This window comes from Micromonospora lacuserhaii, from assembly GCF_036902735.1.
GTDB lineage: Bacteria > Actinomycetota > Actinomycetes > Mycobacteriales > Micromonosporaceae > Micromonospora.
Genome location: NZ_JBAKHO010000004.1, coordinates 1 through 108,185, shown reverse-complemented (window position 1 = coordinate 108,185; position 108,185 = coordinate 1). Strand labels below are relative to the sequence as shown.

At 74.1% G+C, this 108,185-nt stretch carries 114 protein-coding genes (1 of these 114 running past the window's edge); 65 read left to right on the top strand and 49 right to left on the bottom strand.

Annotated elements, in window-relative coordinates:
• The 3 genes in view from hrpB to V6U81_RS04225 are tightly spaced (at most 39 nt apart) and all read right to left on the bottom strand, a layout consistent with a single transcriptional unit that may run on beyond the window.
• Positions 1-2,395, bottom strand: the 5' portion of a protein-coding gene (gene hrpB / locus V6U81_RS04235) for an ATP-dependent helicase HrpB (RefSeq protein WP_334484798.1). 119 nt of this gene lie to the left of the window's left edge; 2,395 of the gene's 2,514 nt are visible here — the first part of the coding sequence; it begins with the start codon at positions 2,393-2,395; the stop codon falls past the left edge of the window.
• A 20-nt stretch (positions 2,396-2,415) separates the two neighbouring features.
• Complete coding sequence (locus V6U81_RS04230; RefSeq protein ID WP_334484633.1) at positions 2,416-2,616, bottom strand: DUF397 domain-containing protein; 201 nt, start codon at positions 2,614-2,616, stop codon at positions 2,416-2,418.
• A gap of 39 nt (positions 2,617-2,655) precedes the next feature.
• Entirely contained in the window at positions 2,656-3,498 is an 843-nt protein-coding gene (locus V6U81_RS04225; protein ID WP_334484631.1) for a helix-turn-helix domain-containing protein, read from the bottom strand.
• A gap of 144 nt (positions 3,499-3,642) precedes the next feature.
• Here V6U81_RS04225 and V6U81_RS04220 point away from each other — a divergent pair, with 144 nt between their 5' ends.
• From V6U81_RS04220 to V6U81_RS04210, 3 genes are read left to right on the top strand one after another with little or no spacing between them, the layout of a single operon-like run.
• Positions 3,643-4,269 (top strand): GOLPH3/VPS74 family protein, encoded by a 627-nt coding sequence (locus tag V6U81_RS04220; protein ID WP_334484796.1) that lies wholly within the window; start codon positions 3,643-3,645, stop codon positions 4,267-4,269.
• A gap of 47 nt (positions 4,270-4,316) precedes the next feature.
• A complete protein-coding gene (locus V6U81_RS04215; protein WP_334484629.1) occupies positions 4,317-5,825 on the top strand; it encodes an APC family permease in 1,509 nt (502 codons plus the stop codon).
• Positions 5,822-6,415: a GNAT family N-acetyltransferase gene (locus V6U81_RS04210; RefSeq protein WP_334484626.1), complete on the top strand. Its 594-nt coding sequence runs from the start codon at positions 5,822-5,824 to the stop codon at positions 6,413-6,415. Before V6U81_RS04215 ends, V6U81_RS04210 begins: the two co-directional genes overlap by 4 nt.
• Positions 6,416-6,587: 172 nt before the next feature.
• On the opposite strand, the gene V6U81_RS04205 is transcribed toward V6U81_RS04210, so the two are convergent.
• The gene (locus V6U81_RS04205) at positions 6,588-7,412 is read right to left on the bottom strand and encodes a SigB/SigF/SigG family RNA polymerase sigma factor (protein WP_334484623.1); all 825 of its coding nucleotides are present in this window, start codon (positions 7,410-7,412) and stop codon (positions 6,588-6,590) included.
• A 380-nt stretch (positions 7,413-7,792) separates the two neighbouring features.
• On the opposite strand from V6U81_RS04205, the gene V6U81_RS04200 reads away from it, so the two are divergent.
• Positions 7,793-8,548: a hypothetical protein gene (locus V6U81_RS04200; protein WP_334484620.1), complete on the top strand. Its 756-nt coding sequence runs from the start codon at positions 7,793-7,795 to the stop codon at positions 8,546-8,548.
• On the opposite strand, the gene V6U81_RS04195 is transcribed toward V6U81_RS04200, so the two are convergent.
• Positions 8,497-10,086: a phospholipase D family protein gene (locus V6U81_RS04195; RefSeq protein ID WP_334484617.1), complete on the bottom strand. Its 1,590-nt coding sequence runs from the start codon at positions 10,084-10,086 to the stop codon at positions 8,497-8,499. The genes V6U81_RS04200 and V6U81_RS04195 overlap by 52 nt on opposite strands.
• Before the next feature lie 137 nt (positions 10,087-10,223).
• Here V6U81_RS04195 and V6U81_RS04190 point away from each other — a divergent pair, with 137 nt between their 5' ends.
• Positions 10,224-10,352, top strand: a complete 129-nt coding sequence (locus V6U81_RS04190) for a hypothetical protein (protein ID WP_334484614.1) — start codon at positions 10,224-10,226, stop codon at positions 10,350-10,352.
• Positions 10,353-10,400: 48 nt separating this feature from the next.
• On the opposite strand, the gene V6U81_RS04185 is transcribed toward V6U81_RS04190, so the two are convergent.
• Both V6U81_RS04185 and V6U81_RS04180 read right to left on the bottom strand, forming a co-directional pair.
• Positions 10,401-11,387: a pirin family protein gene (locus tag V6U81_RS04185; protein WP_334484611.1), complete on the bottom strand. Its 987-nt coding sequence runs from the start codon at positions 11,385-11,387 to the stop codon at positions 10,401-10,403.
• 10 nt (positions 11,388-11,397) lie between these two features.
• Entirely contained in the window at positions 11,398-11,880 is a 483-nt protein-coding gene (locus tag V6U81_RS04180; RefSeq protein ID WP_334484608.1) for a MarR family winged helix-turn-helix transcriptional regulator, read from the bottom strand.
• Between the two features lie 152 nt (positions 11,881-12,032).
• On the opposite strand from V6U81_RS04180, the gene V6U81_RS04175 reads away from it, so the two are divergent.
• Both V6U81_RS04175 and V6U81_RS04170 read left to right on the top strand, forming a co-directional pair.
• Positions 12,033-12,584 (top strand): GNAT family N-acetyltransferase, encoded by a 552-nt coding sequence (locus V6U81_RS04175; protein WP_334484605.1) that lies wholly within the window; start codon positions 12,033-12,035, stop codon positions 12,582-12,584.
• 9 nt (positions 12,585-12,593) lie between these two features.
• Positions 12,594-13,181, top strand: coding sequence for a DUF1684 domain-containing protein (locus V6U81_RS04170; protein WP_334484602.1), 588 nt, complete (start codon positions 12,594-12,596; stop codon positions 13,179-13,181).
• Between the two features lie 48 nt (positions 13,182-13,229).
• On the opposite strand, the gene V6U81_RS04165 is transcribed toward V6U81_RS04170, so the two are convergent.
• Entirely contained in the window at positions 13,230-13,817 is a 588-nt protein-coding gene (locus V6U81_RS04165; RefSeq protein ID WP_334484600.1) for a general stress protein, read from the bottom strand.
• A gap of 100 nt (positions 13,818-13,917) precedes the next feature.
• Between V6U81_RS04165 and V6U81_RS04160 the strand changes: the two genes are divergently transcribed.
• Both V6U81_RS04160 and V6U81_RS04155 read left to right on the top strand, forming a co-directional pair.
• A complete protein-coding gene (locus V6U81_RS04160; protein ID WP_334484595.1) occupies positions 13,918-15,765 on the top strand; it encodes a glycoside hydrolase family 15 protein in 1,848 nt (615 codons plus the stop codon).
• Entirely contained in the window at positions 15,762-16,541 is a 780-nt protein-coding gene (locus V6U81_RS04155) for an SDR family oxidoreductase (protein WP_334484592.1), read from the top strand. The genes V6U81_RS04160 and V6U81_RS04155 overlap by 4 nt, the downstream gene beginning before the upstream one ends.
• Before the next feature lie 8 nt (positions 16,542-16,549).
• Here V6U81_RS04155 and V6U81_RS04150 read toward each other — a convergent pair whose 3' ends face one another.
• Positions 16,550-17,341 carry an MmyB family transcriptional regulator gene (locus V6U81_RS04150; RefSeq protein ID WP_334484590.1) on the bottom strand — a complete coding sequence of 264 codons (792 nt, stop codon included), beginning with the start codon at positions 17,339-17,341 and terminating at the stop codon, positions 16,550-16,552.
• A gap of 39 nt (positions 17,342-17,380) precedes the next feature.
• On the opposite strand from V6U81_RS04150, the gene V6U81_RS04145 reads away from it, so the two are divergent.
• A complete protein-coding gene (locus V6U81_RS04145; RefSeq protein ID WP_334484587.1) occupies positions 17,381-17,881 on the top strand; it encodes a metallophosphoesterase family protein in 501 nt (166 codons plus the stop codon).
• A gap of 4 nt (positions 17,882-17,885) precedes the next feature.
• On the opposite strand, the gene V6U81_RS04140 is transcribed toward V6U81_RS04145, so the two are convergent.
• Entirely contained in the window at positions 17,886-18,101 is a 216-nt protein-coding gene (locus tag V6U81_RS04140; protein ID WP_334484584.1) for a DUF3072 domain-containing protein, read from the bottom strand.
• Between the two features lie 101 nt (positions 18,102-18,202).
• Between V6U81_RS04140 and V6U81_RS04135 the strand changes: the two genes are divergently transcribed.
• On the top strand, positions 18,203-19,165 hold the full coding sequence (locus V6U81_RS04135; RefSeq protein WP_334484794.1) for an NAD(P)/FAD-dependent oxidoreductase: 963 nt from the start codon (positions 18,203-18,205) through the stop codon (positions 19,163-19,165).
• Here the strand turns inward: V6U81_RS04135 and V6U81_RS04130 are convergent.
• The 3 genes from V6U81_RS04130 to V6U81_RS04120 form a co-directional block, all read right to left on the bottom strand.
• Positions 19,162-20,442, bottom strand: coding sequence for a cation:proton antiporter (locus V6U81_RS04130; protein ID WP_334484582.1), 1,281 nt, complete (start codon positions 20,440-20,442; stop codon positions 19,162-19,164). The two genes, V6U81_RS04135 and V6U81_RS04130, sit on opposite strands and share 4 nt — an antisense overlap.
• 69 nt (positions 20,443-20,511) lie before the next feature.
• A complete protein-coding gene (locus V6U81_RS04125; protein ID WP_334484579.1) occupies positions 20,512-21,225 on the bottom strand; it encodes an HAD family hydrolase in 714 nt (237 codons plus the stop codon).
• Positions 21,226-21,265: 40 nt separating this feature from the next.
• Positions 21,266-23,392: an ATP-binding SpoIIE family protein phosphatase gene (locus tag V6U81_RS04120; RefSeq protein WP_334484577.1), complete on the bottom strand. Its 2,127-nt coding sequence runs from the start codon at positions 23,390-23,392 to the stop codon at positions 21,266-21,268.
• A 200-nt stretch (positions 23,393-23,592) separates the two neighbouring features.
• Here V6U81_RS04120 and V6U81_RS04115 point away from each other — a divergent pair, with 200 nt between their 5' ends.
• On the top strand, positions 23,593-24,462 hold the full coding sequence (locus V6U81_RS04115) for a mechanosensitive ion channel family protein (protein WP_334484574.1): 870 nt from the start codon (positions 23,593-23,595) through the stop codon (positions 24,460-24,462).
• Positions 24,463-24,516: 54 nt separating this feature from the next.
• On the opposite strand, the gene V6U81_RS04110 is transcribed toward V6U81_RS04115, so the two are convergent.
• Positions 24,517-24,885, bottom strand: coding sequence for a DUF6401 family natural product biosynthesis protein (locus V6U81_RS04110; RefSeq protein WP_334484571.1), 369 nt, complete (start codon positions 24,883-24,885; stop codon positions 24,517-24,519).
• A gap of 165 nt (positions 24,886-25,050) precedes the next feature.
• On the opposite strand from V6U81_RS04110, the gene V6U81_RS04105 reads away from it, so the two are divergent.
• Complete coding sequence (locus V6U81_RS04105) at positions 25,051-25,500, top strand: hypothetical protein (protein WP_334484568.1); 450 nt, start codon at positions 25,051-25,053, stop codon at positions 25,498-25,500.
• On the opposite strand, the gene V6U81_RS04100 is transcribed toward V6U81_RS04105, so the two are convergent.
• Positions 25,497-25,706: a hypothetical protein gene (locus tag V6U81_RS04100; RefSeq protein WP_334484565.1), complete on the bottom strand. Its 210-nt coding sequence runs from the start codon at positions 25,704-25,706 to the stop codon at positions 25,497-25,499. The two genes, V6U81_RS04105 and V6U81_RS04100, sit on opposite strands and share 4 nt — an antisense overlap.
• A gap of 160 nt (positions 25,707-25,866) precedes the next feature.
• On the opposite strand from V6U81_RS04100, the gene V6U81_RS04095 reads away from it, so the two are divergent.
• Positions 25,867-27,090 (top strand): MFS transporter, encoded by a 1,224-nt coding sequence (locus V6U81_RS04095; RefSeq protein ID WP_334484562.1) that lies wholly within the window; start codon positions 25,867-25,869, stop codon positions 27,088-27,090.
• Positions 27,091-27,175: 85 nt separating this feature from the next.
• Here V6U81_RS04095 and V6U81_RS04090 read toward each other — a convergent pair whose 3' ends face one another.
• The 4 genes from V6U81_RS04090 to V6U81_RS04075 all read right to left on the bottom strand — a co-directional run bounded on the left by V6U81_RS04090 (position 27,176) and on the right by V6U81_RS04075 (position 29,545).
• The gene (locus V6U81_RS04090; protein ID WP_334484559.1) at positions 27,176-27,436 is read right to left on the bottom strand and encodes a hypothetical protein; all 261 of its coding nucleotides are present in this window, start codon (positions 27,434-27,436) and stop codon (positions 27,176-27,178) included.
• Between the two features lie 144 nt (positions 27,437-27,580).
• On the bottom strand, positions 27,581-28,042 hold the full coding sequence (locus V6U81_RS04085; RefSeq protein ID WP_334484556.1) for an SRPBCC family protein: 462 nt from the start codon (positions 28,040-28,042) through the stop codon (positions 27,581-27,583).
• A 52-nt stretch (positions 28,043-28,094) separates the two neighbouring features.
• Positions 28,095-28,511, bottom strand: a complete 417-nt coding sequence (locus V6U81_RS04080) for a DUF2795 domain-containing protein (protein WP_334484553.1) — start codon at positions 28,509-28,511, stop codon at positions 28,095-28,097.
• A 53-nt stretch (positions 28,512-28,564) separates the two neighbouring features.
• Positions 28,565-29,545: a YihY/virulence factor BrkB family protein gene (locus V6U81_RS04075; RefSeq protein ID WP_334484550.1), complete on the bottom strand. Its 981-nt coding sequence runs from the start codon at positions 29,543-29,545 to the stop codon at positions 28,565-28,567.
• A 157-nt stretch (positions 29,546-29,702) separates the two neighbouring features.
• Between V6U81_RS04075 and V6U81_RS04070 the strand changes: the two genes are divergently transcribed.
• Positions 29,703-30,107 carry a ChaB family protein gene (locus tag V6U81_RS04070; RefSeq protein WP_334484547.1) on the top strand — a complete coding sequence of 135 codons (405 nt, stop codon included), beginning with the start codon at positions 29,703-29,705 and terminating at the stop codon, positions 30,105-30,107.
• A gap of 78 nt (positions 30,108-30,185) precedes the next feature.
• On the opposite strand, the gene V6U81_RS04065 is transcribed toward V6U81_RS04070, so the two are convergent.
• A complete protein-coding gene (locus V6U81_RS04065; protein WP_334484544.1) occupies positions 30,186-31,619 on the bottom strand; it encodes an aldehyde dehydrogenase family protein in 1,434 nt (477 codons plus the stop codon).
• Between the two features lie 72 nt (positions 31,620-31,691).
• On the opposite strand from V6U81_RS04065, the gene V6U81_RS04060 reads away from it, so the two are divergent.
• Positions 31,692-33,296 (top strand): phytoene desaturase family protein, encoded by a 1,605-nt coding sequence (locus V6U81_RS04060; RefSeq protein WP_334484541.1) that lies wholly within the window; start codon positions 31,692-31,694, stop codon positions 33,294-33,296.
• Between the two features lie 27 nt (positions 33,297-33,323).
• Here V6U81_RS04060 and V6U81_RS04055 read toward each other — a convergent pair whose 3' ends face one another.
• Both V6U81_RS04055 and V6U81_RS04050 read right to left on the bottom strand, forming a co-directional pair.
• Complete coding sequence (locus V6U81_RS04055; RefSeq protein ID WP_334484538.1) at positions 33,324-34,091, bottom strand: polyprenol monophosphomannose synthase; 768 nt, start codon at positions 34,089-34,091, stop codon at positions 33,324-33,326.
• 91 nt (positions 34,092-34,182) lie between these two features.
• A complete protein-coding gene (locus V6U81_RS04050) occupies positions 34,183-34,641 on the bottom strand; it encodes an SRPBCC family protein (RefSeq protein ID WP_334484535.1) in 459 nt (152 codons plus the stop codon).
• A gap of 177 nt (positions 34,642-34,818) precedes the next feature.
• On the opposite strand from V6U81_RS04050, the gene V6U81_RS04045 reads away from it, so the two are divergent.
• From V6U81_RS04045 to V6U81_RS04010, 8 genes are read left to right on the top strand one after another with little or no spacing between them, the layout of a single operon-like run.
• Positions 34,819-36,534 carry an HAD-IIIA family hydrolase gene (locus tag V6U81_RS04045; protein ID WP_334484532.1) on the top strand — a complete coding sequence of 572 codons (1,716 nt, stop codon included), beginning with the start codon at positions 34,819-34,821 and terminating at the stop codon, positions 36,532-36,534.
• Positions 36,531-37,505 (top strand): glycosyltransferase, encoded by a 975-nt coding sequence (locus V6U81_RS04040; protein WP_334484531.1) that lies wholly within the window; start codon positions 36,531-36,533, stop codon positions 37,503-37,505. Before V6U81_RS04045 ends, V6U81_RS04040 begins: the two co-directional genes overlap by 4 nt.
• Complete coding sequence (locus V6U81_RS04035; RefSeq protein ID WP_334484530.1) at positions 37,490-38,707, top strand: glycosyltransferase; 1,218 nt, start codon at positions 37,490-37,492, stop codon at positions 38,705-38,707. Before V6U81_RS04040 ends, V6U81_RS04035 begins: the two co-directional genes overlap by 16 nt.
• On the top strand, positions 38,707-39,501 hold the full coding sequence (locus tag V6U81_RS04030) for a D-sedoheptulose-7-phosphate isomerase (RefSeq protein ID WP_334484528.1): 795 nt from the start codon (positions 38,707-38,709) through the stop codon (positions 39,499-39,501). The genes V6U81_RS04035 and V6U81_RS04030 overlap by 1 nt, the downstream gene beginning before the upstream one ends.
• Positions 39,498-40,979, top strand: coding sequence for a PfkB family carbohydrate kinase (locus V6U81_RS04025; RefSeq protein ID WP_334484525.1), 1,482 nt, complete (start codon positions 39,498-39,500; stop codon positions 40,977-40,979). Before V6U81_RS04030 ends, V6U81_RS04025 begins: the two co-directional genes overlap by 4 nt.
• A complete protein-coding gene (locus V6U81_RS04020; protein WP_334484523.1) occupies positions 40,976-41,677 on the top strand; it encodes an SDR family oxidoreductase in 702 nt (233 codons plus the stop codon). The genes V6U81_RS04025 and V6U81_RS04020 overlap by 4 nt, the downstream gene beginning before the upstream one ends.
• The gene (locus tag V6U81_RS04015; RefSeq protein ID WP_334484521.1) at positions 41,674-42,612 is read left to right on the top strand and encodes a glycosyltransferase family 9 protein; all 939 of its coding nucleotides are present in this window, start codon (positions 41,674-41,676) and stop codon (positions 42,610-42,612) included. Before V6U81_RS04020 ends, V6U81_RS04015 begins: the two co-directional genes overlap by 4 nt.
• Positions 42,596-43,579 (top strand): DNA topoisomerase IB, encoded by a 984-nt coding sequence (locus V6U81_RS04010; protein ID WP_334484519.1) that lies wholly within the window; start codon positions 42,596-42,598, stop codon positions 43,577-43,579. Before V6U81_RS04015 ends, V6U81_RS04010 begins: the two co-directional genes overlap by 17 nt.
• 191 nt (positions 43,580-43,770) lie before the next feature.
• On the opposite strand, the gene V6U81_RS04005 is transcribed toward V6U81_RS04010, so the two are convergent.
• From V6U81_RS04005 to V6U81_RS03995, 3 genes are all read right to left on the bottom strand, one after another.
• The gene (locus V6U81_RS04005) at positions 43,771-44,805 is read right to left on the bottom strand and encodes an AraC-like ligand-binding domain-containing protein (protein ID WP_334484516.1); all 1,035 of its coding nucleotides are present in this window, start codon (positions 44,803-44,805) and stop codon (positions 43,771-43,773) included.
• Positions 44,806-44,940: 135 nt separating this feature from the next.
• The gene (locus tag V6U81_RS04000; RefSeq protein ID WP_334484513.1) at positions 44,941-45,444 is read right to left on the bottom strand and encodes a hypothetical protein; all 504 of its coding nucleotides are present in this window, start codon (positions 45,442-45,444) and stop codon (positions 44,941-44,943) included.
• Positions 45,445-45,514: 70 nt separating this feature from the next.
• A complete protein-coding gene (locus V6U81_RS03995; protein WP_334484510.1) occupies positions 45,515-47,146 on the bottom strand; it encodes a RecQ family ATP-dependent DNA helicase in 1,632 nt (543 codons plus the stop codon).
• Positions 47,147-47,260: 114 nt separating this feature from the next.
• Here V6U81_RS03995 and V6U81_RS03990 point away from each other — a divergent pair, with 114 nt between their 5' ends.
• From V6U81_RS03990 to V6U81_RS03980, 3 genes are all read left to right on the top strand, one after another.
• Positions 47,261-48,118, top strand: coding sequence for a class I SAM-dependent methyltransferase (locus tag V6U81_RS03990; protein ID WP_334484507.1), 858 nt, complete (start codon positions 47,261-47,263; stop codon positions 48,116-48,118).
• Positions 48,118-48,756 carry a TetR/AcrR family transcriptional regulator gene (locus V6U81_RS03985; RefSeq protein ID WP_334484505.1) on the top strand — a complete coding sequence of 213 codons (639 nt, stop codon included), beginning with the start codon at positions 48,118-48,120 and terminating at the stop codon, positions 48,754-48,756. The genes V6U81_RS03990 and V6U81_RS03985 overlap by 1 nt, the downstream gene beginning before the upstream one ends.
• A gap of 89 nt (positions 48,757-48,845) precedes the next feature.
• Positions 48,846-49,658 carry a PH domain-containing protein gene (locus V6U81_RS03980; protein WP_334484502.1) on the top strand — a complete coding sequence of 271 codons (813 nt, stop codon included), beginning with the start codon at positions 48,846-48,848 and terminating at the stop codon, positions 49,656-49,658.
• A gap of 22 nt (positions 49,659-49,680) precedes the next feature.
• Here V6U81_RS03980 and V6U81_RS03975 read toward each other — a convergent pair whose 3' ends face one another.
• Together V6U81_RS03975 and V6U81_RS03970 are read right to left on the bottom strand one after the other, a co-directional pair.
• Positions 49,681-50,631, bottom strand: a complete 951-nt coding sequence (locus V6U81_RS03975) for a TIGR03557 family F420-dependent LLM class oxidoreductase (protein WP_334484499.1) — start codon at positions 50,629-50,631, stop codon at positions 49,681-49,683.
• Between the two features lie 81 nt (positions 50,632-50,712).
• The gene (locus V6U81_RS03970) at positions 50,713-50,838 is read right to left on the bottom strand and encodes a hypothetical protein (protein WP_334484496.1); all 126 of its coding nucleotides are present in this window, start codon (positions 50,836-50,838) and stop codon (positions 50,713-50,715) included.
• A 141-nt stretch (positions 50,839-50,979) separates the two neighbouring features.
• Here V6U81_RS03970 and V6U81_RS03965 point away from each other — a divergent pair, with 141 nt between their 5' ends.
• Entirely contained in the window at positions 50,980-52,467 is a 1,488-nt protein-coding gene (locus V6U81_RS03965; RefSeq protein ID WP_334484494.1) for a glycoside hydrolase family 3 protein, read from the top strand.
• Positions 52,468-52,560: 93 nt separating this feature from the next.
• On the opposite strand, the gene V6U81_RS03960 is transcribed toward V6U81_RS03965, so the two are convergent.
• Complete coding sequence (locus V6U81_RS03960) at positions 52,561-52,848, bottom strand: GNAT family N-acetyltransferase (protein ID WP_334484491.1); 288 nt, start codon at positions 52,846-52,848, stop codon at positions 52,561-52,563.
• Entirely contained in the window at positions 52,845-54,071 is a 1,227-nt protein-coding gene (locus V6U81_RS03955) for a cysteine desulfurase-like protein (RefSeq protein ID WP_334484488.1), read from the bottom strand. Before V6U81_RS03955 ends, V6U81_RS03960 begins: the two co-directional genes overlap by 4 nt.
• A 96-nt stretch (positions 54,072-54,167) precedes the next feature.
• Between V6U81_RS03955 and V6U81_RS03950 the strand changes: the two genes are divergently transcribed.
• From V6U81_RS03950 to V6U81_RS03920, 7 genes are all read left to right on the top strand, one after another.
• Positions 54,168-54,533 (top strand): hypothetical protein, encoded by a 366-nt coding sequence (locus V6U81_RS03950; RefSeq protein ID WP_334484485.1) that lies wholly within the window; start codon positions 54,168-54,170, stop codon positions 54,531-54,533.
• A 62-nt stretch (positions 54,534-54,595) separates the two neighbouring features.
• Entirely contained in the window at positions 54,596-55,417 is an 822-nt protein-coding gene (locus tag V6U81_RS03945) for a DUF1206 domain-containing protein (RefSeq protein WP_334484482.1), read from the top strand.
• 80 nt (positions 55,418-55,497) lie between these two features.
• Positions 55,498-56,730 carry a mechanosensitive ion channel family protein gene (locus tag V6U81_RS03940; RefSeq protein WP_334484480.1) on the top strand — a complete coding sequence of 411 codons (1,233 nt, stop codon included), beginning with the start codon at positions 55,498-55,500 and terminating at the stop codon, positions 56,728-56,730.
• Between the two features lie 172 nt (positions 56,731-56,902).
• Complete coding sequence (locus V6U81_RS03935; protein ID WP_334484477.1) at positions 56,903-57,337, top strand: phage holin family protein; 435 nt, start codon at positions 56,903-56,905, stop codon at positions 57,335-57,337.
• Positions 57,334-57,675, top strand: a complete 342-nt coding sequence (locus V6U81_RS03930) for a DUF3618 domain-containing protein (protein ID WP_334484474.1) — start codon at positions 57,334-57,336, stop codon at positions 57,673-57,675. Before V6U81_RS03935 ends, V6U81_RS03930 begins: the two co-directional genes overlap by 4 nt.
• Complete coding sequence (locus V6U81_RS03925) at positions 57,672-57,944, top strand: DUF4235 domain-containing protein (protein WP_334484471.1); 273 nt, start codon at positions 57,672-57,674, stop codon at positions 57,942-57,944. The genes V6U81_RS03930 and V6U81_RS03925 overlap by 4 nt, the downstream gene beginning before the upstream one ends.
• A 291-nt stretch (positions 57,945-58,235) precedes the next feature.
• Complete coding sequence (locus V6U81_RS03920) at positions 58,236-58,439, top strand: cold-shock protein (protein WP_030338233.1); 204 nt, start codon at positions 58,236-58,238, stop codon at positions 58,437-58,439.
• Positions 58,440-58,556: 117 nt separating this feature from the next.
• On the opposite strand, the gene V6U81_RS03915 is transcribed toward V6U81_RS03920, so the two are convergent.
• Entirely contained in the window at positions 58,557-58,751 is a 195-nt protein-coding gene (locus V6U81_RS03915; protein ID WP_334484441.1) for a hypothetical protein, read from the bottom strand.
• 88 nt (positions 58,752-58,839) lie between these two features.
• A complete protein-coding gene (locus tag V6U81_RS03910; RefSeq protein WP_334484439.1) occupies positions 58,840-59,823 on the bottom strand; it encodes an aldo/keto reductase in 984 nt (327 codons plus the stop codon).
• A gap of 85 nt (positions 59,824-59,908) precedes the next feature.
• Here V6U81_RS03910 and V6U81_RS03905 point away from each other — a divergent pair, with 85 nt between their 5' ends.
• Positions 59,909-60,700, top strand: a complete 792-nt coding sequence (locus V6U81_RS03905; RefSeq protein ID WP_334484437.1) for a trans-aconitate 2-methyltransferase — start codon at positions 59,909-59,911, stop codon at positions 60,698-60,700.
• Positions 60,697-61,722 (top strand): adenosine deaminase, encoded by a 1,026-nt coding sequence (locus tag V6U81_RS03900; RefSeq protein WP_334484435.1) that lies wholly within the window; start codon positions 60,697-60,699, stop codon positions 61,720-61,722. The genes V6U81_RS03905 and V6U81_RS03900 overlap by 4 nt, the downstream gene beginning before the upstream one ends.
• Here the strand turns inward: V6U81_RS03900 and V6U81_RS03895 are convergent.
• From V6U81_RS03895 to V6U81_RS03885, 3 genes are all read right to left on the bottom strand, one after another.
• The gene (locus tag V6U81_RS03895) at positions 61,679-61,954 is read right to left on the bottom strand and encodes a hypothetical protein (RefSeq protein ID WP_334484433.1); all 276 of its coding nucleotides are present in this window, start codon (positions 61,952-61,954) and stop codon (positions 61,679-61,681) included. The two genes, V6U81_RS03900 and V6U81_RS03895, sit on opposite strands and share 44 nt — an antisense overlap.
• 243 nt (positions 61,955-62,197) lie before the next feature.
• On the bottom strand, positions 62,198-63,598 hold the full coding sequence (locus V6U81_RS03890; protein ID WP_334484431.1) for a HAMP domain-containing sensor histidine kinase: 1,401 nt from the start codon (positions 63,596-63,598) through the stop codon (positions 62,198-62,200).
• A gap of 29 nt (positions 63,599-63,627) precedes the next feature.
• A complete protein-coding gene (locus V6U81_RS03885; RefSeq protein WP_334484429.1) occupies positions 63,628-64,317 on the bottom strand; it encodes a response regulator transcription factor in 690 nt (229 codons plus the stop codon).
• Positions 64,318-64,390: 73 nt separating this feature from the next.
• Here V6U81_RS03885 and V6U81_RS03880 point away from each other — a divergent pair, with 73 nt between their 5' ends.
• The gene (locus V6U81_RS03880; RefSeq protein WP_334484427.1) at positions 64,391-65,308 is read left to right on the top strand and encodes an ADP-ribosylglycohydrolase family protein; all 918 of its coding nucleotides are present in this window, start codon (positions 64,391-64,393) and stop codon (positions 65,306-65,308) included.
• A 2-nt stretch (positions 65,309-65,310) separates the two neighbouring features.
• Here V6U81_RS03880 and V6U81_RS03875 read toward each other — a convergent pair whose 3' ends face one another.
• On the bottom strand, positions 65,311-66,207 hold the full coding sequence (locus V6U81_RS03875) for a DUF1775 domain-containing protein (protein ID WP_334484425.1): 897 nt from the start codon (positions 66,205-66,207) through the stop codon (positions 65,311-65,313).
• Positions 66,208-66,427: 220 nt separating this feature from the next.
• Here V6U81_RS03875 and thrS point away from each other — a divergent pair, with 220 nt between their 5' ends.
• Together thrS and V6U81_RS03865 are read left to right on the top strand one after the other, a co-directional pair.
• Positions 66,428-68,431 (top strand): threonine--tRNA ligase, encoded by a 2,004-nt coding sequence (gene thrS / locus V6U81_RS03870; protein WP_334484423.1) that lies wholly within the window; start codon positions 66,428-66,430, stop codon positions 68,429-68,431.
• Positions 68,432-68,541: 110 nt separating this feature from the next.
• Positions 68,542-69,099, top strand: a complete 558-nt coding sequence (locus tag V6U81_RS03865) for an HIT family protein (protein WP_420883963.1) — start codon at positions 68,542-68,544, stop codon at positions 69,097-69,099.
• A gap of 37 nt (positions 69,100-69,136) precedes the next feature.
• Here V6U81_RS03865 and V6U81_RS03860 read toward each other — a convergent pair whose 3' ends face one another.
• A complete protein-coding gene (locus V6U81_RS03860; protein WP_334484421.1) occupies positions 69,137-69,667 on the bottom strand; it encodes a hypothetical protein in 531 nt (176 codons plus the stop codon).
• A gap of 102 nt (positions 69,668-69,769) precedes the next feature.
• Between V6U81_RS03860 and V6U81_RS03855 the strand changes: the two genes are divergently transcribed.
• Positions 69,770-70,402, top strand: a complete 633-nt coding sequence (locus V6U81_RS03855; protein WP_334484419.1) for a CG0192-related protein — start codon at positions 69,770-69,772, stop codon at positions 70,400-70,402.
• A 10-nt stretch (positions 70,403-70,412) separates the two neighbouring features.
• On the opposite strand, the gene V6U81_RS03850 is transcribed toward V6U81_RS03855, so the two are convergent.
• Complete coding sequence (locus tag V6U81_RS03850) at positions 70,413-70,913, bottom strand: hypothetical protein (protein ID WP_334484417.1); 501 nt, start codon at positions 70,911-70,913, stop codon at positions 70,413-70,415.
• 67 nt (positions 70,914-70,980) lie between these two features.
• On the opposite strand from V6U81_RS03850, the gene V6U81_RS03845 reads away from it, so the two are divergent.
• Entirely contained in the window at positions 70,981-72,039 is a 1,059-nt protein-coding gene (locus V6U81_RS03845; RefSeq protein WP_334484415.1) for an aldo/keto reductase, read from the top strand.
• 4 nt (positions 72,040-72,043) lie between these two features.
• Here V6U81_RS03845 and V6U81_RS03840 read toward each other — a convergent pair whose 3' ends face one another.
• Positions 72,044-74,206, bottom strand: coding sequence for an elongation factor G-like protein EF-G2 (locus V6U81_RS03840; RefSeq protein ID WP_334484413.1), 2,163 nt, complete (start codon positions 74,204-74,206; stop codon positions 72,044-72,046).
• A 253-nt stretch (positions 74,207-74,459) separates the two neighbouring features.
• Here V6U81_RS03840 and pgsA point away from each other — a divergent pair, with 253 nt between their 5' ends.
• The 7 genes from pgsA (at position 74,460) to V6U81_RS03805 (ending at position 80,370) form a co-directional block, all read left to right on the top strand.
• Positions 74,460-75,080, top strand: a complete 621-nt coding sequence (gene pgsA / locus V6U81_RS03835) for a phosphatidylinositol phosphate synthase (RefSeq protein ID WP_334484411.1) — start codon at positions 74,460-74,462, stop codon at positions 75,078-75,080.
• On the top strand, positions 75,077-75,994 hold the full coding sequence (locus V6U81_RS03830) for a phosphatidylinositol mannoside acyltransferase (RefSeq protein ID WP_334484409.1): 918 nt from the start codon (positions 75,077-75,079) through the stop codon (positions 75,992-75,994). Before pgsA ends, V6U81_RS03830 begins: the two co-directional genes overlap by 4 nt.
• Before the next feature lie 16 nt (positions 75,995-76,010).
• Positions 76,011-77,180, top strand: a complete 1,170-nt coding sequence (locus V6U81_RS03825) for a glycosyltransferase family 4 protein (protein WP_334484407.1) — start codon at positions 76,011-76,013, stop codon at positions 77,178-77,180.
• A gap of 8 nt (positions 77,181-77,188) precedes the next feature.
• Positions 77,189-77,692 (top strand): hypothetical protein, encoded by a 504-nt coding sequence (locus tag V6U81_RS03820; RefSeq protein ID WP_334484404.1) that lies wholly within the window; start codon positions 77,189-77,191, stop codon positions 77,690-77,692.
• Between the two features lie 185 nt (positions 77,693-77,877).
• A complete protein-coding gene (gene pdxS / locus V6U81_RS03815) occupies positions 77,878-78,795 on the top strand; it encodes a pyridoxal 5'-phosphate synthase lyase subunit PdxS (RefSeq protein ID WP_334484402.1) in 918 nt (305 codons plus the stop codon).
• Positions 78,796-78,797: 2 nt separating this feature from the next.
• Positions 78,798-79,400, top strand: coding sequence for a pyridoxal 5'-phosphate synthase glutaminase subunit PdxT (gene pdxT / locus V6U81_RS03810; RefSeq protein ID WP_334484400.1), 603 nt, complete (start codon positions 78,798-78,800; stop codon positions 79,398-79,400).
• Between the two features lie 217 nt (positions 79,401-79,617).
• Complete coding sequence (locus tag V6U81_RS03805) at positions 79,618-80,370, top strand: YebC/PmpR family DNA-binding transcriptional regulator (RefSeq protein WP_334484398.1); 753 nt, start codon at positions 79,618-79,620, stop codon at positions 80,368-80,370.
• Positions 80,371-80,451: 81 nt separating this feature from the next.
• On the opposite strand, the gene V6U81_RS03800 is transcribed toward V6U81_RS03805, so the two are convergent.
• Entirely contained in the window at positions 80,452-80,736 is a 285-nt protein-coding gene (locus tag V6U81_RS03800; RefSeq protein WP_334484396.1) for a hypothetical protein, read from the bottom strand.
• Positions 80,737-81,212: 476 nt separating this feature from the next.
• Between V6U81_RS03800 and V6U81_RS03795 the strand changes: the two genes are divergently transcribed.
• Together V6U81_RS03795 and V6U81_RS03790 are read left to right on the top strand one after the other, a co-directional pair.
• Complete coding sequence (locus tag V6U81_RS03795; protein WP_334484394.1) at positions 81,213-81,893, top strand: TetR/AcrR family transcriptional regulator; 681 nt, start codon at positions 81,213-81,215, stop codon at positions 81,891-81,893.
• Between the two features lie 31 nt (positions 81,894-81,924).
• Positions 81,925-82,485, top strand: a complete 561-nt coding sequence (locus tag V6U81_RS03790) for a GNAT family N-acetyltransferase (RefSeq protein ID WP_334484391.1) — start codon at positions 81,925-81,927, stop codon at positions 82,483-82,485.
• A 49-nt stretch (positions 82,486-82,534) separates the two neighbouring features.
• Here the strand turns inward: V6U81_RS03790 and V6U81_RS03785 are convergent, their stop codons facing one another.
• The 3 genes from V6U81_RS03785 to V6U81_RS03775 all read right to left on the bottom strand — a co-directional run bounded on the left by V6U81_RS03785 (position 82,535) and on the right by V6U81_RS03775 (position 84,614).
• Positions 82,535-83,482, bottom strand: a complete 948-nt coding sequence (locus V6U81_RS03785; RefSeq protein WP_334484389.1) for a permease prefix domain 1-containing protein — start codon at positions 83,480-83,482, stop codon at positions 82,535-82,537.
• The gene (locus V6U81_RS03780; RefSeq protein ID WP_334484387.1) at positions 83,479-83,820 is read right to left on the bottom strand and encodes a PadR family transcriptional regulator; all 342 of its coding nucleotides are present in this window, start codon (positions 83,818-83,820) and stop codon (positions 83,479-83,481) included. The genes V6U81_RS03785 and V6U81_RS03780 overlap by 4 nt, the downstream gene beginning before the upstream one ends.
• A 137-nt stretch (positions 83,821-83,957) precedes the next feature.
• Entirely contained in the window at positions 83,958-84,614 is a 657-nt protein-coding gene (locus tag V6U81_RS03775) for a hypothetical protein (RefSeq protein WP_334484385.1), read from the bottom strand.
• A 174-nt stretch (positions 84,615-84,788) separates the two neighbouring features.
• Between V6U81_RS03775 and V6U81_RS03770 the strand changes: the two genes are divergently transcribed.
• Complete coding sequence (locus tag V6U81_RS03770) at positions 84,789-86,207, top strand: serine/threonine-protein kinase (RefSeq protein WP_334484383.1); 1,419 nt, start codon at positions 84,789-84,791, stop codon at positions 86,205-86,207.
• On the opposite strand, the gene V6U81_RS03765 is transcribed toward V6U81_RS03770, so the two are convergent.
• Positions 86,204-86,761 (bottom strand): hypothetical protein, encoded by a 558-nt coding sequence (locus V6U81_RS03765; RefSeq protein WP_334484381.1) that lies wholly within the window; start codon positions 86,759-86,761, stop codon positions 86,204-86,206. The two genes, V6U81_RS03770 and V6U81_RS03765, sit on opposite strands and share 4 nt — an antisense overlap.
• The gene (locus V6U81_RS03760) at positions 86,754-87,293 is read right to left on the bottom strand and encodes an RNA polymerase sigma factor (protein ID WP_334484379.1); all 540 of its coding nucleotides are present in this window, start codon (positions 87,291-87,293) and stop codon (positions 86,754-86,756) included. Before V6U81_RS03760 ends, V6U81_RS03765 begins: the two co-directional genes overlap by 8 nt.
• Before the next feature lie 239 nt (positions 87,294-87,532).
• Between V6U81_RS03760 and dnaE the strand changes: the two genes are divergently transcribed.
• Both dnaE and V6U81_RS03750 read left to right on the top strand, forming a co-directional pair.
• Positions 87,533-91,066 (top strand): DNA polymerase III subunit alpha, encoded by a 3,534-nt coding sequence (dnaE, locus tag V6U81_RS03755; RefSeq protein WP_334484377.1) that lies wholly within the window; start codon positions 87,533-87,535, stop codon positions 91,064-91,066.
• A 68-nt stretch (positions 91,067-91,134) separates the two neighbouring features.
• Complete coding sequence (locus V6U81_RS03750) at positions 91,135-92,055, top strand: DUF2268 domain-containing putative Zn-dependent protease (protein WP_334484376.1); 921 nt, start codon at positions 91,135-91,137, stop codon at positions 92,053-92,055.
• 9 nt (positions 92,056-92,064) lie between these two features.
• Here the strand turns inward: V6U81_RS03750 and V6U81_RS03745 are convergent, their stop codons facing one another.
• Together V6U81_RS03745 and V6U81_RS03740 are read right to left on the bottom strand one after the other, a co-directional pair.
• The gene (locus tag V6U81_RS03745; RefSeq protein ID WP_334484374.1) at positions 92,065-92,748 is read right to left on the bottom strand and encodes a response regulator; all 684 of its coding nucleotides are present in this window, start codon (positions 92,746-92,748) and stop codon (positions 92,065-92,067) included.
• Positions 92,745-94,331 carry an ATP-binding protein gene (locus V6U81_RS03740; protein ID WP_334484373.1) on the bottom strand — a complete coding sequence of 529 codons (1,587 nt, stop codon included), beginning with the start codon at positions 94,329-94,331 and terminating at the stop codon, positions 92,745-92,747. Before V6U81_RS03740 ends, V6U81_RS03745 begins: the two co-directional genes overlap by 4 nt.
• 131 nt (positions 94,332-94,462) lie before the next feature.
• Here V6U81_RS03740 and V6U81_RS03735 point away from each other — a divergent pair, with 131 nt between their 5' ends.
• Positions 94,463-95,854 carry a cation:dicarboxylate symporter family transporter gene (locus V6U81_RS03735; RefSeq protein ID WP_334484371.1) on the top strand — a complete coding sequence of 464 codons (1,392 nt, stop codon included), beginning with the start codon at positions 94,463-94,465 and terminating at the stop codon, positions 95,852-95,854.
• Positions 95,855-95,922: 68 nt separating this feature from the next.
• Here V6U81_RS03735 and V6U81_RS03730 read toward each other — a convergent pair whose 3' ends face one another.
• Entirely contained in the window at positions 95,923-96,264 is a 342-nt protein-coding gene (locus V6U81_RS03730; protein WP_334484368.1) for an NIPSNAP family protein, read from the bottom strand.
• 187 nt (positions 96,265-96,451) lie between these two features.
• On the opposite strand from V6U81_RS03730, the gene V6U81_RS03725 reads away from it, so the two are divergent.
• Complete coding sequence (locus V6U81_RS03725) at positions 96,452-97,489, top strand: aminotransferase class V-fold PLP-dependent enzyme (RefSeq protein WP_334484366.1); 1,038 nt, start codon at positions 96,452-96,454, stop codon at positions 97,487-97,489.
• 50 nt (positions 97,490-97,539) lie between these two features.
• On the opposite strand, the gene V6U81_RS03720 is transcribed toward V6U81_RS03725, so the two are convergent.
• Positions 97,540-98,712, bottom strand: coding sequence for an acyl-CoA dehydrogenase family protein (locus V6U81_RS03720; RefSeq protein WP_334484364.1), 1,173 nt, complete (start codon positions 98,710-98,712; stop codon positions 97,540-97,542).
• Positions 98,713-98,795: 83 nt separating this feature from the next.
• Here V6U81_RS03720 and V6U81_RS03715 point away from each other — a divergent pair, with 83 nt between their 5' ends.
• From V6U81_RS03715 to V6U81_RS03705, 3 genes are read left to right on the top strand one after another with little or no spacing between them, the layout of a single operon-like run.
• Positions 98,796-99,452 (top strand): TetR/AcrR family transcriptional regulator C-terminal domain-containing protein, encoded by a 657-nt coding sequence (locus V6U81_RS03715; protein ID WP_334484361.1) that lies wholly within the window; start codon positions 98,796-98,798, stop codon positions 99,450-99,452.
• A gap of 44 nt (positions 99,453-99,496) precedes the next feature.
• A complete protein-coding gene (locus V6U81_RS03710; protein WP_334484358.1) occupies positions 99,497-100,939 on the top strand; it encodes an aldehyde dehydrogenase family protein in 1,443 nt (480 codons plus the stop codon).
• Positions 100,936-102,012 (top strand): alcohol dehydrogenase catalytic domain-containing protein, encoded by a 1,077-nt coding sequence (locus V6U81_RS03705; protein ID WP_334484355.1) that lies wholly within the window; start codon positions 100,936-100,938, stop codon positions 102,010-102,012. The genes V6U81_RS03710 and V6U81_RS03705 overlap by 4 nt, the downstream gene beginning before the upstream one ends.
• Positions 102,013-102,107: 95 nt before the next feature.
• Here the strand turns inward: V6U81_RS03705 and V6U81_RS03700 are convergent, their stop codons facing one another.
• Positions 102,108-102,293: a hypothetical protein gene (locus tag V6U81_RS03700; protein ID WP_334484352.1), complete on the bottom strand. Its 186-nt coding sequence runs from the start codon at positions 102,291-102,293 to the stop codon at positions 102,108-102,110.
• Between the two features lie 206 nt (positions 102,294-102,499).
• Between V6U81_RS03700 and V6U81_RS03695 the strand changes: the two genes are divergently transcribed.
• The 6 genes from V6U81_RS03695 (at position 102,500) to V6U81_RS03670 (ending at position 107,916) form a co-directional block, all read left to right on the top strand.
• Positions 102,500-103,261, top strand: a complete 762-nt coding sequence (locus tag V6U81_RS03695) for an ABC transporter ATP-binding protein (RefSeq protein WP_334484349.1) — start codon at positions 102,500-102,502, stop codon at positions 103,259-103,261.
• Positions 103,248-103,940: an ABC transporter ATP-binding protein gene (locus V6U81_RS03690; protein ID WP_334484346.1), complete on the top strand. Its 693-nt coding sequence runs from the start codon at positions 103,248-103,250 to the stop codon at positions 103,938-103,940. The genes V6U81_RS03695 and V6U81_RS03690 overlap by 14 nt, the downstream gene beginning before the upstream one ends.
• Before the next feature lie 46 nt (positions 103,941-103,986).
• Positions 103,987-105,243, top strand: a complete 1,257-nt coding sequence (locus tag V6U81_RS03685) for an ABC transporter substrate-binding protein (protein ID WP_334484343.1) — start codon at positions 103,987-103,989, stop codon at positions 105,241-105,243.
• Positions 105,244-105,250: 7 nt separating this feature from the next.
• The gene (locus V6U81_RS03680; RefSeq protein WP_334484340.1) at positions 105,251-106,132 is read left to right on the top strand and encodes a branched-chain amino acid ABC transporter permease; all 882 of its coding nucleotides are present in this window, start codon (positions 105,251-105,253) and stop codon (positions 106,130-106,132) included.
• Positions 106,129-107,145 carry a branched-chain amino acid ABC transporter permease gene (locus V6U81_RS03675; protein ID WP_334484337.1) on the top strand — a complete coding sequence of 339 codons (1,017 nt, stop codon included), beginning with the start codon at positions 106,129-106,131 and terminating at the stop codon, positions 107,143-107,145. The genes V6U81_RS03680 and V6U81_RS03675 overlap by 4 nt, the downstream gene beginning before the upstream one ends.
• Positions 107,146-107,223: 78 nt before the next feature.
• Complete coding sequence (locus V6U81_RS03670) at positions 107,224-107,916, top strand: transcriptional regulator (RefSeq protein WP_334484334.1); 693 nt, start codon at positions 107,224-107,226, stop codon at positions 107,914-107,916.
• Positions 107,917-108,185 lie beyond the last annotated feature (269 nt).

Sequence of the window (108,185 nt, the reverse complement as noted above, 5' to 3'; positions counted from 1 at the left end):
AGAACGACGCGAGGTCGGCGGTGACCGCCACCGGCCGGCCGGCCGGGGAGAGCAGGTGCAGCAGCACCGGCACCCGCCCGTCGGCGATCCGGGGCGCGTCCCGCCAGCCGAACGTCTCCTGGAGCTTCACCGCCAGCACCGGGGCCGTCGGGTCGGTGTAGTCCACCCGGACCTTCGAGCCGCTGGGCACCTCGATCCGTTCCGGGGCCAGCTCGTCCAGCCGGGCCGCCTCCCGCCAGGGCAGCAGCCGGCGCAGCGCGCCCGCCACGTCCACCCGGGCCAGATCTGCCCGACGGCGGCCGGCGGCCAGCTCCGGGCCCAGCCACTCGTCGGCGGCGGCGAGCAGCGCCTCGTCGGTCACCTCCGGCCAGTCCCCGCCCAGCGCGTGCCGGCAGAATGCCAGCCGGGCGCGCAGCGCCCGCGCTGCCGGCGTCCAGTTGAGCAGCGCCAGCCCTTCCCGGCGCAGACCCTCGCGCAGCGCGGCGGCCAGCAGCTCGCGTCCCGGCCGGGCCAGTGGCCGGGTGACCAGCTCGATCGCGCCGAGCCGCACCACCTCGCGCGCCACCACGTCGCCGTCGGCCCAGCCGACCTCCCGCTCCTCGCGCCGCAGCGGGCCGCCGGCCTCCCGGGCGGTCGCCTCGTCCAGCGCGGCGGCGAGCCGGATCCGGGCGGTCGGCGCGCCGGGGGAGCGGTCCGCCACGGCGACCGCGAGCCAGTCGACGCCCGTCAGGCCCGACCCGGGCGCCAGCTCCGCCGCGGTCCCGCCGGCCATCAGGTACGACGTCCCACCGGCCCGGCGCACCCGGGCCAGCCGCTCCGGGTACGCCAGGCCGACGAGCAGCCCGGCGGCCAGGTCGTCGGGGAGGTGGCCACCGGTCGGCCGGGAGCGGTCCGGCAGGGCGGCGCGCAGCCGGCGTACCTCGGCCCGCCAGCGGGCGGTCGCGCCCGGGTCCGTCTCCGCCCGCAACCGGCGCCAGCCGGCGACCAGGTCGTCGTCCCGGCCGGTCAGCCCCTCCTCGGCGAGCAGCGCGACCAGCTCGGCCGCCCGGTCCACGCCGACCCGGCCGGCGCCGTCGAGCAGCGCCCGCCCCAGCCGGGGATGCGCGCCCGCCGCGGCGATCGCCCGGCCCCGGGCGGTGATCCGGCCGTCGCCGTCCACCGCCCCGAGGACCGTCAGGGTCTCCCGGGCCACCGTCAGCGCCGCCGGGGGCGGCGGGTCGGGCAGGGCCAGCCCGGCGCCATCGGGGCTGCCCCAGGCGGCCAGGTCCAGCGCGAAGCCGGTCAGGTCGGCGGTGGCGATCTCCGGCTCCGGCTGCGCGGCGAGCCGTTCGTGGGTCGCCTCCGACCAGCACCGGTAGACGTACCCCGGGGCCTCCCGGCCGGCCCGGCCGGCCCGCTGGGTCGCCCCGGCCCGGGACACTCCGACGGTGACCAGGGCGCCCAGCCCCCGGGACAGGTCGGTGCGGGCGACCCGGCTCAGCCCGGCGTCCACCACCACCCGGACCCCGGGCACGGTCAGGCTGCTCTCGGCCACGGCGGTGGCGAGCACCACCCGGCGGCGGTCGGCGGGGCGCAGCGCGGCGTCCTGCGCGGCGGCGGGAAGCCGCCCGTGCAGCGGCAGGACGGCCACCCGGTCGGCCAGGTCGCCCAGCCGGCGGGCGACGGCGCCGATCTCACCGGCGCCGGGCAGGAAGACCAGCAGGTCCCCGTCCTGCTCGTGCAGCGCCCGGCGGACGGTGGCCGCCACGTGGTCCAGCAGGGCCGGGTCGACCCGACCGGCACCCGGCGGCGCGACCGGCCGGGACGGCGGCGTCCAGACCCGGGTGACCGGGTGCAGCGCGGCCTCGGCCCGGACGATCGGGGCAGGGCCCTCCCCGCCGCCGAGCAGCGCGGCGAACCGGTCCGCCTCCGGCGTCGCGGACATGGCCAGCAGCCGCAGGTCCGGACGCAGGGCGGCGCGGGCCTCCACCGCGAAGGCGAGCGCCAGGTCGGCGTCGAGCTGCCGCTCGTGGCACTCGTCGAGCAGTACCGCCCCGACGCCGGGCAGCTCGGGGTCGTGCTGGAGCCGGCGGACCAGCAGGCCGGTGGTGACCACCTCGATCCGGGTGCCCGGACCGACCCGGCGCTCCCCGCGCACGGCGTACCCGACCCGGTCGCCGACCCGCTCGCCGAGCAGGGCGGCCATCCGCCGGGCCGCCGCGCGGGCGGCCACCCGGCGGGGCTGCGCGACCAGCACCCGACCCTCGACGTCGTCGGCCACGGCGAGGGGAGCGAGGGTGGTCTTGCCGGTGCCGGGCGGCGCCACCAGGACGGCGGCGCCCGCGGCGGCCAGCGCCCGGGACACCGCCGGCAGCACGGGCCGGACCGGCAGGTCGAGGGGTACGTCGGAGAGCACGGCGGTCGGCGGCCCGCCGGTCAGCGGGGGCGTACGGTGTCGACGCCGGCGACGAAGGACGTCCACGCGGCGGGGTGGTAGACCAGAACCGGGCCGGGCCGGTCCTTGCTGTCGCGCACCGCGACACCGCCGGGGACGGTGGCCACCTCCACGCAGTTGCCGTTGCCGATGCTCCGGGTGCTGGTGCGCCAGCGCGCCCCGGACAGGTCGAGCGCGGTCATACGCGTACCTCATGTCCCTTGTGGCGTGCCGAAACTGGGTCACGCAAAGTGACGAGCAGCCTCCTCCAGGCGGGCCACGGAGCCCGCCGGATCCAGTGCCGTGCGGCACAGCTCCTCGTGCACCAGGCTATACCCGCGAACCTGCCCGGCCTCCTCCAGAGCCAGGCCCATCGTGAGATTGTCCAGGTAGACCACTGGATAGTCGGCCGCGTCGGCGAAGCCGAGGATGACGTACGGCGCGCTCATCGCGGGGTGCCCGCCGGTCGCGAAGGGAAGTACCTGGACAGTCACGTTCGGTGAGTGGGCTATGTCGGTCAGGTGGCGCAGTTGCCCGGCCATCGCCGCCGGCCCGCCGACCGGACGGCACAGCACCGCCTCGTTGAGCACCACCGACAGCTTCACCGGCGACTCCCGCCGCAGCACCTCCTGCCGACGCAGCCGGGCGGCCACCTTGCGCTCGAGGCCGTCCTCGCCGGCGGTACGGCGGAAGACCTCCCGGGCGTACGCCTCGGTCTGCAGCAGGCCGGGCACCGCCTCCGCCTCGTACGTGCGCAGCGTGGTCGCCTCCGCCTCCAGCCCGACGTAGAACTCGAACCACTCCGGCAGCACGTCGCTGTAGCTCTGCCACCATCCGCGCTGCCGGGCGTCGCGGGCTATCTCGATGAGTGCCTCGGCGTCCGCTCCGGTCACCTGGTAGAGGGCGAGCGCCGCGCGGACGTCCCGGGGGCGGATACCGATCTGGGCGTTCTCGATCCGGGACAGGTTGCTCTTGGACATGTCGAGCTGGCGAGCCGCGACATCGAGCGTCATCCCTGCGCCTTCGCGCAGCTGGCGGAGTTCCCGGGCGATACGACGGCGCCGAACGGTAGGGCTGGTGGTCACCCTCCGAGTCTGTCACGGCAAGATCCCCAGGTCGCGTGAGCACGGAGTGCAACTGCGAAAAGTGGGAGTTGCATTGAGCGGACGGCGCGGGCATCCTGTCACCCGGCGTCGATCACTAGTGGACACATTGCGTTGGAGGCTCGTTTGCTCATCGCCGACGAGTTCTTCCTGATAGCCCACAACGACAGCCGGGGCAAGGCGAAGCTCCACCCCAGCGCCACCGGTCTCGGCCTGGCCGGCGCCCTCCTCGGCGAACTCGTCCTGTTCGGACAGATCACTGTGTCCAACGGACTCCTCACCGTCGTCGACCGCCGGCCGCCCGCCGACGCGCTCTCCCACACCGTGCTCGACCAACTGATCGGCGAGTCCCAGCACCAGGCCGTCCGGACCTGGCTGAGCTTCCTGGCCCAGAGCGCGACCATGTCGGTGGGGGAGCGGCTGGCCCGTGCCGGCGTGCTGCGCCGCCAGGAGAACCGCCGCCTGCTGCGCACCTCGGTCAGCTACGTCCCGATCGACCTCAACGCCGTCGCCTGGCCGTCCACCCGGCTGCAGGCCCTGCTGGAACGGGCGGACCCGCCGTCCGTGGCGGACGGCGCCCTGCTCGGACTGGTCGCCGCCGCGGGGCTGACCCGCGAGGTGCTGTGGAGCGCCGGCCCCCGCGCCCACCACCGCCTCGGCGCGCTGATCCAGTCACTACCCGCCCCACTGAAGGAACTCGTCGCGCACACCGAGGCCGCCGTGGGCGCGGCGGTGCTGCGCGGCGCCCCCTGACCCCCGGCGCCACCCCCCACCCCTCCCCTCGAACCGGAGTAGCCCCCATGCCCCCGACAACGACGCTGGAACGACCCAGCAACGTCTCCGACGCCCTGGCCCGTGGCCGGCTCGGTATCCCCTCCGTCATCTTCTTCGTCCTCTCCGCCGCCGCGCCGCTGACCGTGGTCGCCGGCGTGGTCACCACCGGCTACGCGGTCACCGGCGTCACCGGCATCCCGCTGGCCTTCCTCGTGATCGCGGCGGTGCTCGCGCTCTTCTCGGTCGGCTACGTCGCGATGGCCCGGCGGGTCGCCAACGCGGGCGCCTTCTACGCGTACATCGCGCGCGGACTGGGCCGCCCGGCCGGTGTCGCCGCGGCCTGGGTGGCGCTGATCGCCTACAACGCGCTCCAGGTGGGGCTCTACGGCGCGATCGGCGCCGCCGCCGAGCCCGTGCTGACCCAGCTCTTCGGCGGCAGCCCGGCGTGGTGGGTGGTCGCCCTGGTCGCCTGGGCGCTGGTCGCCGCGCTCGGCGTGCTCCGGGTGGACATCAACGGCCTGGTGCTCGCCGTGCTGCTGATCGCCGAGATCGCGGTGATCCTCGTCTTCGACCTGGCGCAGGTGACCCACCCGGCCGGCGCTTCGGTCAGCTTCAGCACCCTGTCGCCGGACAACCTCTTCGTGCCGGGTGTCGGCGCCATCCTGGTGCTGGCGGCCACCGGCTTCACCGGCTTCGAGTCCGCCGTGGTCTTCAGCGAGGAGAGCAAGGACCCGAAGCGGACCGTGCCCGTGGCCACCTACCTCTCGGTCGCCATCATCGCCGCCCTGTACGCCTTCTCGTCCTGGTCGATGACGGTGGCCACCGGGCCGGACAAGATCGTCGACGCGTCCCGCGAGCAGAGCACCGGGCTCATCTTCGGGCTGGCCGGCGAGCACCTCGGCGACACCGCCGTCACCATCGGCCAGGCGCTCTTCCTCACCTCGTTGCTGGCCGCGATGATCTCGTTCCACAACACCACCGCCCGGTACGCCTTCGCCCTCGGCCGCGAGCGGGTGCTGCCGGCGGTGTTCGGGCAGACCTCGCCGCGCACCGGCGCGCCGCGCGTCGCGTCGCTGGCGCAGAGCCTGCTCGGCCTCACGGTGATCGTCCTCTACGCGGTGGCCGGCTGGGACCCGCTGGTGCAGCTCTTCTTCTGGGGCGGCACCGGGGGCGGCTTCGGCGTCCTGCTGCTGATCGCCGCCACCTCGGTCGCGGTGATCGTGTTCTTCGCCCGCACCGGCGCGGCGGAGACCCTCTGGCGTCGGGCGATCGCCCCGGGCCTCGCGGCCATCGCGTTGACCGTCATCGTGGTGGTGGCGGTGGCCAACTTCGCCACCCTCCTCGGCGTGGCCCCGGATTCGCCGCTGCGCTGGATCATCCCGGCGGTCTACCCGGTCGCCGCGGTGCTCGGCGCCCTCTGGGCACTGGCGCTGCGCAGCAGCCGTCCGGGCGTGTACGCCCGGATCGGGCTGGGCGCGGAGAGCGCGGCGGCCGGCGTCGGTTCGGTCGCCGATCCGGTGGAGGCGCGCCGGTGACCGAGGTACCGATCGAGCGGCTCGGCGCGGACGAGACCCGCCCCGTCGCCGAGCTGATCGCCGCCGCCTTCGAACCGCTGGCGGTGACCCGGTGGCTCGTTCCCGACGACGCCAAGCGGGAGGCGGTGCTGGCCGACAACTTCGAGATCCTGATCGACCACGCCATGCGCCACGGCCTGGTCCAGGCCACCGCGGACCGGTCCGGGGTGGCGGTCTGGCTCCCGCAGGTCGGCGAACCGGCTCCGCCGCCGGCCGACTACGACGCCCGGGTCGCGGCGTCCTGCGGGGAGTGGACGCCGAGGTTCCAGCACCTCGACGAGCTCTTCGAGGCCAGCCACCCGCACGACGCCCATCACCACCTGGCCTTCCTGGCGATCGCCCCGGGGTGCCAGGGTCGGGGCATCGGCACGGCGTTGCTGCGACACCACCACGCGACGCTGGACGCCGAGGGGGTGCCGGGCTATCTGGAGGCGAGCAGCGAGCGCAGCCGCGACCTGTACGCCCGGCACGGCTACCAGGTCCGGGAGCCCTTCCGGCTGCCCGACGGCACGCCGTTCTACCCGATGTGGCGGGAGCCCGCCGCCCGCTGACGGTCGATCCGACGGGGCCCGGCGCGCGCCGGGCCCCGTCGGCGTACCTCTCGAGCTGTTGGTGCTGAGCCGCGACGGGGGCGTACGGAGAGGCCCGGCCGGCGAACCGCCGACCGGGCCCTGAGGAACGCGACGGTGACCGGGTCCGCCGACCCGGCCACCGTCGACCCCCCTAGTACGTACCGTCGAGCTGACCCCGCAGCTTCGTCAGCGCCCGGGCGAGCAGCCGGGACACGTGCATCTGCGAGACGCCGATCTGCTCGGCGATCTGCGACTGGGTCAGGTTGCCGTAGAAGCGCAGCGTGAGGATCTTCTGCTCGCGCTCGTCGAGGGTGGCCAGCGCCGGGCCGAGGGCGACCCGCAGCTCGGCCAGCTCGAACTCGTTGTCCTCGCCGCCGAGCATGTCGCCCAGCTCGGTGGCGCGGTCGCCGTCGCCGGTCGGGGTGGACAGCGACACCGCGTTGTAGGCGCGGGCGCCCTCCAGGCCCTCCAGGACCTCTTCCTCGGTGAGCTTGAGGTGCGCGGCGATGTCGGCGACCGTCGGCGAGCGGCCGAGGGTCTGCAGCAGCGAGCTGTTGGCGTCGGAGATGGCCAGCCGCAGCTCCTGGAGGCGGCGGGGCACCCGGATGTCCCAGGTGCGGTCCCGGAAGTGCCGCTTGAGCTCACCGATGATGGTCGGGATGGCGTAGCCGGCGAAGTCGACGCCGCGGGTCGGGTCGAACTTGTCGATCGCCTTGATCAGGCCGACGGCGGCGGTCTGGGCCAGGTCGTCGGTGGGCTCGCCGCGGCCGCTGTAGCGGTGGGCCAGGTGGTTGGCCAGCGGCAGCCAGGCCTCGATGGCCTTGTCCCGCAGGGCGGCGCGGGAGGGGTGGTTGGCGGGCAGCGCGGCCATCGCGTTGAGGAGGTCCGCGGCGCTGTCGGTGAGCGCGCGCGGGTCCAGCTTCTCCGTGGTGGACGGCACTGTGGTCGCCTGCTCGCTGATGGTTGACGCGGTCATTGGTGGTCCTCCCTGCACCTCGTCCGCGGGCAAAAAGACGTGACGCTTTGGTTTAGCTTCAGATGGGCCGTTCGGGACTCACCTTAACCTGATCGTCGCAGCAAAATCTAGCCGAAAGGCTGATGTACTTAAGTTATTTACAGGCAGGAAAGCACTGTAACGGGCATAACTTATCGGCCTTGTGATCACGCTTACCGGGGCCGACCGGCCGACCGCGCGCACCATCCATCCACCCCCGTCGAGCCGTCCGGGTCCGGTCGCCGGTCGAGCGGTCAAGGTGACATCCGACAGTGGGCGCCCAGTGTCGGCTTTCCGTCGTTGTCCCGTCGATGGGACCGGTCGTAACGTCGCGGGTGAACATCCCCTGGTACGGAGGCGCCGTGCTCAATCCCGCGGATCCGCAGCTCGTCGTCGACAGCCGCACCCTGCACTTCAGCTGGCTGCCGGCGGATCCCGACGCGGTCGCCGCACTCGTCCCGGCCGGGCTGTCACCCCGGCCGGACCGGCTGGTCTTCATGAACCAGTACGTGGTCGAGGACGCCGCCCAGACCTCCGGCTTCGGCGCCTACACGCTGACCTATCTGGGGGTGGCGCTCAGCGGCGTGGACGCCCCCGACGGGGTGACCCCGGGCGGCTGGTGGACGCACTACGTGAACTCCAGCCCCCGGGTGCGGGCGTACGCCCTTGCCCGCGGCGCTCCCGCCGTGGCCGGCCGGACCACCATCGACGTGCAGGGCGACCTGCTGGTCGCCGAGACCGAGGCCGACGGGGTGCCGCTGATCCGGGCCCGGGCCCGGATCGGGGAGACCGGCCACCAGGTACGCGCCGGCCACAACCGCTACCTGACCATGCGCGACGGGCAACTGCACAGTGCGGTCTACCCGTTCGTCTCCGAGCCGGTCACGCCGTTCGAGATCGAGTCGGTGGAGTTCCTGGACCCCGCCCACCCGATCTACGCGCTGCGCCCGGAGAACCCGCTGCTGATCGCCTGGGGCTTCTACTCACCGCGCACGGCGTTCGCGTACCCGGGCGGCCTCAGCCCGTACCCGACGCCGGCCCTCCGGTCCGGCACCGAACGGCCGGTTCACCAGGTGCCCTCGCGCCGGGCCCGCAGCGGCCTGCCGTCCGGGTCGTAGACCAGCCGGTACGCCGGCAGCGCCCAGAGCCGGGTGCGCCAGGCCAGCCGCTCCGGCCGGTGCGGGCGCAGCCGTCCCGGCGGGCGGGGACCCTGCCGGCCCGAGTCGTGCCAGCGCTGGAGCGCGTCGGCCGACGCGGTGATCGCCCGTACCGCCGCCGCGGGGTCGAGCAGGTCGTCGTCCTCCCCGCCGTCCGGGTCGCGGTCCAGGTGCTCGCGCCAGAGCCGCAGCCGCAGCTCCCGGGCGAAGACCCGGGCGCCGTCGCCCTGACCCGCCGGGTCGGCGGGCTCCCGCTCGTCGCGGGTCTCGTCGAGCACCGCGCAGGACAACTCGCTGTCGTGCGTCCAGGACCGGCGGTTGAAGTTGTCGCTGCCGACGCTCGACCAGACGTCGTCGACCACGCAGACCTTGGCGTGCACGTAGACCGGCTCGCCCGCCCGGTTCTCGACGTCGAAGACGTGCACCCGCTCCGGGGCCGTCTTCTGGCACAGCGACAGCGCCTGCTCCCGGCCGACCATGTTCGGCGGCAGCGCCAGCCGGCCGTCGACGTCCGGGTGCCGGGGAACCACCGCCACCAGGTGCAGGTCGGGCTGCTGGCGCAACGCGTCGGCGAAGAGCTCGGCCACCTCGGTCGACCAGAGGTACTGGTCCTCCAGGTAGATCAGCCGGCGGGCCCGGCGCACCGCCTTGGTGTAGCCACGCGCCACGGTGCGCTCGCCGTCCGGGGCGAAGGAGTAGCGCGGGCGTACCGCGGGGTAGGTCCGTAGCACCTGGATGTGGTGCGGGCCACAGGGCGGCGGATCGGCGGGCTGGGCGGGCAACGGGTCCGGGCTGAGGTCCGCCTTGCGCAGCCGGTCCCGTAGGTACGCCAGCGGGTTCTCCGAGTCCAGCGGCATCGGGTCGGTCCAGCGCTCCCGGAAGGTGGTGTCCAGCGCGCCCACCACCGGCCCCCGCAGCGCGAGCTGCACGTCGTGCCAGGGCGGGTGCGGGCCGTATCTCGGCGACATGACGACCGCCTGCGGGTCGCCCCGGTGCTCGGCGTCGTCGCGGCGGCTGTGGCACAGGTCGATCCCGCCGGCGAAGGCGATGTCGCGCTCCGGCGCGCCCGGGTGCCGCAGCACCACCAGCTTCTGGTGGTGCGAGCCGCCCCGGCGTACCCGCTGGTCGAGCAGGACCTCGCCGCCGGCTGCGCAGACCGCCTCGCTGAGGCTGCGGTTCTCCGCCTCGCTGTACGACAGCGCGTCGAGGTGGGAGCGCCAGAGCAGCCCCTTGACGACCACGCCGCGCTGGGCGGCCTGGGCGAAGAGCTGCACCACGGTGGGCCCGTCGGGGCGCAACCGTTCGTCCGGGTCGCCCCGCCAGTCGGTGAAGAAGAGGTGGTCGCCCGACCCGAGCGCCTCGACCTCGGTGACCAGGCGGTCGAAGTACGCGGCACCGTGAATCATCGGCTCAGCGAGGTTTCCGGTCGTCCAGACGGGTAATTCCGAGACCGGGTTGGCGCGTTCCTCAGCGGTCAGGAACCAGTCCTGCATCGCCACGTTTCAGCCCCCCGAGGTCGCTCGACAACGTCCTCACGGTAGGTCCCCCACCCCGGGTCCGCACGTCGGTCGTCGCCGGCGAGGCCCGGTGAGGGCCACCGCACACACCCAGACGCGAACACCGAGGAGGCCACAGCATGCCCGCCGAGACCAGGAACTCCCTGTCCGAGTACCGCCCGCAGGCGGTCGAGAGCGAACGGGGCGCGGTCCTGGCGGTGTTGCTCATGGTCATTCTGGGCGTCGCCGGGATCTTCGCGGTCTCCTAGGCGCGACGGGCGCCCCGCGGTCGCGGGGCGCCCGTCGGTCCGGTCGGGTCAGGGGCGCTCGCCCTGGCCGCCGGTGTGCGGCAGACGCTCGGCCGGCACCACCCCGAGCTTTCCGGCCTGGAAGTCCTCGAAGGCCTGGACGAGCTCGGCGCGGGTGTTCATCACGAACGGCCCGTAGTGCGCCACCGGCTCCCGGATCGGCTGGCCGCCCATGATGTAGAGGTCCATCGCCGGGGTGTTGGCGTCCTGCTTCGCGTCGGCGGTCACCCGCAGCGCGTCGCCCGGACCGTGCACGGCCAGCTGCCCGGTGTGGAACGGCCGCGCGTCGGTGCCGACCGTGCCCCGGCCGCCCAGCACGTAGACCAGCGCGTTGAAGTCCGGCCGCCAGGGCAGGTTCAGCTCGGCGCCCGGCTGCAGCGTCACGTGGGCGATGGTGATCGGGGTGTGGGTCGACCCCGGGCCCTGGTGTCCGGCGACCTCGCCGGCGATGACCCGGATCAGCGCGCCGCCGTCGGCCGTGGTGACCAGCGCCGACTCCCGACCGCGGATGTCCTGGTAGCGCGGGGGCATCATCTTGGCCACCCGGGGCAGGTTGACCCAGAGCTGGAGGCCGTGGAAGAGGCCGCCGCTCATCACCAGGTGCTCCGGCGGCGCCTCGATGTGCAGCAGGCCGCTGCCGGCCGTCATCCACTGCGTGTCGCCGTCGGTGATGGTGCCGCCGCCGCCCTGCGAGTCCTGGTGGTCCATGATCCCGTCGATCATGTAGGTCACCGTCTCGAAGCCGCGGTGCGGGTGCCACGGGGTGCCCTTCGGCTCGCCCGGGGCGTAGTCGACCTCGCCCATCTGGTCCAGGTGGATGAACGGGTCCAGCTCGGTCATCGGCACCCCGGCGAAGGCCCTGCGGACCGGGAAGCCCTCGCCCTCGTAGCCGCTCGGCGCGGTGATCATGCGACGCACCGGGCGGTAGCTGGTGCTCTCGTCGAGCCGGGGCAGGCGGGGCAGGACGAGGACGTCGTCGACGGTGATGGCGGGCATCTCGGGCTCCTTAGCTGTCGCTGTGGGTGGACGACGCGTCGCGGTCGGCGCCCAATCGCCGGCCGAGCCGCTCGAAGACCCGGGTGAGGCAGGCGACCTCGGCGTCGTCGAGGTCGTCGATCAGGTTGCGGCGTACCGAGGCCAGGTGGGGCGGCGCGGCCTCGCGCAGGGTCAGCAGCCCGGCGGCGGTGAGCACCGCCTCGCTGCCCCGGCGGTCCTGCGGGCAGGACTCCTTGGCGACCAGGCCGCGTCGTTGCATGGACGTCACCTGGTAGGTCAGTCGGCTGGGGGAGAAGACGAGCCGGTCGGCCAGCTCACCCATCCGGAGTCGCTGCCCGGGCGCCTCGGAGAGCAGGACCAGCACGTGGTAGTCGGCGAAGCTGAGCTCGCTGTCCCCGCGCAGGTCGTCCTCCAGCCGGGTGAACAGCCGCTGGCTCGACTCGATGTAGGCGCGCCAGCAGGCCATCCGCTCCCGGTCCAGGCTCTCCGTCATGGTGCCCACAGTAGCACTTCTTAAAATTTAAACAAGTGCTTCGCAGCGGCACCGGCAAGGAGCAGTTGGGCCTGCGGTGGGCAGGACGTTGCGATTTGAAGGAAAGCCGGCCCGGGGCGGTCGCGGCGGCCCGCACGTGCCACACTCCGGCCGTGGAAGACGTCACCCTCACCGCCCCCGGCCTGCTGCTGCGCCCCTGGCACCCCACCGACGCGCCGGCCGTGCTGGCCGCGTTGCCCGACCCGGCGATCGCCCGGTGGAACCCGCAGCGCGTCACCGACCTGGCCACGGCGGCCGCCTGGATCCGCTGGCGCGGCGACCACGGCAGCGGTGACCGGATCTCCCTGGCGGTGACCCACCCGGCCGACGGCGCGCTGCTCGGGGCCGTCTCGCTGCACCAGATCCACGACGGCAACGCCTCGATCGGCTACTGGACGGTGGCCGCCGCCCGGGGTCGTGGGGTGGCGCTGCGGGCGGTCACCGCGCTGACCGACTGGGCCTTCGCCACGCTGGGGCTGCACCGCATCGAGCTCTGCCACGCGGTGCCGAACGCCGCCTCCTGCCGGGTCGCCGAACGGGCCGGCTACCGCCTGGAGGGCCTCCTGCGCGAGTCCCACCGGTACGGCGACGACCGCCGCTACGACGAGCACCTGCATGCCCGGCTCGCCACCGACGACCGACCGGACGCCCCCACCGCTGGCTAGGCTCGGTGGGTGGACGATCTCGAACTGCTCGACTGGCGGGAACAGGTGGCCCGGCTCTACCTCTCCGAGCTCGACCTGGCCGGGTTCCGCGCCGCCCGCGACGAGCTGTTCGCCGGGCACCCGCAGAGCCCCGTGCCAGCCGCCGACCGGGCCGCCTTCACCGGGCTGGGCTGGTTCCCGCCGAACCCGGAGGCCGTGGTGGAGGCGCCGCTGCGGCCCGCCTCGGGCACCGAGAGCATCGACACCGGCGGCCCCGACGGCGTGGTCGACTACCGGCGGGTGGCGGTCGCCCAGACGCCGTGGGGCCCGCTCACCCTCTGGTGGATCGAGGCGTACGGGGGTGGGCTGTTCGTGCCGCTGCGCGACGGCACCTGCGGCACGCAGAGCTACGGCGGTGGCCGGTACCTCACCGACACGGTCAAGGGCACCTACGGGCGCGGCCTGACCGTGCTGCCGGGCGGCCGGGTCCGGCTGGACGCCAACTACCTCTACAACCCGAGCTGCGCGTACGACGACCGGTGGGCCTGCCCGCTGGCGCCACCGGAGAACCGGGTCGACGTGCCGATCCGGGCCGGCGAGCTGGCGTACCACCGGTGAACCACGGCCACGCCCCCACGCGGTGCGCCGGGGCGTGGCCGGTACGGCTCAGCGGGCCGTCGCGCCGGTGGGCGTCAGGTGCATCCGCCCCAGCAGCCCCCGGGCCTGATCGGCCAGGTTCGCGTCCACGGTCACCGCGTACTGACCGGCCCGCAGTGAGCTCGCCGAGGTGAAGTCGCGCTGGCCACCGGACATGGCGTGCGCCACCGCGCCGAAGACGGCACCCCAGATCGCGCCGATCACCAGCCCGACCAGGATCACCGCCACCCAGTTGCCGACCGTGAAGATGCCGAACAACAGGCCGATGAAGAGGCCGAACCAGGCGCCGGTACCCGCGCCGAGCAGCGCCGCGCGCCCGGTGCTCAACCGGCCGAGCACGGTCTCCACCAGGGTGAGGTTGGTGCCCACGATCGCGGTGTGCTCCACCGGGAACCGGTTGTCCGCGAGGTAGTCCACCACCCGCTGGGCGGAGGGGTAGTCCGGGTACGACCCGATCGTCACGGTCGGCGGACCGGCCTCCGGGCCGTGCCCGTCCCCGCTCGGGGTGGCCAGCCGACCGGCCGGACCGGACGGGAGGTTGTCGCCACCCGGCATCCCGGGACGCCAGCTGGCGGTCGGGCTCGAGGGTCTGGTCATGAGCATCCTCCTTCGTCAGCGGCCGGTGTTCCCGTCGAGGTGCGGCGGTAACGCCGCGGCCGGGAGGAATGCCGGTCCGCCGGCCCGGGTAGGCCCCGACGTGGACAGCGGACGGATCAGCGATCACGGCTTCCTGGCGGACGGGCGCAGCGCGGTGCTGGTGGACCGGAACGGTTCGGTCAACTGGTGGTGCCCGGCCCGCTTCGACGGGCCGTCGGTCTTCGGTCGGCTGCTCGACGACCGCGCGGGGCACTGGACGATCCGACCCGACCGCGCGGCCACCAGCGAACGCTCCTACCTGGACGACACGCTGGTGCTGCGGACCGTCTTCAGCACGCCCGGCGGTGCGGTGGCGGTGACCGACGCGCTGGCCCTGGAGCCGGGCGCCCGGGGCCACGACATCGGCCTGCGCTCGCCGCGGGTGCTGGGCCGGCTGGTCGAGGGCCTCTCCGGTGAGGTGCCGGTGCGGGTCGAGTACGCGCCCCGGTTCGAGTACGGGCGGGTCACCGCGTACCTGATTGAGTCCGACGGGATCATCAGCGCGTCGGCCGGCGCGTGCCGGCTCGGCCTGCGCGGCGACGTGCCGCTGGACTGCGCACACGGCACCGCCACCGGCCGGTTCACCGTCCGGGCGGGGGAGAGCTACGGCTTCACCCTGGGGTACGCCCCGACCTACGGTGCCGACGACCCCGTGCTGCCCGACGCCCGACAGCTGGTGGCCGACGCGGTCGCCGGCTGGCGGTCCTGGGCCGACCTGCACCGCGACCAGTACGGGGGGCTGTTCCGCGACCAGGTGCGGCGCAGCGCCATGGTGGTGCAGGGGATGACGTACCAGCCCAGCGGCGCGATCGTCGCGGCGGCCACCACCTCGCTGCCCGAGGAGCTCGGCGGTGACCGCAACTACGACTACCGGTTCGTCTGGGTCCGCGACTTCAGCCTGACCCTCCAGGCACTCTGGCGGGCCGCCTGCCCGGACGAGGCCAATCGGCAGTTCGGCTGGGTGGCCCGGGCGATGGGTCGGATCGCCGACGACCCGGTGCCCATCATGTACGGCGTGGAGGGCGAGCGGGATCTCACCGAGCACCATCTCAGCCACCTCTCCGGGTACGGCGACAGCCGCCCGGTCTTCGTCGGCAACGACGCGTGGAAGCAGCGGCAGAACGACGTGCTCGGCGAGATCCTCGACGCGGCCTGGCTGATGCGGCACTACCTGGACCCGATGTCGCCGGAGGTCCGCCACCTGCTGCACAGCCTGGCCGACCAGGCGGTGCGGGACTGGCGACGACCGGACGCCGGGATGTGGGAGGCGCGTGACGCCGAGCGGCACTACGTCTCGTCCAACGTGCAGTGCTGGACGGCGCTGGACCGGGCGGTGCGCTTCGGGCCGCGGATCGGTGACCCGGCCGACCTGGCCCGCTGGGCGCAGGCCCGGGACGAGGTGCGCGAGGCGGTCCTCACGTACGGCTGGAACGACCGGCTCGGCGCGTTCACCGGGGCCTTCGGCTCCGACGAGCTGGACGCCTCGGTGCTGATCATGCCGCTGGTCGGCTTCCTGCCGGCGGACGACCCGCGGATGCGCTCCACCATGGACGTGGTGGAGCGGGAACTCTCCCGCGACGGACTGCTGCGCCGCTGGAAGGACGACCCGGCCGGCTTCGTCATCTGTTCGTTCTGGCTGGTCAGCTGCCTCGCCAAGGCGGGCGAGCAGGACCGGGCGGTCCGGCTCTTCGAGCAGCTCGTCGCCCGGGTCAACGACCTCGGGCTCTACGCCGAGCAGATCGACCAGGCCACCGGGGAGCAGTTGGGCAACTTCCCGCAGGCCTTCTCGCACATCGGTCTGATCAACGCCGCCGGCTGGCTCACCGAGGCCGCGGCGCAGGCGCGTGCCGAGCACCGCCGCCAGTCCGTGCCGACCGGTACGGGAACCGAGGAGGGAGCACGCTCATGACCGGACGACTGACGGGCCGGACCGCGCTGATCACCGGCTCGGACTCCGGGATCGGGCAGGCCACCGCGATCGAGTTCGGCCGCGAGGGCGCCGACGTGGTGGTGCACTACCTGCACGACCACGCCGGGGCCAACCACACCAAGGCCGAGATCGAGAAGGCCGGCCAGCGGGCGGTGGTGGTGCAGGGCGACATCAGCGTCGAGCACCAGGTGGAGGCGATGTTCGACGAGGCGCTGGCCGAGTTCGACCGGCTGGACATCCTGATGAACGACGCCGGGGTGGACGCCTCCGGCATCCCGGTGGCCGACCTGGACACCGAGACCTGGGACCGGTGCATCCGGACCAACCTGTACGGCATGTTCTTCTGCTGCCGCCGGTTCGTCCGGCACCGTCGGGACCAGGGCGGACAGGGGAAGATCATCAACATCACCTCGATCCACCAGGAGGTGGCCCGGGCCGGCGGCGCGGACTACGACTCGAGCAAGGGCGGGATGCTGGAGCTGGCCAAGAGCCTCGCCCTGGAGGTCGCCCCGATGCACATGAACGTCAACAACATCGGGCCCGGGATGGTGCTCACCCCGTTCAACCAGGAGGCCATCGACAATCCGGACTACCTGCACGAGCAGGTGCAGTCCATCCCGTGGAAGCGGGCCGCCGAGCCGACCGAGATCGCCAAGCTGGCCGTCTTCCTGGCCAGCGACGACGCCGACTACGTCACCGGCTCGACGTACTTCATGGACGGCGGGCTGATGCAGAACCAGGGTCAGGGCGCCTGATCCGTTGCTCAGCGCGCGGCGCGGCGCAGGTGCCCGGCGGTGGCCTCGTCGGCCGGGAAGAACGACTCGACCGAGAGCTCCTCGACGGTCACGTCCAGCGGGGTGCCGAAGGTGGAGACCGTGCTCAGCAGGCGCAGCTCGGCGCCGTCGTGGCGCAGCCGCAGCGGAACCACCACGTCCGCCGGGCCGGGCGCCCCGCTGGTGTCCGGCCCACCGCCCGGGGTGGCGCGCAGCTCCTCGTGCAGGGCGGTGAGGACCGGGTCGCCGGTCAGCGCGGCCTGCCGGCGTAGCCGGGCCAGCAGGTGCGCCCGCCACTGGGCCAGGTTGACGATCCGGGGGGCCAGCCCCTGCGGGTGCAGCGACAGCCGCAACGCGTTGACCGGCGGCTGGAGCAGGTGTGCCGCCACCCCTGCGGTGAGCAGCGGCAGGGCCGCGTTCGCGGCGAGCAGGTTCCAGTGCCGGTCCAGCGCCACCGCCGGGTACGGCTCGTGCGCCCGCAACACCAGTCGCACCGTGTCCAGCACCGGGCCGAGCTCCGGGGAGTCGAGGGTCGCGTGCGGGTAGACCGGCGCGTAGCCGGCGGCCAGCAGCAGTTCGTTGCGTTCCCGCAGCGGCACGTCGAGGTGTTCCGCCAGCCGCAGCACCATCTCCCGGCTCGGCGCGGACCGCCCGGTCTCGACGAAACTCAGGTGCCGGGCGGAGACCTCCGCCTCGACCGCGAGGGCCAGCTGGCTCAGCCGGCGCCGCTGGCGCCACTGCCGCAGCAGCGGGCCCACCGGCCGCACGATCACGTCGCCCACAGCGCACATGCTACGGACGCCACGGGGCAGGATGACCTCATGCGGCTGACCATGATCGCCGACAGCCACGTGCCGAAGCGGGCGCGGGACCTGCCCGCGCCCGTCTGGGCGGCGATCGAGGCCGCCGACGTGGTGCTGCACGCCGGGGACTGGGTCGACGTGGCGCTGCTGGACGCCGTCGAGGCCCGGAGCCGGCGGCTGGTCGGGGTGTACGGCAACAACGACGGCCCGGAGCTGCGCGCCCGCCTGCCCGAGGTCGCCCGGGTGGAGCTCGACGGCCTGCGGGTGGCGGTGGTCCACGAGACCGGCCCGAAGACCCGCCGCGAGGAGCGCTGCGCCGCCGCCTTCGGCGATCGCGACCTGCTCGTCTTCGGGCACTCGCACATCCCCTGGGACAGCGTCGCCCCGGGCGGGCTGCGGCTGCTCAACCCCGGGTCGCCGACCGACCGGCGGACCCAGCCGTACGCGACGTTCCTGACCGCGCGAGTGGCGGCGGGGCGGCTCGAGGACGTCGAGCTGCACCGCCTGCCCCCGCGGTGAGAGGTCACCGGCCCCGGCCGGTCTCCTCCTGGAGCTCGTCGATCCGCCGGGACGCCTCGGCCTTGGTGAGGTCGTCCGGCACCTCCTCGCCGGCCTCCCGGGCCAGCGTGTGCAGGTACGACTCCTGGGCGGCGGTCGGCGGCTCCTCGCCGGTCACCCAGTCGTCCGGGTCCTTGATCGCGCCCTGCGGGTCGGGCTGCTGCCGGTTGCGGTCCGTCATGATGATCACCCTTTCTTCGAACAGGTGTACCACTACCCCGGGTGTCGGTCCTTCATGCCGCGCCGGCCCGCGGCACCTACGATCACCGGGTGGATTCGGGTGTGATCGTGGTGGGAGCCGGCATCGCCGGGGTGGCGTGCGCGAGCGAACTGGTCCGGGCCGGCGTGCCGGTGGAGATCCGCGAACGCGGCCGGGTGGCCGGCGGCCGGATGGCCAGCAAACGCTTCGACGGCCGGCCCGCGGACCTCGGCGCCGCGTACTTCACCGCGGACGACCCCGACTTCGTCGAGGTGGTGCGGCGGTGGCAGGCGGCCGGGCTGGTCCGGGAGTGGACCGACACCTTCGTCGCGTACGGCCCGGACGGCCGGCGGGAAGTGCCCGGTCCGACGCGTTGGGCCGCCCCCCGCGGCCTGCGCTCGCTGGTCGAGGAGTTGGCCCGGGAGCTGCCGGTGACGGTGGACCGGCTGGTCATGACGGTCGAGCCCGGGCCGGTGGTGGACGGTCGACGCTGCGCGGCCGTGGCGTTGTGCATGCCCGGCCCGCAGGCGGCGCTGCTGCTCGACCCGGCGCTGGAGGGGGCCAGCCGCGCCGCCGGGGAGCAGCGCTGGTCGCCCACCCTCGCCGCCGTGCTGCGCTTTCCGTCCCGACGGTGGCCCGACTTCCGGGGCGCCTTCGTCAACGACCACCCGGTGCTGGCGCTGGTCTGCGACGACGGCGACCGGCGCGGCGACGCCGCCCCGGTGCTGGTGGCGCACACCACCGCTGAGTTCGCCGCCGGGCACCTGGCGCAGCCCACCGCCGCCGGCCCGGCGATCGAGGGCGCGGTCCGTGACCTGCTCGGCCTGCCCGAGCCGGCCGAGCTGACCCACGTGCACCGCTGGACGTACGCCAAGCCGGCCGCCCCCGGCCGCGACGGCACCTGTCACCTCGACGCCGACCGGGTCGGCCTCGCCGGCGACGCCTTCGGCAAGCCCCGCGTGCAGAGCGCCTGGCGCTCCGGCCACGACCTCGGCCGCGCCCTCGCCGCCCAGCTGCACGCCGCCGCCCCACCCTCGTCGAGCTAGCGGGCGCCGGCGGGGGTGGCTTCCCGGTCGGGGGCGTCGGTGGTGCGTTCGCCGCTGCGGTCGAGCAGCTGCATGACCGGCGTGGCGGCGACCCCGTGCACCACCACCGAGACGATCACCACCAGGCCGACCGTGGCCCAGACCAGTTCGGCCTGGGGGAAGTCCGTCTTCGTGGTGGCGTACGCCAGGTAGTAGAGCGAGCCGACCCCCCGGATGCCGAAGAGCGAGATGACCCAGTGCTCGGCCGGCCGGCCCGGCGCGCCGCGCAGCGACAGCCAGCCGAACAGCGGTCGCAGGACGAAGACCAGCGCCAGCCCGACCGCCGCGGCCTGCCAGGTCAGCGGGGTCAGCAGCCCGCCGATCACCGCGCCGCCGAAGAGCAGCAGCAGCAGCACGGTCAGCAGCCGCTCGATCTGCTCGGCGAAGTCGTGCAGCACGGTGTGGTACTCGTGGGTACGCTCCGCGGCCCGGATCGCCCGGGCGGCCACGAAGACGGCCAGGAAGCCGTACCCGCCGACGACCTCCACCAGCCCGTACGCCAGGAAGGTCGCGGCCAGCGCGAGGAAACCCTCGGCGTGCCGGGCCAGCCGCAGCTCGCTGGGGGCGCGGAAGAAGAGCCTGCCGAGCAGCCAGCCGATCAGCAGACCGCCGCCGACCCCGACGGCGAGCTTGTAGAGCACGTCGACGGTGAACCAGTCGGCGAGCCAGTCGGCGGGGGCGAGGCTGGTGCTGGCGATGGCGATGGCCGCGTAGACGAACGGGAAGGCCAGCCCGTCGTTCAGGCCGGCCTCGGAGGTGAGGGCGAAGCGCACCTCGTCCTCGGAGTCCTCCACGTCGGTCGGCTCGCCGACCTGCACGTCGGCGGCGAGCACCGGGTCCGTCGGGGCCAGCGCCGCGCCCAGCAGCAGCGCGGCGGCCGGCACCAGCCCGGCCCACCACCAGCCGAGCAGCGCCACCGCGGCGATGCAGAGCGGCATGGCGATGGCCAACAGCCGCCAGGTCGACGCCCAGCGGCGCCAGCTCAGCGGCCGGTCGATCTTGAGCCCGGCGCCCATCAGCGCGACGATCACGCCGATCTCGGTCAGGTGGGTGGTCACCTCGGGGTACGCCAGTGGGTCCGGCGTCGGCAGCCCGGTGGGGAGCAGGAAGACCAGCATGCCCAGGCCGAGGAAGGCTATCGGCATCGACAGCGGGCGGCGCTCCAGCACCCTGGGCAGGATCCCGGCGAGCAGGGCTCCCACCCCGACCAGGGCGAACGCGACGTCGACCGGCTCCACGGCACCACCTCTCACGCCTCGACCACGACCGCGGGCGAGGTGGGGGACTGTGCCCCGTGGTGCCGGAGGCTAAGCGTCGCCGTGCGTCTTGTCCCGGCGTGACGTACGTCCCCTTCCGGCGAGCGGGGAGTCGGCGAGCCGGGCCAGCAGGTCGGCCGGGTCCTCGTAGACGGCCACCGCGCCCGCGCCGGCCAGCTCGCCCCGGCTGGTCCCGCCGCAGGTCAGCCCCACGCAGGGAATGTCGAGCTGGCCGGCGGCCGCGACGTCCCAGACCGCGTCGCCGACGAAGACCACCCGCCGGGCGTCGAGCCCGGACTGCTCCAGGGCGGCGACCAGGATGTCCGGTGCGGGCTTGCTCTCCTCGGCGTCCGCCGACGAGGTGACGGTGTCGATCACGTCGTCCGCGTCCAGCGCCGCCCGCAGCGCCGTGATCTCGTGTTCGGCGGCCGAGGTGGCCAGCACCACCCGCAGCCCCGAGGCGGCGCACGCCCGCAGCAGGTCGGCCGCCCCCGGCAGCGGCACCAGCCGCTCCCAGTACTCGCCGAAGAAGCCGTCGTGGGCCTCCCGGAGCCGGCCGTCGGCGGCCCGGTTCCGCTCCGGCCCGAGCAGGTGGTCGAGGAGCTTGTCCGAGCCCATGCCGATGGACCGGTGGATGTGCGCCATCGGCACCCGGTGGTCGGCCTGTCGCAGCGCCTCCCACCAGCTGACCGTGTGCAGGTACGTGGTGTCGACCAGGGTGCCGTCGACGTCGAAGAGGACGCCGGTGGGGAGTTCGCCGCTCATGGCGTCCTCCTACCCCTTCCGGGGCGCGCCGACGCACCCGTCAATCGGTCGGGATGAGGATCTCGAACCAGACCGTCGAGCCGCGGACGGTGGGATCGGTGCCCCACGCGTCGCTGAGCTGTTCGATCAGGCCGAGGCCGCGGCCCCGGCTGCTGAGGGTCTCCGTCTGGGGGCGGGTCACCGCCCCCCGGGTGCCGGAGTCGGCGACCGAGACCAGCAGCCGCTCCGCGCTCAGGTCGATCACCACCCGCGCCGCCGTGCCGGCGTGCAGCAGGGCGTTGGTGGTCAGCTCGCTGGTGCACAGCACCGCCGCCCCGATCACCGCCTCGGGCACCCGCCACTGGGTGAGCTGCCCGGTCATCCAGTGCCGTACCCGGCTGGGGGCGGTCGGCTCGGCGGGCATCTCCATGCTTGCCGAGCGGCTCGGCTTGAGCGCGTGCTCGACCGCCAGCACCGCCACGTCGTCCTCGGTGGCGCCGGGGACCGCCGCGCTGGCCACGGCGCAGAGCGCCCGCGGGTCGCCGCTCGCGGCGTCGGCCACCGCCGCGACCAGGCCGTCCAGCCCCACCGACAGGCTCTGCCGCCGCCGCTCGACGACCCCGTCGCTGAACATCAGCAGGGTGTCGCCCGGGCGGAACGGCACGGTGGTGGTGCGGGGCCGGCAGCCCAGGCCGAGCGGGGCGGCCGCCGACACCGGCAGGTACGAGGCGCTGACCGTGCCGTCGGGGGCGCAGCGCCGGATCAGCGGTGGCGGGTGGCCCGCGCTGGCCAGGGTGATCTGCTCCCGGTCGGCGTCGACCACGCCGAAGACCACGGTGACGAAGAGCTCCTGGGTGCCGGTCTCGGTGCCGAGGCTGGCCACCAGCCGGTCCAGGCCGGCGAGCACGGCGTCCGGGCGCGGGTCGGTCAGCGCCAGGGCGCGCAGCGCCGCGCGGACCTGCCCCATCCGGGCGGCGGCCTGCACGTCGTGGCCGGCCACGTCGCCGAGGACCACGCCGAGACCGCCGGTGGGCAGCAGGAAGGCGTCGTAGAAGTCCCCACCGGCGGCGTTGCCGTCGACCCCCGGGTCGTACCGGGCGGCGATGCGCAGCCGGGGCAGCGCCGGCAACTGCTCGGGCAGCATGCTGCGTTGCAGCAGCTGGGCGGTGCCGTGCTGGGTCTCGAACCGGCGGGCCCGTTCGGCGGCCTGGCCGACCAGCTCGGCGGAGGCGGCGAGCAGCGCCCGTTCCGCCGCCGACCAGACGTGCGGGGTCTGGTAGGCGACGGCGAGCCCGCCCCGGATCACCGAGGAGCGCAGCGGCAGCGCGGCCAGCGCCCTGATCTTCTGGTCGTGCCGGTCCACCGCGCTGTCCCGCAGCGGCTGGCCGTCGGCGGTGAAGTGCGGCACGCCGCTGCGGGCGGTCACCACCACGGGCCCGGGAGAGTCGGCGGTGGCGCGACGCCACAGCGGCGGCAGCCGCTCGTCCGCCTCGTCGAGCAACTCGCCGCGGACCCGCCGGACCGTCCGCCAGGCCGGGCCGTCGTCGACCGAGAAGCTCACCCGGTCGGCGTCGAAGGAGTGCAGCGCGTAGCGCAGGGTCACCCGGGCCACGTCGTCCAGGGTGAGCGTGCCGGAGAGCGCGGCGGCGAAGTCGCTGAGGCTCTGCAACTGCTGGGTCAGCTGGGTGGTCTGCGCGGCGACGGTGAGCACGCCCACGACCCGGCCGGCGCTGTCCCGCACGGGGGAGTGGCCGCGGGTGAAGACGGCGTGGTCCCCGGTGGTGGCGAGGTGCCGGTCCACCGGCAGCACCGACTCGCGCTGGAGGAAGGACTCGCCGCGCCGGTAGGCGCGCTCGATGACGTCACCGACCCCCGGGGTGTGCCACAGGTCGGCGTAGACCTCGGGGGCGGGCCGACCGATCGCGGCGGGGTGTCGGTCGCCGATCACCTCGGAGTAGGCCTGGTTGTAGATCATCAGGAAGTCGTCGCCGTAGTAGAGCGCCATCGGCACCGGCGAGGAGAGGAGCACGTCCACGATGCTGCGGACCGCCGGGTCCCATTCCTGCGGCGGGCCGAGCGGCGTGTCCGCCCACGGGTGGGCGAGCACGGCTGCGGCCACCTGCGAGACCGGGGCCGGTCCGGGAGCGGCGGCTGGTGACGTGGGGACTCGCCCGACCGTGCCTGGCATGCCCGCAGCCTAGCCGGAGCCCGCGGCGGACGATCCGATCATGCCCCCCGACGGGGTGCGAGGGGTCGGTGCGCGGGGCATATGGCCTGGTCAGGGGAGCTTTCGCGGGCGATGTCGGGAAATTGTCGAGGGTCGTCGCGGCGTGCTACCGGATCGAAGGGGTAAGCGGGCGGCGCAGTCCATAGGACAGGAGGGACATCATGCCGAAAACCCTCGCGGTCAGGCAGGCCGACATCGGCGACGCCGTGGCCGACATGTGGAGGTCGGTCCTGCTCTTCATCCCGCGGGCCATCGCGTTCATCGCCATCCTCGTGGTCGGTTGGCTGATCGCCCGAGCGGTCCTGAAGATCGTGGACACGGTACTGGAACGGGTGGGGTTCGACCGCGCGGTCGAACGCGGTGGCATCAAACGTGCGCTGGAACGCACGAAGTACGACGCCAGTGACATCCTGGCCAAGCTCGCGTACTACGCCGTCCTGCTGTTCACGTTGCAGTTCGCGTTCGGGGTGTGGGGTCCCAACGCGATCAGTGACCTGATCCGCGGGGTGGTGGCGTGGCTGCCACGGGCCTTCGTGGCGATCGTCATCGTGGTCATCGCGGCCGCCATCGCCAACGCGGTCCGGGAGCTCGTCACCGGCGCCCTGGGCGGCCTGTCGTACGGCAAGGTGCTGGCCGACGTGGTGGCCGTGTTCATCCTGGCGCTCGGTGTGATCGCGGCGCTGAACCAGGTGGGCATCGCCACGACGGTGACCACCCCGGTGCTGATCGCCGTGCTCGCCACGGTCGCCGGCATCCTGATCGTCGGCGTCGGCGGTGGTCTGGTGAAGCCGATGCAGAGCCGCTGGGACGGCTGGCTCGACCGCGCGGCGGAGGAGTCGCGGGCCGTCCAGGAGCACCGTCGCGCGCGGGCGGCCGGGCAGGGCGACATGAACCGCCAGATGGCCGACCGGACCGGCGAGCGGACGCAGGCCATGCCGCGCGGCGAGGAGGCCCGCCCGATGGCCGGCCGGGGCACGTACCAGTCCGGCAACGTCGACGAGACCCAGCAGTTCCGCAGTCCGGGCAGCTGACCCGGGGCGTACCGCAGGGAGGGTGTCCGCGCGCGCGGGCGCCCTCCCGTCGTGTCAGGCCGGTTCGAGGTGGCGCGGGTCGAGCGTGCGGGCCAACGCGCAGACCGCCAGCAGCCGGGTGAGCAGCCAGTCGGGCTCGGTCCAGTCGACCGCGCCGGCGGGCGGGAGCAGGCCGTGCTCCCGGGCCGCCTCGCGGAGCCCCTCGACGTAGCCGGCGAGGGCCGCCGGGGTGAGCGGTCGCCGGTCGCCGTCGAGGCTGTCACGGACCGCCGCGGCGTGCTGGTCGACCATGGCGAGCAGGCCCGGGCGAACGGCTGCCGCGGCGAGGCCGGCGGCGCCGACGGTGGCGGTGAGCAGGGCGAGGGTGGACCGCGCAGCGCTCGCGGCGGTCCGGGTCGCGACCTGGGAGTACGGCACACGCATGGGGACCGAGGTTAATCACCGGTAGGGTTCCGCGGCCTCGTCCGCTCGGCCGGTACCGGGTCCCCCTCCCGTCGGCCGGCCCCGTCCGGCGGGATTGACCCGGTCCTGGCTGGGCAGAAGGAGAACCGCGCGCGTACGGGCGCACCTGGCAGCGTGGAGGGACGAATGGGACAGCACGCGGACGGCCCCGACCAGCGGCACCGCCGGCCCGCCGGGGTGAGCGACGAGACGGTGGCCGCGCTCGGCAAGCTCAGCGAGGCGCTGGAGACGGTGGAGCGGGCGCGCGGGCACCTCTACTCACTGCACCAGCTGATCGGGCACGCCGACCTGATGCTCGACGACGCGGTCGCGCAGTTCCGGGCGGCCGGTCACCACGACCTCGCCGATCGGATCGACACCGACCTGCTCGGCCGTAACGTGATCGCGGGGCGCTGGACCTTCCAGATCGTCGAGGACTTCGACGACAACTACTACGGGTTCTTCCGCGAGCTGGACCGGGACGCCCGGGACAAGCTGGTCGACGGGCGACGGCACCTGTACGAGGCGGAGATGAAGGAGCAGCGACGGACCCCGGGCCGGCCCGGCCACGAGGCCCGGCCGGACAGCGAGCGCTAGTCGCCCGAGGCTTCGGCCGGCCGACGCCGGCTGGTGTCGTCGGCGATGATCACGGTGGCCACCATGAGCGCGACGCAGAGGCTGAACAGCCACGAGTCATCGGCGGCGAACCTGGCGGAGACCGGGGCCTGGAGCGCGGCGAGCAGGAAGCCGAGCCAGGCCAGGCGGCGCTGACGTGGGGTGAGGATGCCGGAGCCCTGTTGCATCCCGAAAGTCTTGCGCGGGGACCCCCGATTGCCGTCAGCCGAACGGCGGATTCTGGATGGCCTGTCTGGATTGCTGCCCGTTCGGACGTTGCTTTTTACCTTTTCGGGGGAAGCGACTGCGACGTAATCCGTATTTGCCGATGAGGCAGGATGACTGGCCGTGTCCGCCCCCCGGCCCCGCGCCTCGCTGCTCCTGCTCGCCTATCTCGCGTTCGTCAGCCTCGGCCTCCCCGACGGGCTGATCGGGGTCGGCTGGCCGTCCATCCGCGCCGACTTCGCCGTGCCGACCGGCGCGATCGGCCTGATCCTCACCGCCGGCACCGCCGGCTACCTGACGTCCAGCGTGCTGGCCGGCTTCACCCTGGCCCGGCTCGGCGTCGGGCGCCTGCTCGCCGGGAGCACCCTGCTGGCCAGCCTGGCGCTCACCGGCTACGCCTCGGCGCCCGGGCTGACCCTGATGGTCGGCTGCGCCCTGGTGCTCGGCCTCGGCTCCGGCGCGATCGACTCCGGGCTCAACGCGTACGCGGCGGGGGCCTTCGGGCCACGGCACATGAACTGGATGCACGCCTTCTTCGGCCTCGGCGTGGCGATCGGGCCGCTGGTCATGACGACCGCCCTGGCTGCCGGACTGAGCTGGCGCTGGGCGTACGGCCTCACCGCCGCCGCCCAGCTCGCCCTGGCCGCCGCGTTCGCGCTGACCGTACGCGCCTGGCGGGACCGGTCACCGGCGCCGGACGTACCCGGGGAGCCCGTCGCCGGCGGACCCGCCTCCGCCGGGCTCGCGGCCGGCGGCCCGGTCGTCGCCGCGCCGGTCCGCGAGACACTGCGGCTGCCGGCGGTGTGGCTCGGCGCGCTCGCCTTCGCCCTCTACGTGGCGATCGAGATCGGCACCGGGCTCTTCGCGTTCCTGCTGCTCACCGAGGGGCGTGGGGTGGCCGCGGCGACCGCCGGTCTCTGCGTCTCCGGGTACTGGGGGAGCCTCTTCGTGGGGCGGGTGGTGCAGGGCTTCGTCGCCGAGCGGCTGGGCACCGACCGGGTGCTGCGGGGCAGCCTGGCGGGCATGGTGGTCGGCGCCGCGCTGATTGCCCTGCCCGCTCCCGCCGTGGTGACCGTCGCCGGCCTGTTCCTGGTCGGGTTCGCCGCCGCGCCGGTCTTCCCGCTGCTCACCCTGACCACCGCCGAGCGGGTCGGCGCGGCCCACGCGGACCGGGTCATCGGCGTCCAGATCGGCGCCGCAGGCCTGGGCGCGGCGCTCATCCCGGGCGGGCTGGGCGTGCTGATCGGCGCCACCTCGGTGGCCGTGCTCGGCCCGGTCCTGACGGTGCTGGCGGCGGCCCTGCTGGCCCTGCACCTCGCCGCCCGCCGGGCGACGGCGGGCGGCTGAGCGCCGGCCGAACCCGGTCTCGCTCGGCCGTCCGCCTCGGGCAGCCATGGTCGCTCGCGCGGCCGGCCATGCCGCGGTGAGCGGCTCACACGTCGGGGCCGGTCCGTCCGGTGGTGGACGGACGGTACGCCCGCTCCGGGTCGGTCATCTCCCGCCGCTCGCCCTCGGGCGCGGCGCCCCGGTCGACGGCCTCGGGGCCGTGCCCGAAGGCGGCCTCCTCGCCCGCGTCGTTGCCGGTGGCGTCGTCGGCCTGCCCGTCGATGGTCGACCGGGCGATCGCCCGCTCCAACTCCTCCAGCGGGGTCTTCTGCTCGTCCCGCCACACGTGGTCGTCGTTGTCCGTCATCCCATCGCGGTACCCGGGCCCGGTGATCGCAAACGGCCACCCCGCGTGGCCCTGACATCGGGCCGGGCGGCGCCGGCCGTGGACACGGCGATGGCCGCCGGATTACCGGCGGCCATCGGTGCACGTGTGGTGCGGGGGAGTGGATCAGGGCTGGGGGCGGGCCACCTCGCCACGCCAGGCGCCGGTCTCCTGACCGCGCCGCTCGATGAACTGCTTGAACCGCTCCAGGTCGCCCTTGGCGCGCCGGTCGACCACGCCCAGCTTGTCGCCGGCCTTCTCGACCACCCCGTGCGGCTCGAAGTCCATCTGGAGGGTGACCCGGGTGTTGCCCTCGTCGAGGCGGTGGAAGGTGACCACACCGGCCTGCTGGGTACCCCCGGTGGACTTCCACGCCACCCGCTCGTCGGGCAGCTGCTCGGTGATCTCGGCGTCGAACTCGCGCTTGACGCCGGCGATCTCCACCGTCCAGTGGGTCATCCTGTCCGACAGCTGCCGGACCTCCTGCACCCCCTCCATGAAGTGGGGGAACTCCTCGAACTGGGTCCACTGGTCGTAGACCGTCCGGATCGGGACGGACACGTCGACGTGCTCGATAACGCCACTCATGAAAGGTCCTCCTCCATCCGCCGGTGATGGTCCGAATCGTGGCTCGATCCGGTCACCAGCGCGTCGTCTCGTTCGTGTGCCCGAGCGCGGCCCACACCTCGGAAATCGTCTGGTACCGCGTGCCGTCGGGTAGCCGCTCCAGCGCGGCGATGATGTCGGCGGGCGCCTGGTTCTCCCGGGCGTTGGCCAGCAGCGCCTCGCGGTCACCGGGCAGGGCCGTCATGGTGATGAACCGGCCGAGTCGGCTGCGCCCCTCGACATCGTCGGCGCTCATCCCCTGTGGGTTGCCGCCGCGGGACGCGCCGGCCGTCACCGTCTTCGGCTCCGGCTGGTCCTCGCCGGCCGGTTCCGGCTGGCGGGACTCCTCGACCCGTGAGCCGGCGGCCCCCGGCCCCTGTACGAGGCCGCTGACCTCCTGGCTCATGTTCTCGTCGATCCTCGGTCCGTGTTTGCTGCTGCCACGTTCCATGCCTTCTGTGCTACCCGCCGGGACCGGGCGGAAACGCCGAACCCGGCACCCGGTCACGAACCGGCGGCGGTCTTCGGCGGGAGCACCGGCTCGCCCGGGTCCTCCGCGCCGGTCTGGAGCACCCGGCCCCGCTGGAGCTCCGCGTTGATCTGGACCCCGAACAGCAGCGCGCAGTTGGAGAGGTAGAGCCAGACCAGGAAGGCGATGACCGCCCCCAGGCTGCCGTAGGTGACGTCGTACGAGCCGAAGTTGGCCACGTACAGGCCGAAGCCGAACGAGGCGATCACCCAGGAGAGCAGGGCCACCGCCCCACCCGGAGTCAGCCAGCGGAACCTCGGCTGTTGGACGTTCGGGGCGATCCAGAACAACAGCGACAGCAGCGTCATCATCACCAGCGCGAGCACCGGCCACTTCGCCACGCTCCACACCGTGCGGGCCAGCCCGCCCGCGCCGACCAGGTCGCCCACCGCGTCGGTGACCGGGCCGCTGACGATCAGGCCGAAGGCCACCACGGCGAGCAGCAGCAGGCTCAGCCCGGCCATGCCGACCTGCAACGGGCGCAGCTTGTAGAACGGGCGCCCCTCCTGCACTCCGTAGATCGCGTTGGAGGCCCGGCTGAACGCGCCGATGAACCCCGAGGCGGACCAGAGCGCGCCGAGCAGACCGAAGCTGAGCAGCACCTTCGCCCCGCTCTGCTGGTCGACCACGGTTCGGACCACGGAGACGAAACCCTCGTTGGCGACCACCGAGCCGGCGCCCATCTGCCGGGCCAGGTCGAGCACCGTGTCCACGGTGCGCTCCCCGTCGGAGACCAGCCCCACCAGGGCCACCACGACGACCGTGGACGGGAAGAGCGCCAGCACCCCGTAGTAGGTCAGCGCCGCCGCCCAGTCCGCGCAGTTGTCCTTGAGGAAGTTCTGCCCGCTGCGTACCAGCGCCCCGCGCCAGGTGGACCAGCTCAGCTGGCGTACCCGGCGAGGCAGGCGCGCCTTCTCACCGCCGGCAACCGCGGCCGGCTCCGTCGTCGCTGCCATGCCCGCTCCCGTCACCCAGGCGGCCGGCCGCACCAGCCGGCTTCGCCTGGCCCCGCCGGTACCCGGTGCCGGAAATCGACAAACCCGACCGTGGAGTTTGCCGGTGGGACCCGGGGGAACGGTCTAGGACGACGGACCAGACGCGGAGGAGGACGAGATGCCCGGGCGCGAGGTTTTGCCCAGCACGCTGCGGCGCTCCCCGGAGAAGGCGCAGCGCACCTGGGAGAAGACGCACGACTCGGCGGTGGAGACCTACGGCGAGGGGGAGCGGGCGCACCGCACCGCGTTCGCCGCGGTCAAGCACGAGTACGAGAAGGTCGGCGACCACTGGGAGCCCAAGGGTCGCAAGGGTCCCAGCGACCGCCAGGCCGAGGGCGGCGGTCCCGCCCGGCGGGCCCCCACGGCCGGCGGGGTGGACGCCAACGCCCCGAAGGACCACCTGATGGAGGTGGCCCGGAAACTGGACGTGCCGGGCCGGTCCCGGATGACCAAGCCGGAACTGGTCAAGGCCATCGAGAAGGCCAACAACAACGCCACCCGCCAGGCGCGCGGCGGCCGCTGACGCGCACTTTCCCCGAAAGAGTGGCTGTCCCGCGCGGGACAGCCACTCTTTCCGGGTACGGGTGGGCTCAGGGCGTGCTCACCAGTGGCCGCCGCCGGGGGCCTCCAGGTGGACCGTCTTCACGGTGCTGAACTCGTCGAGCAGTTCGGGGCCGTAGCCGAAGCCCTGGCCGCTCCCGCGGCGCGGCTGCGCGGCACCGCCCGGCGCGCCGCCGAAGACCGCGTTGATCTTCACGGTGCCGACCGGCAGCTCCCGCCAGGCCCGCTGGGCGTGGCTCATCGATGCGGTGAGCACCGTGCCGGCCAGCCCGTACGGAGAGTCGGCGGCGCAGCGCAGCGCCTCGCTGAACGAGTCGACCACCACCACCGCCGCGACCGGGCCGAACGTCTCCTCCCGGACCAGCGCCATCTCCTGCCGGCAGTCGGTCACCACCGTCGCCGGATAGAACGCACCCGAACCCTCCGGCAGCACCCCGCCGGCGCGCAGCGTCGCCCCCTCGGCCACCGCCGCGGTCACCTGCCCGTGCACGTGGTCGCGGTGCCGCCGGTCCACCAGCGGGCCCAGCTCCGTGGCCGGATCCCGCCCCGGCCCGACGGTCAGCGCGCCGGCCCGCTCGACCAGCGCGTCGACGAAGTCCTCGGCCACGTCCCGATGTACGTAGATCCGCTCCACCGCGACGCAGATCTGCCCGGCGTTGGCGAACGCCCCGACCGCCGCCTGATCGGCCGCCCAGACCGGATCCACCCCGGCGTCGACGATCAGCGGATCGCTGCCGCCGTTCTCCAGCAGCCCCTTCGCGCCGGTCCGGGCGCAGGCCGCGGCGATCGCCCGGCCGGTGGCGGTCGAGCCCACATGGGCGACCACGTCCACCTGCTGCGCGGCCAGCGCCGCGCCCACCTCGGCGCCGCCGGTCAGCAGGGAGAGCACCCCGGGCGGCAGCGCGCCGGCGAGGATCTTCGCCAGCAGCCAACCGGTCGCCGGGGTCCGCTCGCTCGGCTTGTAGAGCACCACGTTCCCGGTCACCAGGGCCGCGCCGAGCAGGCCGCAGGAGACCGCCACCGGGTCGTTCCACGGGGTGATCGCGGCGACCACGCCGCGCGGCTCCGGGGCCATGAAGTCGATCGCGTCCGCCCCGCCGTGCAGCGTCCGGCCACCGCGCAGCGGGCCCAGCTCGGCGTACTGGCGCAGCGTGCCGATGCCCGCCTCGACGCCGCCCCGGGCGTCGCCCAGGGGCTTACCCATCTCCGCCGTCGTCGCCGCGGCCAGCTCGTCGGCCGCCGCCGCCAGGGCGTCCGCCGCCCGGTGCAGCGCCGCCGCCCGCTCCCCGGCGGGCGTCGCCGCCCACTCGGCGACCACCCCCCGGGCGGCCTCCACCGCCTTGGCCGCCTCGTCCGCCGTCGCCACCGGCACGGTGCTGACCGGCGAGCCGTCCGCCGGGTCGTGCACGGTCAGCTCACCACCCTCGCCGCCCGCGCCCCACACTCCACCGATGAGCTGTTCAACCCTGTACATGCGGACGGGGATGCCCCGGGCCCGGCGAGGCAAACGCGTTTCGCCCGGTTGCTGGCCGGGTAGGCGGATCGGGTGATCACGACCGGCACGGAAAGCGCGGACGCCGTCGTCATCGGCGCCGGGCACAACGGACTGGTGGCCGCGAACCTGCTCGCCGACGCCGGCTGGGACGTCCTGGTGCTGGAGGCCACCGCCGCACCCGGCGGCGCGGTGCGCTCCGCCGAGGTGACCGCACCCGGCTACCTCAGCGACCTCTACAGCTCCTTCTACCCCCTCGGGTACGCCTCCCCGGTGCTGCGCGACCTCGACCTGACCCGGTACGGCCTGACGTGGACCCACGCCCCCGACGTGCTCGCCCACCTGCTGCCCGACGGGCGGGCCGCCGTGATCAACCGGGACCTGGACCGCACCGCCGAGTCGCTGGAGGCGTTCGCGCCCGGCGACGGCGACCGCTGGCGGCACGCGTACGCCGACTGGCGCGAGGTGGCCGAGCCGATGCTCGACAGCATCACCCGGCCGTTCCCGCCGGTCCGCGGCGGGCTGACCCTGCTGCGCCGGCTGCGGGTCGGCGGCGCGCTGCGCCTGGCCCGCCGGCTGGTCGTCCCGGTCCGCAAGCTCGGCGACGAGCTCTTCGACGGCGAGGGCGGGCCGGCGCTGCTGGCCGGCTGCGCCCTGCACACCGACCTCTCCCCGGAGGAGGCCGGCTCCGGTGTGTACGGCTGGCTGCTGGCCATGCTCGGCCAGCAGGTCGGCTGGCCGGTGCCGGTCGGCGGCGCCCAGAAGATCACCGACGCGCTGGTCGCCCGCCTCGTCGAGCGGGGCGGCCGGATCTCCTACGGCGCCCGGGTCGACCGGGTGCTCACCGCCCGGGGCCGGGCGATGGGGGTACGCACCCTCGGCGGGGCCACCTGGCGGGCCCGCCGGGCGGTGCTGGCCGACGTGCCCGCCCCCGCGCTCTACCTCGACCTGGTCGGCGCCGCCCACCTGCCCCCGCGACTGGTGGAGGACCTCGCCCACTTCAAGTGGGACGGCTCCACCCTCAAGGTCGACTGGGCGCTCTCCGGACCGGTGCCGTGGACGAACCGGGCGGTGGCCACCGCCGGCACCGTGCACCTCGGCGCGGACCTCAACGGCCTCACCACGTACGCCGGCGAGCTGGCCCGGGGCGAGGTGCCCCGGGACCCGTTCCTGCTGGTCGGGCAGATGACGACGGCCGACCCGACGCACTCGCCACCGGGCACCGAGTCGCTCTGGTCGTACACCCATCTGCCGTTCCGGCCGCAGTGGCGGTCGGAGGACCTGACCGGGCACGTGGAGCGGATGGAGGAGGTGCTGGAGGCGGCCGCCCCCGGCTTCCGCAGCCTGATCGTCGGGCGGCACGTGGCCGGGCCGGCCGACCTGGAGGACGGCGACCCGAGCCTGGTGGGCGGGGCGCTGGGCGGCGGCACGGCCGCGGCGTACCAGCAGCTCTTCCTGCGCCCGATCCCCGGCCTGGGCCGCGCGGACACCCCGGTGGACCGGCTCTTCCTGGCCAGCTCCTCGGCCCACCCGGGCGGCGGCGTGCACGGCGCGCCCGGGGCGAACGCGGCCCGGGCGGCGCTGGCCCGCGACCGCGCGCTCACCGGCGGCCTGTACGCCGGGGTGATCGACGCCGCCCACCGGGCGGTCTACCGCTGAGACCCCGGCCACCCGGCCGGGGCGCGGTCAGCGCTCCAGGTTGCGGTGCCGGGTCCGCAGCTTGAACGGCATGAGCGCGCTCTCCACCTTGGTGGCGGTGGTCATCTTCGAGACGCCGTCGCGGCGCTCCTCGAAGCGGATCGGCACCTCCAGGATGGTGTGCCCCAGCTTGGTGGCGAGGTAGTGCATCTCCACCTGGAAGCTGTAGCCGTTCGACTGGACCCGCTCCAGGCCGATGTCGCGCAGCGCGTCGGCCCGCCAGATCTTGAAGCCCGCGGTCAGGTCGCGGATGCGGACCCGCAGCAGCGTGTGCACGTAGAGATTGGCCCAGCCGCTGAGCGCGCGACGGTAGAGCGGCCAGTTCTCGTCCAGCTGCCCACCCGGCACGTAGCGGGAGCCGATCACCACGCCGGCCTGGGTGGAGAGCAGCGCGCCGAGCATGCCGGGCAGGGCCTCCGGCGGGTGCGACAGGTCGGCGTCCATCTGGGCGACGTAGTCCGCGCCACCGTCGAGCGCCCGGGTGATCCCGTCCACGTACGCCCGGCCCAGGCCCTCCTTGCCGGCCCGGTGCGCCACCTGCACCCGGTCCGGGTACTCGATGGCCAGCTTGTCCGCCGCCTCGCCCGTGCCGTCCGGCGAGTTGTCGTCGGCGACGAGGACCTTCAGGCCGGGCAGCGGCAGGGCGAGAAGCCGCTCGACCAGCGCCGGGAGGTTGCCCGCCTCGTTGTAGGTGGGGACCACGACGGTCAGGCGCGCGTCCCGCCACGGCGAGGGCAGCTCCACGGGTTCGATCATCACGGACATCCTCAGTCGGCCGACAGCTTTCTTACTTAGGGTAGCCAGTGCCCGTTTCCGGCTCCCGGCGAGGTTCCCGGTGACGATCAGGTCACCCATTGGCGCTCTCGTCCGCCTTCTGTCGGGTGGCGATGTCGGAGAGCCGGCTCAGCGTCTCCTTGTTGCGCTGGTGCAGCACCAGATCGTTGACCTTGGTGCGGATCCAGCGCAGCGGGCCGGCGGCGAAGTCCTCCCCGATCCGCACCCGGGTGGCACCGTCGCCCACCGGCTCCAGCGTGAACACCACGATCGCCTCGCCGGCCGGCCAGAGCCCGGCCTTGAGCACCAGCCGGCGGGGCGGCTCGCACTCCAGCACGGTGGAGGCGTCCTGGAGCGAGAACGGCCAGGGTCCCGCCTTGTGGTGCAGCTGGGTGCCGACCCTGGGCCAGTCGTCGTCGACGTCGCGCACGTGCACGGTGCCGACCACCCAGTCGCTGTACGTCCACCCGTCGGCGAGCACGTCGAAGACCTGCTCCGGGGGCGCATCTATCACTTTCTCCACAATCGCCACCGGGGTTCTGTACCCCTCCCGACCGGGTGGTTAACCGTCCGCGTTAGCTTCTCCGGGACGACGGGTAAGGCCGCAGCGGCGACCCGTGCCCGGCCGGCGGCGATGAGCCGTACCGCCGGGTAGATGATGTTTACTCCGCAGGGCTCCGGGAACCCGCCGCGCGTGCGACGGGACCAGATGGAGCCGGATCAGCGCAGGTCAGGCCGGGTCGAACCGGCGACTGACGGCGCCGCCGCCCGGCCGGTCCTGTACGACGCGGTGCTGCTGGACCGGGACGGCACGTTGATCGAGGACGTGCCGTACAACGGGGACCCGGGGAAGGTCAGGCCGGTGCCGGGCGCCCGGGAGGCGCTGGACCGGCTCCGCGCCGCAGGGCTCCGCCTCGGCGTGGTCAGCAACCAGTCCGGCCTGGCCCGTGGCCTCTTCACCGCCGACGAACTGCGCGAGGTCAACGCCCGGGTCGAGGAGCTGCTGGGCCCCTTCGACACCTGGCAGGTCTGCCCGCACGACGAGCGGGCCGGCTGCGTCTGTCGCAAGCCCGCGCCGGGCCTGGTGTACACCGCCGCGCGGGCGCTCGGCACCACGCCGGACCGCTGCGTGCTGGTCGGCGACATCGGCGCGGACATGACCGCCGCCGGCGCGGCCGGCGCCGCCGGGATCCTGGTACCCACCCCGGCCACCCGCCCGGCCGAGGTGGCCGCCGCCGGGCACGTCGCCCGCGACCTGCCCGGCGCCGTGGCTACCATCCTCGACCGGGCCGCCCTGCTCGCCGCGCCACCCGCGCGGGCCCACCGCGGCGGTGTGCTGGTCGTCCGCAGCGACTCCGCCGGGGACGTGCTGGTCACCGGCCCGGCGATCCGCGCCGTCGCCGCCGGTGCCGAGCGGGTCGTCCTGCTCTGCGGGCCGCGCGGTCGCGACGCCGCCGCCCTGCTGCCCGGGGTGGACGAGGTGCTCGAGTGGCCCTTGCCGTGGATCGACGGCGACCCCGACCCGGTCGACCCGGCCGACCTGCGGGCGCTGACCGCCCGGCTGGCCGACCTCGCCGTCGACGAGGCGGTCGTCTTCACCTCCTTCCACCAGTCCCCGCTCCCGCTGGCCCTGCTGCTGCGGATGGCCGGGGTGGCCCGGATCAGCGCGATCAGCGACGACTACCCGGGTTCGCTGCTCGACGTCCGGCACCGGGTGCCCGAGGGGCTGCCCGAGCCGGAACGGGCGCTCTCGCTCGCCGTGGCCGCCGGGTTCGCCCTGCCCGCCGGGGACGACCCCCGGCTGCGCATCCGCACCGCCGCCCTGCCGGCCGCCCCGGCCGGGCTCGGCGCCCCCGGGTACGTGGTGCTGCACCCCGGTTCGGCGGTCCCGACCCGGGCCTGCCCGCCCGAGCTGGCCGCCCGCATCGTCCGGGTGCTCACCGGAGCCGGTCACCCGGTGGCGGTCACCGGTGGTCCCGACGAGGCGGAGCTGACCGCCCGGGTGGCCGGCGACACCGGCATCGACCTGGGCGGGCGGACCGGGCTGGCCGAGCTGGCCGCCGTGCTGGCCGGGGCGGGTGCGCTGGTGGTCGGCAACACCGGGCCGGCGCACCTGGCCGCCGCGCTGGGCGTACCGGTGGTGAGCCTCTTCGCCCCCACCGTCCCGTACGGGCAGTGGGGGCCGTACCGGGTGCCGGCGGTCCGGCTCGGTGATGCCGCCGCGCCGTGCCGGGACACCCGGGCCACGGTCTGCCCGGTGCCCGGGCACCCCTGCCTCACCGCCATCGAGCCGGGCCGCGTGCTGGCCGCGGTGCGCCTGCTCGGCGTGCCGGCGACGGCCCCGCCGGTGCTGCCCGCGGCGACGGTCGGCGCCCCGACCGGGCCGACCGCCACGGTGGCCGCCGGTGGCGGGGGCGCTCGATGAACATCCTGGTGTGGCACGTGCACGGGTCGTGGACCACGTCCTTCGTGCACGGTCCGCACCGCTACCTGGTGCCGGTCACCCCCGACCGGGGCCCGTACGGGCGGGGTCGGGCCCGCACCTACCCGTGGTCGGAGAGCGCCGTCGAGGTGACCCCGCAGCAGCTGCGCCGGGAGGAGGTCGACCTGGTGCTGCTCCAGCGGCCCGAGGAGTTCGACCTGGCCTGCGACTGGCTGGGCCGCCGGGTCGGCCGGGACGTGCCGACGATCTACGTGGAGCACAACACCCCGAAGGGGGACGTGCCGAACACCCGCCACCCGATGGCCGACCGGGACGACCTGCTGCTCACCCACGTCACGCACTTCAACGAGCTGTTCTGGAACAACGGCGGCACCCGCACCGCCGTGGTGGAGCACGGGGTGGTCCCGCCGGCCGTGGAGTGGACCGGTGAGCTGGACCGGCTGGCCGTCGTGATCAACGAGCCGGTCCGGCGCTGGCGGGTCACCGGCACCGACCTGCTGCCGCGCTTCGCCGAGATCGCCCCGCTGGACGTCTTCGGCATGCAGGTGGCCGGCCTGGCCGACCACCTCGGCCTGCCCGCCGACCGGTTGACCAGCCACGACGACGTACCGCAGCACGAGATGCACGCCGCCCTGGCCCAGCGGCGGGCGTACCTGCACCTGTGCCGGTGGACCTCGCTCGGGCTCAGCCTGATCGAGGCGATGACCATGGGCATGCCGGTCGTCGCGCTGGCCACCACCGAGGCCGTCGAGGCCGTACCGCCGGGGGCGGGGGCGCTCTCCACCCGGGTGGACGCGCTGGTCGAGGCCGCCCACCGGTTCGTCGCGCAGCCCGCCGAGGCGCGCCGGGCGGGCACCGAGGCCCGTACCGCCGCCCGGGCCCGCTACGGCCTGGACCGTTTCCTCACCGACTGGGACCGCCTGCTGGAGGAGGAAGTATGCGCATCGCGATGATCTCCGAGCACGCCAGCCCCCTCGCCGTGCTGGGCGGTGAGGACGCCGGCGGGCAGAACACGCATGTCGCGGAGCTCTCCGCCGCGCTGGCGGCCGCCGGGCACGACGTCCGGGTCTACACCCGCCGGGACGCCGTCGACCTGCCCGTCACGGTCCGCGCCCCGGACGGGTACGAGGTGGTGCACGTACCGGCCGGGCCGGCCGAACCGCTGGCCAAGGACGCGCTGCTGCCGCACATGAAGCCGTTCAGCCACTGGCTGGTGGAGCGCTGGCGAGGCGGCGACTGGGCGCCGGAGGTGATCCACGCGCACTTCTGGATGAGCGGGCTCGCCGCGCTCACCGCCGGGCGGCAGACCGGGGTGCCGGTGGTGCAGACGTACCACGCCCTCGGCACCGTGAAGCGGCGCTACCAGGGCGTCCAGGACACCAGCCCGGCCCGGCGGATCGCGTACGAGCGGGAGCTGGGGTGCGCGGTGGACCGGGTGGTGGCCCAGTGCCAGGACGAGGTGGGCGAGCTGGTCCGGCTCGGCGTGCCGCGCTCCCGGATGACCGTGATCCCGTCCGGGGTCAACCTGACGACCTTCGCCCCGCTCGGGCCGGCCGCCCCGCGGGAACCCGACCGGCCGCGCATCCTCACCGTGGGCCGGCTGGTGGAACGCAAGGGCTTCCAGACGGTGATCCGGGCGATGGCCCTGGTCCCGGACGCCGAGTGCGTGGTGGTGGGCGGGCCGCCGGCCGGGCTGCTGGAGACCGACCCGTACGCCCGCAGGTTGCGCGCCCTCGCCACCACCTGCGGCGTCGCCGACCGGGTGAAGCTGGTCGGGGCGGTCCCCCGCGAGGAGATGGGCCGCTGGTACCGCTCGGCGGACCTGCTGGTGGCCGCCCCCTGGTACGAGCCGTTCGGGCTGACCCCGCTGGAGGCGATGGCCTGCGGCGTGCCGGTGGTGGGCACCGCCGTGGGCGGGATCAGGGACACGGTGGTGGCCGGGACGACCGGCGACCTGGTCCCGGCCCGGGACCCGCAGGCGCTGGGCACCGCCATCCGGGGCCTGCTCGACGACCGGATCCGCCGCTTCGGGTACGCCACGGCGGCGCTGCAACGGGCCCGGCGGCAGTACTCCTGGGCGGCCACCGCCGAGCGGCTGGCGGAGGTGTACGGCGAGGTGGCCGCGGTGCACCGGCCGTCCCGGGTGGTCGCCTGATGACGGCCGGGCCGACCGGGCCGGGTGTGCTCGACGCCCACCTGACCCTGCTGGCCGAGGCGCTGCTGCCGTTCCGGTCGGCGGAGGATCGGCTGGCCCGGTGGGGCGCCGAGCTGGCCGGCGTCCTCGCCGGCGGGGGCCGGATCCTGGTGGCCGGCAACGGCGGCAGCGCGGCCGAGGCGCAGCACCTCACCGCCGAGCTGGTCGGCAAGCTGCGCGACGACCGGGCGCCGCTGGCGGCCATCGCGCTGCACGCCGAGACCTCCGCGGTCACCGCGATCGCCAACGACTACGGCTACGACGAGGTCTTCGCCCGCCAGGTCCGCGCCCACGGCCGCCCCGGCGACGTGCTGCTGCTGATCTCCACCAGCGGGGCCAGCGCGAACCTGCTCGCCGCCGCGCGCGCCGGCCGGACCGCCGGCCTGCGCTGCTGGGCGTTCACCGGCCCGGCTCCCAACCCGCTGGCCGGGGCGTGCCACGAGGTGCTCGCGATCGCCTCCCCGGAACCCCAGGTGGTGCAGGAGCTGCACCTGGTCGCCACCCACGTGCTCTGCGAACACGTCGACCGGACGCTGCCCGTGGCGCTCGCCGCCGGGGTGAACACCGCCGCGGCGGTGGACGTCGCCGCGCCGGTAGACACCGCCGCGCCGGTGGACGTCGCCGCGCCGGTGGGTGCGCCCGGGCCGGCGGACGCCGTGCCACCCGAGGAGGCCGGGCCGGTGCGGGCCGGGGTCGAGGTGATCGTCGACGACGCCGGCCGGCGGGTCGGGGCGGGACGAGGAGGCGTGGAGTGAGGGGACCTCTGGTGGTCATCGGCGACACCCTGCTGGACCGGGACGTCGAGGGCGTGGTGAACCGGCTCTGCCCGGACTCGCCGGTACCGGTGCTGGACGAGACGGCGCACACCGACCGGCCCGGCGGCGCGGGCCTGGCCGCCGTCTTCGCCGCCACCCAGGGCGCGGAGGTGGCGCTGGTGACGGCGCTCGCCGACGACGCGGGCGGCGCCCGGCTCAGCTCCCTGCTCACCGCCGCCGGCGTGCAGGTGTACGCGCTGCCGCTGGTCGGCGCCACGCCGGAGAAGATCCGGCTGCGGGCCCGTGGCCGGGTGCTGCTCCGGCACGACCGGGGCGGCCCGGTCGGCGAGCCCGGGGAACCCGGCGAGGCGGTGCTGCGGCTGATCGCCGGGGCGTCCGCCGTGCTGGTCAGCGACTACGGGCGGGGGGTGGCCCGGCAGCCGGCGCTGCGGGCCGCGCTGGCCGCCACCCGGGCCCCGGTGGTCTGGGACCCGCACCCGCGCGGCCCCGCCGCGGTGCCCGGGGTGCAGCTGGCCACCCCGAACGAGGCGGAGGCGCGCGAGCTGGCCAAGGTCCCGCCGGGCGGGTCCCGGCTGGGCGCGGCGTCGCGGGGCGCGCAGGGGCTGCGCGAGCGGTGGCGGGCCGGCGCGGTGGCGGTGACCCTGGGCGGGGACGGCGCGCTGCTCTGCCACGCCGGCCCCACCCCGCTGGTGGTCTCCGCGCCGATCAACGCCGAGGGGGACACCTGCGGGGCCGGGGACCGGTTCGCCTCCGCCGCGAGCATCGCCCTGGCCCGGGGGGCGCTGGTCTCCGAGGCGGTGCAGGAGGCGGTGGCGGAGGCGTCGGCGTACGTGGCCGGCGGGGGAGTGGCGGCCGCCCTCCCGCCGCCGGTGCGGACCCCGCCGCCGGTGCTGCTCAGCGGCGGCGGGGAGCGGATCGGGGCGGCCGCTGCCGGCGCGGTCGTCGCCGAGGTACGCGCCGCCGGCGGCACCGTCGTGGCCACCGGCGGCTGCTTCGACCTGCTGCACGCCGGACACGTCGCCACCCTCCAGGCCGCCCGGCAGCTCGGCGACTGCCTGGTCGTCTGCCTCAACTCGGACAGCAGCGTCGCCGGGCTGAAGGGTCCGGACCGGCCGGTGATGTCACAGGGCGACCGCAGCCGGCTGCTCGCCGCGCTGAGCTGCGTCGACGCGGTGATGGTCTTCGACGAGCCGACCCCGCACGCCGCGCTGAGCTGGCTGCGCCCGGACATCTGGGTGAAGGGCGGCGACTACGCCACCGGCGGCGGGGACGAGCCGACCCTGCCGGAGGCCGAGGTGCTGCGCCGCTGGGGCGGCAACACCGTGGTGGTGCCGTACCTGGACGGGCGCTCCACCACCGACATGATCGCGGCGGCCCGCGGCGGGCGTCGCGCCACCACGCCCACCGGCGCCCGCCGGGCCGGCGCGGACCGACCGACGGCGGAGGGAGCACGATGACCAGCAGTCCACCCGGTGCCGGCCCGACCGTCCTGGTTACCGGCGGCTCCAGCGGGCTCGGCGCGGCGGTGGTCACCGCGGTGGCCCGGGCCGGTGGACGACCCCTCGTGCTCGACCGGCACCGCCCCGGCGACGGCGTGCCGTGGGTCGAGTGCGACCTGGCCGACACCCGGGCCGCCGAGGAGGCCACCCGCGAGCTGGCCGAACGCAACGGTGGGCTGGACGCGGTGGTGACCGCGGCCGGCATGGACGTCCCGGGCCGGCTGGCGGACGTACCCCGGGACACCTGGGAGCGGATCGTCACGGTCGACCTGCTCGCCACGGTCGCCGTGGTCCGGGCCGCGCTGCCCTATCTGGAGGCGTCCCGGGGCAACATCGTGACGGTCGCCTCGACCCTGGGGGTCAAGGCGGTCAGTGACGCCACCGCGTACTGCGCGGCGAAGTTCGGGGTGGTCGGCTTCTCCCGGGCGCTCGCCGCCGAACTGGCCGGGCAGGTCGGAGTGACCCTGCTGATCCCGGGCGGGATGCGTACCGCCTTCTTCGACGACCGGGATCCGCAGTACCGGCCGGGGCCGGACGCGAAGCTCAACGACCCCGCCGACACCGCCGCCGCGGTGATGTTCGCGCTCTCCCAGCCCGCCGGCAGCGCGGTCCGGGAGCTGGTGGTCTGCGCCGAGCAGGAGACCTCGTACCCGTGATCCTGGTGCTCCGGGCCCTCGGCGTGGGTGACCTGGCCACGGCGGTACCCGCGCTGCGAGCGCTGCGGTCCGCGTACCCCGACCGGGAGCTGGCGCTCGCGGCGCCCGCCTGGTTGGGCCCGCTGGTCGGCCTGGTCGGCGGGGTGGACCGGCTGCTGCCCACCGACGGTCTCGGCCCGCCGCCCTGGCCGCCCCCGCCGGTCGCGGTGAACCTGCACGGCCGGGGGCCGCAGTCGCACCGGATGCTGGCCGGCGCCGGGCGGCTGCTCGCCTTCCGCTGCCCCGATGCCGGTCACCTCGACGGGCCACAGTGGCGCGACGACGAGCACGAGGTGGACCGCTGGTGCCGGCTGCTCGACTGGTACGGCATCCCGGCCGATCCGACCGACCTCACCCTGCGGCCCGCGCCGGTGGGCACCGCGCCGGCCGGCCGGACCGTGGTCCACCCGGGCAGCAAGCTCCCCGAGAAGCGCTGGCCGGCCGGTCGGTTCGCCGCGCTGGCCCGGGAGCTCACCCGACGCGGCCACCGGGTGGTGGTCACCGGCTCGGCGGACGAGCGGGAGCTGGCCGGGCGGGTGGCCGCCGGGGCCGGGCTGCCCGCGGCGGCGGTGCTGGCCGGCCGGACCGACCTCGGCGAGCTGGCCGCCCTGGTCGCCGGGGCCCGCCTGGTGGTCAGCGGGGACACCGGCGTCGGGCACCTCGCCACCGGCTACGGCACCCCGTCCGTGCTGCTCTTCGGGCCGGTGCCACCGTCGCGGTGGGGGCCGCCCGCGGGTCGGCCCCGGCACCGCGTGCTCTGGGCCGGTGGACAGGATTGGCCGGCCTGGTCCGGGGTAGGTACGCACCCGACGTTGGCGGCTCTGTCCGTGGACGGGGTGCTGGCCGCCGTGGACGAGGTAGAGGCAGTGCGGGTCTCCGGTGCGATTGCGGCGTAGTGATCCGGGACGGGCGGGGTACGGGCGCCGCCGGCGCGGCAAGGGCTGCAGCTACCTCGACCCGCGCGGCGAGCCGGTCCGGGACCCCGACGAGCTGGCCCGGTTCGAGGCTCTGGTCATCCCGCCCGCCTGGCGGGACGTCTGGATCTCGCCGTACCCGAACGGGCACATCCAGGCGACCGGCGTCGACGCGGCCGGCCGCCGGCAGTACCTCTACCACCCCGAGTGGCGGCGCCGGCGGGACGAGGCGAAGTTCGACCACGTGCTGGAGGTCGCCCACCGGCTGCCGAACCTGCGGGACCGGATCGCCGACGACCTCGACGGCCGGGGGCTCAACCGGGACCGGGTGCTGGCCACCGTCGCCCGCCTGCTCGACATGGGGATGTTCCGGGTGGGCAACGACCAGTACGCGGTCGGGGAGGACGCCACCTTCGGGGTGTCCACGCTGCGCCCCGAGCACGCCCGCTCGCGCGGCGGCTGCGTGGTCTTCGAGTTTCCCGCGAAGGGCGGCGTCGAGCAGGTACGCCGGATCGAGGACCCGGAGCTGTGCCGGGTGCTGACCAACCTGCGCCGGCGCCGCCGGTCGGAGGAGCGCCTCTTCGGCTACTGGGACGGTCGGAGCTGGCGGGACGTGCGCAGCGACGAGGTCAACGGGTACCTGCGCGACGCCAGCGGCGGGGAGATGACCGCGAAGGACTTCCGGACCTGGCACGCGACGGTGCTGGCCGCCACGGAACTGGCCACGGTGGGCGTCCAGCGCTCCGCCACGGCCCGGAAGAAGGTGGTCGCCGGGGTGATGCGCGACGTCGCGGAGCTGCTGGGCAACACTCCGACGGTGGCCCGGACGTCCTACGTGGACCCGCGGGTGGTCGACCTGTACCACGACGGGGTGGTGGCCCCGGTGCGGCCGGAGACGCCGCGCACGCAGGCCGAACGCTCGGTGCTGGAACTGCTCGAGGAGGCCTGACCGGCCCCGTCGTCAGTCCTGGGGGGAAGAGCGACGGGGCCGGGGTCCGTACGGCCCGGGGCGGCCGGTGGCGACGCCGCCGGGCGGTGCGGCACCGGGGCGGTCGTCCGTGACCTGGACGGTCACGGACGCCACGCCGCGGCCCCCCGTTACCACTGGGCTGTCGGCGGTCGTCGACCACCGGCCCGCGCTCAGTATGTCGGCCCCGGGTTGACCATGGACGCCGCGCTGTTGACGATCCGTGCCTGTTCCCGCCGCGACTCCCGGTACGCCTGCGGCGTCACCCCGTACGCGGCGCGGAACGCCCGGCTGAAGTGGGCCTTGTCCCGGAAACCCCACCGGGCGGCCACCGCCTGGACCGGCCGGTGCGCCTGCGTCGGGTCGGCCAGGTCCCGCCGGCACCGTTGCAGCCGCAGGTCGCGCACGTACGCCGCCATGGTCGTCTCTTCCAGCTCGAAGAGCCGGTGCAGGGTGCGGACGGAGACGTGGTGCGCGTCGGCGACCGTCTGCGGGGTCAGCGTGGCGTCGCCGAGGTGCTGTTGGACGTAGCCGCGCACCTGGGCGAGCAGGGCGCGCCGGCGGACCTCCCGGGGCACCGCGTCCTCCGCCACCAGGTGCCGGCCGAGCAGGGTGGAGATCAGGTCCAGGCCCACGGTGCCGAGCCGGTCGGCGTCGGCCGCGTGGTACTGCTCCGGATGGGCGGTGAGCTGGGTGAGGTACTGGGCGAGCAGGGCGCCCACCCCCTCGGTGCCGGACATCCGGCCGGCCAGCAGGGGCGCGAGCCGGTCCGGTGGCAGCGGCAGCGCCCCGTACGGGATCAGCGCCACGATGCTGCGCGCGTCCTCCCGCCCGCGGTCCGCGCCGAGGTGGCTGACCTGGTGCGGGCGCGACCCGTCGTAGAAGGTGAACTCGCCGGGTCGGATCACGCTCTGCTGCCCGGCCTGTCCGGAGGCGCCGGTGCCGGTGGTGGTCAGCGCGAGCAGGAAGTAGTCCACCTCGGTCTGCCGGGCCAGCTTGGCGGTCCGCACGGCATCGAGCGAGGGGTAGCGGTAGCGGACCAGCTGGATCGGGCCGAGGCCGATGATCTCCGCCTTGGCCCGGAAGTCGCCCGCGTGCTCGGTGCGCATCTTCAGCGGCGCGGCGGTCCGCGCCACCAGGTCCAGCCACATCCCGAACCGCTCGCCGGGCGGCAGTGCCTCGGTGTCGATCACGTTGCGGTGCAGCATGTCCCCACCTCCCCGTCGGGCCGCTCGTTCCCGCCATTCTGGACGAAACGCTAAAGACCCGGTCGATCGAGGGGGCGGAGAAAGGACGGTCCGCGCGGCCCGGGTCGGGCGCGCGCGGACCGTGGGACCGTGTGCTCAGTCGTTGAGCACCTGGGAGAGCCGGTCCCGGAAACGCCGCTCCGAGTCGCTGACCTGGTCACCGCCGAGGCCGAGGATGCCGCCGGTGGGGGCCGCGCCGACCACCTGCTCGGCGATCTCCACCAGCCAGTGCTTGTACGCGCCGGCCTCGCCCTCGTCGACCCGTACGGCGAGCAGCGCCGCCGCCTCGGCGGCCCGGGTGAGCACGTCGTCGATCATGGCCTTCGGGTCGGTGGGGGCGATCACCGGCAGTTCCTCGCCGGCCTCCGGGTCGCCGACCCGGGACACGATCTCCCCGGCCACCGCGGCGACCAGCGGGTTGGCCGACTCCCGGCCGGTGGAGATGGTCTCCAGTCCGGCGGCGTTCTCGGCCCGGGTGCGCCGGGCGCCGTCGGACTCGGCGGCGCTCGCCGCGGTGAGCACCGACTGCGGCAGGCCGACCAGCAGCCCCCACTCCTCGTCGGAAAAGCCGAAACTGGTGTACGCCGGCTGTTCGATCACGACTGAGCCCCTCTCGGCCTGGTCATCACTGTCAGTGGTACGTGTCGCGCCCGCCGGCGCCCGGCTCAGGCTAGTCCAGGGTCAGCAGGCCCTGTTCGGACACCACGCGGACGGAGAGCGTCTTGTAGCCCACCTCGTCGAAGAGCACCGTCATCCGGTCGTCCTCGTAGTTGAGCACCAGGCCCGGTCCCCACTCGGGGTGGCGTACCTGGCTGTGCACGGGGAACGGCCCGACCGCCCCGGAGTCGGCGACGCTGGTGCCGGCGTGGCAGTTGTCGCAGTGTCCGCAGATCTCCGACATCTGCTCGCCGAAGTACGCCAGCAGCGCCTGGAGGCGGCAGCCGGTGGTCTCGGCGAAGGCGCGCATCATGTCGCTCCGGGACCGGGTGACGGTCTGCTGGCGTTCCGCCTCGGCGAGGGCCGCCGCGCCGGCCGCGGCCGGCTTCGGGGCGTAGCGCGGGGCGCCGATCTTCTGCTTGGCGCGCGGCTCGGCGGCGCCGACCTGCTCCAGCAGGGAGAGGTACTGGCCGAGCTTGCGCGCGCCGAGGCCGGTGACCTCGCGCAGCTCCTTCTTGGTGGCGGGCTGCTTTCGGACGACCGCGGCGAGGTCCCGCAGCTCGTTCTCGTTCGGCAGGCCGCCGCTGAAGTAGCGTTGCAGCCCGACGTCCTCGGCCCGCCAGAGCAGCAGCACCCGGGCGGGTTCCCCGTCCCGGCCGGCGCGGCCGATCTCCTGGAAGTAGCTGTCCGGGGAGTCGGGCAGCGCCATGTGCACCACCCAGGCGATGTTGGGCTTGTCGATGCCCATGCCGAACGCCGAGGTGGCCACCATGATCGGCACCTGGTCGGCGAGGAACGCCTCGTGCAGTTCGTGCCGGGCGTTGGTGGGCATTCCGCCGTGGTAGTACTGCGCCGGGAAGCCGGCGTCGGTGAGCTGCTGGGCGAGTTCCTCGGCCGAGCGGCGGGTCGGCACGTAGATGATGCCGGGGCGCTCGTCGTCGCGCAGCAGCGCGATCAGCCGCCGCCAGCGGTAGTCGTCGGTGGGGCAGTGGGCGACCTCGACGAAGAGGTTCGGGCGGTCCAGCCCGGAGACCACCACCTCGGGGTCCCGCAACCGCAGCCGGGCGATGATGTCGTCGCGCACCGGCGGCGAGGCGGTGGCGGTCAGCGCCACCACGGGTGGCCGGCCGATGCCCTCGATGAGGTGGCCCAGCGCCAGGTAGTCGGGGCGGAAGTCGTGCCCCCAGGCGGAGATGCAGTGTGCCTCGTCGATCGCCACCAGGGCCGGCTTCAGCGACTTCACCTCGGCCATCCGGTCGGGGTTGCTGAGCGCCTCCGGCGTGATGAAGAGGAACTCCGCCCGGCCCTCGCGGATCTCGACGACCGCCTGCGCCTGCTGGGCGGCGGTCTCGTCGGAGCTGATCCGGACCGCCCGCAGTTCGGGGCGCTGCCGTTCGTTGAGTGCGGCGATCTGGTCCTGCTGCAGGGCGAGCAGCGGGGAGATCACCACCGTGGGGCCGGGGATCAGGCTGGCCGGGATCTGGTAGATCGCCGACTTGCCGGCGCCGGTGGGCAGGACCACCAGGGCGTCGCGTCGCTTCATCACCGCGCGCATGGCGGCGAGCTGGTTGGGCCGCAGCGCGGTCCAGCCGAAGAGGCTTCGCGCCGCGCGGCGCAACGTCATCGAGTGCGTGGACAGCTTCATCGAGGGCCGGAGGTACCCGAGCCGATCACGGTCGAAACCGTTGACACCCGCCCGAGCGTCGACCCATTATGAACAAGCGCTCATGAACGCCCGTTCACAACGAGGGGGAGTCCGATGACGACGGTCGTGAACGATCACCAGGCGGCGGCGTGGAACGGCTACGAGGGCCGGCACTGGGCCACCCACCAGGACCGCTACGACGCGGTCAACAGCGGCTTCAACGCCCCGCTGCTCGACGCGGTCGCCCCGGGTGACCGCGTCCTCGACGTGGGCTGCGGCAACGGCCAGCTCACCCGGCTGGCCGCCCGCCGGGCCGGCGCCGGGCACGCGGTCGGCATCGACCTCTCCGCGCCGATGCTCGACCGCGCCCGAGCGTCGGCCACCGCCGAGCGGGTGTCGAACGTCCACTTCGTCCAGGGCGACGCGCAGGTCCACCCGTTCCCGCCCGGCTCCTTCGACGTGGCGCTGAGCCGGTTCGGGGTGATGTTCTTCGCCGACCCGGTGGCCGCGTTCCGGGGGATCGGTCGGGCGCTGCGCCCCGGCGGCCGGCTCGCCTTCGTCTGCCTGGACGACATCCGCCGTGGCGACCTCGGGTCGGTCCTCGCCGCGCTCGCCGCCGAGCTGCCGCCGGCCGGCACCGACGGCACCGGCGCCGCCGAGCCGCTCTCGCTGGCCGACCCGGCCGTGGTCCGCGAGATCCTCGCCGCCGCCGGCTTCGCCGAGGTCGACATCCTGGGGTACGAGGCGCCGCAGCTCTGGGGACGCGACGCCGCCGACGCCGGCGGGTTCCTCGCCGACTGGGGACCGGTCCGGCACCGGCTCGACCCGCTCGACCCGGCGACCGTCAACCGGGCCCGGGCCGCCCTGGTGGCGGCGATGCGACCGTTCGCCCGGCCCGACGGGGTACGGCTGCGCGGCACCGCCTGGCTGGTCACCGCCCACCGTCCGGCCCGGTCCTACGATGACCGGTGATGTCACCGAGGAGAGCGGCCGCCCTGCGCGGCGGGGAGCAGAGTCTGCGCGAGCACCTGGTCGCCGTGGCGGGCCGACTGGTCGCCGAGCGGGGGACGGCGGGGTTGACCGTCCGCGACATCGCCCGGGCGGCGCAGGTCGCCGACGGGGTGCTCTACAACCACTTCGCCGACAAGGAGGAGCTGCTCGGCCACGCCCTGCACGCGCACGTGCGGGCCGTCGAGGAGGGGCTGGCCGGCGGGTCCCCGCAGCCGGGCGAGGGCACGGTCGAGGCGAACCTGCGGTCGTACCTGAGCCGGGCGCTGGCCCTGCACGCGGCGATCCTGCCCGCGTTCGCCGGGGTGCTCACCCAGCCCGGGGTGCTGGCCCGCTTCGCCGCCCTGCCCAATCCGATCGGTGGCGGCGGCCGGGGCGTGCGCGCCGAGCTGGCCGGCTACGTCCGCGGCGAGCAGCGGCTCGGCCGGGTCGCCGGTGACGCCAGCCCCGACGCGGTCGCCGCGCTGGTCGTCGGGGTCTGCCACGACCTGGTCCTCGGCCACCTGCTCGACCCGTCCGGGCCGGCGCCGGAGCCCGCGCCCCGGCTGGTCGACGAACTGGTCGGCACCCTGCTGCGCGGCATCGCCCCGACCGGCGGCTGAGCGACAGGGGCGCCACCCCCTCACGCGGGCGGCGGGACCGGTCCACCCCGACGCCGCGTGAGGTTGCCCGCGGGAGCCACGATGCGGACATGACAATCCGCACCCCGGGTCGCGTGCCCATGTCGTCCGTCGGGTCGGGACGGGCCGCCGGTCGGCGCCGGGTCGGTGTGGCGCTCGTGGTCGCGGCGGTCTGGGCGGTGGCGGCCGTCCGGGACGTCCGCGGCTTCTGGCCCGACCTCCTGCTCGGCTCGGTGCCGTTCGCGCTGGCCCTCGCGGCGCTGGTCGGGATGCTGCTCAGCGTTCGACGCCCGTGGCGGCGGCCCGCCGTGCTCGCGGCGCCGGACGGCACCCGGCTCAGGGCGGAGCCGGGCTCGGGCTTCAGCTGGTTCGTCGCGGCCGAGATCCTGATCCTCACCGTCGCCGCCATACCGCAGGTCGAGCCGCTCATGGACCGGGCGACGGCTCCCGCAGGACCCGACCGGTACGTCCTGACCGCGCTTCCGCTGGTCCTGGCACTGCTCGCCGCTCTGCTGGTGGTGGTCCTCGTGGCCGCCGTCCGGGACGGCCGCCCCCGGGTGGACCTGACTCCGGCCGGGGTGGAGGTGAGGCAGCCGTTCGGCCGGCAGTTCGTGCCCTGGGCGGCGCTGTCACCCGGCACGCCGCTCCGGCAGTCGTCCGGCTCCGAACTTGTGCTCGACGTGTGCCGGCCGGAAACCGTCCGGCGCAGCGGGCTGCCGTGGGGCACCCGCCGCCGGCCTCGCCTGCTGCTTTCCTGGCTGTGGGTGCACCCGTGGTACCTCGCCGACGTGCTGCGCTTCTACGTCGACCACCCGCACGAGCGGGACGGCATCGGCGCCGACGCCGGCCGGGAGCGGCTGCGCGGGGCGCTCGCCGCCGGTTGAGGCCGGCCCGCGGTGGCGCGGGTCAGCGCAGCTGGGGGAGCACCTCGCGCTGGTAGAGGTCGAACAGGCCCTGGGTGTGCGGGCCGGTGTTGGCCACGTTGACCTCGTCGAAGCCGGCCTTGGCGTACCTGTCGATCATCTCCAGGTGTGCGTCGGCGCTGTTGCCGCAGACGAACGCCTCCCTCATCATCTCCGGCCGCACCAGCTCGGCGGCCTGCTCGAAGTGGCGCGGGGAGGGCAGCACCTGGGACAGCTCGCCCGGCACCCCGGCGTTCGGCCACTTCTCGTACGCCAGCCGCATCCCCTCGTCCTCGCTGTCGGCGTACGCCGCCTTGAAGCCGGCCTGGCACGGCTTGTCGCCACCGCCGCCGGCCCGGAACCGGCGCACCATGTCGCCGTCGGGCATGGTGCTGACGTAGCCGTCGCCGATCCGGGCGGCCAGGTCGATGGCCTTCGGGCCGAAACCGGAGACGTAGATCGGCGGGGGAGTGTCGGGCAGCGTGTAGACCCGGGCGTGCTCCACCGTGTAGTGCTTCCCGTGGTGGTTGACGAACCCGCCGCGCCACAGCTCACGCATCACCTCGACCGCCTCCTCCAGCATCTCCAGCCGGACGTCGGTCTGCGGCCACGCGTCACCGAGGATGTGCTCGTTGAGTGCCTCGCCGGTGCCCACCCCGAGCACGAAGCGACCGTCGTGCAGCACCGCGCTGGTCGCCGCGGCCTGGGCGATCACCGCCGGGTGGATGCGGACGGTCGGGCAGGTCACCGCGGTGGTGACCGGGAGCGAGCAGACCTGGCTCAGCGCGCCGATGGTGGACCAGACGAAGGGGCTCTGACCCTGCGCGTCCACCCACGGGTGGTAGTGGTCCGAGATCCACAGCGCCTCGAAGCCGGCCCGTTCCGCGCCGCAGGCCTGCTCCAGCAGCTCCGCCGGACCGTACTCCTCACTGGACAGGAAGTAGCCGATCCTCATGGGTTCCCCTCGCCGTCGTCGGCCGCCGGACGCGGCGGACCTGCCGTGGGGATGCGGTACCCCGGCCGGCGGGGATCACTCTCACCGGCGGCCGAACATGGCCCGGATCGCGATGAGCAGGAGCAGGCCGCCGACCACCACGCCGAGCAGGCGTACGCCGGGGACGTCGGCCGCTGAGGTGGCGTCGGCGAGCGGCAGGAGATCCATCCCCGCACTGTCCCACGGGGCCTCGGGCGGCGCCAGGAGGCTAACAGTAAGGTTTATTGACTATTTCGTGGCGCGGTGTGACCATGGCAGCACCGCGACGGCGAGGGGCCGTCCCGCGCGACACGGGGGTACGTCGGCCGTATGAACGAGCGCAACCTGGCGGGTCTGGCCGCAGCCGTCCTGCAACCCGGCTTCGTCGGCACCACCGCACCCGACTGGGTGTGCCGCTGGCTCGGCGACGGGCTCGGTTCGGTGGTTCTCTTCGCCCGCAACGTGGCCGACCCCGCCCAGCTCGCCGCGCTCACCGCGACCCTGCGCGCCGAACGCCCCGACGTCCTCGTCGCCATCGACGAGGAGGCCGGCGACGTCACCCGGATCGAGTCCGCCCGGGGCAGTTCCCGCCCCGGCAACCTCGCCCTCGGCGCCGTCGACGACCCGGCGCTGACCGAGGAGGTGGCCCGGGACCTCGGCGCCGACCTCGCCGCGCTCGGCGTGACCCTCAACTACGCCCCCGACGCCGACGTGAACAACAACCCCGCCAACCCGGTCATCGGGGTCCGCTCCTTCGGCGCCGACCCCGACCTGGTCGCCCGGCACACCGCCGCCTGGGTACGCGGCCTCCAGTCCGCCGGGGTCGCCGCCTGCGCCAAGCACTTTCCCGGGCACGGCGACACCCGGGTCGACTCGCACCACGACCTGCCCCGGATCACCGCCAGCCGGGCCCGCCTCGACGCCGGGGAGCTGGTCCCGTTCCGGGCCGCCGTCGCCGCCGGCGTGCAGGCCGTGATGACCGGCCACCTGCTGGTCCCCGCCCTCGACCCGGAGCTGCCGGCCACGCTGAGCCCGCGCATCCTCGGCGACCTGCTCCGCGACGAGCTGGGCTTCTCCGGCGTGGTGGTCACCGATGCGGTGGAGATGCGCGCGGTCGCCGACCGGTACGGCTTCGCCGGCGGTGCCGTGCGCGCCCTCGCCGCCGGCGCGGACGCCATCTGCGTCGGCGGGGAACGCGCCGACGAGCAGGCCGCCCGGCACCTGCGCGACGCCATCGTCGCCGCGGTGGTCTCCGGGGAACTGCCCGAGGAACGCCTCGCCGAGGCCGCCAAGCGGGTCGGTCAGCTCGCCGCCTGGACGGTGGCCGCCCGGGCCGAGCGGCCGGCCCGGGATCCGGGCGGCGCCGACGGCTCGCCGGTCGGACTGGCCGCCGCCCGCCGGGCGCTGCGAGTCAGCGGCGACGCCGCCGGCGCCCTCCCGCTCACCGCCGCCGCGCACGTGGTGGAGTTCGCCCCGCCGCGCAACATCGCCATCGGCCCGGAGACCCCGTGGGGGATCGCCGCCCCCCTCGCCGACCTGCTCCCCGGGACGACCACCCGCCGGCTGGCCGAGGCGGACCTGCCCGCCGACTCCACCGCCGGGGCCGCCGGCCGGCCGCTGGTGCTGGTCGTGCGCGACCTGCACCGGCACGACTGGATGCGCCGCGCGGTGGCCGACGCCCTCGCCGTCCGGCCGGACGCCGTGGTGGTGGAGCTGGGCGTGCCCGAGCTGATCACCGGGCGGGTGCACCTGGCCACCCACGGCGCCACCCGGGCCGGCGCCCGGGCCGCCGTGGAACTGCTCGCCGGCGTCCGCTGACGGCCGGCCGCCCGTCCCCGGTCCGCGGCGGGTCGCGGTGTCCAGTGAGGCGGACACCGCGACCCGCCGCACCGTGACCGGGGCCCACGGCAGCTACCCGGGCACGAGCACCAGGTCGGCGTAGTCCGGGTGCCGCTCGATCCAGGCCCGCATGAAGGGGCACTGCGGCACCACCCGGCCACCCTGCTGCCGTACCTGGTCCAGGGTTGCCTTGACCAGCGCGCCACCGACGCCCATGTCCTGGAACTCGGGGCGCACCTCGGTGTGGGTGAACACCCGCACCTCGCCGCGGGGGATGTAGGCGGTGAAGCCGGCCAGCGCGTCGTCGACCAGGATCTCGAAGCGGTGCTTGGCGGGGTTCTCCTCGACCAGGAAGCTCACCTGGACATTCTCTCCCCATGCTGGGCCAGCCGGTCCAATACGGCCAGCAACCGGTCCACCTCGTCGGCGGTGTTGTAGTGGTACACGCTGGCCCGGACCGCGCCCCCGGTCTCTCGCAGCCCCATCGCCTGGAAGTACTCGTAGGCGTAATAGTCGCCGGAGGAGAGGCAGAGCCCCGCCTCGCCCAGCGCCGCCGCCAGGCCCGCGGGGGTCCAGCCGGCCAGCCGGAAGGAGACCGTCGGGCAGCGGCGCGCGGCGGCGCCGTACACCGTCACGGCGTCCCGGGCGGCCAGCCCGGCGAGCAGCCGGTCGAAGACCTGCTCCTCGTACGCCTGGGCGGCGGCCAGCCCGGCGCGGACCCGCTCCCGGCGGTCGCCGGTCGCGGTCGGGTCCAGCCCGGCCAGGTGGTCCACCGCGGCGGTCACCCCGGCCAGCAGCGGGAAGCTCGGCGTGCCGGCCTCGAAGCGGTCCGGCACCGCGTCGGAGGAGGGCACCAGCTTCTGCGGGTGCAGCGTGGCCCAGCGGGCCGGGTCGGCCACCATCGCGGCCAGGTGCGGGCCGGACCACTTGTAGGCGCTGGTGACCAGGAAGTCCGCGCCCAACGAGGCGACATCGGTCGGGCCGTGCGGCACCGAGTGCACCCCGTCGACGCAGACCAGCGCGCCGGCGGCGTGCGCGGTCTTGGCGATCGCCGCGACGTCCGGCACGGTGCCGATCGCGTTGCTGCCGGCGGTCACCGCGACCAGCCGGGTCCGCTCGCCGACCAGGTCGGCGTACTGGCCGGCGGGCAACTCCCCGGTGGCCGGGTCGAACTCCGCCCAGCGCACGGTCGCGCCGGCCGCCTCGGCCGCCTGCACCCACGGCCGCACGTTGGCGTCGTGGTCCAGCCGGGAGACCACCACCTCGTCGCCCGGCCGCCAGGTGTCGCCCAACGCCCGGGCCAGGGTGTACGTCAGCGCCGTCGCGCTCGGCCCGAGCACCACCCCGTCACCGGTGGCCCCCAGCAGGTCGGCCACCGCGGCGCGGGCACCGGCGACCAGCTCCAGCGACCGCCGGCCGGGGAGGAAGGCGGTGCTCCGGTTGCCTAGCGCACGGCCCATCGCGTCGGCCACCGCGTCGATCACCGACTGCGGGGTCTGGGTGCCGCCGGCACCGTCGAAGTGGGCGAAACCCTCGGTCAGGGCGGGGTAGGCGGCCCGGGTCCGGGCGATGTCGTACGGCATTCCGGGACCCTAACGCGCCCGGCCGACCCGGCACCGGTCCGCCCGTGATCAACTCCGCCGGTGCCGGACGGGCGCCGGTCTCGTACCCTGGGCCGGGTGACGACGCGATCCGCTACCTTCCCCCTGACCTCCTCCCGCCGGGCCGCCGGCCTGCTGGCCGGCCTGGCGCTCGGTCTGGCCGTGCTGGCCGGGTGCAGCTCCGACAACGCCGACACCGACTGCGGCCTGGACGCCTGCACGGTGACCTTCGACCGGGGCGTGGACGCCAGCGCCACCATCCTCGGCGTCGAGGCCAAGCTGGTCGGCGCCCAGGGCGACCAGGTCACCGTCGAGGTGGCCGGCGAGCAGCTCTCGCTGACCATGGGCCAGCAGGCCACCGAGGTGGGCGGTTATGCGGTCACCCTGGACAGCGTCACCGACCAGCAGGTCAAGATCCGCGTGGCCCGGACTCCCAGCAGCTGACCTGGGCGGGGGCGGCGCCGATACCACGTTTGGAAATCTTCGCAATCGGAGATTGTGGCGCCATGTCACTCACCGGGAACGCCGAAGCCACCGCCGCCCGCACCGCGGACAGCCGCTGGCTGGAAATCCTCGCCCGGGCCGGTTTCATCGGCTACGGGATCGTGCACCTGCTCTTCGCCTGGCTCATCCTCCAGATCGCCTTCGGCAAGTCCGGCGAGGAGGGGAACCAGAACGGTGCGCTGCGTACGCTGGGCGCCCAGCCCATGGGGAAGGCGCTGCTGGTCGCCATCGCGGTCGGCCTGATCGCCATGGCCATCTGGCAGGCGCTCGAGGCGGCCGTCGGGCATCGCGCCCTGCGCGACAAGGACCGGCTGTTCGAGCGGATCGCCTCGGTCGTCCGCACGATCGTCTTCCTCTGGCTGGCCTGGACGGCGATCAAGGTGGTCCAGGACGCCAGCGCGAACGCCTCCGACCAGCAGCAGGCCCTCACCGAGAAGCTGATGGCCTCCGACGGTGGCCGCTGGCTGGTGGGGCTGGCCGGCCTGGTGCTCGCCGCCGTCGGCATCGGCATGATCATCTACGGGTACAAGAAGAAGTTCGAGCGCAACCTGAAGACCGGCGAGATGAGCCCGAAGACGCACACCCTGACCCGTCGGCTGGGCATGGCCGGCTACATCGCCCGCGGCGCCGTCTTCGCGGTCGCCGGCATCCTGATCGTCGTGGCCGCGGTGCAGTACGACCCGGAGAAGTCCCGCGGCCTGGACGGTGCCGTGCGTACCCTGCGGGACCAGTCCTGGGGCCCGTTCGTGCTGGCCCTGATGGCGCTCGGCATCGCCGCCTTCGGCGTCTACTGCTTCCTCCAGTCCCGGTACCGCAGGGTCTGAGCTGGTCGATGTCGGGATCCCCGGGCACCATTGGGCTTTTGCCCGGGAACCGAACACCCCGGCTGGAGGGAGACAAACCAGTGCAGGACTACCTCGAGACGATCGCCGCCGCGGCTGCCGCGGCGGCGATCGCGCTGTTGCTCGTCGAGGTGGTGCACCGTGTGGTCCGCCGGCTCGGTCGACGCTCGCTGCTGATGACGGAGCTCACCGACCACACCCACCGCCCGTTCCAGGCAGCTGCCACGATCATCGCCGTGCAGTTCGCGGTCCGCCTGACCACCGGGTACGCCGTCGGCGCCGGCTGGCGGCAGGTGGCGCTGCACACCCTGGTCCTCGGCGTGGTGGCCGCGGTCGCCTGGCTGGTCGCCTCGCTGCTGGTGGTGGTGGAGGACACCGCGCTGGCCCGGTTCCGGGTCGACGTGCCGAACAACCGGCACGCCCGCCGGGTACGCACCCAGGTGGTGCTGCTGCGCCGGCTGACCATAGCGGTGATCGTGATCCTGGCGATCGGGGTGTCGCTGATGACCTTCCCCGCCGTCCGGGGCATCGGCGCCGGCGTGCTGACCAGCGCCGGTGTGGTCGGTGTGGTGGCCGCGCTGGCCGCGCAGAGCCTGCTCGGCAACGTCATCGCCGGCCTCCAGCTCGCCTTCAGCGACGCGGTACGCCTCGACGACGTGGTGGTCGTCGAGGGGGAGTGGGGCCGGATCGAGGAGTTGACCCTCAGCTACGTGGTGGTGCAGATCTGGGACGACCGGCGGCTGATCCTGCCGACCTCCTACTTCACCAGCACCCCGTTCCAGAACTGGACCCGGACCGAGGCCGCCGTGCTGGGCACCGCCGAGCTCGACGTCGACTGGGCGGTCCCGGTGCAGGCGATGCGGGAGGAGCTGCGCCGGCTGGTGGAGAGCACCGACCTGTGGGACGGCCGGGTCTGCGTACTCCAGGTCACCGACGCGACCGGCGGTCTGGTCAAGGTCCGGGCGCTGGTCAGCGCCGCCGACGCCGGCAGCCTGTGGGATCTGCGCTGCCTGGTCCGCGAGCACCTGGTCGGGTGGATCCGCGACCAGCGGCCGACGGCGCTGCCGCGCAGCCGCACCGAGATCGGCGACGCCTCCGGTGCGCTGCCCTGGCAGTGGGTGCAGCCCCGTCGGCCGGTCCGCCGGCGCCAGGAGCCGGAGGTGCCCGACGACGCCCGGGTCTTCGGCGGCAGCGACGACGGCGACGCGCGCAGCGAGGCCTTCGTCGGCCCGGAGGGCGAGGCCCGGGGTGAGGCCCTCGTCGGCACCGAGAATCCCGTCGAAGCCCGCCGCTGAACCCCGCCGAGAGCCCCCGGAACCACGGTTTCGGGGGCTTCGTCATACCCGCTTCCGCGTTTCGCCGTACGTCCGTGCCCGGACTGCGGTCAGATGTGGTTGGTCACCGTGCGCAGGATTGACGGACGGCGGCTTCGGGCATACAGCGCGGTGATGATGAAAGGAGGACAGCATGGCTGACGTCGCGAACCACCGCACGTCCCGGACCGGGACCGAGCCGTCCACCGCCGAACTGGTGCAGCGCGCCACCGAGCAGGTCTCCCGGCTGGTGCGGGACGAACTGGCGCTGGCCCGGGCGGAGCTGACCCAGAAGGGCAAGCACGCGGGGATCGGGATCGGTCTCTTCGGCGGGGGCGGTGCGCTGGCACTCTACGGGCTGGGCGCGCTGGTCGCCACCGCGATCCTGCTGCTCGACCTGGTGCTGCCCGCGTGGGCCGCCGCGCTGATCGTGGCGGTGGTGCTCTTCCTGCTGGCCGGGGTGCTGGCGCTGGTGGGCAAGAAGCAGGTCAGCCACGCGGTCCCGCCGATGCCGGAGGCGGCGGTGCGCAGCGTCCGGGCGGACGTGGACACCGTCACCGCCGCGGTGAAGGACAGGGGACGGTCATGACGGGCAACGGCACCGGCGACAGCGAGGCGCTCCGCGAGGAGATCCGGCGGACCCGGGTGGAGTTGGGCGAGACCATGGAGCTGCTGGCCGCCAAGGCGGACGTCAAGGCGCGGCTGCGGGAGTCCGCCGGGCAGGCGAAGGAGCGGATGCGCGAGCAGGCCGCGCTGACCGTGTCCCGGGTGCGGGGCCAGGCGGCGCAGAAGGCCGACGTGGCGCGGGCACAGGCGTACGAGAAGGGTGGGGCGGTCCGGGCCAACCCGATGCCCTGGGCGACGGTCGCGGCCGCCGCCGTGGCGACCGTGGTGGTGCTGCTGATCGTTCGGGGGAGGCGCAGGTGAGCAGGGGCATCGGCAGGGCCGCGTACAAGCCCGTCGGGGTGCTGATGGGGCTCGCCGCCGGCACGATCGCCGGGGCGATCTTCCGGCAGGTGTGGACGATGACCGCCGGCGACGGTGAGGCGCCCAGCGCGACGGACGAGGACCGCAAGTGGGGCGAGATCCTCGCCGCGGCGGCGTTGCAGGGGGCGATCTTCGCGGTCGTCCGGGCCGCCGTCGACCGGGGCGGAGCGGTGGGCGTACGACGGATCACCGGCCGCTGGCCGGATTGACCCGCGTGATGCCGACGGCCCCCCTCCCGTATCGACGGGTGGGGGGCCTTTCGCACGGCCCCGACAGGCCCTCCAGCGGATCTCAGGCATCCGTCAGGTCACATGTCGGAGAAATTCGTCGGTTAGGCTATGCCAAGTTTTTGTGTACGTGGTTTGCTGATCCCCGCTGTTGAGAGATGGCGTGGGTTGAGGGAAGTCTCCTCTGTGGGGGGCCGACTCAGGCACCGCTGCTCGAAAACGGCCAATCGGCCGCACGGCGTGCTCGGCCGCCAGTTTTAGAAGGAGATACACATGGCGCAGGGAACCGTGAAGTGGTTCAACGCTGACAAGGGCTTCGGCTTCATCACCGTCGACGGCGGGGGTGCTGACGTGTTCGTCCACTTCTCGGCCATCCAGACCAGCGGCTACCGCTCGCTGGAGGAGAACCAGCGGGTGGAGTTCGAGATCGCCCAGGGTCAGAAGGGTCCGCAGGCCGAGCAGGTCCGCCCCATCTGAGCAGTGCCGGTCGGCAGCCGCCGACCCGGGTGATCCGGCCCCCCGGATCGACGAGAAGCCCCGTGTCCTCGCAGGGACGCGGGGCTTTCCGCGTACCCGGGGTCGGTCGGCGACCGGTCAGGTACGCCGGCGGGCGCGCAGGCCGCGCCAGATGACCACGAGCCCGACCAGCGTCAGCACCGGGCCGATCAGCGCCCAGATCCGCTCGTCGGTCATCACGCTGCCGCTGACGTAGCCGAGCCCCTGCACCGTCCACACCGCGCCGACCACCACGGCCAGCAGGCCGAGGGTGAGCGTGAGCCAGCCCCTCATCGGCCCCCCCTTCGCGGGCCGGTGGCTCCGGCCCCGCCGTCAGCATGCGGGTCGACCGGCCCCCCGGCGGGGACCCGGCAGGCGCGGCTCACCACCGGTCGTGCACCCGCGGCCGGACCAGCTCGTCGTAGACCGCCCGGACGGTCGCCTGCTCGTCGGCGGTCAGCGGCGGCACCTGCGCCGCGGCGGCGTTGCCCCGGGCCTGCTCCGGGTTGCGCGCGCCGGGGATGACCACGGTGACGCCGGGCTGGTCGACGATCCAGCGGAGCGCGAACTGGGCCATCGTCCGGTCGGCGCCGACCAGCGGGGCGAGCCGGCGGACCACCGCCAGGCCGAGGTCGTAGTCCACACCGGAGAAGGTCTCGCCGACGTCGAAGCTCTCGCCGTGCCGGTTGAACGTGCGGTGGTCGTCGGCGGCGAAGGTGGTGTGCTCGTCGTACCGGCCGGAGAGCAGGCCGCTGGCCAGCGGCACCCGGGCGATGATGCCCACGCCGGCCGCGGCGGCGGCGGGAAGCACCCGGTCCAGCGGCTTGAGCCGGACGGCGTTGAGGATGATCTGCACGCTGGCCACGCCGGGCCGGGCGATCGCGGTGAGCGCCTGGTCGCAGGTCTCGACGCTGACGCCGTAGCCGGCGATCCGCTTCTCGGCGACCAGGGTGTCCAGGGCGTCGAAGACCCGGTCGTCGGCGAAGACGGCCGTCGGCGGGCAGTGCAGCTGCACCAGGTCGAGGGTGTCCACGCCGAGGTTGGCCCGGGACCGGTCGGTCCAGGCCCGGAAGTTGTCCAGGGTGTACGCCTCGGGCGTCTGCTCGACCCGCCGGCCCATCTTGGTGGCGACGGTCAGCTCGTGCCCGGGGCGCCCGGCGAGGAACCGGCCGATGAGCTGTTCGCTGCGGCCGTCGCCGTAGACGTCGGCGGTGTCCAGGAAGGTGACCCCGGAGTCGACGGCGGCGGCGAGGACGTCGAGGGCGGCGGCCTCGCTGACCTGCCCCCAGTCGGCGCCGAGCTGCCAGGCGCCGAGTCCGACGACGCCCACCTGCCGGCCGAGCCGGGCGAAGCTGCGCTGTTCCATTCGGACGAGCCTAGTGACCGCCTTGCCGTCGCGCAGCGCGCCCCGTAGGGTCGCAGCAAGACGTACGTACGGTTTGGAGGCTGCGATGTGGGACCCGACGACCTACCTGCGCTACGCGGACGAGCGGTCCCGCCCCTTCCACGACCTGGTCGCCCGGGTGCCCGCCGACCGGCCGCGCCACGTCGTCGACCTCGGCTGCGGGCCCGGCACCCTGACCACCACCCTCGCCGCCCGCTGGCCGGACGCCCGGATCACCGGCCTCGACTCCTCCCCGGAGATGGTCGACCGGGCCGCCGCCCTGGCCGCCCCGGTCGACTTCGCCGTCGCCGACGTCCGGGACTGGCGGCCCGGCCCCGACGTCGACGTGGTGATCTCCAACGCGGTGCTCCAATGGGTGCCCGGCCACCAGGAACTGCTCGCCCGCTGGGCCCGCGAGCTGCCGGCCGGCGCGGTGCTGGCCCTCCAGGTCCCGGGCAACTTCGCCGCGCCGTCGCACCGGGCGCTGCGCGAGGTGGCCGGCCGGGACCGCTGGGCGGCCACCCTGGCGCCGCTGCTGCGCGAGGCGCCGGTCGGCGACCCGGTCGACTACGCCGCGCTGCTGGCCGACGCCGGCTGCGCGGTGGACGCCTGGGAGACTACCTACGTGCACCTGCTCCCGGCCGCCGCCCCGGACCATCCGGTGCTCGCCTGGATGGAGGGGACGGCGCTGCGCCCGGTGCGGGCCGCGCTGGACGCCGCCGGCTGGGCCGACTTCCGCGCCGAGCTGGGGGTACGGCTCGCCGACGCGTACCCGGTGCGGCAGGGTCAGGTGTACTTCCCGTTCCGCCGGATCTTCGTGGTGGCCCGCACCGGCGCCCGCGCAGAGGAGAACCCGTGACCGACCTGTCCGCCTTCATCGCCGCACTGCCCAAGGTGGAGCTCCACGTGCACCACGTCGGCTCCGCCTCGCCCCGGATCGTCTCCGAGCTGGCCGCTCGGCACGAGGGGCGCAGCCCGGTGCCGGCGGATCCCGAGGCGCTGGCGGAGTACTTCGCCTTCCGCGACTTCGCCCACTTCATCGAGGTCTACCTGAGCGTCGTGGACCTGATCCGCGACCCCGAGGACGTCTGGATCCTCACCCACGAGGTGGCCCGGGAGCTGGCCCGGCAGCAGGTCCGCTACGCCGAGCTGACCGTGACCCCGTACTCGCACGTGCACCGGGGCATCCCCGCGCCGGCGTTCTGCGAGGCGATCGAGGACGCCCGCAAGCGCGCCGAGGCGGACTTCGGCATCGCGCTGCGCTGGTGCTTCGACATCCCCGGCGAGGCCGGGCTGGCGGCCGCCGAGGAGACGCTGCGGATCGCGCTGGAACAGCGGCCGGACGGGCTGATCAGTTTCGGTCTCGGCGGCCCCGAGATCGGGGTGCCCCGGCCGCAGTTCAAGCCGTACTTCGACCAGGCCCGGGCGGCCGGGCTGCGCTCGGTGCCGCACGCCGGCGAGACCACCGGCCCGCAGACGGTCTGGGACGCGCTGCGCGACCTCGGCGCCGAGCGGATCGGGCACGGCATCTCCGCCGCCGAGGACCCGGAGCTGATCGCGTACCTGGCCGAGCACCGGATCGCCCTGGAGGTCTGCCCGACCTCCAACGTGCGCACCCGGGCGGTCGCCCGGATCGAGGAGCACCCGCTGCGGCGGCTGGTCGACGCCGGGGTGCTGGTCACCATCAACTCCGACGACCCGCCGATGTTCGGCACCACCCTCAACGACGAGTACGCCGTCGCCGCCCGGCTGCTCGACGCCGGCCCCGACCGGCTCGCCGCGCTGGCCCGGGACGCGGTGACCGCGTCCTTCCTCGAGCCGGCGGAGAAGGCGAAGATCAGCGCCGAGATCGACGCCTGTTCGGCGGCCGCGACCCGCTGAGCCGACGCGGCACGCCGCGCGGCCGGGCCACGCTCACCGGGCGGCGGCGCCGCCGCGCGGCCAGCGCCAGGCCAGCCGCGACGGCCACCGCCCAGGGCGGGACCGGCAGGTCGGCGGAGGTCGCCCCCGGTCCGGCCGGGTACGCCAGGACCGGGTCCTGCCAGAGCGCCAGCGTCACGGCGATGCCCGCGCCGATCACGACGGCCCAGCGGAGCAGGCGATGGGGACTCATCGGCTCACCTCACGACGGTCGGCGGGTGAGGGGGGCACGCGCGACGGGAGCGGGTGTGGGGGGACCGTGCTCCCGCCGCGCGTACGGGCTCCGCCGGCCGGCAGGTGTCAGGGGCGACAGACCGGCGGGGCTGATGGGTTCTGCGGAAATCATGGCATTCCGCGGCCGTCGCACCGCCGTCGTTAATCCGGATCTAAGGAAGACTTGCGCCGGCCCACAGCCGCCCGCCCGGTCCGGTGTCGATCAGCCGTCGGAGGGGCGCTGCCGGGGCCACCGCCGGCCGGTCTTCTGCTCCCGGGCCTCCCGGGCCATCCGGCCGACCAGACCGAACCGGTTGACCTGCCGGGGCGTCGCCTCGGGGTCGGCCAGCAGCATCACCACGCTGGCCCCGCCCAGCCGGGCCCGGTCGATGCTCACCGAGCCGTTGGCCTGCAACGCCACCCGCTTGGCGATGTCCAGCCCCAGGCCGGTCGAGCCCTGGCCGCTGGCGCCCCGGCGCAGCGCCCGGTCCGGGTCGGCGATGCCCGGGCCAGCGTCGTCGATCCGGATCGCCACATACCCGTCGCGGCGGGAGACCGCCACCTCGAACGCGGTCCCCTGCGGGGTGTAGCGGAAGACGTTGCCGATCACCGCGTCCAGCGCGGCGGCCAGCTCGGCCCGGGGAACCGGGGCGGGGATGCGCAGCTGCGCACCGCTGACCCGGTGCGGCCGGTTCTGGTCACCGGCCAGGGCCGCCCAGAACACCATCCGGTCCCGGACCACCTCGCTGACGTCGCACTCGGCCGGCCCGGCCTCGTGGGCCACCGCCTTGCGGGTCGTCTTGATCAGCACGTCGATCTCGCCCTCAAGGGTGACGATCGCCTGCCGGATCCGCCGGATCGCCCGGCGCCGGTCCAGCTCCGCCGGGGTGAACGAGCCGACGCTGGTGTCGTCGGAGTCCAGCCCCTCGGCGTCCAGCCGCAGCACCGTCAGCGGCGTGCGCAGCCGGTGCGACAGGTCGGCCACCAGTTCCCGCTCGTCGGTGCGGGCGGCGACGAGCCGGTCGGCCATCCGGTTGAAGGCGTACCCGGCCTCGGCCAGCTCGCGGGGACCGCTCGGCTCGACCCGTACCCCGAGGTCGCCGTCGCCGACCGCCAGGGCGGCCTTGACCAGGCTCCGGGTGGAGTCCACCGCGCGGGCCGCGACCCGGTCGACCACGATCACGGCGGCGCCGACCAGCGCCACGGCGACCCCGGCCAGCAGCAGCCAGGTCCCGCCCGCGCCCTCGTCGAGCGCGGCGTCCGGGACGAAGACCTCGACCACCGCGACCTTGCCGTCGAGGACCACCGGGTCGAGTCGGACCACCCCGCCGTCGACGTCGGTGACCAGCGACTTCTGCTCACTGCGGGCCCGGTCCAGGTCGTCGTCGGCGGCGCGCCCGGCCGGCTCGTCGCCGGTCAGGCCGTGCACCACCGGGCGGGTGGCCGGGTCGTCGCCGCTGGCCTCCACCGCCCGCCGGACGGCCGCCGGGTCGGTGCTGACCGCCAGCGCCCCGGTGACCATCGCGCCGCGCCGGGCCGCGTCGGCGAGCGCCTCCTCGCGGACCTCGTCGCGCATGCTGATCCCCAGCGGGATGAGGAACGCCAGCGCCACCAGGGCGCACATGCCGGCCGTGAGGTAGGCCAGCGCCAGCCTCAGTCCGGGGCCACCAGCCGGAAGCCCACCCCCCGCACGGTGCGCAGGTAGCGCGGCTTCGCCGCGGACTCGCCCATCTTTCGTCGAAGCCAGTACAGGTGAACGTCGATGGTCTGGTCCTCGCCGACCGACGGCTGCCGCCATACCTCCTCCAAGAGTTCCCGCCGGGACACTACCCGGCCGGGTCGAGCGGCGAGATACGCCAGCAGGTCGAATTCCTTGCGGGTCAGCGCGAGCAGTTCCCCGTCGAGCATCGCGCTGCGCTCGCCGACGTCGACCCGGAGCCCGCCCACCGTGTGCACCGCCGGCTGAACCGTCCGGCTGGCCCGGCCCACCCGGCGCAGCACGGTGGTGATCCGGGCGTCGAGGTGGGCGCCGGTGAAGGGCTTGACCATGTAGTCGTCCGCCCCGGCGCGAAGCAGCCGGACCACCGACTGCTCGTCGTCGCGGGCGGTGGCGATGATGATCGGCACGTCGGTGATGCCGCGCAGCATGCGCAGCGCGTCCGAGCCGTCCAGGTCGGGCAGGCCGAGGTCGAGCACGACCAGGTCGGGGGTCTCGGCGGCGACCCGGCGCAGCGCGTCCAGCGCGGTGCCGACGGCGTGTACGGCGTGCCCCCGCTCGCTGAGGGACCGCAGCATCGCGCCGCGTACGACGTGGTCGTCTTCGACCAGGAGCACGGTGGCCACCTCAGCACCGTACTGCCCGTGGCAAGTTGATCGCGTTGCGGCAGCGGCCCGAACCGGGCAAGCTGGCACGACGATGTCGTTCACCCTCTTTCCCGACGCCCGGGCGGCGCTGGCCCGGGACAGTCTCGCCGGCCTCTCCGTCGGCGACGCGCTGGGGGCGCTCTTCTTCGTCCCCGGCCGGCCGTCCGCGCCCTGGCACGACGACCTGCCAGCCGGCTCGTGGCCGTGGAGCGACGACACCGAGATGGCCTGCTCGGTGCTGGACACGCTCGTCACGCACGGCGAGATCGACCGGGACGCGCTCGCCGCCTCCTTCGCCACCCGGTACGACCCGGCCCGCCGCTACGGCGCCGGCGCGGTGGAAATCCTGGAGCTGATCCGTGCCGGCACCCCGTGGCCGGTGGCCGCCGCGTCGGCGTTCGACGGGCAGGGCTCATGCGGCAACGGCGCGGCGATGCGGGTCGGGCCGCTGGGCGCCTGGTTCGCCGACTCGACGGCCCGGGCCGCGGCGCAGGCCCGGGCCTCCGCCGAGGTCACCCACGCGCACCCGGAGGGGGTGGCGGGCGCCGTCGCGGTGGCGGTCGCCGCCTCGCTGGCCGCCCGCGCCCGGCTCGACGGGGTACGCCCCGAGCCGGCCCGACTGCTGGCCGCGGTCGCCGCCGCCCTCGACCCGGCCACCGAGGTGCACCGCCGGGTACGCCGCGCGGCCGGGCTGCTCGGCCGCCCGCTCGCCGAGGCCGTGGAGATCCTCGGCAACGGCTCGCGGGTGACCGCCCAGGACACGGTCGGCTTCACCCTCTGGGTGGCCGCCACCCGGCTCGACGACTACCCGACGGCGATCCAGGCCTGCGTCGAGGCGGGCGGCGACGTCGACACCACGGCCGCGATCGTCGGTGCGGTGGTGGCCGGGTACACCGGCGTCGGCACCCCGGGTGGCGTCCCCGACGGCTGGCTCGCCGCCCGGGAGCGGCTGCCCGACTGGCTGGGTTGACCTCAGCGCGATCCCGCCGGCTGGTCCGCCAGGACTCCCTCTGCCGAGCCGGCCGTGTCGCTCTCGTCCGGCGGGGTGCGGCCGTCGAAGGTCCAGGTCCGGGTTCCCGGTGCCGGGTCGACGGCGTCCGGCCCGGTGTCGGCGGGTCCCGCGGGCCGGCCGCGCCGCCGGCCCGCCGCCCAGCCGATCGCCGCCCCGCCGCCGAGCCCGATCAGCAGGCCGCCGCCGAGCAGCACGTCCCCGTTCAGCCCGTCGTCGTCCGCCGGCGGGGCGACGTCCGGGGTGGCCACCGCCGGCATCGCCCCGTGGTCGCTCATCGCCCCCGCGTCGCCGGTGCCGCCGTGGTGACCGGTCGCCGCCCCGCCGGCGGCGGGCAGCAGGGCCAGCGTGGGGGCCGGGTGCGCGCCGCCGGCCGGATCGGCCCAGCGCACCACCGTCCCGTCGGAGTACGTCTGCACCACCTCGAAGGCCATCCGCTCCGCCTGGGGCAGCGGGCCCATGGCGATCGAGAGCCGGGCCGGCCCGGGCTGCAGCTTCCCGGCGGCCCGGGTCCAGACCACCGAGGCGGTCACCGTGTCCACGCTGAACCCGTGGATGCCCTCCACCCGCTGCTCCGGCCGGCGGGTGGTGATCAGCGGTGCCCAACCGTTCACCGAGAGCGGGTAGACCTCACCGATCGGCGCGTCGGCGGGGAGCTTGAACTCGATCTTCTCGGTGCGGGCGCCCGGCCGCTCCTCCGGCACCACCAGGGCCAGTTCGACCGCGTCGCCCTGGCTCGCCTGGGTGGGCGTGGTCGTCACGCCCGCGGCGAGCGCCGCACCCGGCCAGCCCAGCAGCCCGGCCGCCGCCGCGGCCAGGACGAGTACGGTCCGACGGCTGCCGCCGCGGGTCGTCGTCATCCGTGCCCCCATCCGTCTCCAGGCGGCCGGCACCGGCTCCGGCCACACCCGGTAGTTCGGACGGGAGGCCGGAAAGGTTCAATCGGATCGCCGTCGTTCCCGCCAGGCAGGACACGGGGGCCGTTCCTTTCCCGACGACCGGGCGGAAACGGGCGGCAGATAGCATCGCAGGGGGCCGGATACCGGCCGCTTCCGTACCGTCTGCAGCTGAGGAGTCACCGTGTCCGCACCCCGTACCCCCGTCGTGGCCGACCCCGTCGTCGTCGCCGCCGGGACGACGGCTGCCGACGCGGTGGCCGCGGCCGGGCTGCCCGCCACCGGCCCGAAGGCGATCGTGGTGGTCCGCGACCCGCAGGGTCAGCTGCGCGACCTGGACTGGGCGCCGGCCGAGGAGACCACCGTCGAGCCGGTCAGCCTCGACTCGCCGGACGGGCTCAACGTGCTGCGCCACTCCACCGCGCACGTGCTCGCCCAGGCCGTGCAGGACGTCTTCCCCGAGGCCAAGCTCGGCATCGGCCCGCCGATCGAGAACGGCTTCTACTACGACTTCGCGGTGGCCAAGCCGTTCCAGCCGGACGACCTGGCCAAGCTCGAGAAGCGGATGCAGGAGATCGTCAAGTCCGGCCAGCGGTTCCGCCGCCGCCGCTTCGACAGCCTGGACGAGGCGAAGGCGGAGCTGGCCGCCGAGCCGTTCAAGCTGGAGCTGATCGACGTCAAGGGGGAGGGGCTGGACTCCTCCGAGGTGATGGAGGTGGGCGGCGGCGAGCTGACCATCTACGACAACCTCGCCGCCAACGAGGACAAGGTCTGCTGGTCGGACCTGTGCCGGGGCCCGCACCTGCCGAACACCCGGCTGATCGGCGCGTTCAAGCTGATGCGCTCGGCCGCCGCCTACTGGCGCGGTTCGGAGAAGAACCCGCAGCTCCAGCGGGTGTACGGGACCGCCTGGCCGACCCGGGACGAGCTCAAGGCGTACCTCAAGCTGTTGGAGGAGGCCGCCCGGCGCGACCACCGCAAGCTCGGCGCGGACCTCGACCTGTTCAGCTTCCCCGACGAGATCGGCTCCGGCCTGGCGGTCTTCCACCCCAAGGGCGGCATCATCCGCCGGGAGCTGGAGGACTACTCGCGCCGCCGGCACGAGGAGGCGGGGTACGAGTTCGTCAACACCCCGCACATCACCAAGGGCCAGCTCTTCGAGACCTCCGGGCACCTCCAGTGGTACGCCGACGGCATGTACCCGCCCATGGAGATGGAGGGCGCGAACTACTACCTCAAGCCGATGAACTGCCCGTTCCACAACCTGATCTACCGGTCCCGCGGGCGGTCCTACCGGGAGCTGCCGCTGCGGCTGTTCGAGTTCGGCTCGGTCTACCGGTTCGAGAAGTCCGGCGTGGTGCACGGCCTCACCCGGGTGCGCGGCATGACCCAGGACGACGCGCACATCTACTGCACCCAGGAGCAGATGGACGGTGAGCTGAAGTCCCTGCTCACGTTCGTGCTGCAGCTGCTGCGCGACTACGGCCTGGACGACTTCTACCTTGAGCTGTCCACCCGCAACCCGGAGAAGTCGGTCGGCACCGACGAGAACTGGGAGCGGGCCACCGAGGCGCTGCGGTCGGCCGCCGAGGAGTCCGGCCTGAACCTGGTGCCGGACCCGGGCGGCGCGGCCTTCTACGGGCCGAAGATCTCCGTGCAGGCCAAGGACGCCATCGGTCGGACCTGGCAGATGTCGACCATCCAGGTCGACTTCAACCTGCCGGAGCGGTTCGGGCTGGAATACCAGGCCGCGGACGGCAGCCGGCAGCGCCCGGTGATGATCCACCGGGCGCTCTTCGGCTCGATCGAGCGTTTCTTCGGCGTGCTCACCGAGCACTACGCGGGCGCGTTCCCGGCCTGGCTGGCGCCGGTGCAGGTGATCGGCATCCCGATCCGCGAGGACCACACCGACTACCTGCACGGCTTCGTCGCGGCGCTGCGGGCCGAGGGGATCCGGGCCCAGGTCGACACGGGCGACGACCGGATGCAGAAGAAGATCCGCACCGCCCAGCAGCAGAAGATCCCGTTCATGGTGATCGCGGGCGACGACGACGTGGCCGCCGGCACGGTCTCCTTCCGGTACCGGGACGGCTCGCAGCGCAACGGCGTGCCGATGGCCGAGGCGGTCACCCACGTGCTCGACGTGGTCGGCTCGCGCGCCAACTCCGGTCCGTCCGCGGAGAGCTGAGCCCCGACCTGCCGCAACTCGCCGCCGGTCAGGTGCCCGGCTCACCCCGGGCACCCGGCCGGCCGGTCCGGACGGGTGGAATCCACCGCGGTGACCGTAGGATCGGCGATGTGACTGGGGCGGAGCGGCACTTCCACGACGGCACGGACAGCGGCTTGGCGGACGGGCTCGACCGGCTCTGGACGCCACACCGGATGACGTACATCTCCGGCGACGACCGGCCCGAGGGCGGCTACGAGAAACCCACCGGCTGCCCGTTCTGCCTGGCGCCCGGGCTCGCCGCGGAGGAGAGCCTGGTGGTGGCCCGGGGCGAGCACGTCTTCGTGGTGTTGAACCTCTACCCGTACAACCCGGGTCACCTGCTGGTCTGCCCGTACCGGCACGTGGCCGACTACACCGAGCTGGATCCGGCGGAGACGATCGAGCTGGGCGTCTACACCCAGACCGCGATGCGGGTGGTCCGGCACGTCAGCAGTGCGCACGGGTTCAACCTCGGCATGAACCAGGGCGGGGTGGCCGGCGCCGGCATCGCCGCCCACCTGCACCAGCACGTGGTGCCACGCTGGGGCGGCGATGCGAACTTCATGCCGGTGATCGGCCGGACGAAGGTGCTGCCGCAGTTGCTCGCCGACACCCGTGAGCTGCTCGCCAAGGCCTGGCCGGCCTGAGCCGGGCCGGATCAGCGGCCCCTCAGGCGGGCCGGGCTCAGCGGCCCCGGAGGCGGGTCAGCCGCCGGCGGGTGGCGGCGGCGGTCCGTTCCGCGGCCTCGGCCCGGTCGACGGCCAGCCGGGCCCGCACGGCGAGCTGACGCAGCCGGCGCTGCACCATCCGGTCGCCGTGCCGGGCGATCCAGAGGCAGACCGCGGCCAGCGGCAGCTCGACCAGCGCGGCCAGCAGCACCGACAGCATCAGGTCCGGACCGGCCGGGGTGGTGGTGACGTCGAACCAGGCGTCCACCAGCAGCATGGTGGCGGTGCCGCTCGCGGCGACCACCACCTGCCGGTGGCCCCGGAAGGCGAAGAGGGCGGTCAGCGCCAGCATCGCCACCAGGCCCAGGTCGAAGCCCACCCAGGCGGCCCGGTAGTGCACCGCCACCGCGTGCCGGGGCAGGGTCAGCGCGAGGTAGCCGATCCAGGGCAGGGTGAGCAGCGCCAGCGCCGCGAAGGTGGGCGCCACCCAGCGGGGCGCCGGTCGTACCTCGGTCGCCCGCTCGATCTGATCCGCCGTGACGCTCATCCCGCCTCCGGCCGCTGTAGTGCCTCCCCGGCCGGGTCGCCAAACCACCCGCCCGCGCCGCGGGGCGGCGGTCGACCGGACGCCGCGTCTATGATCTTGAGCATGGCCCTGCTGCACCGCGCCACGCTGCGCCCCACCAAGCTCGAACTGCTGGCGGAGTGGCTGCCGAGCCGCCGCTGGTACCAGGGGCCGGCCGGCGTCGACGTGGAGCGGGTCGCCGGCTACCGGTTCGACGATCCGGCCGGAAAGGTCGGCATCGAGACGATGCTGGTCCGGGCCGGTGACGGGCCGGTACACCAGGTCCCGCTGACCTACCGGGACGCGCCGCTGGCCGGCGCCGACGGCTGGCTGGTGGGCACCACCGAACACTCGGCGCTCGGCCGCCGCTGGGTCTACGACGCCTGCGGCGACCCGGTCTACGCCGCCGCCCTGGCCGCCGCGATCCTCGCCGGGACGGGCCAGGCGGAGGAGTACTTCGAGGTCGACGGGGTCCGGGAGCGGCGTGCCCCGAGCATGGCCATCGACAGCAGCGGCACCGACGGCGCCGGCCTGCCCGAGGTGGGTACGCCCCGCCGGGTGGTCGACGCCGACCCGGCGCTGATCGTCACCGACACCGTCGAGCTGGCGGTGTTCCGCCGCCTGGACGGCGCCGCCCCGTCGACCGGCGTCGCGCTGACCGGCACCTGGGAGGGGCAGCCGACCCCGGTCCCGCTGGCGTACGCCACCCGGCGCTGACCGCCGCCGGTCACCGCGGCCCGTCGGCGCCCTCCGCCGTCAGCCGCGCCACCAGCTCCGGCCAGCTCTCCACCCGGTGCACGCCGGCCAGCTGCGTCCGGTGCGCCGCGACCTCGTCCGGCTCGGGCCGGAACAGGTAGCGCTGCGGCACCGAGTCGAGGTAGCCGAGCACCTCCAGCCGGTCGTCGACGAAGTGGGTCAGCCCCAGCCGCGCCGCGATCGGCGCCTTCTCCGGTCGGGTCCGGCAGAAGTGCAGCCGCTCCGGGCCGATCCCGGTGCGGGCGTGGAAGTCGTGGTGGGCCAGCCACTCCCGGGTCCGCCGCTCGGTGGGCTGCTCGCACGTACTCACCACGTACGCCGCGTCGAAGATGGGACTCAGCATGGCCAGCGCGTCGAACACCCCCTCCACCGGCGGCGTACGCAGGTAGTGCGGACCGAAGAACGAGGTGTCGTCATCCATGTCGGTGGCGGTGATGATCACGCCGCCGACGTCCACGCCCAGCCGTCGCATGTGGTCGATCATGCACGATGAGCCACGTTCTTGCCCTCCAGCGCGCTCGAGGTGGCACGATGCGGCGATGGCAGGAACCACACGGACGTTGGGTCGCAGCGGCATCGAGGTCAGCGCCCTCGGCATGGGCTGCTGGGCGATCGGTGGCCCCTGGGCCGAGGGCGTCCGCCCGCTGGGGTGGGGGGCGGTGGACGACGAGGAGTCGGTCCGCGCCGTCCGTCGGGCGCTCGACCTGGGCGTGACCCTCTTCGACACCGCCGACACGTACGGCGCCGGGCACGGCGAGCGGGTGCTCGGCCGGGCGCTCGCCGGCCGGCGGGACGACGCCGTGATCGCCACCAAGTGGGGCTACACCTTCGACGAGCGGTCCCGCCAGGCCACCGGCGAGGACACCTCGCCGGCGTACCTGCGCCGGGCGGTCACCGACTCGCTGCGCCGGCTGGACACCGACCGGATCGACCTCTACCAGCTGCACCTGGGCGACCTGCCGCTGCCACGGGTGGAGGCGCTGGTCGACACCCTGGAGGAGCTGGTCGCCGACGGGCTGGTCCGGGCGTACGGCTGGAGCACCGACCGGGCCGACCGGGCCGGCGCCTTCGCCCAGTCGGCGCCGCACGCGACCGCCGTGCAGCACACCCTGTCGGTGCTGCGGGACGCCCCGGCGATGCTGGAGGCCTGCGAGAAGCACGACCTGGCCAGCGTCAACCGAAGTCCGCTCGGGATGGGGCTGCTCACCGGCAAGTACACGACCGCGTCGACGTTGCCCCGCGACGACGTGCGCGGCGTCGCCCCGACCTGGCTGGAGTGGTTCCGGGGCGGCCGGCCGGCGCCGGAGTGGCTGCGCCGGGTGGCCGCCGTGCGGGGCGCGCTGACCGCCGACGGCCGGACCCTGACCCAGGGCGCGCTGGGCTGGATCTGGGCGCGCAGCGGGCGCACGGTGCCGATTCCCGGCTGCCGTACCGTCGCCCAGGTCGAGGAGAACGCCGCCGCACTGCACCTGGGCCCGCTGGCGCCCGACCACTTCGCCGAGGTCGAACGCCGGCTGGCCGCCCTGCGCACGGCGGCCCTGCGGGACGCCGACCGCCCCTACTGGCCGATGCCCCCGGTGCCCGCCGCGCGCCCCTGACCCGTCAGCCCTGGTTCGGGTGTTCCTTGCGGGCCTGGTCGGCGAGGTGGGTGGGCATGGGGTCGTGCCGGACGAACCGGCGGCGGAAGGTGCCGGTGCCGGCCGTCATCGAGCGCAGCTCGACGGCGTAGCGGAGCAGTTCGGTGGCGGGGACCTCGGCCCGGACCACGGTGCGAGCCTCGGCGTCCGGGTCGGGCTCGGTGCCGAGCACCCGGCCGCGGCGGCCGGACAGGTCGCCCATCACCGCGCCGACCGAGGTGTCGGGCACCCGGATGGTGACCTCGTCCACCGGCTCCAGCAGCGCCGGCTGGGCCTTCTCCGCCGCGTCGCGCAGGGCGAGGGACCCGGCGGTCTGGAACGCCGCGTCGGAGGAGTCGACGCTGTGCGCCTTGCCGTCGACCAGGGTGACCCGCAGGTCCACCACCGGGTGCCCGGCGACCAGGCCGCGTTCCATCTGCGCCCGGACGCCCTTCTCCACCGACGGGATGTAGTTGTGCGGCACGGCCCCGCCGACCACCTTGTCGACGAACTCGAAGCCGGCGCCGCGGGGCAGCGGCTCCACCTCGATGTCGCAGACGGCGTACTGGCCGTGGCCGCCGGACTGCTTGACGTGCCGGCCGTGACCCCGGGCCGCGGTGGTCAGCGTCTCGCGCAGCGGCACCCGGACCGGCTCGGTGTCCAGCTCGACGCCGCCCGCGCGCAGCCGGTCGAGGACGACGTCGGCGTGCGCCTCGCCCATGCACCAGAGCACGAGCTGGTGGGTCTCCGGGTTGCGCTCCAGCCGCAGGGTGGGGTCGCCGGCGACCAGCCGGGCCAGGTTGCGGGCCAGGGCGTCCTCGTCGGCCCGGCTCTTCGCCACGACCGCCACGGGCAGCAGCGGCTCGGGCATCTCCCACGGCGCGATGAGCAGTGGCTCATCCTTGGTGGAGATGGTGTCGCCGGTCTCCGCGGTGCCCGACTTGGTGATCGCACAGATGTCACCGGCGACGCAGGCGGTCACCTCGCGCAGGGTCGCGCCGAGCGGGGTGTAGATGTGCCCGACCCGCTCGTCGGCGTCATGGTCGGGGTGCCCGCGTTCGGCCATGCCGTGCCCGGACACGTGCACCACCAGGTCGGGACGGAGCGTGCCGGAGAAGACCCGGACCAGGGAGACCCGCCCGACGTGCCGGTCGACGGTGGTCTTGACCACCTCGGCGACCAGCGGGCCGTCCGGGTCGCAGCTCAACGGCGGTCGGGGTGAGCCGTCCACCCCGGTGATCTCCGGCAGGTCGTGCTCCAGCGGCGACGGGAAGGCCGAGACCAGCCCGTCGAGCAGGGCGTCCAGGCCGACGCCGGTCTCCGCGCAGACCGGCACCACCGGGTAGAAGTGCCCTCGGGCGACCGCCTTCTCCAGGTCGGTGATGAGCACCTCGGTGTCGATCTCCTCGCCACCGAGGTAGCGGTCCATCAGGGTCTCGTCCTCGCTCTCGGCGATGATCCCCTCGATCAGCTCGTCGCGGGCCTCCAGGATGGCCGGCAGGTGCTCCGGGTCCGGTTCCCGGACCACGGCGGGCAGGCCGGCGGAGTAGTCGAAGACCCGCCGGGTGATCAGCCCCATCAGCCCGGCCACCGACACGCCGTCGTCGCCGAGCATCGGCAGGTAGAGCGGGAGCACGTTGTCGCCGAAGACCCGCTGACAGAGCGCCACCGCCTCGTCGAAGTCGGCGCGCGGGTGGTCCAGCCGGCTCACCGCGACGGCGCGCGGCATGTCGACGGCGGCGCACTCCTCCCAGAGGGCGGCGGTGGCGGCGTCCATCCCGTCGACGGCCGAGACGACGAAGAGCGCCGCGTCGGCGGCCCGCAGGCCGGCCCGCAGCTCGCCGACGAAGTCGCCGTAGCCGGGGGTGTCCAGGAGGTTGACCTTGACGGCGCGGTGCAGCAGCGGGGCGCAGGCCAGGCTCACCGAGCGCTGCTGGCGTACCGCCGCGGGGTCGTGGTCGCAGACCGTGGTGCCGTCGGCGACCGTGCCGGCCCGGCCGATCGTGCCGCTGGCGGCCAGCAGGGCCTCGACCAGGGTCGTCTTGCCGGCCCCGGAGTGCCCGACGAGCACCACGTTGCGAACCCTGTCGGGCTCGGTCACCACCGGTGCGGTGCCGGTGGTCCCCTTCTCCGTGTTCTTCTGCGCCATCGCGGCGCACCTCCCTCAGCCGGTGGTGGGTGGCGACCGCCGCGCGCGACGGGGAAGCGGGCCCGAGCGGGTGCCGCGGCGATATCCTCCGGTGGTCTGCTGGACGACGAACGGTCAACGGGCGGGTCGGTGAGCTGGCTCACCCCCCACACCCGATCTCACACCCGTCATCGACCCGACACAAGCCTCCGACGGGCGGGTCGGACGACCGGCCGTATCGCCGGACGCCGCCGGCCGTTATCGTGGGACCGCCATGGCGAAGATCTTCCAAGTGACGGCCCGCGCGGGGATGACCCGCGTCGTGGAGCCGGTCGCGCGCGGACTGCTCCGCGCGGGTGTGTCCCCCAACGCGGTCACCGTGACCGGCACCGTCGGCGTGCTCGCCGGCGCCTTCGGTTTCGGCGCTCGCGGCCATCTGGTCGCCGGCGCCGTGATCGTCACGGTGTTCGCCCTCACCGATCTGCTCGACGGGACGATGGCCCGGATGAGCGGCGGCTCCACCCGGTTCGGGGCCTTCCTCGACTCGAGCATGGACCGCGTCGCCGACAGCGCCGTCTTCGGCGCGGTCGCGTACTGGCTGGCCACCCAGGGTGACCATGCCGGAACGGCGGCCGCGCTGATCTGCCTGGCCGCCGGCGGGCTGGTCTCCTACGTGAAGGCCCGGGCCGAGGGGCTGGGGATGACCTGCAACGTGGGCATCGCCGAGCGCACGGAGCGGCTGCTGATCGTCGGGGTGGGCGGTGTGCTCACCGGCCTCGGCGTCCCGCTGGCCCTGGAGATCGCGCTCTGGGCGCTCGCCGCCGTGTCGATCTTCACGGTCGGGCAGCGGATGGCCCACGTGTACCGGCAGGCCCAGCTGGTCGGCCGGGAGTGAATCTCACCGAACTCGGCTACGTCGCCGGCTGGCGCCTGGTCCGGGCGTTGCCCCGGCCCGTCGTGGCGGCGGCCTTCCGGGCGGGCGCCGACCGCGCCGCCCGGCGCAACGGCGGGGGTACGGCCCGACTGCGCGTCAACCTGCGTCGGGTGGTCGGCCCCGAGCTGCCCGAGGCCGACCTGGACGCCCTGGTCAAGCAGGGCTTGCGCTCGTACGCCCGGTACTGGATGGAGGCGTTCCGGCTGCCCGCGCTGAACCGGGCGCAGATCCTCGCCGGCTTCCGGCTGGACCCGGCCGGGGTGGACATGCTCGCCGGCGACGTGGCCGCCGGTCGGGGCGCGGTGGTCGCGCTCCCGCACGCCGGCAACTGGGACGCCGCGGGCGCCTGGGTGGCGGCCACCGGCTGGCCGATCACCACGGTCGCCGAGCGGCTCAAGCCGGAGGCGCTCTACGAGCGCTTCCTCGCCTTCCGCCAGGGCCTGGGCATGGAGATCCTGCCCACCCACGGCGGCCCGCGGCCCGCCTTCGACGTGCTGGTGGACCGGCTGCGGGCGGGCGCGGTGGTGCCGCTGCTGGCGGATCGGGACCTCTCCGCGCGCGGCATCGAGGTCGACTTCTTCGGCGGCCGGACCCGGATGCCCGCCGGCCCGGCGCTGCTCGCGATCCGGACCGGCGCGCCGCTCTACATCGCCTCGCTGTGGTACGAACCGGACACCGCGTGCGCCTCGCTCGAGGGCCCGATCCCGCTGCCCGATCCGGACTCGGCACCGCTGGACGCCCGGGTCCGGGTGCTGACCCAGCGGATTGCCGACGGTCTGGCGGCGGGCATCGCGCGGCATCCGGAAGACTGGCACATGTTGCAGCGGATGTGGCGCGACGAGCGGGTCGCCGCCCCCGCCACCGGTACGGCCTGACGGGAAGGGCGCCTACGTGCGGATCGGCATCGTGTGCCCGTACTCCTTCGACGTCCCCGGCGGGGTGCAGAACCACGTCATGGACCTGGCCGAGGCGCTGCTCGGGCTCGGTCACGAGGTGAGCGTGTTCGCCCCGGCGGACGAGGACTCGACGCTGCCGCCGTACGTGGTGTCGGCGGGGCGGGCGGTGCCGCTGCCATACAACGGGTCGGTGGCCCGGATCGCGTTCGGGCCGGTCTCCACCGCCCGGGTGCGGCGCTGGATCACCCGGGGCGACTTCGACGTGCTGCACGTGCACGAGCCGTTGACCCCCAGCCTGTCGATGCTCGCGGTGCTCTGCGCCCGCGGCCCGGTGGTGGCCACCTTCCACACCGCGATGACCCGCTCCCGGGTGCTCGCCGCGGCGCAGGGCGTGCTGCAGATCCTGCTGGAGCGGATCACCGCCCGGATCGCGGTCAGCGCGCTCGCCCGCAAGGTGCAGGTCGAGCACATGGACGGCGGCGCGGTGGAGATCCCCAACGGGGTGGCGGTGGCGAAGTTCGCCGGCGTCGAGCCGTTGCCCGGCTGGCCGGGGGAGTGCGGCCCGGGCACCGGCGGCACGCTGGGGTTCCTCGGCCGGTTCACCGAGGCCCGCAAGGGCTTCCCGATCCTGCGGGACGCCTTCGTGGCGCTCGCCCCGCACCGGCCCGGCCTGCGCCTGCTGGTGGCCGGCCCGGGTGACCCGGACGACCTGTTCGGGCGGTTCCCGGCCGAGCTGCGGGACAGGGTGACCTTCCTCGGCATGGTCTCCGAGCCGGACAAGGCGCGGATGCTGCGCAGCGTGCACCTCTACGTGGCGCCGAACACCGGCGGGGAGTCCTTCGGGATGATCCTCACCGAGGCGCTGGCGGCGGGCACCACGGTCGTCGCCAGCGATCTGGACGCGTTCCGCCGGGTCCTCGACGGGGGTCGGGCCGGCCGGCTCTTCCCGACCGGCGACCCGGTGGGGCTGCGGGCCGCGCTGGCCGAGCTGCTGGACGATCCGGCGGGCCGGGCCGCGCTGACCGCCTGCGGCGACCAGGTGGTGGCCCACTACGACTGGCCGGTGGTGGCCCGCCGGGTCGTGGAGGTGTACGCGGCGGCCATCGAGGCCACCGACGGTCGGGTCATGGACCAGGAATGGGCGGGGCTGGGCGGGACGGTGTGACCACTACGATGCCGCACATGTGGTGGGTGGTGGTCGCGGCGGTCGTCGTCGGCCTGGTCGTGGCGTACCTGATCTGGACGGCCGGCCGGGTGGAACGGCTGCAGGCCCGGGCGGAGTCGGCGGCCCGGGCGCTGGACGCGCACCTGCTGCGCCGCGCGGCGGCCGCCGCGGTGCTGGCCGAGCGGCGCTACGGCGTGGAGCTGTACGCGGCGGCGCGGATCGCCCTGGACGCCGTGCCGGAGGAGCGGGAGGCCGCCGAGAACGACCTCACCCGGCAGTTGCGTTCGGTCCGGCTGGACCCGGCCGACCCGGCCTGCGAGTCGGTGATCGCGGCCAGCCGCCGGCTCGCGCTCGCCCGGCAGGTGCACACCGACCTGGTCCGCGACGCCCGGACGGCGCGCAGCCGGCCGGTGGTGCGGCTGTTCCGGATGGGGCGCCGGCACGACTGGCCCCGCTACTTCGACATCGACGACCCCACGCTGGCGACGCCGGCGGACGTCCCGGCCGGCTGAGCGCCGCATCGGCCCGGTCACCGACCGACTGGGTGGAATGTCCCGTATTGCCGCGGGGTCTCCGCGCGGTGATGGCGGCCACAGTGCAGGCCACCGTGGGTCTGATTGGCTGTGGGAGTGGCGTTGACCCCGTCGTAGCATCAGTCGTAAGCCACCCCCTGAGCACGTCCGAGGAGCGATAACCCGTGCCCGAAACCACCTCCCCGAACGCCAACGGCACGCCCGTCGTCGGCACCGCCCGCGTGAAGCGCGGCATGGCCGAGATGCTCAAGGGCGGCGTGATCATGGACGTGGTCAACGCCGAGCAGGCCAAGATCGCCGAGGACGCCGGCGCCGTCGCCGTGATGGCGCTCGAGCGGGTCCCCGCCGACATCCGCGCCCAGGGCGGCGTGTCCCGGATGAGCGACCCCGACATGATCGACGGGATCGTCGCGGCCGTCTCCATCCCGGTGATGGCCAAGGTCCGGATCGGCCACTTCGTCGAGGCGCAGATCCTCCAGTCGCTCGGTGTCGACTACATCGACGAGTCCGAGGTGCTGACCCCGGCCGACTACGCCAACCACATCGACAAGTGGGCGTACACCGTCCCCTTCGTCTGCGGTGCGACCAACCTGGGCGAGGCGCTGCGCCGGATCACCGAGGGCGCCGCCATGATCCGCTCCAAGGGCGAGGCCGGCACCGGTGACGTCTCCAACGCCACCACCCACATGCGCAGGATCCGGCAGGAGATCCGCCGGCTCCAGTCGCTGCCCTCCGACGAGCTGTTCGTCGCCGCCAAGGAGCTCCAGGCGCCGTACGAGCTGGTCAAGGAGATCGCCGAGACCGGCAAGCTCCCGGTGGTGCTCTTCACCGCCGGTGGCATCGCCACCCCGGCCGACGCCGCGATGATGATGCAGCTCGGCGCCGAGGGCGTCTTCGTCGGCTCGGGCATCTTCAAGTCGGGCAACCCGGCCCAGCGCGCCGCCGCGATCGTCAAGGCCACCACCTTCCACGACGACCCGGACGTGCTGGCCAAGGTCTCCCGCGGCCTCGGCGAGGCGATGGTCGGCATCAACGTCGACGAGATCCCGCAGCCGCACCGGCTGGCCGAGCGGGGCTGGTGACGGTGGGCGGGCCCACCATCGGTGTGCTCGCCCTCCAGGGTGACGTCCGCGAGCACGTCGCGGCCCTGACCGGCGCCGGCGCGGACGCCCGCCCGGTACGCCGGCCGGCCGAGCTGGACGCGGTCGACGGACTGGTCATCCCCGGGGGCGAGTCCACCACCATCAGCAAGCTCGCCGACATCTTCGAGATGCGCGAGCCGATCGACAAGCGGATCGCCGGCGGGATGCCGGTCTACGGCTCCTGCGCCGGCATGATCATGCTGGCCACCGAGGTGCTGGACGGCCGGCCCGACCAGCGCGGCTTCGCCGGCATCGAGATGACGGTGCGGCGCAACGCGTTCGGCCGACAGGTCGACTCCTTCGAGGCGCCGGTGGAGATCACCGGGGTCGAGGGCGAGCCGTTCCACGCGGTGTTCATCCGGGCGCCGTGGGTCGAGTGGGTCGGCGACGGCGTCGAGGTGCTCGGCCGGGTCACCGAGGGCCCGGCCGCCCAGCGGATCGTGGCGGTCCGGCAGGGCAACCTGGTGGCCACCTCGTTCCACCCGGAACTCACCGGTGACCTGCGGCTGCACCGCTTCTTCGTGGAGCTGGTGCGCGCGGCCTGAGCCGGACGACCGGGCCCCCTTCCGCTTTGGTCGGGGGCCCGGCCCACGCCCGGACCGGTGCGCATGTGACACCGCACCACCCGACCTCGGTAGGATTGCCGCGGTTCGGCTGGGCGCACCGCCCGTCGCAGCCCTCCACCCGACCGCCCGCCGGTCCCGGCGGTGGAGCTGGCGCGGACAGTCGACGCAGGCGTGGGTCAACAGACGGAGGTATGAGATGTCCGGCCACTCAAAGTGGGCGACCACCAAGCACAAGAAGGCCGTCATCGACGCCAAGCGCGGCAAGATGTTCGCCAAGCTGATCAAGAACGTCGAGGTCGCGGCCCGCACCGGCGGCGGAGACCCGGCCGGCAACCCGACCCTCTTCGACGCCATCCAGAAGGCCAAGAAGAACTCGGTGCCGAACGACAACATCGACCGCGCGGTCAAGCGCGGTTCCGGCCTGGAGGCCGGCGGCGCCGACTGGCAGACCATCATGTACGAGGGTTACGGCCCGAACGGCGTGGCGATGCTGATCGAGTGCCTCACCGACAACCGCAACCGCGCCGCCACCGAGGTGCGTACCGCGCTGACCCGCAACGGCGGCTCGCTCGCCGACGCCGGCTCGGTGTCGTACATGTTCTCCCGCAAGGGGGTGGTGATCGTCCCCAAGGGCGGCACGACCGAGGACGACGTGATGATGGCGGTCCTCGACGCGGGCGCCGAGGAGGTCAACGACCTCGGCGAGGCGTACGAGGTGGTCTCCGAGCCGACCGACCTGATCCCGGTCCGCACCGCCCTGCAGGACGCCGGCATCGAGTACGAGTCGGCCGAGTCCGCCCTCATCCCCAGCGTGAACGTGCCGCTGGACGAGGAGGGCGCTCGCAAGATCTTCAAGCTGATCGACGTCCTGGAGGACTGCGACGACGTGCAGAACGTCTACGCGAACTTCGACGTCTCCGACGACGTGATGGCCGCCGTCGACGCCTGATGCCGGCCGATCCCGCCCGCCGGTCACGATGAGCGTCCAGGCCCGCCCCGCCCCGTGCCGGGCGGGCCTGGACGGGTCTGGTCAGCCGGCGGCGAAGCGGCGGGCGACCGCGTCGAAGGCCGCCTTGCGCCGCAGCGTGCCGTCCGGCAGCACCGCCACCAGGCCGTAGCCGGCGGTGTCCAGGTCGTGCTCCGGATCGTCGGCCCGGTGGGGGTAACTGAACGCCGCGTACGTGAAGACGAAGGCGCCCTCGACGCCGGCCCGATCGGCCCGGTCGAGCAGGGCGCCCACCTCGTCGGCCTGGGCCCGCTCGTCCCGGACCACCGGCTGGCGCAGCCGGGGCGGGTCGGTGTCGCGGTCGACCACGGTCCAGGCGGTCGCGCCGCGCTCGGCGGCACCGGCGAAGGTGGTGCAGCCCAGTTCGGTCCCCGGCCACGCTGTCGCGCAGGAACAGGGTGGCCTCCCAGCCGGCGACCAGCACCACCTCGGCGCCGTCGACCCGCAGTCGTTCGGCGTCGTCCGCGCAACGGGCCAGGTGGGCCAGGGCGGCGCCCGGGGCGGCGTCCGGCAGGCCGGGGGAGAGCCAGACCGCCAGGCCCGCCTCGGCGGCGGCCCGCGCCGCCGGCCGGAGCCGGTCGGGGTCCTGGCCGATCAGCCGTACGGCGGTAGCGCCCAGCTCGGTCGCGATGACCCGCAGGTCCCGGGTGACCTGGTCCGGGTCGAATCCGGGGCGGGAGTGCCGGCCCGGCAGCAGCTCGACCCCGGTGTCGTAGACGACGCCGCGGACCCGCATGGCTCCTCCTTATCGATACACCGTATCGCTGCGGATAGACTCTAGCGCCATGAGCGTCGTCTGGGAACGCCCGGAGCCGGCCCGTCGACACCGGCCCCCACTGGACCGCCCGGCGATCGTCGCCGCCGCCTGCGAGGTGGCCGACGCGGGCGGCCTCGGCGCGCTGACCCTGCGCGGGGTCGCGGCCCGGCTCGGGGTGCCGCCGATGCGGCTCTACCGGCACCTGGGCTCCCACGACGACCTGCTCGACCTGGTCGCCGACGCGGTCTGCGGCGAGATCGCCCTGCCCGGGCCGGACGTCGGCGACTGGCGGGCCCGGCTGCGCGCCTTCGCCGCCGCCACGGTCGCCGTCGCCCGCCGCCACCCCTGGTTCGTCCCGCTGCTCGGCAGCCGCCAGCCGTACGGGCCGCACGGGCTGGCGTACTCGGAAGGGTTGTACGCCGCCCTGGACCGGCCGGGCCTGCCCCTGGAGACGCTGATGCACGCCGCGCACGCCTTCCTCGGCTACGTCGTCGGCCAGCTTCACCTGGAGTTGCTGCGGGTGCCGCCCGGGCAGGACGCGCACGTGCCGACGCCCGCGCAGCTGGCCTACCTCGCCCGGGCGGTCGGCGACGGCCGGCACCCGACGCTGGCCCGGCTCTTCTTCGAGGGCCGGCAGCTCGACGCGGCCGAGGCGTTCGACGCGGGGTTGGAGATCGTCCTCGACGGCATCGCGGCGAAACTGGGCTGACCGGCCATCTCGTTCCCCGTACCCTGCCGGCATGCTCGTCCCCGACCTGCCGGTCCGCACCGACCGCCTCGACCTGCGGCTCTTCACCGCCGACGATCTCGACGCCCTGCACGGCTACCAGTCCCGCCCGGATGTCACCCGCTACCTCTGCTTCGCACCGAACGACGAGGCCGAGAGCCGACGGGCGCTGGCCCGCAAGCGCGCCCGGGTGGCGCTGCGCGCCGAGGGTGACGTGTTGAACCTGGCCATGGTGCTCCGGGAGACCGGCGCGGTGATCGGCGACGTGCTGCTGATCTGGACGAGCGCGGCGCACCGGCAGGGCGAGATCGGGTACGTGCTGCACCCCGACCACGCCGGCCACGGGTACGCCACCGAGGCGGCGCGGGCGATGCTGCGCCTCGGCTTCGACTCACTCGGCCTGTACCGGATCGTCGGTCGGCTGGACGCCCGCAACACCGCCTCGGCGCGGGTGCTGGAGCGGCTCGGTATGCGGCGCGAGGCGCACCTGCGGGAGAACGAGTTCGTCAAGGGGGAGTGGACCGACGAGCTGGTCTACGCGCTGCTGGCGCGGGAGTGGCGGGCCGAGGGCTGAACCGGCCGCCGGCCCGGCGCCCTGAAGTGCGCCGGGTCGGGACACCGCGTCAGGGGCGGTGCCGGCGGGCCTTGACGACGCTCTCCATCAGGTCCCAGACGGTGATGGCGGCGACCACCACCACTGCCGTCCGGGCGACGGTGCCTACCCCGCCCTCGCGCAGCCAGTCGACGCGCGCGACCAGGTCGGGGTTGAGCAGCCGGTCGGTGAGCAGCAGCCAGCTCACCGCGGCGGCGAAGGCCAGGTCCAGCGCGGCGTTGACCGCCACCAGCCGCCAGGTCCACCGCCCGGTGCGGTACTTCGCGACCTCCAGCGCCAGGGTGGCCACGAGGAGCACGACGAGGACCGGCAGCCACGACCGCCAGAGCGCCGGGTCGAGGATCGGGACCCGGCGGCCGTCGGTGTCGGCGACCCAGGACTGGAAGTGCTGCCAGGGCAGGAAGGCGAGCAACAGCAGCACCAGGGCGATCGACGCGCAGGCGTCGGTCAAGGTGACGTCCCGCTCGGCGGGCCCCTCCGGCAGCTGGTCGACGGTCCACTCGGGCAGGTCCGGCGCGGCGTTGGTCCGTTCCAGCACGGCGAAGCTCACCGTCACCCAGAAGGCGATCTGCACGCCGGTCTGGAAGGCGGCCGCGATCCCCGCGCCGATCGCCGCGCCCGGCTGGTCGCCGACCGTCGCCTTGAGCACCCCGACCACGACGCCGACCAGCGCGGGTACGACGGTGAGCAGCCCGCGCAGCACCCGCTGCCAGACCAGGTAGTACGCCGGGCCGATCAGCTGGAGCCGGCGGTCGGCGTAGCGGGCGGCGAGCCGCTCCGGGTGGCCCAGCTCGGTGAGGACGGCCCGCTCGGCGGTGGCCGGGTCCTGCCCGGCGCCGGTCCGGTCCTCGATCATGTCCTCGATGGCGGCGCGCAGTTCGGTGGCGATCTCGGCGCGGCGGGGCGCCGGCGCCGCCCGCAGGGTGGCGGCGAGGTAGCGGTCGGTCATGCTGTTCATCGGTCCACTCCTTCGATCAGCCCGGTGACGGAGACCTGCACGGCGGCGAGTTCGGCGAGGAGCCGCCCCAGCACCGTCTCGCCGTCGGCGCTGGTCCGGTAGAACTTGCGCGGCCGGCTCTCCTCGGTGTTCCACTCGCTGGTCAGCAGCCCCTGCTCCTCCAGCCGCCGGAGCAGCGGATAGAGGGTGTTGGCGTCCACGCCGAAGCCGTGCCCGGCGAGTCGTTGCAGCAGCGCGTAGCCGTAATCGGGACGGCGCAGCGCGACCAGGCTGGCGACCACGACGGTGCCGCGCCGCAACTCCTGGAGGTGGGTCCGCAGGATCTCCTCGCTAACCATGCCTCACACGATAGTGTGTGGCACACACTATTGTGGTTCTCTGCGGCGACACGGCCCACCGGCCGGACACACCGGTGGCCTCGGCCACCGGTGTGTCCGGCCGGACGGCTTCTCCGCCGACGCCCCGTCGGGGCCCGTCAGCAGGACCGGCCCTCCCGGAAGGCCCGCTCGACGAAGTCCGCCCGTCCGACCTGGAAGTAGCCGACCCCGGGGCGGATCGGGTGCCCGGTGTACAGCTCGACCCGCTCGCCGATCCGCACCAGGTACGCCGAGGCGTCACCGGCGTCGTTGCTGATCATGGCGCCGCGCGGCCCGTAGATCTCCTCCAGTTGAGCGAAGGACATGCCGACGCTCGCCCCGGCCGGCGAACGGGGCGGAGCGGTGGCGGTACCGACCTCGACCAGCCGCCCGTCGCGGAAGGCGAGCAGGACCACGCCCGCCCAGTCGCCGGTGACCCCGGCGCTGACCACGCCGTCGCAGCCGGTGACCGTCCAGTCGATCAGCCCCGCCGCCGAGAGCCGGGCCAGGCTCGCGCCGATCCGGAACGGTCCGGCGCCCCGGACGCTGAGCAGGTCGAGCCGGCCGGCGCGGTCGCCCGCCCCGGCGAGACGGCGGAGGTCGGTCCGCGGCAGCGGCGCGGCGGCGATGCCGGCCGGCCCCTCGGCGGCTACGCGGACGCCGACGCCGGTGGAAGCCCGGCTGCCGGCCGCGGCCGGGCCGGACGTGACGGCCGGCAGCAGGACGGCGGCCAGGGCCAGCGCCCCGGTGAGGACGGTGGACGGGAGACGGTTCATGACGGAACTCCTTCGGTGTGGGTCTGACGTCCTGTTGGTCTCCGCGACGGCCGCATCGGTTCGTCGGGTTTCCGACCCGCGCGCCCGCCGTCGGCCGGACGCCGGTCACCGCGGTCCCCGCCGGCCCGCCCCGCCGGTTACCGTCGCAAGGGGACTGCCGACGGGGGTGGGGCGATGAGCACACCGGCGTGGATCGGGTCCTACCGGATCGAGCGGCTGCTCGGGGCGGGATCCTTCGCGACCGTCTGGCTCGGCCACGACCCGGTCCTCGACTCGCGGGTGGCGATCAAGGTGCTGGCCGACAACTGGAGCCACGACCTGCGGGTCCGGGAGCGGTTCCTGGACGAGGCGCGGCTGCTGCGACGGCTCGACCATCCCCGGCTGACCCGGGTGCACGCCGTCGGCGAACTGCCCGACGGCCGCCCGTACGCGGTGCTTGCCTGGGCCGAGGGCGGCAGCCTGCGGGACCGGCTGGCCGCCGGCCCCCTGCCGGTGGCGGACGCCCTGGACCTGCTCGACCAGATCGCCGCCGGGGTCGCGGTCCTGCACCGGCACCGGGTGGTGCACCGCGACCTCACCCCCGGCAACGTCCTCTTCGCCGCCGGCCCGGGCGGCGAGCGGGTGCTCATCGCCGACCTCGGCCTGGCCAAGGCCCTCGCCGCCGCGTCCGGGCTGACCGCCCGCGCCGGCACGCCCGGCTACATGGCCCCCGAACAGGACGATCCGCTGGCCGTGGTGGACACCCGCAGCGACGTGTTCGGGCTGGGGCGGCTCGGGCTCCGGCTGCTCGGCGAACCGGACGGCGGCCCCGGCCCGGCGCGGCGGTGGGAGGACGGCGTACCGGCGGCGGTGACGGCGGTGCTGCGCCGGGCCACCGCGCACCGCCCGGCCGACCGCTACCCGGACGCCGGCGCCTTCCGGGCGGCGCTGCGCCACGCCACCGCACCGACCGGCCCCCAAGAGGTCGTCGGCCGTCCCGGTGTGCGTCGGCAGCTCCGGGGCCGGCGACCCGCGGCCCCGCCGCCCCGCACCGCGCGGGGGCCGGCCCACCAGTTCGGCCTCGTCGGGGCGGGTGCCCTCGCGCTGGCCATGCTGGGCATGGCGGCCGGAGACGCGGGCCCGCCCCGCCCCGACGCCACCCGCGCGACGAGCGGGCCGGTCAGCGTCGCCCTCCCGGTGGGCTGGCGGGCCGCCGGCGCCGGCTGGGCCGGGCAGTACGGCGACGACGGGCAACTGGAGCCCGCGCTCGTCGTCTCGGTCGACCCCGACCGGTGGGCGGCCGACCCGGACGTGCCGGGCGCCTTCGTCGGCCTCTCCACCAGCATCGCCCGGCGGACCACCCCGGAGGGCTTCGTCGCCGAGCGCCCGCACGCGGGTTGCGCGGCCGCGCCGCTGCGGCGGACCCGGCAGGCGGGGATCGACTGGGTGGTGGCCCGGTACGCCTGCCCGGCGGGGCGGCCGGTGCTGGTCGAGGCCGCCGGCCTCGCCGCCGGCCGGGCCGGCCTGCTGTACGTGCAGCTCGCCCCGCCGGCGGGCAGCGGGACGGAATTCGTCGACGCGCTGCTGGCCGGGGTGCGGGTGCGCCCGGGCTAGACCACCACCACCGTGACCGTGTGCGCCGTACCGTCCTGCGGGATGGTCACCCGGACCGTGCCGGCGCGGACGAAGCGGATGTCCACCACGCCCGCCTCGTAGGTGCGCGAGACCAGGTCCTCCCGGTCCACGGTGACCTCGCCCGGCCCGATGCCCTGGATGCGCAGCACCCCGCCGGCGGACAGGCAGAGGGACGTGAACAGCGCCAGTTCGGTCTCGGCGAGGACCAGGTCGTAGCGGACCGGGCCGAGGCAGGCGCTCGGTCGCGGGCTGGGCGAGGGTGTGGGCGCACCCCGGCTCCTGCTCGGTGCGGGCGGGGCCGGCACGGCCGGTCGGGGCACCACCGCGCGCGTGGTCGGCGCGACCGGGGTGGTCGTGGTGGTCGGGCCGGGTCCGATGGACGTGACCGGCGCGGCGGTGGTCGACCCGGTGGCCGCGGCGGTGGCCGGTTGCACCGGCAGCGGGGCGACCGAGGCCTGGCCGCAGGCCGCCACCGGCGCGAGCCCGGCCAGGAGGACCAGCAGGCCCCGCCGCCGGCGCCCCGGCTCACCCATCGGACAGCCGCTGCCGGACCTGTCGGCGGGCCAGGTGGACGCGGGACTTCACGGTCCCCTCCGGCACGTCGAGCAGGGCCCCGATCTCGCGGTAGTTCAGCCCGAGCACGTCGCGCAGGGTCAGCGCCTCGGCGAGTTCGGGGCGCACCGCGTCCAGCGCGTCGAGCAGGTCGAGCCGGGTGCCGGCGACCACGCTGGTGCGCCGGGGGTCGGGCCGGTCGGGCAGCGGCACGCCGTCGGCCTCGACCAGCCAGCGCCGGCGCAGCGCCCGGTACGTCGAGCGGGCCCGGTTGGCGGTGAGCCGGTACAGCCAGGTGTGGAACGAGGACCGTCCCTCGAACCGGGTGATTCCCCGGGCCAGCGCCAGCAGCGCGTCCTGGCACGCCTCCTCGGCGTCCTCCCGGTGCGGCAGCAGGCGGGCGCAGAGCCGCAGCACCTCGGGGCGTACCGCCGCCAGCAGCGCGTCGACCGCGCCCGCGTCACCGCGCGCGGCCGCACTGGCCAGGCCGTCGATGTCGTCAGCGAGGAGCATCAGCGCTCCCTGTCAGCCGGTGTTCCGTGCCGTCCAGGCTACGGCCGCACGGGCCTTCCCGGGTTGTCCGAGTCAGGCAGCCGACCCGGCCACGGTCACCCCGGGGCCGCCCCACGGGAGATCCACACCACCCGGCGGCGGTCTGTCCGCGCGGCTGCTGGAGACGCCCGCGGGGCCGGGGATAGGGTGGGCCGACCGACTTCTCACCACCCATGAAACGACCCGGGGGGGCGCCACGCATGGGCGATTCGTTCGCGCATCTGCACGTACACACCGAGTACTCGATGCTCGACGGGGCGGCCCGGCTCAAGGACCTCTTCGCCGAGGCCAACCGGCTCGGCATGCCGGCGGTGGCGATCACCGACCACGGCAACATGCACGGCGCGAACGACTTCTACAAGCAGGCCATGGCCGCCGGCATCACCCCGATCCTCGGGGTCGAGGCGTACGTGGCGCCGGAGTCCCGCTACCACAAGGCGCGGGTCAAGTGGGGCCGGCCGGAGCAGAAGAGCGACGACGTCTCCGGTAACGGCGCGATCACCCACAAGACCATGTGGGCCCGCAACGCCGCCGGCCTGAAGAACCTGTTCACCCTCAACTCGCGCGCCTCCATGGAGGGCCACTACGTCAAGTGGCCGCGGATGGACATGGAGCTGATCGCCGAGCACGCCGAGGGCATCATGGCGACCACCGGCTGCCCCTCCGGCGCGGTGCAGACCCGGCTGCGGCTGGGCCAGTTCGACGAGGCGCTCAAGGTCGCCGCCAGCTACCAGGACATCTTCGGCAAGGAGAACTACTTCCTGGAGATCATGGACCACGGCCTCTCCATCGAGCGCCGGGTCCGCGACGGGCTCACCGAGATCGCCCGCAAGCTGGACATCCCGCCGGTGGTCACCAACGACTCGCACTACACCCACGAGGCGCAGGCCACCGCGCACGACGTGCTGCTCTGCGTGCAGACCGGCAGCAACATCGACGACCCGAACCGGTTCCGCTTCGAGGGCGGCGGCTACTTCATCAAGTCCGCCGACCAGATGCGCGCGGTCGACTCGTCGGAGCTGTGGCAGCAGGGCTGCCGCAACACCCTGCTGGTCGCCGAGAAGGTCGACCCGACCGGGATGTTCGAGTTCCACAACCTGATGCCGCGTTTCCCGGTGCCCGAGGGGGAGACCGAGGAGTCCTGGTTCCGCAAGGAGACCTTCGCCGGCCTGGCCCGCCGCTACCCCGGGGGCATCCCGGAGGGGCACGTCGTGCAGGCCGAGTACGAGCTGGGCGTCATCAACCAGATGGGCTTCCCGTCGTACTTCCTCGTGGTCGCCGACTTCATCCAGTGGGCCAAGAGCCAGGGCATCGCGGTGGGCCCGGGCCGTGGATCGGCCGCCGGCTCGCTCGTCGCGTACGCCCTGGGCATCACCGACCTGGACCCGATCCCGCACGGCCTGATCTTCGAGCGGTTCCTCAACCCCGAGCGGGTCTCGATGCCGGATGTCGACATCGACTTCGACGAGCGCCGGCGCGGTGAGGTGATCAAGTACGTCACCGACAAGTGGGGTGAGGACAAGGTCGCCCAGATCGCGACCTTCGGCACGATCAAGGCGAAGGCCGCGATCAAGGACTCGGCCCGGGTGCTCGGCTTCCCGTACGCGGTGGGGGACCGGATCACCAAGGCGATGCCGCCGGCGGTGATGGGCAAGGACATCCCGCTCACCGGCATCTTCGACCCGCAGCATCCGCGCTACGCCGAGGCCGGCGAGATCCGTGGCCTCTACGAGTCCGACCCGGACGTGCGCAAGGTGATCGACACCGCCAAGGGCATCGAGGGGCTGATCCGGCAGACCGGCGTGCACGCCGCGGGCGTCATCATGTCCGCCGAGCCGATCATCGACCACATCCCGCTGATGCGCCGGGACGCCGACGGGGCGATCATCACCCAGTTCGACTACCCGACGTGCGAGTCGCTCGGGCTGTTGAAGATGGACTTCCTCGGCCTGCGCAACCTGACGATCATCGACGACGCGGTCAAGAACATCGAGCTCAACCACGGCAGGCAGCTCGACCTGCTGGCGTTGCCGCTGGACGACCAGGCCGCCTACGACCTGCTCGCCCGGGGCGACACCCTCGGCGTGTTCCAGCTCGACGGCGGGCCGATGCGCTCGCTGCTGCGGCTGATGAAGCCGGACAACTTCGAGGACATCTCCGCCGTCCTGGCGCTCTACCGGCCCGGCCCGATGGGCGTCGACTCGCACACCAACTACGCGCTGCGCAAGAACGGCCTCCAGGAGATCACGCCGATCCACCCGGAGCTGGAGGAGCCGCTGCGGGAGATCCTGGCTCCCACCCACGGCCTGATCGTCTACCAGGAGCAGGTGCAGCGGGCCGCGCAGATCCTCGCCGGCTACACGCTCGGCCAGGCGGACCTGCTGCGCCGGGCGATGGGCAAGAAGAAGAAGGAGATCCTCGACAAGGAGTTCATCCCCTTCCGGGACGGCTGCCGGAAGAACGGCTACTCCGACGCGGCGATCCAGGCGGTGTGGGACGTACTGGTCCCGTTCGCCGGCTACGCCTTCAACAAGGCCCACTCCGCCGCGTACGGGCTGGTGTCGTACTGGACGGCGTACCTCAAGGCGCACTACCCGGCCGAGTACATGGCCGGGCTGCTCACCTCGGTGGGCGACGACAAGGACAAGATGGCGCTCTATCTGTCCGAGTGCCGTCGGATGCGGATCCAGGTTCTGCCGCCGGACGTGAACACCTCGGCCGGGCCGTTCACCCCGGTCGGCACGGACATCCGGTTCGGCCTGGCCGCGGTGCGCAACGTCGGCGCGAACGTGGTCGCCGCGATCATGCGCTGCCGGCAGGAGAAGGGCGACTACACCGACTTCTACGACTTCCTGTCCAAGGTGGACGCGGTGGTCTGCAACAAGAAGACCATCGAATCGCTGATCAAGGCGGGCGCCTTCGACTCGCTCGGGCACACCCGCAAGGGGCTGCTCGCCGTGCACGCCGACGCCATCGACGCGTACGCCGACGTGAAGCGCAAGGAGGCGGTCGGCCAGTACGACCTGTTCGGCGCGGGCTTCGGCGACGCCGACACCGGCGGCAGCACCACCGTCATGCCGATCATCGGCGACAGCGAGTGGGACAAGCGGGACAAGCTCGCCTTCGAGCGGGAGATGCTCGGCCTCTACGTCTCCGACCACCCGCTCTTCGGCCTGGAACACGTCCTCGGCGCCGCGGCGGACTGCACCATCGCCGCCCTGTCCGAGGAGGGCACCGTTCCCGACGGCGCGGTGGTCACCCTGGCCGGCATCCTCTCCGGCGTGCAGCGCCGGGTCACCAAGCAGGGCCGGGCCTGGGCCTCGGCCACCCTGGAGGACCTCGCGGGCGGGGTGGAGACGCTCTTCTTCCCCAACACCTACGAGGTGATCGGGCAGTACATCGCCGAGGACGCGATCGTGGTGGTCAAGGGACGGGTGGACCGGCGCGACGACACGCCGCGGATCATGGCGATGGACATGTCGATGCCCGACGTCAGCACCAACCCGGCCACCAAGCCGGTCACCCTGACCATCCCGGTGCACCGGTGCACGCCGCCGCTGGTGGAGCGGCTCAAGGAGACCCTGGTGCTGCACCCGGGCGACACCGAGGTGCACGTCAAGCTGCTCAACGGGGGGAAGACCACCACGCTGCGGCTCGGGCCGTTCCGGGTGGCGGCGACAACCGCGCTGATGGGCGACCTGAAGAGCGTGCTCGGCCCGGCCAACGTCAGCTGACGCCGCCGGCCGGGCCCGGCCGGCGGCGCGGGACGGCGGGTGAGCGGACCGTCGGGCAGCATGGCGGCATGACCGCCACCACACCCGCCGGGGAGACCGTCCGACCGATGCTGCGGGTCCGGGACCTGGTCCCGACCTATCTGGGGTACGCCCAGGCGGCGGCCGACGCCCCCGGGGAGCGCCGACCCGGGTGGTGGCGGACGCACTACCTCGACCGCCACCCGGAGATCTTCGCCGCCCTCGACCGGGACGGCGACTGGTCCACCGGTCCCGACCTGGTCGCCGTCCTCGACCGGCTGGCCGGGGAGGGTGTCGATCTCGCGGCGCGGTCGGCGGCGCTGCGGGCCTCGCTGCCGGACGCGGTGGCGACGGTGTCCCGGGCGATGGGCTGGGCGGGCGACGCGGACCCGGTCGACTGCGTGGTGCTGGTCGGACTCCACCGGGCCAACGGCTGGGCGGACACCCTCGACGACCGGCTGGCGCTCTTCCTCGCCGTCGAGGAGTTCGGCGGGGCGGACGACGACCGGTTGCTGGTGCTCCACGAGGCGGCGCACGTGGTGCACGACCGGCTCGCCGGGATCCGGGACTGGCCCGGGCACGGGGTGGCGAACGCGCTGCTCACCGAGGGGCTGGCCACCCTGGTGTCGGCCGAGACCGCCCCAGGTCTGGCTGACGAGGCGTACCTCTGGTGCGGTCGGCCGGGATACCGGCCCTGGCTCGACGAGTGCCGGCGCCGGTGGGCGGAGATCCTCGGCCGGATCTCCGCTGATCTCGACGCCACCGACCTGGACCACTACGCGCCGTATTTCCTGATGCGGGACTCGCCGCTCGTTGGTGACCTGCCCAAGCGCTGCGGCTACCTGGTCGGTCTCGCGGCGGTGCGCCGGCTGCGGGAGGACCACCGGTTGTCCGAAATCGCCTCCTGGGACCTGCACCGCGTCCGCGCCGAGATCCGGCAGGCCGTCGACGACCTGGCCGCCCGCGCCTGACCGGCGTCGTCACACCGGTCGGTACTCGACCTCCGGGCGGCCCGGTGTGCCGTAGCGCGGCGCGCGTACCGCCCGCTCGGCGGTCACCAGGTACTCCAGGTAGCGGCGGGCGGTCACCCGGGAGATCCCGGTGCGCTGGCTGACCTCGGTCGCCGACAGCCCCGCCCCGGCCGGCAGGGCGGCCAGCACCGTGTCCAAGGTCTGCGCGTCCAGCCCCTTGGGCAGGGTGTGCTGCGCCGCGCCGCGCAGGGTGGCGAACATCCGGTCCACCTCGTGCTGGGCGGCGACCTCGCCCTCGGCGAGCGCCTGGCGGCGATAGTCGGCGTACCGCTCCAACTTGTCGCGGAAGGCGGCGAAGGTGAACGGCTTGAGCAGGTAGTGGGTCACCCCGAGGGAGACCGCGGTGCGGACCACCGCCAGGTCCCGGGCCGAGGTCACCGCGAGCACGTCCACGCTGCTGCCCGCCGCCCGTAGGGCCCGGCAGACGTCCAAACCGTGCAGGTCGGGCAGCCGGAAGTCGAGCAGCACCAGATCGACGTCCGCGCCCGCCCGGTGCCGCAGCGCCGCCATCGCCTCCCGGGCGGTGTGCGCCACCCCGACCACCACGAAGCCGGGCACCCGCTCGGTGTACGCCCGGTGCGCCTCCGCCAGCAGCGGCTCGTCCTCCACCACCAGCACCCTGATGTCGGTCACGTCCGGCCCTCCCGGATCGGCAACCGAACGGTGAAGACCGTCCCACCGCCGTCGGCGGCGGCCACGTCGGACCGGCCACCGTGCCGGCGGACCACCTGCCCGACCAGCGCCAGGCCGAGGCCGCGACCGGCGCTCTTGGTCGACCAGCCGCGCCGGAAGGCGTCCGCGACCCGGTCGGGGTCCAGCCCCGGTCCGTTGTCGACCACCCGCACGACGATCTCGTCGTCGCCCGCGCCGACGAAGACCCCTACCAGACGCGGCGGTTCGGTGCCGACCACCGCCTCCAGCGCGTTGTCGACCAGGTTGCCGACCACGGTGAGCAGGTCGGCGGTGGGCAGCGGACTGTCGTCGAGCCGGCAGTCCGGCTCGATCACCAGGTCCACCCCCCGCTCGCCGGCCTGCGCCGACTTGCCGAGCAGCAGGGCGGCCAGCGCCGGCTCGGTGACCGCGCCGACCACCCGGTCGGTCAGCTGCTGGGCCAGTGCGAGGTCCCGGGTGGCGAGCCGGACGGCCTCGTCGGCCCGGCCCAGCTCCACCAGGGTCAGCACGGTGTGCAACCGATTGGCCGACTCGTGGGTCTGGGCCTGCAACGCCTCGGTCAGCGCGCGCACCGAGTCCAGCTCGCTGGCCAGGTTGCGCAGCTCGGTCTGGTCGCGCAGGGTCAGCACGGTGCCGAGCACGGCCCCCTCGAACCGGGTGGTCCGCTGGTTGGCCACCAGCACCCGGTCGCCGGCCAGCACCAGCTCGTCGTGCGCGTCCCGCCCGGACGCCAGCAGCTCGGCCACCGCGGGCGGCAGGGCGATTCCGGCAATCGGCCGGTCGGTGACCGCCGCGTCCTCGTCCAGCCCGAGCAGCCGGCGCCCCTCGTCGTTGACCAGCGCCACCCGGCGGTCCCGGGTCAGCACCACCAGCCCCTCCCGTACGGAGTGCAGGACCGCGTCGTAGTACTCGTACATCCGGGTCATCTGGCTCGGGCCGAGGCCGTGCGTCTGCCGCCGGAGCCGACGGCTCAGCAGCCAGGAGCCGGTGGCGGCGAGGGCGAGCGCGGGCGCGGCGGCGCCCAGCAGCACCGGTGTCTGCGCGATCAGCTTCCGGTTGATCGCCCGGGTGGTGATGCCGACGGAGACCAGCCCGGTGATCCGGTCGCCGTCGCCGTGCACCGGGACCACCGCGCGCACCGACTCGCCGAGCGTGCCGACGTTGGTGACGGTGAACGGCTCACCGGCCAGGGCGGGGCCGATGTCTCCGATGAACGGCTGCCCGATCAGTTTCGGGGTGGGGTGCGAGTACCGGGTCCGGTCCGGGGCCATCACCACCACGAAGTCCGTTCCCGTCGCCACCCGGATCGACTCCGCGTACGGCTGCAGGGTGGCCGCCGGGTCCGGGGAGGCCAGGGCGGCGCGGACATCGGGGGAGCGGGCCACGGTCTTCGCCACGGCGAGCACCTCCTCCTCCGCCGCCTGGCGGGAGTCGCTGCGCGCCAGCCACACCGCGCCGGCCGCGCCGGCGAGCACGAGCAGCGTCACCACCACGGCCTGGAGGGCGAACAGCTGCCCCGCGATGCTCCACTGTCGTCGGGCCATGTTCCCTCCTTCGGCCTGGTCGTCCGCAAGTGTGGCGCACCGGTCAGGCGCCCGTTTCGCCCGCGCGTCACAGGGGTGAACAGAATGAACGTAAGGGTGCCTTGTGCGGAGACGCGCCTCACATTGTGGTCATGGACACCACCCCACCCGCCCCCGTGGCCGCCCGTCCCGCCCGCAGCGACCGGACCCGCTACCTCTATCTCGCGGTCATCCTGGCCGTCGCCGCCGGCATCGTGGTCGGCCTCGTCGCCCCCGAGTTCGGCAAGGAGCTGAAGCCCCTCGGCACCGGCTTCGTCAACCTGATCAAGATGATGATCGGGCCCGTCATCTTCTGCACGATCGTCCTCGGTGTCGGATCCGTCCGTCAGGCGGCCAAGGTCGGCAAGGTCGGCGGCCTGGCACTCGGCTACTTCCTGGTCATGTCCACCGTCGCGCTGGCCATCGGCCTGGTGGTCGGCAACCTCATCCATCCCGGCGCCGGTCTGAACCTGGGCCCGGACCTGGCCGGCGCGGGCAAGGCCGCCGCCGGTGACAAGAGCGGCGGGACCGTCGACTTCCTGCTCGGGATCATCCCGACCACCCTCTTCTCCGCGCTGACCGAGGGTGAGGTGCTCCAGGCGCTGCTGGTCGCCCTGCTGGTCGGCTTCGCCGTGCAGGCAATGGGCCGGCGTGGAGAGCCCGTACTGCGGGCGGTGAACGTGCTCCAGCGGCTCGTCTTCAAGGTGCTGGCGATGATCATGTGGGTCGCCCCGATCGGCGCGTTCGGCGCCATCGCCGCCGTGGTCGGCGCGACCGGCGTGGACGCGCTGAAGAGCCTGGCCCAGGTCATGTTCGGCTTCTACGCCACCTGCCTGGTCTTCGTCTTCGTGGTCCTGGGCGCGCTGCTCTGGTTCGTCGCGCGCATCTCGATCTTCCAGCTGCTGCGCTACCTCGGGCGCGAGTTCCTGCTCATCTTCTCCACCTCCTCCTCGGAGTCGGCGCTGCCCCGGCTGATCGCCAAGATGGAGCACTTCGGGGTGAGCAAGCCGGTCGTGGGCATCACGGTGCCGACCGGGTACTCGTTCAACCTGGACGGCACGGCGATCTACCTGACCATGGCGTCGCTCTTCATCGCCGACGCGCTGGGCAAGCCGCTCGCCATCGGCGAGCAGATCTCCCTGCTGCTGTTCATGGTCATCGCCTCGAAGGGCGCTGCCGGCGTCACCGGCGCCGGCCTGGCCACCCTCGCCGGCGGCCTCCAGTCGCACCGCCCGGACCTGGTCGACGGGGTCGGCCTGATCGTCGGCATCGACCGGTTCATGTCCGAGGCCCGGGCGCTGACCAACTTCGCCGGCAACGCCGTCGCCACCGTGCTGGTCGGCACCTGGACCGGCGAGTTCGACCGCGACCAGGCCCGGGCGGTACTCAGCGGCCAGCGTCCGTTCGACGAGGCGACCATGCTCGACGACGAGCCGGCCGAGGCCCGGCCCGCCGACGACGAGTCGGGCCTGCGGCCGTCGACGCTGGCGGGCACGCCGGCCTGAGACGACTCGCATCGCCCGGGCGCGCCGGCCAGTCCTCCGGCGCGCCCGGGCGGCGGTCACGTTCAGCCTCAGGGGCGGTGCGCGGCCAGCACCTCCCCGGCGGCCTCGGAGGTCTCCAGCACCACGGTGTGGTAGCTCTCGATCCGCGACAGGATGGCCTCGCGTGGGCCGTCGCGCCAGGCGGCGCTGCCGTAGAACGCCTCCTCCTGCTCGTCCCGGACCGCAAGCGAGGAAAAGGCCCGGATCAGGTACGCCTCCTCGTGACCGTCCTCGCGGACCAGCGAGGCCCCGGCCGCCACCACCCGGATGCCGAAGCGGCCGAGCAGCGGGGCCGCCTCGTCGCGCATCACCCGGACGAACTCGTCGCTGGTCCGCGGCTTGAGGCGGTAGGTGCGGATCTCGAGAATCATCGGTGACCTCCGGAGCGGATCAGGCCACGCTAACCGTCGCGGCCGGCGCGGGGCGAGGTCCGATCGGTCGATGGCGTGCCGGCCGGCCGCGGCGTCGTCGACCCGCCGGGCGCGTTCGACGTCGTGCAGGCCGCCGACCGGCGATTGGCCGTGCCCCGCCGCCGACCCGGCCACTAGCGTCCGTGGCATGGAGTTGGAGCAGGCGCAGAAGCTGTGGCAGCCGCAGCCCGGTTGGCTGAACACCGCCAGTTACGGGCTGCCGCCCGACCCGGTCTGGACGGCGGTGCAGGAGGCCCTGGCCGACTGGCGGGTGGGGCGTACCTCGTGGGAGGTCTGGGGCGAGGCGACCGAACGGTCCCGGGAGGCGTTCGCCGGCCTGGTCGGGGTGGCGGCGGCCGACGTGGCGGTCGGCAGCACCGTGTCGCAGCTGCTCGCCCCGGTCGCGGCGGCGCTGCCCGCCGGGGCGACCGTGGTGGTGCCCGAGGTCGAGTTCACCTCCAACCTCTTCCCCTGGCTGGTGCAGGAGGAGCGGGGCGTGCGGGTGCGCACCGTGCCGCTCGCCGGGCTGCTCGACGCGATCGACGCCGACACCGACCTGGTCGCGTTCAGCCTGGTGCAGTCCGCCGACGGCGCGATCGCCCCGTACGCCGAGATCGTGGCCGCGGCCCGCGCGCACGGCGCCCTGGTCGCGGTCGACGCCACCCAGGCCTGCGGCTGGCTGCCCTTCGACGCGGGCCTGGCCGACGTGGTCGCGGTCGGGGCGTACAAGTGGCTGATGGCGCCGCGCGGTTCCGCCTTCGCCTACCTTGCGCCGGCCCTGCGCGACCGGCTGCAGCCGGACGCCGCCGGCTGGTACGCGGGCAAGGATCCGCACTCGTCCTACTACGGCCCGCCGCTGCGGCTCGCCGACGACGCCCGGCGCTTCGACATCTCCCCGGCCTGGTTCAGCTGGGTCGGCACCGCGCCCGCCCTGGAACTGGTCGCCGAGATCGGCCTGCCGGCGATCCACGACCACGACGTAGCGCTGGCCAACCGGTTCCTCGCCGGGCTGGGCCGCCCGCCCGGGGAGAGCGCCATCGTCACGGTCGAGGTGCCGGGCGCGCAGGAGAAGCTGGCGCGGGCCGGCGTCCGCGCGGCGGTCCGGGCCGGCCGGGTCCGCGCCTCCTTCCACCTCTACTCCACGGTGGACGACGTCGACCTGGCCCTGGACGCCCTGACGGCGTGAGGCGCCGCCGCCCCCGGGCCGGGACCGACCGGGGGCGGCGGCGCCACGGCTCAGGCCAGGTGGCCGCCGATCTTCGTGTACCCGCGCAGCAGGTCGCGGGAGATGATCAGCCGCTGCATCTCGTCGGTGCCCTCGAAGATCCGGTAGAGCCGCACCTGCCGGTACCAGCGCTCGATCGGCAGCTCCCGGGTGTAGCCCATCCCGCCGTGGATCTGCAGCGCCCGGTCCACCACCCGGTTGACCATGCCGGCGCCGTAGAGCTTGCCCATCGAGGAGGCGTGCCGGGGGTCCAGGCCCTGGTCGACCGTCCACGCGGAGCGCAGCACCAGCCAGCGGGCCGCCTCCAGTTCGGTCTCCGAGTCGGCGATCATCCACTGGATGGCCTGGTTGGTGCCGATCTTCGCGCCGAAGGTCTTGCGGGTGTTGGCCTGGTCGATCGCCATCTGCAGCACCCGCTCGGCGATGCCGATCGCGTGGGAGGGGATGGTGTAGCGGCCCTTGCCGATCCACTGCATGCCCAGCGCGAAGCCCTGCCCGACCTCGCCGAGGATGTTGCGGTGCGGCACCCGGACGCCGTCGAAGATCAGCGACGCCGGTCCGCCCTCGCCCATGGTCTGGATGAACTCGGAGCGCCAGCCCATCGCCCGGTCCACCAGGAAGGCGGTCGCGCCGCCGTTGCGGGCGCCCTTCTCCCGGTCGGTGACCGCGACGACGATGGCGAAGTCGGCGTCGTTGCCTCCTGTGATGAAGGTCTTCTCGCCGTCGAGGATCCAGTCGTCGCCGTCCCGCCGCGCGCTGAGCCGGATGTTCGCCGCGTCCGAACCGGCGCCCGGCTCGGTGATCGCGAAGCAGGAGATCCGTTCCCCCTCGATGGTGGGGATGAGGAACTCGCGCTGCTGCTCCTGCGTGGCGTGGAAGAGGATGTTGTCGGCCTCGCCGCCGAAGCGGAACGGCACGAAGGTACGGCCCAGCTCGGTCCAGATCAGCGACTGCATCACCGCGGGCAGGTCCATGCCGCCGTACTCCTCCGGGGTGGCCAGCCCCCAGAATCCGAACTTCTTCGCCTTCTGTTGGAGTTCGCGCAGCTCGGCACGCTCCAGGCCGGGCCGGTGAGCCCGTTCCCGGCGCAGCACCTCCTGCTCCAGCGGCATCACCTCGCGGGTGATGAACGACCGGACGGTGTCCCGGACCGCCCGCTCCTCGTCGGTCAGTGAGAAGTCCATGCCGATCCCTTCCGCCGTCGCCCTGCCGTCTCCGCTTAAACTAGCGCTGTAAGTTTTGCCCCGTCCAGACCCGAGGAGTCGACGTGCCCCGACCCCGGCAACCCGTGCTCAGCCGGGAACGGATCGTCACCGCCGCCCTGGCGCTGATCGACGCCGACGGGCTGGCCGCGTTCTCCACCCGGCGGCTCGCCGCGGCGCTCGGCGTGCAGGGGCCCTCGCTGTACCACCACTTCGCCAACCGGGACGCCATCCTCGACGCGGTCGCCGACAGCGTCACCGCCACCGTGGACACCAGCTTCTTCGCCCGGCACGACTGGCTGGAGGCGCTGCGCCGGTGGGCCTGGTCGTACCGGCAGGCGCTCACCGCGCACCCGAACGTCGTGCCGTACCTGGCCCAGGGGCCCGGGCGGCGACCGGCGGCGCTGGCGATGGCGGACGCCGTCTACGGCGCGTTGGTCAAGGCCGGCTGGTCGCCGGCCCGGGCCACCCACGTCGGCGCTGCGCTGCGCTACTTCGTCGCCGGCTCGGCGCTCGGCTCGTTCGCCCGCGGCTTCGTCGAGGACCCGGAGCTGTACGCCGCCCACTACCCGCACCTGCGCCAGGCGCACCGGCTGGCCGAGCACCAGCGCAGCGTCGACGAGGGGGCCTTCGCGCTCGGCCTGGACGCGCTGCTGCACGGCCTGGCCGCCGAGCACGCCCGCACCGCCGCACCGGTGGAGCCGGCCGACCGTTCGGGGTAGCGTCAAAACTCCCAGCGCTAGTTTCCGCACCCCCGAAGGACGACATGGATCTCGCTGCCGCGCCCCCCGCGCTCCTGGTCCGCCGCCATCTGCACGTCGGCGGCGGCTGGATCGACCCGTCCGACGGCGACACCATCGCCGTGGAGAACCCCGCCACCGGCGAGATCGTCGGTCAGGTGCCCGCCGGAGCCCCGGCCGACGTGGACCGGGCCGTCGCCGCCGCCCGGGCCGCCTTCCCGAGCTGGGCGGCCACCGCGCCGGCCGAGCGCGCCGCCCACCTGGACCGGCTGCACGCCGCTCTCGCCGCCCGGGCCGACGACATCGCCCGCACCGTCGCCCTGGAACTCGGCACCCCGATCAAGCTCGCCGCCCGGGTGCAGACCGGGCTGCCGCTGACCGTGCTGCGTTCGATGGTCGACCTGGCCGCCCGCCCGCCGGCCGAGCAGACCGTCGGCAACTCCCTGGTCGTGCGGGAACCCGTCGGCGTGGTCGGCGCGATCACCCCGTGGAACTACCCGTTGCACCAGGTCGTCGCCAAGCTCGCCCCCGCCCTGGCCGCCGGCTGCACCGTGGTGCTCAAGCCCAGCGAGCTCACCCCGCTGACCGCGTACCTGCTCTTCGACGCGGTCACCGAGGCCGGGCTGCCCGCCGGCGTGGTCAACCTGGTGCCGGGCACCGGGCCCGTCGTCGGCGAGGCCCTCGCCGCCCACCCGGACGTCGACCTGGTCTCCTTCACCGGCTCCACCGCCACCGGCCGGCGGATCGCCCACCTCGCCGCCGACCGGATCGCCCGGGTCGCCCTGGAGCTCGGCGGCAAGTCGGCCAACCTGATCCTCGCCGACGCCGACCTGTCCACCGCCGTCAAGGTGGGGGTGGGCAACGCGCTGCTCAACTCCGGGCAGACCTGCACCGCGTGGACCCGGATGCTGGTCCACCGCGACCGGTACGACGAAGCGCTCGACCTGGTCGCCCGGGCCGTCGCGGGGTACCGGCCGGGGGACCCGTTCGACCCGGCCACCCGGCTCGGCCCGCTGGTCTCCGCCGCCCAGGCCGAACGGGTCCGCGGCTTCGTCGACCGGGCGCTCACCGACGGGGCGCGCCTCGTCGCCGGCGGACCGGACGCCCCGCTGCCGCCGCGCGGCCACTTCGTCGCGCCCACCGTCCTGGCCGACGTGCACCCCGACAGCGAACTGGCCCAGGAGGAGGTCTTCGGGCCGGTGCTCGCGGTCATCCCGTTCGCCGACACCGACGAGGCCGTCGCCATCGCCAACAACTCCCGCTACGGCCTGGCCGGCGCCGTCTGGTCCGCCGACGCCGACCACGCCGTCGCGGTCGCCCGGCGGCTGCGCACCGGCCAGGTGGACGTCAACGGCGGCGCCTTCAACCCGCTCGCCCCGTTCGGCGGCTACCGCCAGTCCGGCCTCGGCCGGGAACTCGGCGCGTCCGGGATCGAGGAGTTCACCGAGCTCAAGGCGATCCAGCGGTGAGGGCGCTGGTCGCCCGCGGCCCCGGCGCGCCGCTGCGGATCGAGCAGGTCCGGCTGCCCGCGCCCGGCCCCGGCGAACTGCGGGTGCGCATCCGCGCCGCCGGGGTCTGCCACTCCGACCTGTCCATGGTCAACGGCACGCTCGCCCCGGCGTACCCGCTGGTGCTCGGCCACGAGGCGGCCGGCGTGGTCGCCGAGGTGGGGCCCGGGGTGACCGTGCCGGTCGGCACCCAGGTGGTGCTCAACTGGGCGCCGGCCTGCCGGGCCTGCTGGTTCTGCCGGCACGACGAACCCTGGCTCTGCGCCGCCAACACCGCGCCGGCCGTGCCGCGGGGCGAGACCGCTGACGGCACCCCGCTGCACGTCACGCTCGGGCTCGGCGCGTTCGCCGAGGAGGTGGTGGTGCCGGCGACGGCCGTGGTGCCGGTCCCCGCCGACCTGCCCCCGGAACAGGCCGCCCTGCTCGGCTGCGCGGTGCTCACCGGCGCCGGCGCGGTCCGCAACACCGCCCGGGTCGCGCCCGGTGAGTCGGTCGCGGTGATCGGGCTCGGCGGGGTCGGACTCGCCGTGCTCACCGCCGCCCGGGCGGCCGGCGCGGGCCCGATCGTGGCGATCGACGTCGCCGAGGCCAAACGGGAGCTCGCGCTGGCCGCCGGCGCCACCGACTTCCTGCTCCCCGACGACCGGCTGTCGAAGGAGGTCCGGGCCCGCACCGAGGGGCGCGGCGTCGACCACGCCTTCGAGTGCGTCGGCCGGGCCGCCACCATCCGCACCGCGTGGCGGCTGGCCCGGCGCGGGGGAGCGGTCACCGTGGTCGGCATGGGGGCCAAGGACGACCTGGTCAGCCTCGCCGCCGCCGACATCTTCCACTCCGCCCGTACGCTGCGCTCGTCGGTGTACGGCTCGTCGGACCCGGACCGGGAGGTCCCCGCGCTGGCCCGTGAGGTCGTCGACGGGACGCTGGACCTCGGCCCGCTGATCAGCGGGCTGATCCCGCTCGAGGAGGCGCCGGCCGCCTTCGACCGGCTGGCCCGGGGCGAGGGCGCCCGCTGGGTGGTCACCTTCGACCACTGACCGGGGTGGCCCGCCGGTCAGGCCGGCGTGGCACCGCCCTCGGTCAGCGCGGCGTCGCGCCGCCCTCGGTCAGCGCGGCGTCGCGCCGCCCTCGGTCAGCCCGGCGTCGCGCCGCCCTCGACCAGCGCGGCGAAGCCGTCCAGCAGCCGGCCCAGGCCGAACTCGAAGATGCCGTCCAGCGTCAGCTCGACGTCGCCCTCGGCAATCGAGGGCGATGCCTCCGGCCGGCTGAGCCCCGCAGGGGTGCGGGGGAGGTGGACCCCACACATGGGAGCGGTCACGAAGACCGGTCGGCGACCGTCGTCGATCTCATCCTGATGGGGTAGAAGGAGCGACCATGTCCGCCGTAGCCGCGTCGACCGGCCGGAATGTGTGTGGTGTCGACATGGCTCGACTCTGGCGGCCCGCCGTAGGTTTCCTCCACGCGACGACCCTGTGACCGCGGTCACCGACCCGGTCGTCGCGGTGACCTGCGGAGGATGAGGCGATGGCCGGGCAAGCGCTCCTGTCGGCCCGCGGGCTGACCCGCGACTTCCGGGGGTTCCGGGCCGTCGATCACGTCGACCTGGACATCGCCCCGGAGAGCGTGCACGCCCTGGTCGGCCCGAACGGCGCCGGCAAGACCACCCTGTTCAACCTGCTCACCGGCTTCCTGCCGCCGACGTCCGGGCGGATCGAGCTGGCCGGCCGGGACGTCACCGGCCTGCCGCCGGAGCAGGTGGCCCGGCTGGGGGTGGCCCGGTCCTTCCAGATCACCAGCCTCTTCCCCCAGCTCAGCGCCCGGGAGCACGTCGAGCTGGCGTTGCAGTCGTCCAGCGGGCTGGGCTGGCGGTTCTGGCGCTCGGCGAAGCTGATGGACCGCTACCGGGACCGGGCCGGGGAGCTGCTGGACATGGTCGGCCTCGGCGCGCTCGCCGAGGCCCCCGCCGAGGCCCTGGCGTACGGGCGCAAGCGCGCCCTGGAGCTGGCCATCGCGCTCGCCCTGGACCCGAAGGTGCTGCTGCTCGACGAGCCGACCGCCGGGATGGGGCTGGAGGACGTCGACCGCACCGTCGAGCTGATCGCCAGGGTCCGCGAGGGGCGGACCGTGGTGATGGTCGAGCACAACATGAGCGTGGTCGGCCGGCTCGCGGACACCGTCACCGTCCTGCAGGCCGGCAAGGTCCTGGTCGAGGGCCCGTACGAGCAGGTCCGCGCCGACGAGCGGGTCATCACCGCCTACCTGGGAGCCGCTGATGCTGCGCATTGAGAACCTCTCCGCGTTCTACGGCGAGGCGCAGGTGCTGCGGGAGGTGAGCCTGGACGTCGCCGCCGGCGAGGTGGTCACCCTGGTCGGCCGCAACGGCGCCGGCAAGTCCACCCTGCTGCGCTGCGTGATGGGGCTGCACCCCAGCCAGCGGGGCACGGTCACGCTCGACGACCGGGACCTGACGAAGGTGCCGGCGTACAAGCGGGCGCGGCTCGGGCTCGGCTGGGTCCCCGACGACCGGGGCGCGTACGCCACCCTCACCGTCACCGAGAATCTGACGCTGCCGCCACGGGTCGGCCCCGACCCGTGGTCGCTGGAGCGGGTCTACGAGGCCTTCCCGGCGCTCTGGCAGCGGCGCGACTCGGCGGCCACCATGCTCTCCGGCGGTGAGCAGCAGATGCTCGCGCTGGCCCGGGTGCTGCGGATGGGCGCCCGGCTGCTGCTCTGCGACGAGCCCACCGAGGGGCTCTCTCCGCTGCTCGTGCAGCAGGTCGGTGACCTGCTGCGGGAGGCCAAGAAGCACGGCGTGACCGTGCTGCTGGTCGAGCAGAACCTGCACTTCGCCACCGGCGTCGCCGACCGGCACTACCTGCTGGCCGAGGGACGCGTCGTGGAGGCGATGGCGAACTCCGAGGTGCGCTCGCGGGAGCGCGAGCTGCTGGCGTACCTCGGGATTTGAATTCTTCGACGGCTGACCCGCGCGGAGTCCGCGCGGTACGAAAGGGATGGACATGCGTAGGAGCGTGGGTGTGGCCGCCGCGTCGGCGGCGGTGGTGCTGGCAGCCGGTTGTGGCGGGGGCGGCCCGGCATCGGGCGGCGACCAGAAGCTGACCGGCGACAAGGTCGTGCTGGGTGTGCTCAACGACCAGTCCGGGGCCTACTCGGAGCTGTCCGGGAAGAACTCGGTCAAGGCCGTGGAGATGGCCATCGCCGACTTCAAGGCCAAGTACGGCGACAAGGCGGTGACCAAGGACATCACCGTGGAGACCGCCGACCACCAGAACAAGCCGGACGTGGCCAACGCCAAGGCCCAGGAGATGTACGACCGCAAGGGCGTCGACCTGATCCTCGACGTGCCCACCTCGTCGGCCGCCCTGAAGGTCGCCGACGTGGCCAAGGAGAAGAAGAAGCTCTACTTCAACATCGGCGCGGCGACCACCGAGCTGACCGGCAAGAGCTGCAACAAGTACACGTTCCACTACGCGTACGACACCTACATGCTGGCCAACGGCACCGGGAAGACCACCACCGAGCAGGTCGGCAAGAACTGGTACATCCTCTACCCGAACTACGCCTTCGGTCAGGACATGGAGAAGAACTTCTCCGCCGCGATCGAGAAGGCCGGCGGAAAGGTGGTCGGCAAGGACGGCGCGCCGTTCCCGAACACCACCGGCGACTACTCGTCGTTCCTGCTCAAGGCGTCCAGCATGAACCCGAAGCCGCAGGTGCTGGGCACCATGCAGGCCGGCGCGGAGCTGGTCAACGTGGTCAAGCAGTACAACGAGTTCAAGCTGCGGGAGAAGGGCATCGGGCTGGCCGTGGGCCTGATGTTCATCTCCGACATCCACTCGCTCACCCCCGCGGCGCTGGCCGGCACCACCTACACCGACGCCTGGTACTGGAACTTCGACCAGCAGAACCGCGAGTTCGCCGACCGCTTCCAGAAGGAGACCGGCACCCGGCCGTCCTTCGCCCACGCGGCCAACTACTCCGCGGCCATGCAGTACCTGGAGGCGGTGCAGGCCGCCGGCACCGACGACGCGGACAGCGTGGTCAAGGGGCTGGAGGGCAAGGAGGTCAACGACGTCTTCCTGCGTAACGGCAAGATCCGCGCCGAGGACCACCGGGTGATCCACGACGCGTACCTGGCCCAGGTGAAGCCGCAGGCCGACGTCACCGAGCCGTGGGACTACGTGAAGGTCCTCAAGACCATCCCCGCCGCGGAGGCGTTCCGCGCGCCGTCGGCCGACTGCAAGATGTGACGGATTGATGTCAGGCTTCGCGCAGAACACGTTCAACGGGCTGGTGAGCGGGGCGTTCTACGCCCTGCTCGCCCTCGGGCTCGCGGTCATCTTCGGCATGCTCCGGGTGGTGAACTTCGCCCACGGCGCCTTCTACATGCTCGGCGCGTTCGGGGCGTACGTGCTGCTCACCGAGGCCGGCGTGCCGTTCTGGGCGGCGCTGGTGATCATGCCGCTCGGGCTGGGTCTGCTCGGCATGGTGCTGGAACGACTGGCCATCCACCGGCTCACCCGGCTCGATCCGCTCTACAACTTCCTGCTCACCTTCGGCCTCACGCTGATCCTCCAGGACCTGGTGAAGACCCGGTACGGCATGCAGTCCAGCCCGTACGCCACCCCGGACGCGCTCAGCGGCTCGATCGACTTCGGGCTCTTCGACTTCCCCACCTACCGGGTCTTCATCCTCGGCTTCACGGTGCTGCTCTGCGTCGCGGTGTGGTGGGTGCTCACCCGTACCCGGATCGGCATGGTGGTCCGGGCCGCCACCGAGCGGCCCGAGCTGACCCGGGCGCTCGGCATCGACGTGGGGCGCTGGGTGACTCCGGTGTTCGGCTTCGGTATCGCGCTGGCCGGCCTGGCCGGGGTGCTCGCCGCGCCGATGCGGGCGGTGAACCCGCTGATGGGCGCCGACCTGATCATCGTGGTCTTCGCGGTGGTGGTGATCGGCGGGCTCGGCTCCATCTTCGGCTCGGTCGCCGCCGGCTTCGGCATCGGCCTGATCCAGGCATGGGGAGAGGCGTACCTCTCCGACTTCCCGATCGTGTCCCAGACGATCGTCTTCATCGTGATGGCCGTCGTGCTGCTCTGGCGGCCGGCCGGGCTGTTCGGCCGTGAGGAGGCACCGGCATGACCAGCACCGTCGACACCCCGGCCGAGGCGGCCCGGCCGGCGACCGGCTCCGGCCTGGTCGCCGTGGCCCGGGCCCCCGGCTGGGTCCGGTACGCGCTGCTCGCCGCCGGTCTGGCCGTGGCGTTCTGGCTGCCCAACGGGCTCTACCCGGCGGTGGCCGTGGACATCCTGTGCTGGGCGCTCTTCGCCGTCTCGGTGGACCTGCTGCTCGGCTTCACCGGGCTGATGTCCTTCGGGCACGCCGCGTTCTGGGGCACCTCGGCGTACGTCACCGGGCTGGTGGCGATCCACGCCGGCCTGCCCTTCCCGGTCGCCGTGCTGGCCGGGGCCCTCGCCGCCGCGGTGCTCGCGCTGCCGATCGGCTACCTGGCGGTGAAGCGGACCGGCATCTACTTCGCGATGGTCACGCTGGCCTTCGCGCAGATGGTCTACTACGTCGCCAACGAGTGGCGCTCGGTGACCCGCGGCGAGAACGGCCTCCAGGGGGTGCCCCGGGAGTTCTTCGGGATGGACCTGACCGACGACTACTACTTCTACTACGCGATCCTGCCGATCGTGCTGCTCGGCCTGGCCGCCGCCTGGCGGATCGTGCACTCCCCGTTCGGCCGGGTGCTGGTCGGCATCCGGGACAACCCGGCGCGGGCCCGCGCGCTGGGCTACCCGGTGCACCGGTACAAGCTGACCGCGTTCGTGCTCTCCGGCTTCATCGCCGGTCTCGGCGGCGGACTCTTCGCCGTCGGGCACCGCTTCGTCTCCCTCGACGTGCTGCACTGGACCACGTCCGGCAAGGCGGTGATCGTGGTGGTGCTCGGCGGGATCGGCACGCTCTGGGGCGGAGTGCTCGGCGCGGCGCTCGTGGTCCGGCTGGAGGACTGGCTGTCGTTCTCCGGATTCGAGGCGATCGGCCTGGTCACCGGCGGCATCTTCGTCCTTGTCGTGCTGCTTTTCCGGCGCGGTGTGTGGGGCAGCGTGTCCGCGCTCGCGCTCCGCTGGTTGGCGGCCCGTCGCAGATAAATCCGCCGCCCGGCGCATCCGAACCGCGCCGTCCCGACGAACCCCCTGGTAGTGGTCACTTACCCGGGGGTACGTCTGGTGTTGACAGATCCGATGTCCGGCGAGGCCGTCGACACGGCCCGCAAGCGGCTCTCCGCCGCCGCCGAGGACCTCGACGCCAACCAGGTCGCCGCGCTCATGCTCGACCTGGCCGCCGAGGCGGGTGTGGCGGCGGTCTGGGAGCAGGTGTGCGTACCGCTGCTGGGGGCGCTGCCCGGGCGCACCGCCAGCGAGATCGCCGTCGAGCACGCACTCTCCGAGGGCATCCGGGTGGGCCTGGACGTGCACCGCCGGGAGCCGTCCCGGCAGCTGTCCACGGACGGTGTGCTGCTGGCCGGCGCGGAGCACGAGACGCACAGCCTCGGGCTGCACGCCCTCGCCGCCGCGCTCCGCGAGCAGGGCCGGGGCTGCCTGCACCTCGGGCCGGCGCTGCCCTGGGTCGCGTTGGCCTCCGCCGTGGTGCGGACCAGCCCGCACACCGTCGTGGTCTGGTCGCAGACCCCGCTCACCGGCCGCGCGTACCGCCTGGTCCGGTTCGGGCGGGACTTCCCGGGGGTACGCGTCTTCGGCGCCGGCCCGGGCTGGATCGAGCCCCTCCCGCCCCCCTCGGTACGCCTCACCACCTTCGCCGCCGCCCTGACCGCCTGCGGCCGCCCCACCCGCCCCACCCCAACCCCCGCCCGCCCCACCCCTGCCCCCACCCGCCCTGCCCTCGACTCTTCATCTCGTTGATCATGAGGTTACCGGCGGTGTGGATCTCTTCCACTGCCGTCAACCTCATGATCAACGCGGTTGGGGGGATGGGGGTGGGGAGATCTTGGACGGTTGGGGTTAGCGGTGGACGGCAACTGTCCAAGATTCGGATACGCCGCTGGCCGGCACCCCGTGAGGGGTGCCGGCCAGCGTTGCTTGCTTGCGGGGTCAGCTGTTCCAGTGCGTGGCGACGAGGTCGGCGGCCTGCTGCTCCCACTGGGCGTAGGCGTCCGGGTACGCGGAGACCT

Bases quoted from the DNA above. Each gene is read 5' to 3' on its own strand.
- V6U81_RS04230 (WP_334484633.1), bottom strand. From the start codon at position 2,616: ATGACCGCGCTCGACCTGTCCGGGGCGCGCTGGCGCACCAGCACCCGG.
- V6U81_RS04215 (WP_334484629.1), top strand. From the start codon at position 4,317: ATGCCCCCGACAACGACGCTGGAACGACCCAGCAACGTCTCCGACGCC.
- V6U81_RS04205 (WP_334484623.1), bottom strand. From the start codon at position 7,412: ATGACCGCGTCAACCATCAGCGAGCAGGCGACCACAGTGCCGTCCACC.
- V6U81_RS04190 (WP_334484614.1), top strand. From the start codon at position 10,224: ATGCCCGCCGAGACCAGGAACTCCCTGTCCGAGTACCGCCCGCAGGCG.
- V6U81_RS04185 (WP_334484611.1), bottom strand. From the start codon at position 11,387: ATGCCCGCCATCACCGTCGACGACGTCCTCGTCCTGCCCCGCCTGCCC.
- V6U81_RS04180 (WP_334484608.1), bottom strand. From the start codon at position 11,880: ATGACGGAGAGCCTGGACCGGGAGCGGATGGCCTGCTGGCGCGCCTAC.
- V6U81_RS04165 (WP_334484600.1), bottom strand. From the start codon at position 13,817: ATGACCAGACCCTCGAGCCCGACCGCCAGCTGGCGTCCCGGGATGCCG.
- V6U81_RS04155 (WP_334484592.1), top strand. From the start codon at position 15,762: ATGACCGGACGACTGACGGGCCGGACCGCGCTGATCACCGGCTCGGAC.
- V6U81_RS04145 (WP_334484587.1), top strand. From the start codon at position 17,381: ATGCGGCTGACCATGATCGCCGACAGCCACGTGCCGAAGCGGGCGCGG.
- V6U81_RS04140 (WP_334484584.1), bottom strand. From the start codon at position 18,101: ATGACGGACCGCAACCGGCAGCAGCCCGACCCGCAGGGCGCGATCAAG.
- V6U81_RS04125 (WP_334484579.1), bottom strand. From the start codon at position 21,225: ATGAGCGGCGAACTCCCCACCGGCGTCCTCTTCGACGTCGACGGCACC.
- V6U81_RS04120 (WP_334484577.1), bottom strand. From the start codon at position 23,392: ATGCCAGGCACGGTCGGGCGAGTCCCCACGTCACCAGCCGCCGCTCCC.
- V6U81_RS04115 (WP_334484574.1), top strand. From the start codon at position 23,593: ATGCCGAAAACCCTCGCGGTCAGGCAGGCCGACATCGGCGACGCCGTG.
- V6U81_RS04110 (WP_334484571.1), bottom strand. From the start codon at position 24,885: ATGCGTGTGCCGTACTCCCAGGTCGCGACCCGGACCGCCGCGAGCGCT.
- V6U81_RS04105 (WP_334484568.1), top strand. From the start codon at position 25,051: ATGGGACAGCACGCGGACGGCCCCGACCAGCGGCACCGCCGGCCCGCC.
- V6U81_RS04100 (WP_334484565.1), bottom strand. From the start codon at position 25,706: ATGCAACAGGGCTCCGGCATCCTCACCCCACGTCAGCGCCGCCTGGCC.
- V6U81_RS04090 (WP_334484559.1), bottom strand. From the start codon at position 27,436: ATGACGGACAACGACGACCACGTGTGGCGGGACGAGCAGAAGACCCCG.
- V6U81_RS04085 (WP_334484556.1), bottom strand. From the start codon at position 28,042: ATGAGTGGCGTTATCGAGCACGTCGACGTGTCCGTCCCGATCCGGACG.
- V6U81_RS04080 (WP_334484553.1), bottom strand. From the start codon at position 28,511: ATGGAACGTGGCAGCAGCAAACACGGACCGAGGATCGACGAGAACATG.
- V6U81_RS04075 (WP_334484550.1), bottom strand. From the start codon at position 29,545: ATGGCAGCGACGACGGAGCCGGCCGCGGTTGCCGGCGGTGAGAAGGCG.
- V6U81_RS04070 (WP_334484547.1), top strand. From the start codon at position 29,703: ATGCCCGGGCGCGAGGTTTTGCCCAGCACGCTGCGGCGCTCCCCGGAG.
- V6U81_RS04065 (WP_334484544.1), bottom strand. From the start codon at position 31,619: ATGTACAGGGTTGAACAGCTCATCGGTGGAGTGTGGGGCGCGGGCGGC.
- V6U81_RS04055 (WP_334484538.1), bottom strand. From the start codon at position 34,091: ATGATCGAACCCGTGGAGCTGCCCTCGCCGTGGCGGGACGCGCGCCTG.
- V6U81_RS04045 (WP_334484532.1), top strand. From the start codon at position 34,819: ATGGAGCCGGATCAGCGCAGGTCAGGCCGGGTCGAACCGGCGACTGAC.
- V6U81_RS04040 (WP_334484531.1), top strand. From the start codon at position 36,531: ATGAACATCCTGGTGTGGCACGTGCACGGGTCGTGGACCACGTCCTTC.
- V6U81_RS04035 (WP_334484530.1), top strand. From the start codon at position 37,490: ATGCGCATCGCGATGATCTCCGAGCACGCCAGCCCCCTCGCCGTGCTG.
- V6U81_RS04030 (WP_334484528.1), top strand. From the start codon at position 38,707: ATGACGGCCGGGCCGACCGGGCCGGGTGTGCTCGACGCCCACCTGACC.
- V6U81_RS04020 (WP_334484523.1), top strand. From the start codon at position 40,976: ATGACCAGCAGTCCACCCGGTGCCGGCCCGACCGTCCTGGTTACCGGC.
- V6U81_RS04005 (WP_334484516.1), bottom strand. From the start codon at position 44,805: ATGCTGCACCGCAACGTGATCGACACCGAGGCACTGCCGCCCGGCGAG.
- V6U81_RS03995 (WP_334484510.1), bottom strand. From the start codon at position 47,146: ATGAAGCTGTCCACGCACTCGATGACGTTGCGCCGCGCGGCGCGAAGC.
- V6U81_RS03990 (WP_334484507.1), top strand. From the start codon at position 47,261: ATGACGACGGTCGTGAACGATCACCAGGCGGCGGCGTGGAACGGCTAC.
- V6U81_RS03985 (WP_334484505.1), top strand. From the start codon at position 48,118: ATGTCACCGAGGAGAGCGGCCGCCCTGCGCGGCGGGGAGCAGAGTCTG.
- V6U81_RS03980 (WP_334484502.1), top strand. From the start codon at position 48,846: ATGACAATCCGCACCCCGGGTCGCGTGCCCATGTCGTCCGTCGGGTCG.
- V6U81_RS03975 (WP_334484499.1), bottom strand. From the start codon at position 50,631: ATGAGGATCGGCTACTTCCTGTCCAGTGAGGAGTACGGTCCGGCGGAG.
- V6U81_RS03970 (WP_334484496.1), bottom strand. From the start codon at position 50,838: ATGGATCTCCTGCCGCTCGCCGACGCCACCTCAGCGGCCGACGTCCCC.
- V6U81_RS03965 (WP_334484494.1), top strand. From the start codon at position 50,980: ATGAACGAGCGCAACCTGGCGGGTCTGGCCGCAGCCGTCCTGCAACCC.
- V6U81_RS03955 (WP_334484488.1), bottom strand. From the start codon at position 54,071: ATGCCGTACGACATCGCCCGGACCCGGGCCGCCTACCCCGCCCTGACC.
- V6U81_RS03945 (WP_334484482.1), top strand. From the start codon at position 54,596: ATGTCACTCACCGGGAACGCCGAAGCCACCGCCGCCCGCACCGCGGAC.
- V6U81_RS03935 (WP_334484477.1), top strand. From the start codon at position 56,903: ATGGCTGACGTCGCGAACCACCGCACGTCCCGGACCGGGACCGAGCCG.
- V6U81_RS03930 (WP_334484474.1), top strand. From the start codon at position 57,334: ATGACGGGCAACGGCACCGGCGACAGCGAGGCGCTCCGCGAGGAGATC.
- V6U81_RS03920 (WP_030338233.1), top strand. From the start codon at position 58,236: ATGGCGCAGGGAACCGTGAAGTGGTTCAACGCTGACAAGGGCTTCGGC.
- V6U81_RS03915 (WP_334484441.1), bottom strand. From the start codon at position 58,751: ATGAGGGGCTGGCTCACGCTCACCCTCGGCCTGCTGGCCGTGGTGGTC.
- V6U81_RS03910 (WP_334484439.1), bottom strand. From the start codon at position 59,823: ATGGAACAGCGCAGCTTCGCCCGGCTCGGCCGGCAGGTGGGCGTCGTC.
- V6U81_RS03905 (WP_334484437.1), top strand. From the start codon at position 59,909: ATGTGGGACCCGACGACCTACCTGCGCTACGCGGACGAGCGGTCCCGC.
- V6U81_RS03895 (WP_334484433.1), bottom strand. From the start codon at position 61,954: ATGAGTCCCCATCGCCTGCTCCGCTGGGCCGTCGTGATCGGCGCGGGC.
- V6U81_RS03890 (WP_334484431.1), bottom strand. From the start codon at position 63,598: ATGTGCGCCCTGGTGGCGCTGGCGTTCCTCATCCCGCTGGGGATCAGC.
- V6U81_RS03880 (WP_334484427.1), top strand. From the start codon at position 64,391: ATGTCGTTCACCCTCTTTCCCGACGCCCGGGCGGCGCTGGCCCGGGAC.
- V6U81_RS03875 (WP_334484425.1), bottom strand. From the start codon at position 66,207: ATGACGACGACCCGCGGCGGCAGCCGTCGGACCGTACTCGTCCTGGCC.
- V6U81_RS03860 (WP_334484421.1), bottom strand. From the start codon at position 69,667: ATGAGCGTCACGGCGGATCAGATCGAGCGGGCGACCGAGGTACGACCG.
- V6U81_RS03855 (WP_334484419.1), top strand. From the start codon at position 69,770: ATGGCCCTGCTGCACCGCGCCACGCTGCGCCCCACCAAGCTCGAACTG.
- V6U81_RS03850 (WP_334484417.1), bottom strand. From the start codon at position 70,913: ATGCGACGGCTGGGCGTGGACGTCGGCGGCGTGATCATCACCGCCACC.
- V6U81_RS03845 (WP_334484415.1), top strand. From the start codon at position 70,981: ATGGCAGGAACCACACGGACGTTGGGTCGCAGCGGCATCGAGGTCAGC.
- V6U81_RS03840 (WP_334484413.1), bottom strand. From the start codon at position 74,206: ATGGCGCAGAAGAACACGGAGAAGGGGACCACCGGCACCGCACCGGTG.
- pgsA (WP_334484411.1), top strand. From the start codon at position 74,460: ATGGCGAAGATCTTCCAAGTGACGGCCCGCGCGGGGATGACCCGCGTC.
- V6U81_RS03820 (WP_334484404.1), top strand. From the start codon at position 77,189: ATGCCGCACATGTGGTGGGTGGTGGTCGCGGCGGTCGTCGTCGGCCTG.
- V6U81_RS03805 (WP_334484398.1), top strand. From the start codon at position 79,618: ATGTCCGGCCACTCAAAGTGGGCGACCACCAAGCACAAGAAGGCCGTC.
- V6U81_RS03795 (WP_334484394.1), top strand. From the start codon at position 81,213: ATGAGCGTCGTCTGGGAACGCCCGGAGCCGGCCCGTCGACACCGGCCC.
- V6U81_RS03790 (WP_334484391.1), top strand. From the start codon at position 81,925: ATGCTCGTCCCCGACCTGCCGGTCCGCACCGACCGCCTCGACCTGCGG.
- V6U81_RS03785 (WP_334484389.1), bottom strand. From the start codon at position 83,482: ATGAACAGCATGACCGACCGCTACCTCGCCGCCACCCTGCGGGCGGCG.
- V6U81_RS03780 (WP_334484387.1), bottom strand. From the start codon at position 83,820: ATGGTTAGCGAGGAGATCCTGCGGACCCACCTCCAGGAGTTGCGGCGC.
- V6U81_RS03775 (WP_334484385.1), bottom strand. From the start codon at position 84,614: ATGAACCGTCTCCCGTCCACCGTCCTCACCGGGGCGCTGGCCCTGGCC.
- V6U81_RS03770 (WP_334484383.1), top strand. From the start codon at position 84,789: ATGAGCACACCGGCGTGGATCGGGTCCTACCGGATCGAGCGGCTGCTC.
- V6U81_RS03765 (WP_334484381.1), bottom strand. From the start codon at position 86,761: ATGGGTGAGCCGGGGCGCCGGCGGCGGGGCCTGCTGGTCCTCCTGGCC.
- V6U81_RS03760 (WP_334484379.1), bottom strand. From the start codon at position 87,293: ATGCTCCTCGCTGACGACATCGACGGCCTGGCCAGTGCGGCCGCGCGC.
- dnaE (WP_334484377.1), top strand. From the start codon at position 87,533: ATGGGCGATTCGTTCGCGCATCTGCACGTACACACCGAGTACTCGATG.
- V6U81_RS03750 (WP_334484376.1), top strand. From the start codon at position 91,135: ATGACCGCCACCACACCCGCCGGGGAGACCGTCCGACCGATGCTGCGG.
- V6U81_RS03740 (WP_334484373.1), bottom strand. From the start codon at position 94,331: ATGGCCCGACGACAGTGGAGCATCGCGGGGCAGCTGTTCGCCCTCCAG.
- V6U81_RS03735 (WP_334484371.1), top strand. From the start codon at position 94,463: ATGGACACCACCCCACCCGCCCCCGTGGCCGCCCGTCCCGCCCGCAGC.
- V6U81_RS03730 (WP_334484368.1), bottom strand. From the start codon at position 96,264: ATGATTCTCGAGATCCGCACCTACCGCCTCAAGCCGCGGACCAGCGAC.
- V6U81_RS03725 (WP_334484366.1), top strand. From the start codon at position 96,452: ATGGAGTTGGAGCAGGCGCAGAAGCTGTGGCAGCCGCAGCCCGGTTGG.
- V6U81_RS03720 (WP_334484364.1), bottom strand. From the start codon at position 98,712: ATGGACTTCTCACTGACCGACGAGGAGCGGGCGGTCCGGGACACCGTC.
- V6U81_RS03710 (WP_334484358.1), top strand. From the start codon at position 99,497: ATGGATCTCGCTGCCGCGCCCCCCGCGCTCCTGGTCCGCCGCCATCTG.
- V6U81_RS03695 (WP_334484349.1), top strand. From the start codon at position 102,500: ATGGCCGGGCAAGCGCTCCTGTCGGCCCGCGGGCTGACCCGCGACTTC.
- V6U81_RS03690 (WP_334484346.1), top strand. From the start codon at position 103,248: ATGCTGCGCATTGAGAACCTCTCCGCGTTCTACGGCGAGGCGCAGGTG.
- V6U81_RS03685 (WP_334484343.1), top strand. From the start codon at position 103,987: ATGGACATGCGTAGGAGCGTGGGTGTGGCCGCCGCGTCGGCGGCGGTG.
- V6U81_RS03680 (WP_334484340.1), top strand. From the start codon at position 105,251: ATGTCAGGCTTCGCGCAGAACACGTTCAACGGGCTGGTGAGCGGGGCG.
- V6U81_RS03675 (WP_334484337.1), top strand. From the start codon at position 106,129: ATGACCAGCACCGTCGACACCCCGGCCGAGGCGGCCCGGCCGGCGACC.